This is a genomic window from Devosia neptuniae, assembly GCF_025452235.1.
Lineage (GTDB): Bacteria > Pseudomonadota > Alphaproteobacteria > Rhizobiales > Devosiaceae > Devosia.
Window position 1 is genome coordinate 1,238,076 of the sequence record NZ_CP104965.1, and the last position, 111,692, is coordinate 1,349,767.

At 62.8% G+C, this 111,692-nt stretch carries 114 protein-coding genes, 2 tRNA genes and 1 pseudogene (2 of these 117 cut by a window edge); 57 read left to right on the forward strand and 60 right to left on the reverse strand.

Translation table 11 applies throughout. The annotated features are described in order from the left end of the window. Window positions 1-703, reverse strand: partial view of an FAD-binding and (Fe-S)-binding domain-containing protein gene (locus tag N8A98_RS08745; RefSeq protein ID WP_262170699.1) — the 5' end (the start) only. 2,228 nt of this gene lie to the left of the window's left edge; only the first 703 of its 2,931 coding nucleotides appear in the window; it begins with the start codon at window positions 701-703; its stop codon lies beyond the left edge, outside the window. Between the two features lie 92 nt (window positions 704-795). After that, window positions 796-1,533 (reverse strand): PadR family transcriptional regulator, encoded by a 738-nt coding sequence (locus tag N8A98_RS08750; protein ID WP_315974538.1) that lies wholly within the window; start codon window positions 1,531-1,533, stop codon window positions 796-798. Window positions 1,534-1,691: 158 nt separating this feature from the next. On the opposite strand from N8A98_RS08750, the gene N8A98_RS08755 reads away from it, so the two are divergent. Next, complete coding sequence (locus N8A98_RS08755) at window positions 1,692-1,982, forward strand: BrnT family toxin (RefSeq protein WP_262170700.1); 291 nt, start codon at window positions 1,692-1,694, stop codon at window positions 1,980-1,982. After that, on the forward strand, window positions 1,963-2,235 hold the full coding sequence (locus N8A98_RS08760; protein WP_262170702.1) for a CopG family antitoxin: 273 nt from the start codon (window positions 1,963-1,965) through the stop codon (window positions 2,233-2,235). Before N8A98_RS08755 ends, N8A98_RS08760 begins: the two co-directional genes overlap by 20 nt. A gap of 71 nt (window positions 2,236-2,306) precedes the next feature. On the opposite strand, the gene N8A98_RS08765 is transcribed toward N8A98_RS08760, so the two are convergent. Beyond that, window positions 2,307-3,335, reverse strand: coding sequence for a complex I NDUFA9 subunit family protein (locus N8A98_RS08765; protein ID WP_262170704.1), 1,029 nt, complete (start codon window positions 3,333-3,335; stop codon window positions 2,307-2,309). Window positions 3,336-3,493: 158 nt separating this feature from the next. Between N8A98_RS08765 and N8A98_RS08770 the strand changes: the two genes are divergently transcribed. The 11 genes and pseudogenes from N8A98_RS08770 to N8A98_RS08820 all read left to right on the forward strand — a co-directional run bounded on the left by N8A98_RS08770 (window position 3,494) and on the right by N8A98_RS08820 (window position 13,757). Continuing rightward, window positions 3,494-3,856 (forward strand): GFA family protein, encoded by a 363-nt coding sequence (locus N8A98_RS08770; protein WP_262170705.1) that lies wholly within the window; start codon window positions 3,494-3,496, stop codon window positions 3,854-3,856. A gap of 59 nt (window positions 3,857-3,915) precedes the next feature. Then, a tRNA-Leu gene (locus N8A98_RS08775) sits at window positions 3,916-4,000 on the forward strand. A gap of 119 nt (window positions 4,001-4,119) precedes the next feature. Then, on the forward strand, window positions 4,120-4,734 hold the full coding sequence (locus N8A98_RS08780; protein ID WP_262170707.1) for a ribonuclease D: 615 nt from the start codon (window positions 4,120-4,122) through the stop codon (window positions 4,732-4,734). A gap of 16 nt (window positions 4,735-4,750) precedes the next feature. After that, window positions 4,751-5,389 (forward strand): hypothetical protein, encoded by a 639-nt coding sequence (locus N8A98_RS08785; RefSeq protein WP_262170708.1) that lies wholly within the window; start codon window positions 4,751-4,753, stop codon window positions 5,387-5,389. Beyond that, window positions 5,386-5,838, forward strand: coding sequence for an LptA/OstA family protein (locus N8A98_RS08790; protein ID WP_113123552.1), 453 nt, complete (start codon window positions 5,386-5,388; stop codon window positions 5,836-5,838). Before N8A98_RS08785 ends, N8A98_RS08790 begins: the two co-directional genes overlap by 4 nt. Next, entirely contained in the window at window positions 5,835-6,593 is a 759-nt protein-coding gene (gene lptB / locus N8A98_RS08795) for an LPS export ABC transporter ATP-binding protein (RefSeq protein ID WP_113123551.1), read from the forward strand. Before N8A98_RS08790 ends, lptB begins: the two co-directional genes overlap by 4 nt. 122 nt (window positions 6,594-6,715) lie before the next feature. Continuing rightward, window positions 6,716-8,226: pseudogene (rpoN, locus tag N8A98_RS08800) on the forward strand (RNA polymerase factor sigma-54). A 100-nt stretch (window positions 8,227-8,326) separates the two neighbouring features. Further along, a complete protein-coding gene (locus tag N8A98_RS08805) occupies window positions 8,327-10,027 on the forward strand; it encodes a sensor histidine kinase (RefSeq protein ID WP_162740453.1) in 1,701 nt (566 codons plus the stop codon). 136 nt (window positions 10,028-10,163) lie between these two features. Next, on the forward strand, window positions 10,164-10,433 hold the full coding sequence (gene rpsO / locus N8A98_RS08810; RefSeq protein WP_035099306.1) for a 30S ribosomal protein S15: 270 nt from the start codon (window positions 10,164-10,166) through the stop codon (window positions 10,431-10,433). Between the two features lie 319 nt (window positions 10,434-10,752). Next, window positions 10,753-12,894: a polyribonucleotide nucleotidyltransferase gene (gene pnp / locus N8A98_RS08815; protein WP_262170715.1), complete on the forward strand. Its 2,142-nt coding sequence runs from the start codon at window positions 10,753-10,755 to the stop codon at window positions 12,892-12,894. Window positions 12,895-13,133: 239 nt separating this feature from the next. Continuing rightward, window positions 13,134-13,757: a L,D-transpeptidase gene (locus N8A98_RS08820; RefSeq protein WP_390888818.1), complete on the forward strand. Its 624-nt coding sequence runs from the start codon at window positions 13,134-13,136 to the stop codon at window positions 13,755-13,757. Between the two features lie 450 nt (window positions 13,758-14,207). Here the strand turns inward: N8A98_RS08820 and N8A98_RS08825 are convergent, their stop codons facing one another. From N8A98_RS08825 to rimP, 5 genes are all read right to left on the reverse strand, one after another. After that, window positions 14,208-14,750 (reverse strand): histidine phosphatase family protein, encoded by a 543-nt coding sequence (locus N8A98_RS08825; RefSeq protein WP_262170717.1) that lies wholly within the window; start codon window positions 14,748-14,750, stop codon window positions 14,208-14,210. A 71-nt stretch (window positions 14,751-14,821) separates the two neighbouring features. Next, the gene (gene infB / locus N8A98_RS08830; RefSeq protein WP_262170719.1) at window positions 14,822-17,662 is read right to left on the reverse strand and encodes a translation initiation factor IF-2; all 2,841 of its coding nucleotides are present in this window, start codon (window positions 17,660-17,662) and stop codon (window positions 14,822-14,824) included. A 14-nt stretch (window positions 17,663-17,676) separates the two neighbouring features. Next, window positions 17,677-18,357 (reverse strand): RNA-binding protein, encoded by a 681-nt coding sequence (locus N8A98_RS08835; RefSeq protein ID WP_113123545.1) that lies wholly within the window; start codon window positions 18,355-18,357, stop codon window positions 17,677-17,679. A gap of 23 nt (window positions 18,358-18,380) precedes the next feature. Continuing rightward, a complete protein-coding gene (nusA, locus tag N8A98_RS08840; RefSeq protein ID WP_262170720.1) occupies window positions 18,381-19,979 on the reverse strand; it encodes a transcription termination factor NusA in 1,599 nt (532 codons plus the stop codon). After that, window positions 19,980-20,603, reverse strand: coding sequence for a ribosome maturation factor RimP (gene rimP, locus N8A98_RS08845; RefSeq protein WP_262170722.1), 624 nt, complete (start codon window positions 20,601-20,603; stop codon window positions 19,980-19,982). A gap of 615 nt (window positions 20,604-21,218) precedes the next feature. Between rimP and N8A98_RS08850 the strand changes: the two genes are divergently transcribed. After that, window positions 21,219-21,506 carry a hypothetical protein gene (locus N8A98_RS08850; protein WP_113123542.1) on the forward strand — a complete coding sequence of 96 codons (288 nt, stop codon included), beginning with the start codon at window positions 21,219-21,221 and terminating at the stop codon, window positions 21,504-21,506. Window positions 21,507-21,561: 55 nt separating this feature from the next. Here the strand turns inward: N8A98_RS08850 and N8A98_RS08855 are convergent, their stop codons facing one another. From N8A98_RS08855 to lnt, 4 genes are all read right to left on the reverse strand, one after another. After that, window positions 21,562-21,948: a winged helix-turn-helix transcriptional regulator gene (locus N8A98_RS08855; RefSeq protein WP_262170724.1), complete on the reverse strand. Its 387-nt coding sequence runs from the start codon at window positions 21,946-21,948 to the stop codon at window positions 21,562-21,564. A gap of 132 nt (window positions 21,949-22,080) precedes the next feature. Beyond that, complete coding sequence (gene trmB, locus N8A98_RS08860; RefSeq protein ID WP_262170726.1) at window positions 22,081-22,785, reverse strand: tRNA (guanosine(46)-N7)-methyltransferase TrmB; 705 nt, start codon at window positions 22,783-22,785, stop codon at window positions 22,081-22,083. A gap of 85 nt (window positions 22,786-22,870) precedes the next feature. Continuing rightward, window positions 22,871-24,127, reverse strand: coding sequence for a methionine adenosyltransferase (gene metK / locus N8A98_RS08865; RefSeq protein WP_262170728.1), 1,257 nt, complete (start codon window positions 24,125-24,127; stop codon window positions 22,871-22,873). Between the two features lie 143 nt (window positions 24,128-24,270). Then, window positions 24,271-25,887 carry an apolipoprotein N-acyltransferase gene (gene lnt / locus N8A98_RS08870; protein WP_262170729.1) on the reverse strand — a complete coding sequence of 539 codons (1,617 nt, stop codon included), beginning with the start codon at window positions 25,885-25,887 and terminating at the stop codon, window positions 24,271-24,273. Window positions 25,888-26,000: 113 nt separating this feature from the next. Here lnt and tsaB point away from each other — a divergent pair, with 113 nt between their 5' ends. The 5 genes from tsaB (at window position 26,001) to N8A98_RS08895 (ending at window position 28,707) form a co-directional block, all read left to right on the forward strand. Continuing rightward, complete coding sequence (gene tsaB, locus N8A98_RS08875; RefSeq protein ID WP_262170731.1) at window positions 26,001-26,612, forward strand: tRNA (adenosine(37)-N6)-threonylcarbamoyltransferase complex dimerization subunit type 1 TsaB; 612 nt, start codon at window positions 26,001-26,003, stop codon at window positions 26,610-26,612. Then, on the forward strand, window positions 26,609-27,088 hold the full coding sequence (gene rimI, locus N8A98_RS08880) for a ribosomal protein S18-alanine N-acetyltransferase (protein WP_262170732.1): 480 nt from the start codon (window positions 26,609-26,611) through the stop codon (window positions 27,086-27,088). Before tsaB ends, rimI begins: the two co-directional genes overlap by 4 nt. A gap of 33 nt (window positions 27,089-27,121) precedes the next feature. Then, on the forward strand, window positions 27,122-27,562 hold the full coding sequence (locus N8A98_RS08885; protein ID WP_113123535.1) for a Fur family transcriptional regulator: 441 nt from the start codon (window positions 27,122-27,124) through the stop codon (window positions 27,560-27,562). Continuing rightward, window positions 27,559-28,362 (forward strand): lysophospholipid acyltransferase family protein, encoded by an 804-nt coding sequence (locus N8A98_RS08890; RefSeq protein WP_262170733.1) that lies wholly within the window; start codon window positions 27,559-27,561, stop codon window positions 28,360-28,362. The genes N8A98_RS08885 and N8A98_RS08890 overlap by 4 nt, the downstream gene beginning before the upstream one ends. 96 nt (window positions 28,363-28,458) lie before the next feature. Further along, entirely contained in the window at window positions 28,459-28,707 is a 249-nt protein-coding gene (locus N8A98_RS08895; protein WP_262170734.1) for a hypothetical protein, read from the forward strand. Here the strand turns inward: N8A98_RS08895 and N8A98_RS08900 are convergent. The 3 genes from N8A98_RS08900 to N8A98_RS08910 all read right to left on the reverse strand — a co-directional run bounded on the left by N8A98_RS08900 (window position 28,704) and on the right by N8A98_RS08910 (window position 31,642). Beyond that, window positions 28,704-28,964 carry a hypothetical protein gene (locus N8A98_RS08900; protein WP_262170736.1) on the reverse strand — a complete coding sequence of 87 codons (261 nt, stop codon included), beginning with the start codon at window positions 28,962-28,964 and terminating at the stop codon, window positions 28,704-28,706. The genes N8A98_RS08895 and N8A98_RS08900 overlap by 4 nt on opposite strands. A 128-nt stretch (window positions 28,965-29,092) precedes the next feature. Further along, window positions 29,093-30,403 (reverse strand): nicotinate phosphoribosyltransferase, encoded by a 1,311-nt coding sequence (pncB, locus tag N8A98_RS08905; protein ID WP_262170738.1) that lies wholly within the window; start codon window positions 30,401-30,403, stop codon window positions 29,093-29,095. Between the two features lie 96 nt (window positions 30,404-30,499). Further along, window positions 30,500-31,642, reverse strand: coding sequence for a winged helix-turn-helix domain-containing protein (locus tag N8A98_RS08910; RefSeq protein ID WP_262170739.1), 1,143 nt, complete (start codon window positions 31,640-31,642; stop codon window positions 30,500-30,502). Window positions 31,643-31,757: 115 nt separating this feature from the next. Here N8A98_RS08910 and N8A98_RS08915 point away from each other — a divergent pair, with 115 nt between their 5' ends. Continuing rightward, entirely contained in the window at window positions 31,758-32,024 is a 267-nt protein-coding gene (locus tag N8A98_RS08915) for a metal-sensing transcriptional repressor (protein WP_113123529.1), read from the forward strand. A 10-nt stretch (window positions 32,025-32,034) separates the two neighbouring features. Next, on the forward strand, window positions 32,035-32,982 hold the full coding sequence (gene dmeF, locus N8A98_RS08920) for a CDF family Co(II)/Ni(II) efflux transporter DmeF (protein ID WP_262170742.1): 948 nt from the start codon (window positions 32,035-32,037) through the stop codon (window positions 32,980-32,982). A gap of 88 nt (window positions 32,983-33,070) precedes the next feature. Here dmeF and N8A98_RS08925 read toward each other — a convergent pair. Continuing rightward, window positions 33,071-33,146, reverse strand: a tRNA-Ala gene (locus N8A98_RS08925). A gap of 140 nt (window positions 33,147-33,286) precedes the next feature. After that, complete coding sequence (locus N8A98_RS08930) at window positions 33,287-33,691, reverse strand: TIGR02300 family protein (protein ID WP_113123526.1); 405 nt, start codon at window positions 33,689-33,691, stop codon at window positions 33,287-33,289. 179 nt (window positions 33,692-33,870) lie between these two features. Between N8A98_RS08930 and aroA the strand changes: the two genes are divergently transcribed. The 15 genes from aroA (at window position 33,871) to N8A98_RS09005 (ending at window position 46,784) form a co-directional block, all read left to right on the forward strand. Then, a complete protein-coding gene (gene aroA, locus N8A98_RS08935; RefSeq protein ID WP_315974541.1) occupies window positions 33,871-35,220 on the forward strand; it encodes a 3-phosphoshikimate 1-carboxyvinyltransferase in 1,350 nt (449 codons plus the stop codon). Window positions 35,221-35,327: 107 nt separating this feature from the next. Further along, on the forward strand, window positions 35,328-35,969 hold the full coding sequence (locus N8A98_RS08940) for a (d)CMP kinase (protein ID WP_262170747.1): 642 nt from the start codon (window positions 35,328-35,330) through the stop codon (window positions 35,967-35,969). A 218-nt stretch (window positions 35,970-36,187) separates the two neighbouring features. Next, window positions 36,188-37,909 carry a 30S ribosomal protein S1 gene (gene rpsA / locus N8A98_RS08945; RefSeq protein WP_113123524.1) on the forward strand — a complete coding sequence of 574 codons (1,722 nt, stop codon included), beginning with the start codon at window positions 36,188-36,190 and terminating at the stop codon, window positions 37,907-37,909. Between the two features lie 71 nt (window positions 37,910-37,980). Beyond that, a complete protein-coding gene (locus tag N8A98_RS08950; protein WP_262170751.1) occupies window positions 37,981-38,484 on the forward strand; it encodes a GNAT family N-acetyltransferase in 504 nt (167 codons plus the stop codon). Window positions 38,485-38,530: 46 nt separating this feature from the next. Beyond that, window positions 38,531-38,830, forward strand: a complete 300-nt coding sequence (locus N8A98_RS08955) for a BrnT family toxin (protein WP_262170752.1) — start codon at window positions 38,531-38,533, stop codon at window positions 38,828-38,830. Further along, on the forward strand, window positions 38,802-39,134 hold the full coding sequence (locus N8A98_RS08960) for a BrnA antitoxin family protein (RefSeq protein WP_262170754.1): 333 nt from the start codon (window positions 38,802-38,804) through the stop codon (window positions 39,132-39,134). The genes N8A98_RS08955 and N8A98_RS08960 overlap by 29 nt, the downstream gene beginning before the upstream one ends. A gap of 63 nt (window positions 39,135-39,197) precedes the next feature. Next, window positions 39,198-40,163: a signal peptide peptidase SppA gene (gene sppA, locus N8A98_RS08965; RefSeq protein WP_262170756.1), complete on the forward strand. Its 966-nt coding sequence runs from the start codon at window positions 39,198-39,200 to the stop codon at window positions 40,161-40,163. 37 nt (window positions 40,164-40,200) lie between these two features. Next, the gene (locus N8A98_RS08970; protein ID WP_035099264.1) at window positions 40,201-40,482 is read left to right on the forward strand and encodes an integration host factor subunit beta; all 282 of its coding nucleotides are present in this window, start codon (window positions 40,201-40,203) and stop codon (window positions 40,480-40,482) included. A gap of 30 nt (window positions 40,483-40,512) precedes the next feature. Beyond that, window positions 40,513-40,878, forward strand: coding sequence for a lipopolysaccharide assembly protein LapA domain-containing protein (locus tag N8A98_RS08975; RefSeq protein WP_262170762.1), 366 nt, complete (start codon window positions 40,513-40,515; stop codon window positions 40,876-40,878). Window positions 40,879-40,885: 7 nt separating this feature from the next. Continuing rightward, window positions 40,886-41,533, forward strand: coding sequence for a phosphoribosylanthranilate isomerase (locus N8A98_RS08980; protein ID WP_262170764.1), 648 nt, complete (start codon window positions 40,886-40,888; stop codon window positions 41,531-41,533). Between the two features lie 57 nt (window positions 41,534-41,590). Then, a complete protein-coding gene (gene trpB / locus N8A98_RS08985) occupies window positions 41,591-42,802 on the forward strand; it encodes a tryptophan synthase subunit beta (protein ID WP_262170766.1) in 1,212 nt (403 codons plus the stop codon). A gap of 2 nt (window positions 42,803-42,804) precedes the next feature. Then, a complete protein-coding gene (gene trpA, locus N8A98_RS08990; RefSeq protein ID WP_262170768.1) occupies window positions 42,805-43,626 on the forward strand; it encodes a tryptophan synthase subunit alpha in 822 nt (273 codons plus the stop codon). A gap of 235 nt (window positions 43,627-43,861) precedes the next feature. Then, window positions 43,862-44,836 (forward strand): acetyl-CoA carboxylase, carboxyltransferase subunit beta, encoded by a 975-nt coding sequence (gene accD / locus N8A98_RS08995; protein ID WP_113123518.1) that lies wholly within the window; start codon window positions 43,862-43,864, stop codon window positions 44,834-44,836. Between the two features lie 118 nt (window positions 44,837-44,954). Next, complete coding sequence (gene queF / locus N8A98_RS09000) at window positions 44,955-45,413, forward strand: preQ(1) synthase (RefSeq protein ID WP_262170770.1); 459 nt, start codon at window positions 44,955-44,957, stop codon at window positions 45,411-45,413. Window positions 45,414-45,491: 78 nt separating this feature from the next. Then, the gene (locus tag N8A98_RS09005) at window positions 45,492-46,784 is read left to right on the forward strand and encodes a bifunctional folylpolyglutamate synthase/dihydrofolate synthase (protein WP_262170772.1); all 1,293 of its coding nucleotides are present in this window, start codon (window positions 45,492-45,494) and stop codon (window positions 46,782-46,784) included. A gap of 14 nt (window positions 46,785-46,798) precedes the next feature. Here the strand turns inward: N8A98_RS09005 and N8A98_RS09010 are convergent, their stop codons facing one another. From N8A98_RS09010 to N8A98_RS09065, 12 genes are all read right to left on the reverse strand, one after another. Continuing rightward, window positions 46,799-48,418: a glycoside hydrolase family 3 protein gene (locus tag N8A98_RS09010; protein ID WP_390888831.1), complete on the reverse strand. Its 1,620-nt coding sequence runs from the start codon at window positions 48,416-48,418 to the stop codon at window positions 46,799-46,801. Window positions 48,419-48,531: 113 nt separating this feature from the next. Beyond that, window positions 48,532-48,855 (reverse strand): thioredoxin, encoded by a 324-nt coding sequence (trxA, locus tag N8A98_RS09015; protein WP_113123580.1) that lies wholly within the window; start codon window positions 48,853-48,855, stop codon window positions 48,532-48,534. A gap of 173 nt (window positions 48,856-49,028) precedes the next feature. Continuing rightward, window positions 49,029-49,352 carry a thioredoxin gene (gene trxA / locus N8A98_RS09020; RefSeq protein ID WP_035099248.1) on the reverse strand — a complete coding sequence of 108 codons (324 nt, stop codon included), beginning with the start codon at window positions 49,350-49,352 and terminating at the stop codon, window positions 49,029-49,031. Between the two features lie 82 nt (window positions 49,353-49,434). Beyond that, window positions 49,435-52,878: a double-strand break repair helicase AddA gene (gene addA, locus N8A98_RS09025; protein ID WP_262170776.1), complete on the reverse strand. Its 3,444-nt coding sequence runs from the start codon at window positions 52,876-52,878 to the stop codon at window positions 49,435-49,437. Then, entirely contained in the window at window positions 52,875-55,889 is a 3,015-nt protein-coding gene (gene addB / locus N8A98_RS09030) for a double-strand break repair protein AddB (protein WP_262170777.1), read from the reverse strand. Before addB ends, addA begins: the two co-directional genes overlap by 4 nt. Continuing rightward, window positions 55,886-56,578, reverse strand: a complete 693-nt coding sequence (locus N8A98_RS09035) for a nucleotidyltransferase family protein (RefSeq protein WP_262170779.1) — start codon at window positions 56,576-56,578, stop codon at window positions 55,886-55,888. The genes addB and N8A98_RS09035 overlap by 4 nt, the downstream gene beginning before the upstream one ends. Window positions 56,579-56,618: 40 nt before the next feature. After that, window positions 56,619-59,045, reverse strand: coding sequence for a phenylalanine--tRNA ligase subunit beta (pheT, locus tag N8A98_RS09040; RefSeq protein WP_262170781.1), 2,427 nt, complete (start codon window positions 59,043-59,045; stop codon window positions 56,619-56,621). A gap of 12 nt (window positions 59,046-59,057) precedes the next feature. Beyond that, window positions 59,058-59,690 (reverse strand): 3'-5' exoribonuclease, encoded by a 633-nt coding sequence (locus tag N8A98_RS09045; RefSeq protein ID WP_262170783.1) that lies wholly within the window; start codon window positions 59,688-59,690, stop codon window positions 59,058-59,060. 1 nt (window position 59,691) lies between these two features. After that, window positions 59,692-60,822 (reverse strand): phenylalanine--tRNA ligase subunit alpha, encoded by a 1,131-nt coding sequence (pheS, locus tag N8A98_RS09050; RefSeq protein ID WP_262170785.1) that lies wholly within the window; start codon window positions 60,820-60,822, stop codon window positions 59,692-59,694. A 110-nt stretch (window positions 60,823-60,932) separates the two neighbouring features. Further along, on the reverse strand, window positions 60,933-61,334 hold the full coding sequence (gene rplT / locus N8A98_RS09055) for a 50S ribosomal protein L20 (protein WP_035099237.1): 402 nt from the start codon (window positions 61,332-61,334) through the stop codon (window positions 60,933-60,935). 23 nt (window positions 61,335-61,357) lie between these two features. Then, window positions 61,358-61,558 carry a 50S ribosomal protein L35 gene (gene rpmI / locus N8A98_RS09060; RefSeq protein WP_035099236.1) on the reverse strand — a complete coding sequence of 67 codons (201 nt, stop codon included), beginning with the start codon at window positions 61,556-61,558 and terminating at the stop codon, window positions 61,358-61,360. Window positions 61,559-61,696: 138 nt separating this feature from the next. Then, the gene (locus tag N8A98_RS09065; RefSeq protein WP_262170788.1) at window positions 61,697-63,220 is read right to left on the reverse strand and encodes an MFS transporter; all 1,524 of its coding nucleotides are present in this window, start codon (window positions 63,218-63,220) and stop codon (window positions 61,697-61,699) included. A gap of 87 nt (window positions 63,221-63,307) precedes the next feature. Between N8A98_RS09065 and N8A98_RS09070 the strand changes: the two genes are divergently transcribed. Further along, complete coding sequence (locus N8A98_RS09070; protein ID WP_262170790.1) at window positions 63,308-63,853, forward strand: TetR/AcrR family transcriptional regulator; 546 nt, start codon at window positions 63,308-63,310, stop codon at window positions 63,851-63,853. A 23-nt stretch (window positions 63,854-63,876) separates the two neighbouring features. Here the strand turns inward: N8A98_RS09070 and N8A98_RS09075 are convergent, their stop codons facing one another. Next, window positions 63,877-64,716, reverse strand: coding sequence for a glycosyltransferase family 2 protein (locus tag N8A98_RS09075; RefSeq protein ID WP_262170792.1), 840 nt, complete (start codon window positions 64,714-64,716; stop codon window positions 63,877-63,879). A 147-nt stretch (window positions 64,717-64,863) separates the two neighbouring features. Here N8A98_RS09075 and N8A98_RS09080 point away from each other — a divergent pair, with 147 nt between their 5' ends. Further along, complete coding sequence (locus N8A98_RS09080; RefSeq protein ID WP_262170794.1) at window positions 64,864-65,283, forward strand: Hsp20 family protein; 420 nt, start codon at window positions 64,864-64,866, stop codon at window positions 65,281-65,283. Between the two features lie 15 nt (window positions 65,284-65,298). After that, the gene (locus N8A98_RS09085; RefSeq protein WP_113123504.1) at window positions 65,299-65,586 is read left to right on the forward strand and encodes a DUF1150 family protein; all 288 of its coding nucleotides are present in this window, start codon (window positions 65,299-65,301) and stop codon (window positions 65,584-65,586) included. A gap of 72 nt (window positions 65,587-65,658) precedes the next feature. On the opposite strand, the gene N8A98_RS09090 is transcribed toward N8A98_RS09085, so the two are convergent. The 3 genes from N8A98_RS09090 to N8A98_RS09100 form a co-directional block, all read right to left on the reverse strand. Beyond that, the gene (locus N8A98_RS09090) at window positions 65,659-66,126 is read right to left on the reverse strand and encodes a PTS sugar transporter subunit IIA (protein ID WP_113123503.1); all 468 of its coding nucleotides are present in this window, start codon (window positions 66,124-66,126) and stop codon (window positions 65,659-65,661) included. A 47-nt stretch (window positions 66,127-66,173) separates the two neighbouring features. Beyond that, on the reverse strand, window positions 66,174-66,749 hold the full coding sequence (locus tag N8A98_RS09095) for a ribosome hibernation promotion factor (RefSeq protein WP_113123502.1): 576 nt from the start codon (window positions 66,747-66,749) through the stop codon (window positions 66,174-66,176). Window positions 66,750-67,019: 270 nt separating this feature from the next. Next, a complete protein-coding gene (locus N8A98_RS09100; protein WP_262170798.1) occupies window positions 67,020-67,223 on the reverse strand; it encodes a hypothetical protein in 204 nt (67 codons plus the stop codon). A 116-nt stretch (window positions 67,224-67,339) separates the two neighbouring features. Here N8A98_RS09100 and miaB point away from each other — a divergent pair, with 116 nt between their 5' ends. Both miaB and fabA read left to right on the forward strand, forming a co-directional pair. Then, a complete protein-coding gene (miaB, locus tag N8A98_RS09105) occupies window positions 67,340-68,737 on the forward strand; it encodes a tRNA (N6-isopentenyl adenosine(37)-C2)-methylthiotransferase MiaB (RefSeq protein WP_262170800.1) in 1,398 nt (465 codons plus the stop codon). 75 nt (window positions 68,738-68,812) lie between these two features. Then, window positions 68,813-69,343 (forward strand): bifunctional 3-hydroxydecanoyl-ACP dehydratase/trans-2-decenoyl-ACP isomerase, encoded by a 531-nt coding sequence (gene fabA, locus N8A98_RS09110; protein ID WP_262170802.1) that lies wholly within the window; start codon window positions 68,813-68,815, stop codon window positions 69,341-69,343. A gap of 35 nt (window positions 69,344-69,378) precedes the next feature. Here the strand turns inward: fabA and N8A98_RS09115 are convergent, their stop codons facing one another. Both N8A98_RS09115 and N8A98_RS09120 read right to left on the reverse strand, forming a co-directional pair. After that, window positions 69,379-69,789 carry a type II toxin-antitoxin system VapC family toxin gene (locus N8A98_RS09115; protein WP_262170804.1) on the reverse strand — a complete coding sequence of 137 codons (411 nt, stop codon included), beginning with the start codon at window positions 69,787-69,789 and terminating at the stop codon, window positions 69,379-69,381. Next, a complete protein-coding gene (locus N8A98_RS09120) occupies window positions 69,786-70,016 on the reverse strand; it encodes an AbrB/MazE/SpoVT family DNA-binding domain-containing protein (protein ID WP_262170806.1) in 231 nt (76 codons plus the stop codon). Before N8A98_RS09120 ends, N8A98_RS09115 begins: the two co-directional genes overlap by 4 nt. 188 nt (window positions 70,017-70,204) lie before the next feature. On the opposite strand from N8A98_RS09120, the gene N8A98_RS09125 reads away from it, so the two are divergent. From N8A98_RS09125 to N8A98_RS09135, 3 genes are all read left to right on the forward strand, one after another. Further along, window positions 70,205-71,251, forward strand: a complete 1,047-nt coding sequence (locus N8A98_RS09125) for a PhoH family protein (protein WP_390888832.1) — start codon at window positions 70,205-70,207, stop codon at window positions 71,249-71,251. Next, window positions 71,248-71,721 carry an rRNA maturation RNase YbeY gene (gene ybeY / locus N8A98_RS09130; RefSeq protein ID WP_390888833.1) on the forward strand — a complete coding sequence of 158 codons (474 nt, stop codon included), beginning with the start codon at window positions 71,248-71,250 and terminating at the stop codon, window positions 71,719-71,721. Before N8A98_RS09125 ends, ybeY begins: the two co-directional genes overlap by 4 nt. A gap of 74 nt (window positions 71,722-71,795) precedes the next feature. Then, window positions 71,796-72,821 carry a hemolysin family protein gene (locus N8A98_RS09135; RefSeq protein ID WP_262170812.1) on the forward strand — a complete coding sequence of 342 codons (1,026 nt, stop codon included), beginning with the start codon at window positions 71,796-71,798 and terminating at the stop codon, window positions 72,819-72,821. A 348-nt stretch (window positions 72,822-73,169) separates the two neighbouring features. On the opposite strand, the gene N8A98_RS09140 is transcribed toward N8A98_RS09135, so the two are convergent. Beyond that, complete coding sequence (locus N8A98_RS09140; protein WP_113123494.1) at window positions 73,170-73,736, reverse strand: NifU family protein; 567 nt, start codon at window positions 73,734-73,736, stop codon at window positions 73,170-73,172. 126 nt (window positions 73,737-73,862) lie between these two features. Here N8A98_RS09140 and N8A98_RS09145 point away from each other — a divergent pair, with 126 nt between their 5' ends. Further along, window positions 73,863-74,177: a DUF3817 domain-containing protein gene (locus N8A98_RS09145; RefSeq protein WP_262170814.1), complete on the forward strand. Its 315-nt coding sequence runs from the start codon at window positions 73,863-73,865 to the stop codon at window positions 74,175-74,177. Between the two features lie 12 nt (window positions 74,178-74,189). Here the strand turns inward: N8A98_RS09145 and N8A98_RS09150 are convergent, their stop codons facing one another. The 11 genes from N8A98_RS09150 to N8A98_RS09200 form a co-directional block, all read right to left on the reverse strand. Then, a complete protein-coding gene (locus N8A98_RS09150) occupies window positions 74,190-74,660 on the reverse strand; it encodes a universal stress protein (protein WP_262170815.1) in 471 nt (156 codons plus the stop codon). Window positions 74,661-74,701: 41 nt separating this feature from the next. Further along, a complete protein-coding gene (gene trpS, locus N8A98_RS09155) occupies window positions 74,702-75,733 on the reverse strand; it encodes a tryptophan--tRNA ligase (protein WP_262170817.1) in 1,032 nt (343 codons plus the stop codon). Window positions 75,734-75,811: 78 nt separating this feature from the next. After that, window positions 75,812-77,374, reverse strand: a complete 1,563-nt coding sequence (murJ, locus tag N8A98_RS09160) for a murein biosynthesis integral membrane protein MurJ (RefSeq protein WP_262170819.1) — start codon at window positions 77,372-77,374, stop codon at window positions 75,812-75,814. 30 nt (window positions 77,375-77,404) lie between these two features. After that, a complete protein-coding gene (locus tag N8A98_RS09165; RefSeq protein WP_113123490.1) occupies window positions 77,405-80,203 on the reverse strand; it encodes a [protein-PII] uridylyltransferase in 2,799 nt (932 codons plus the stop codon). Beyond that, window positions 80,184-82,898, reverse strand: a complete 2,715-nt coding sequence (mutS, locus tag N8A98_RS09170) for a DNA mismatch repair protein MutS (RefSeq protein ID WP_262170823.1) — start codon at window positions 82,896-82,898, stop codon at window positions 80,184-80,186. The genes N8A98_RS09165 and mutS overlap by 20 nt, the downstream gene beginning before the upstream one ends. 84 nt (window positions 82,899-82,982) lie before the next feature. Next, window positions 82,983-83,288 (reverse strand): hypothetical protein, encoded by a 306-nt coding sequence (locus N8A98_RS09175; RefSeq protein WP_262170825.1) that lies wholly within the window; start codon window positions 83,286-83,288, stop codon window positions 82,983-82,985. 72 nt (window positions 83,289-83,360) lie between these two features. Next, window positions 83,361-84,212: a DUF2189 domain-containing protein gene (locus tag N8A98_RS09180; RefSeq protein WP_262170826.1), complete on the reverse strand. Its 852-nt coding sequence runs from the start codon at window positions 84,210-84,212 to the stop codon at window positions 83,361-83,363. 279 nt (window positions 84,213-84,491) lie between these two features. Then, window positions 84,492-86,102 (reverse strand): glycoside hydrolase family 43 protein, encoded by a 1,611-nt coding sequence (locus N8A98_RS09185; RefSeq protein ID WP_262170828.1) that lies wholly within the window; start codon window positions 86,100-86,102, stop codon window positions 84,492-84,494. A gap of 125 nt (window positions 86,103-86,227) precedes the next feature. Then, window positions 86,228-87,535 (reverse strand): xylose isomerase, encoded by a 1,308-nt coding sequence (xylA, locus tag N8A98_RS09190; protein ID WP_262170829.1) that lies wholly within the window; start codon window positions 87,533-87,535, stop codon window positions 86,228-86,230. After that, window positions 87,532-88,995: a xylulokinase gene (gene xylB, locus N8A98_RS09195; protein ID WP_262170831.1), complete on the reverse strand. Its 1,464-nt coding sequence runs from the start codon at window positions 88,993-88,995 to the stop codon at window positions 87,532-87,534. Before xylB ends, xylA begins: the two co-directional genes overlap by 4 nt. Before the next feature lie 90 nt (window positions 88,996-89,085). After that, entirely contained in the window at window positions 89,086-90,129 is a 1,044-nt protein-coding gene (locus N8A98_RS09200; RefSeq protein ID WP_262170832.1) for a LacI family DNA-binding transcriptional regulator, read from the reverse strand. Window positions 90,130-90,248: 119 nt separating this feature from the next. On the opposite strand from N8A98_RS09200, the gene N8A98_RS09205 reads away from it, so the two are divergent. From N8A98_RS09205 to N8A98_RS09215, 3 genes are all read left to right on the forward strand, one after another. Continuing rightward, the gene (locus N8A98_RS09205) at window positions 90,249-91,259 is read left to right on the forward strand and encodes an aldose epimerase family protein (RefSeq protein ID WP_262170834.1); all 1,011 of its coding nucleotides are present in this window, start codon (window positions 90,249-90,251) and stop codon (window positions 91,257-91,259) included. Between the two features lie 126 nt (window positions 91,260-91,385). Beyond that, the gene (locus N8A98_RS09210) at window positions 91,386-92,501 is read left to right on the forward strand and encodes an epoxide hydrolase family protein (protein WP_262170835.1); all 1,116 of its coding nucleotides are present in this window, start codon (window positions 91,386-91,388) and stop codon (window positions 92,499-92,501) included. 84 nt (window positions 92,502-92,585) lie between these two features. Further along, window positions 92,586-93,281 carry a helix-turn-helix transcriptional regulator gene (locus N8A98_RS09215; protein ID WP_113120533.1) on the forward strand — a complete coding sequence of 232 codons (696 nt, stop codon included), beginning with the start codon at window positions 92,586-92,588 and terminating at the stop codon, window positions 93,279-93,281. Window positions 93,282-93,315: 34 nt separating this feature from the next. On the opposite strand, the gene N8A98_RS09220 is transcribed toward N8A98_RS09215, so the two are convergent. Then, the gene (locus N8A98_RS09220) at window positions 93,316-93,966 is read right to left on the reverse strand and encodes a DUF1294 domain-containing protein (protein ID WP_262170838.1); all 651 of its coding nucleotides are present in this window, start codon (window positions 93,964-93,966) and stop codon (window positions 93,316-93,318) included. Window positions 93,967-94,108: 142 nt separating this feature from the next. Between N8A98_RS09220 and cfa the strand changes: the two genes are divergently transcribed. Continuing rightward, window positions 94,109-95,224 carry a cyclopropane fatty acyl phospholipid synthase gene (cfa, locus tag N8A98_RS09225; protein WP_262170839.1) on the forward strand — a complete coding sequence of 372 codons (1,116 nt, stop codon included), beginning with the start codon at window positions 94,109-94,111 and terminating at the stop codon, window positions 95,222-95,224. A gap of 289 nt (window positions 95,225-95,513) precedes the next feature. On the opposite strand, the gene N8A98_RS09230 is transcribed toward cfa, so the two are convergent. Beyond that, entirely contained in the window at window positions 95,514-95,969 is a 456-nt protein-coding gene (locus N8A98_RS09230) for an NUDIX domain-containing protein (RefSeq protein WP_262170841.1), read from the reverse strand. Then, window positions 95,966-97,489: a YifB family Mg chelatase-like AAA ATPase gene (locus tag N8A98_RS09235; RefSeq protein ID WP_262170842.1), complete on the reverse strand. Its 1,524-nt coding sequence runs from the start codon at window positions 97,487-97,489 to the stop codon at window positions 95,966-95,968. The genes N8A98_RS09230 and N8A98_RS09235 overlap by 4 nt, the downstream gene beginning before the upstream one ends. Before the next feature lie 183 nt (window positions 97,490-97,672). On the opposite strand from N8A98_RS09235, the gene N8A98_RS09240 reads away from it, so the two are divergent. After that, window positions 97,673-98,512, forward strand: coding sequence for a glycoside hydrolase family 25 protein (locus tag N8A98_RS09240; protein ID WP_262170844.1), 840 nt, complete (start codon window positions 97,673-97,675; stop codon window positions 98,510-98,512). A gap of 86 nt (window positions 98,513-98,598) precedes the next feature. Next, window positions 98,599-98,721, forward strand: coding sequence for a hypothetical protein (locus N8A98_RS09245; protein ID WP_262170845.1), 123 nt, complete (start codon window positions 98,599-98,601; stop codon window positions 98,719-98,721). Window positions 98,722-99,000: 279 nt separating this feature from the next. Here the strand turns inward: N8A98_RS09245 and N8A98_RS09250 are convergent, their stop codons facing one another. The 5 genes from N8A98_RS09250 to rsmI form a co-directional block, all read right to left on the reverse strand. Continuing rightward, the gene (locus N8A98_RS09250; protein WP_262170847.1) at window positions 99,001-99,633 is read right to left on the reverse strand and encodes a MarC family protein; all 633 of its coding nucleotides are present in this window, start codon (window positions 99,631-99,633) and stop codon (window positions 99,001-99,003) included. A 74-nt stretch (window positions 99,634-99,707) separates the two neighbouring features. Continuing rightward, a complete protein-coding gene (locus N8A98_RS09255) occupies window positions 99,708-100,640 on the reverse strand; it encodes a serine hydrolase domain-containing protein (RefSeq protein ID WP_262170848.1) in 933 nt (310 codons plus the stop codon). 5 nt (window positions 100,641-100,645) lie between these two features. Continuing rightward, complete coding sequence (gene gshB, locus N8A98_RS09260; protein ID WP_262170850.1) at window positions 100,646-101,587, reverse strand: glutathione synthase; 942 nt, start codon at window positions 101,585-101,587, stop codon at window positions 100,646-100,648. 43 nt (window positions 101,588-101,630) lie between these two features. Beyond that, window positions 101,631-102,017 carry a YraN family protein gene (locus N8A98_RS09265; RefSeq protein ID WP_262170851.1) on the reverse strand — a complete coding sequence of 129 codons (387 nt, stop codon included), beginning with the start codon at window positions 102,015-102,017 and terminating at the stop codon, window positions 101,631-101,633. Next, on the reverse strand, window positions 101,986-102,873 hold the full coding sequence (gene rsmI / locus N8A98_RS09270; protein WP_262170853.1) for a 16S rRNA (cytidine(1402)-2'-O)-methyltransferase: 888 nt from the start codon (window positions 102,871-102,873) through the stop codon (window positions 101,986-101,988). The genes N8A98_RS09265 and rsmI overlap by 32 nt, the downstream gene beginning before the upstream one ends. An 87-nt stretch (window positions 102,874-102,960) precedes the next feature. On the opposite strand from rsmI, the gene N8A98_RS09275 reads away from it, so the two are divergent. Then, the gene (locus N8A98_RS09275; RefSeq protein WP_262170854.1) at window positions 102,961-104,217 is read left to right on the forward strand and encodes a penicillin-binding protein activator; all 1,257 of its coding nucleotides are present in this window, start codon (window positions 102,961-102,963) and stop codon (window positions 104,215-104,217) included. Here N8A98_RS09275 and hemW read toward each other — a convergent pair. Genes hemW through rph form a run of 4 tightly spaced genes read right to left on the reverse strand, consistent with a single transcriptional unit; the run spans window position 104,214 to window position 106,928 of the window. Then, complete coding sequence (gene hemW / locus N8A98_RS09280) at window positions 104,214-105,371, reverse strand: radical SAM family heme chaperone HemW (RefSeq protein WP_262170856.1); 1,158 nt, start codon at window positions 105,369-105,371, stop codon at window positions 104,214-104,216. The two genes, N8A98_RS09275 and hemW, sit on opposite strands and share 4 nt — an antisense overlap. A 35-nt stretch (window positions 105,372-105,406) precedes the next feature. Next, window positions 105,407-106,054 (reverse strand): non-canonical purine NTP pyrophosphatase, encoded by a 648-nt coding sequence (locus tag N8A98_RS09285; RefSeq protein ID WP_262170858.1) that lies wholly within the window; start codon window positions 106,052-106,054, stop codon window positions 105,407-105,409. Continuing rightward, on the reverse strand, window positions 106,051-106,215 hold the full coding sequence (locus N8A98_RS09290) for a hypothetical protein (RefSeq protein WP_262170859.1): 165 nt from the start codon (window positions 106,213-106,215) through the stop codon (window positions 106,051-106,053). The genes N8A98_RS09285 and N8A98_RS09290 overlap by 4 nt, the downstream gene beginning before the upstream one ends. Next, complete coding sequence (gene rph / locus N8A98_RS09295) at window positions 106,212-106,928, reverse strand: ribonuclease PH (RefSeq protein WP_113120545.1); 717 nt, start codon at window positions 106,926-106,928, stop codon at window positions 106,212-106,214. Before rph ends, N8A98_RS09290 begins: the two co-directional genes overlap by 4 nt. A 153-nt stretch (window positions 106,929-107,081) precedes the next feature. On the opposite strand from rph, the gene hrcA reads away from it, so the two are divergent. The 3 genes from hrcA to N8A98_RS09310 all read left to right on the forward strand — a co-directional run bounded on the left by hrcA (window position 107,082) and on the right by N8A98_RS09310 (window position 109,640). After that, window positions 107,082-108,152 (forward strand): heat-inducible transcriptional repressor HrcA, encoded by a 1,071-nt coding sequence (gene hrcA / locus N8A98_RS09300; RefSeq protein ID WP_262170862.1) that lies wholly within the window; start codon window positions 107,082-107,084, stop codon window positions 108,150-108,152. A gap of 87 nt (window positions 108,153-108,239) precedes the next feature. Then, the gene (gene grpE, locus N8A98_RS09305; protein WP_035099450.1) at window positions 108,240-108,821 is read left to right on the forward strand and encodes a nucleotide exchange factor GrpE; all 582 of its coding nucleotides are present in this window, start codon (window positions 108,240-108,242) and stop codon (window positions 108,819-108,821) included. Between the two features lie 72 nt (window positions 108,822-108,893). Next, window positions 108,894-109,640 carry a class I SAM-dependent methyltransferase gene (locus N8A98_RS09310; protein WP_262170863.1) on the forward strand — a complete coding sequence of 249 codons (747 nt, stop codon included), beginning with the start codon at window positions 108,894-108,896 and terminating at the stop codon, window positions 109,638-109,640. On the opposite strand, the gene pncA is transcribed toward N8A98_RS09310, so the two are convergent. Further along, on the reverse strand, window positions 109,641-110,276 hold the full coding sequence (gene pncA / locus N8A98_RS09315) for a bifunctional nicotinamidase/pyrazinamidase (protein WP_262170865.1): 636 nt from the start codon (window positions 110,274-110,276) through the stop codon (window positions 109,641-109,643). Between the two features lie 164 nt (window positions 110,277-110,440). Here pncA and N8A98_RS09320 point away from each other — a divergent pair, with 164 nt between their 5' ends. Both N8A98_RS09320 and dnaK read left to right on the forward strand, forming a co-directional pair. After that, window positions 110,441-110,773: a hypothetical protein gene (locus N8A98_RS09320; RefSeq protein ID WP_113120549.1), complete on the forward strand. Its 333-nt coding sequence runs from the start codon at window positions 110,441-110,443 to the stop codon at window positions 110,771-110,773. 247 nt (window positions 110,774-111,020) lie between these two features. Next, window positions 111,021-111,692 carry the 5' end (the start) of a molecular chaperone DnaK gene (gene dnaK / locus N8A98_RS09325; protein ID WP_262170868.1) on the forward strand. It continues 1,242 nt past the right edge of the window, so the window shows 672 of its 1,914 coding nt (coding positions 1-672); it begins with the start codon at window positions 111,021-111,023; its stop codon lies off the right edge, out of view.

Consider the following 111,692-nt stretch of genomic DNA (forward strand, 5'->3'; position numbering starts at 1 on the left):
ATTTCTTTTTGATCAGCGCGACCAGGTCGGGATCGGCCATGACCTGGTGGTGCAGGTCGTGGATGGCGTCGAGCATGGCCGCATGGCTGATGCGGAAGGCGTCGCAGGAGGCCGGATCGCCCGAATCGAGCGCCGTGCCATCGGCCAGCACGATCCGCAGGCGCGCCATGGTGTGGTAGGTGTTCTGGGCGACGCCACAGCACATGCCCGAGGAATTATTGTTGACCACGCCACCAATCTTGCAGGTTGCCTGGCTGGCCGGATCGGGGCCGATCTTGCGGTCGAATTTCTTGAGGGCCGCATTGGCCTGGGCGACGATGATGGCCGGGCCCAAAGTGATCTGGTCGGCGCCAGGATGGATATCGAGCTTGCGCCAGCCATCGCCCAACACGGCCAGCACGCCATCGGTGACGGCCTGGCCCGAGAGCGAGGTGCCGGCGGCGCGGAAGGTCAGCGGCAGCTGCTCGGCGCGGCAGGCCTTGATCACCGCGCGCACCTCATCCTCGGAATTGATGAAGACCACCGCGGCCGGCACCAGCCGATAGGAGCTGGCGTCGCCGCTCCAGGCATAGGTCATCAAAGGATCGGTGAACATGCGCCCGCCAATTTGCCCCTTGAGGCGAGCGACAAGGCGCTCGCCGGCCGCGATGCGGTCGGGCGTGGGCTGGTGGACGGGGGAGGGCGAGAGGACGGCTTGCTGCATGGCGGGAAGGCTAACATGTCAGCTGGCAAGAGCGGAAGAGGTATTAGATAGGTATTATGGGGCGCCGGTCGTTACGGCGCCCCATTGCTTGCTCAGATATCGACGTCGTCTTCGCCAAGCGCCTCGATCTGGGCGGCGGCGTGGAGCAGGATATCGGCGGCTTCGCGCTGCTGCTCGGGCGAGCCGGCGCGGGCCTTTTTGAGCGCGGCCTTGAGATCGCGGCGGGCATCGTTGAGCTCGGGCACGACATCGCGCAGGTCGCGGTCGGCGTCGGGCTCATGGCCGCCGGGACCGAAGCCGAAGCCACGGCCGCGGTGATGCGGGTGGTTGCCGGCCTCGGGGCCCTGTTCGCGGTTGAACGGCCAATCGGCCTTGGCGAATTCACGGAAGCGGTTCATCTGCTCGCCGGCTTTGGCGAGGAATGACAGGGTGGATTCAATGGCTTCGCGATTATCGGCCAGGTGGGTGCGGCCCTCATCGGTGATGGTATAGAGCTTTTTATTGCCATCGGCCTGCGAGGTCACGTAGCCGGCTTCCTCAAGGAAAGTCAGCGCCGGATAGACGATGCCGGGGCTGGGCGAATAGAAGCCACCCGATTTTTCCTCGATGGCCTTGATCAGATCATAGCCATGGCGGGGTTGCTGCTCGATGAGATAGAGCGCCACCAGCCGCAGATCGCCCGAGGCAAGCATGCGCCCGATGCGGAAATTGCCGCCCATATTGCCCCAGCCATCGCCGCCGACGCCGCCGGCGAACTGCCCCCAGCTGCGGCGGGCCATGGCTTCAAGCCGACGCCAATTGGGCTCTCCATCGCGCCAATATTGTCCCATAATGTGTCTCCGATATATCTTGGATTGCGTTGAGAGCTAAGATCGGCCTGGTTCGTGGCGATTTCAAGATATATCTTACGATTGTTTTTGGAGGGGTGTTGTGTGCGCGAATTTGCTCTGGCGTATTGCATTTGCCTACACAAACGCATAAATAGCTGATGCTAACGATTGCGGGCCTTGATTGGGATGACGGCAACTCGCCCAAATGCGGCAAGCACGGCGTCTCGCAGGATGAGATAGAGAGCCTGTTTGCCGGGGAGCCGGGTGTTTACCCAGATCCTAGCGCGGGCGAGCTTCGTTATCGCGCCATCGGGAAAGTTGCCTCGGGCCGATATGTATTTGCTGCCTTTACGCTGAGGCAGCGCGAGAACGGGCTATTCATCCGCCCGATCAGCGCCCGCTACATGCATGACAAGGAGATCAGACGCTATGAGCAAGGACAAACTTAAGGCCATGCCGGTGCTATCGCGCGACGCAGAGGCGGAAGCCTTTGTCGAGACGGCAGATCTCAGCGAATACGATCTATCCGGCTTCAAGCCAACACGTTTCGAATTTGAAAAGAAGGCGGCGGCGCTCAATATGCGCATTCCGCAATCCTTGCTCGACGCCCTCAAGGACCGGGCGGCCACCAAGGGCGTACCATTCACGCGCTACGTGCGCATGTTGATCGAGCGGGATCTGGCAGAGGCATCCAAGCGCTGACGCGCCTGGCTGAATGACAAAGGGAAGGCCCTCCTCACCCGGCCCGACCTCCCCAAGGGAGAGGTGAAGGGTTAGATCTTGACCTTTTCGTAGTGCGAGGGATCGGCCTTGAACGAGGTGGGGTCGGCAAGGCTGGCGTCGCGGTCAAATTGGCCGTGTTTGCGGAAGCGGTACATGTAGGTGGGCAGGATAGTATCCATGGAGGTGGGCGCGATGCCGATGCCGGCCAGGGTGCGCTTTTCCTTGATGGCGGTTTCGGACACTACATTGTCGACGCCCAGCAGATCGACCCGGTCGGCGGTCAGCAGCGGGGGGAAGGGCAGGACGGCGAGCGGGGCGGCCAGCACCTTGGCAAAGCCGGGCGACAGCGTCAGCAGCGAATTCTTGCGGCCGGCTTCGCGCAGGATGCGCTGCAACAGGGCACGGTGGGTTTCCACAATCGGCCCCCCCAGTTCGTAAATCCGGCCGGTCTTGAGCTCGCCCTCGGCGGCCTTGGCAAAAGCCTGGGCGACATCGCCGACATAGACGGGCTGGAAGCGCGTGTCGCCTCCGATCAGCGGCAGGGCCGGGAAGAGCCGGGACAGGCCGCCCATGAGATTGAAGAAGCTGTCGTCGCGGCCAAACATGATGGAGGGCCGGAAAATGACGGCATTGGGGAAGGCCGCAAGCACGGCGGCTTCGCCCTCGAGCTTGGAGCTGGCATAGGCGCTGACCGCGGCGGCCTGGTCGGCGCCGAGCGCCGACATATGCACCAGGGCTTCGGCGCCTGCGGCCTTGGCGGCAGCGGCAATCAGCCCAGCCCCCTCGGTATGGACCGCCCGGAAGGTCTGGGCCCCGCGTTCATAGCCGATGCCCGTCAGATTGATGACGATATCGGCCTTGGCGACGGCGCGGACGATGGACGCCTGGTTCCGCACATTGGCCTGGATGGGCAGGATCTGGCCGACCATGCCCAGGGTCTTGAGGTGTCCGGCCAGGTCCGGCCGGCGCACGGCGACGCGGATGCGATGGCCCTTATCGGCCAGCAATTGCACGATCTGGGTTCCCACGAAGCCGGAACCGCCAAAGATGGTGACGAGTTTGGGTTCGATCCTGTCCATGCAAAAGCTCCGGCAAATGGCGCGAGGGGCGCGCGGCAAGTTGGCTCGGGTTCTAGCGCAGGCAAGGCGTGGCTGTCGAGGGCATCGAGCGCGGAACGGGCTTGACTCCGGGCCCGGTATGTTCTTGGTTTGTTCGAAACAGCTGAGGAGATTTTGTCATGAGCGAAGCCAGAATGTATCACGGGCAATGCCATTGCGGCGCCGTGCGGTTTACCGCCAATACCGCGCTTGACGGGCTGATGGATTGCAATTGCTCGCGTTGCCGGCGGCTGGGCTGGATTTTGCAGCCGGTGCCGGCGGACGAATTCGTCTTGCTGAGCGGGGCGGACAAGCTGGTCCCCTATCACTTCAATACCGATAGAATCGATCATCTGTTCTGCAGCCAGTGCGGCATCGAATCGTTTGCGCGCGGAGAAGATGGGAGTGGCAAAGCCACGGTCATGATCAATGTGAACTGCCTCGACGATGCCCCGGCAGTGGACCGCAACACGATCAGGCACTGGGACGGCGCGAACTTTTGAGGGTAGCTGCGAAAGCCCGTTGACAAGCGTCGGCTTGCACCCTAGTTACACCGCCACTTGCCCAGATGGCGGAATTGGTAGACGCGCACGGTTCAGGTCCGTGTACCGCAAGGTGTGGAAGTTCGAGTCTTCTTCTGGGCACCAAGTTTAAGCGCCGGTCACGACGGAAGTCGTGGCCGGCGCTTCGCTTTTCCGGGAGCCGCCTTTCCAATGCCCTCTTGCTGTGCCAAGAGGAACGGAACGCGCAATTTTCGAGACGTCCCATGGCCATAAGACTGCATCGCGGCGATCTGCTTGACCTTTCCCGCTATGGCAGGGAAGTCGCCATCGACACCGAAACCATGGGCCTTGATCCCCATCGTGACCGGCTCTGCGTGATCCAGCTGTCGCCCGGCGATGGCAGCGCCGATGTGGTGCAAATCCCCCAGGGCAGCAATGAGGCGCCCAATCTGGTCAAGCTGCTGGGCGACCCTGCCGTCACCAAGATTTTCCACTATGCGCGCTTTGACGTAGCCGTGCTCAAGAACCGCTTTGGCGTGGTGACCGGGCCGATCTATTGCACCAAGATCGCGTCCAAGCTGGTGCGGACCTATACCGACCGGCATGGGTTGAAGGATCTGGTGCGTGAACTGCTCAATGTGGACCTGTCCAAGCAGCAGCAGAGCTCGGACTGGGGCGCGGACAAGCTGAGCGACGCGCAGCTCGATTATGCGGCCTCCGACGTGCTCTATCTGCATGATCTGAAGCGGCATCTCGATCGCATGCTGCAGCGCGAAAACCGCACCGAGCTGGCCCGGCAATGCTTTGATTTCCTCAAGACGCGGTGCGAGCTTGATCTATTGGGCTGGGACGAAACCGATATTTTCGCCCATAGCTGAGAGCCAAGGGGTTGCGATGACAATCCATATCGACGCACCGGAACGGCTGGCTACCTATCGGCGCCTGGTGCGGCGCAACCGGATCGTGTCGATCCTGCGCATCGGCGTGCCGGCTTTGGGGGCGCTGACCCTGGTGCTGCTGGCCGGGCAGATCTATCTGTCCAGCATCGGCGCCCGCTTCGGCGTCGGCCAGATCTCGGTGACGCGCGACGGGGTTTCGGTGGATGCTCCCGAATATGCCGGGCTGCTCGAGGATGGCGCCGCCTATCGCGTCACGGCCAGCGCGGCGCGGGCGGCGATGAACGCCACCGACCGGATCGAATTGAGCGATGCCGTGCTCGAAGTGGACCGCACCAGCGGCGTGTCGATGCGCGCCAGCTCGGACGCGGCGCTGCTCGATACCACCAACCAAATAGTCTTTATCGATGGGGTGGCCCATTTCACCGACACGACCGGCACCACGGGCGTGTTCGAGCAATCGGAATTCGACTGGACCCGATCGGTGCTGACCGCCAAGGGCCCAGTGAGCATTAATTATTCCGACGGCAGCGATATCAAGGCCGCCGGCATGGTCTATGATGCCAAACAGCAGACCTGGACATTTACCAGGGCCATCGTCACCCTGCCTTCGACCCCTGGAGAAACCATCCCATGATGCCGCGCCTCCTGCTTGCCATGAGCTTGCTGTTGCTGGCCAGTCCGGCCTGGGCGCAGCAAAAGGTTGAGATCACCGCCGACAAGTTCACCATCGAGGAAACCAAGCGGGAAGCCGTGTTCGACGGCAATGTGGTGGTCAAGCACCCCACGGTGACCGTGTGGGCGCCCCATGTCGTGGCTATCTATGGCGAAGGCGGCACCAATGACATCAAGAGCTTCGAGGCCACCGGCGACGTCAAGCTGGAGACCAAGGACCAGACCGCGACCGGCCAGCGCGCCGTCTTCACCCCCTCCGATCAATTGCTGCGGCTGACCGGCAATGTGGTGGTGATCAATTCGGGCGGCACGGTCAATTCGAGCGAATTGGTGGTGAACCTTGAAACCAATGTGTCGACCTTTTCCAGCACTGGCGGCGGGCGGGTGACCGGGGTCTTCAACTCGCAATGAATGATGAAGCGGCAAAATCACGGGTCGACCAGACCGGCTGGCTCGTAGCGCATAGCCTGGCCAAGAGCTTTGGCAAGCGCAGCGTGGTGCGTGACGTATCGCTGGCGGTGCGACGCGGCGAGGCTGTGGGGCTGCTGGGGCCCAATGGCGCGGGCAAGACCACGGTTTTCACCATGATCATGGGGCTGGTAAAGCCCGATAGCGGTGATATCCGGCTCGATGGCAGGCCGATTACCCATTTACCGCTGTTCCAGCGCGGGCAATTGGGCATTGGCTATCTGCCGCAGGAGCCCTCGATTTTCCGCGGGCTCAGCGTCGCCGGCAATATCATGGCGGTGCTGGAAAACCACGTGAAGGGCAAGGCGGCGCGCCAGGCGCGGCTAGAATCCCTGCTCGAGGAATTTTCCATCCAGCACCTGGCCAAGGCCAATGCATTAGCCTTGTCGGGCGGGGAGCGCCGGCGCGTCGAAATCGCCCGGGCGCTGGCCGCTGATCCGGTTTTCATGCTGCTCGACGAACCCTTTGCGGGCGTCGACCCGATCGCGGTGGCCGAGGTCAAGGCGCTGGTCAAGCAATTGACCCGCCGCGGCATTGGCGTGCTGATCACCGACCATGCGGTGCGTGAAACGCTGGGCCTGGTCGACCGCGCCTATGTCATCCATGGCGGCAAGGTGATGATCCAGGGGCGGCCCGAAACCATCAGCGCCGACCCCGATGCGCGCCGGGTCTATCTGGGCGAGAATTTCGAGATCTAGCCGCGGCCCGGCACTTGGCACGGAACTTGCCCTATCGCTTGCCCCGTGCCGCGAAATGAGGCATGGTGCCGCCGGGAAGTGGCCAGAAACGGCCAGGATTTTTGCGTTTCAGGGACGGATGGATGGCACTTTCGCCGCGGCTCGAATTTCGGCAGGCTCAAAGCCTGACGCTGACGCCGCAATTGATGCAGTCGATCCGGCTGCTGCAATTGAGCCATCTGGAACTCAACGATTTCGTCGATGCCGAATTGCTGCGCAATCCCCTGCTCGAGCGCGAGGATGGGGCCGAGCCGGGCGACGCCGAACCCGCGGAAGTGCCCGAGCGCACCACCGAAATCAGCGCCTATGAAGATACCGTGGAGCGGGGCGAGCGCATCCAGGATGCCGGCTCGATTGCCGATGGCTATGACACGGCGGTCGAGAATGTGTTTCCCGACCAGGCGGCGCAGGACCAGTTGATTCCCACCAGCCGGCTCGACCGCAATGGGGCTAGCGAAGGTGGGGACGCGCCCGATATCGATCAATTCGTCGCCTCACGGCCCTTGCTCTCCGAGCATCTGGAGGCCCAGGCCAATCTGATCCTGCGCATGCCGGCGGACCGGATGATTGCGCGCCATCTGATCGATAACCTCAACGAGGCCGGATATCTGGCGGTCGAACTCGACAGCATTGCCGAATTGCTGGGGGCCGAACTGGCCGATGTGGAGGCGGTGCTGGGGGCCTTGCAGGGCTGTGACCCGGTGGGGGTATTTGCCCGTACCGTGCCGGAATGCCTTGCCATGCAATTGCGCGAGCGTGACCGGCTCGACCCGATGATGCAGGCGCTGCTCGACAATATCGGGCTTCTGGCCGAGCATAATGTGGCGGGGCTATTGCGTGCAGTGGGCTGCGATCGCGAGGACCTGGCCGACATGCTGGGCGAAATCCGCCGGCTCGATCCCAAGCCTGGGCTGGCCTTTGACAGCGGGCCGATCGAAGCGGTGGTGCCTGATGTGTTCGTGCGGCCGGGGCCGGATGGCGCCTGGCAGATCGAGCTCAATACCGAAGTGCTGCCGCGCGTGCTGGTCAATCGCGTCTATTATACCAGCGTCACCAAAAAGACCCGCGAGCCCAGCGAAAAGGCGTTCCTGTCCGATTGCCTCGCCACCGCCAATTGGCTGACCAAGAGTCTGGACCAACGGGCGCAGACGATTTTGAAAGTGGCGGCGGAAATCGTGCGGCAGCAGGATCAGTTCCTGGTGCATGGCATCGCCCATTTGCGGCCGATGACGCTCAAAATGGTGGCCGAAACCATCGACATGCATGAATCGACCGTCAGCCGGGTGACCTCGAACAAATATATCGCTACGCCACGCGGCCTGTTCGAGATGAAATATTTCTTCACCACCGCGATTGCCTCGAGCGTTGGCGGGGGGATCACTCGGCCGAGGCGGTGCGCCACCGCATCCGCCAATTGATCGAGGCCGAGGCGATCACCGACGTGCTCTCGGACGACACCATTGCCGAGCTGCTGCACAAGGAGCAGGGGATCGAGCTGGCCCGGCGCACTGTCGCCAAATACCGGGAGGGCATGAATATTCCCTCCTCGGTGATCCGCCGCCGGCAGAAGAAGAATCTGGAGCATGCCGGCTAAGTAGCCTTTGCGATTGCCCAATATGGGGCGGAGCCCCTATGGTTCCTGTGGGCAAAAGTGGGACGAATCGCGCGCCTGCTGCCACCGGATTTGAGTGTGCATGAGCAAGGCGGCGGAAACCAAGACGATCCACACCCGGTCTGGATCCCGCTCGATCATATTCTATCTGCTGGTGCTGGCCTTTGCCGGCGTCGTGCCGAGCTTTCTGTTCGCCGGCATCCTGATCCAGCGCAATCAGGCGGCGCAGGAAAGCACTGTCGAAACCCTGATCGTGGCGACGTCGCGCTCCATCGTGCAGGCCATGGAACGCGAAATCGCCGCCAATATCACCACCTTGCGCGTGCTGGCCGCCTCCCCTGCCCTGCGCGCCGGCGATTATCGCAGCTTTTACGATGCCAGTGTCGTGGCGCTGGCCGGCACCAATGCCAATCTATTCATCGTCAATCCCGATTTCAGCACCTTTGCCAGCACGCGCGAGCCATTCGACAGCCCGCCCAGAACCACCAATGACATACCCTCCAGCGAGCGCGCCTTTGCCGGCACCGAACCGGTGGTCACCGACCTGGTGTTTGGCGCGGTGTCGCGGCAATGGGTCTACAATATCCTCTTGCCGGTCGATCTGGGGCCGGAGGGCACCAAGCTCATCGCGCTCAACCAGCCTGCCAGCAATTTCGCCGGCGCGCTGTCGGCCAATAGCCTGCCCCAGGGCTGGAACACGGCCCTGCTCGACAATGAGGGCCGGATCATCGCCGCCACGCCCGGGGTGGGCGAAGCGGGCGAGGATTTTACCCCGTTCAACGCCATGGCGCAGGCCTTCTCGCTGGGCTGGCAGCATCTGGATACCAATCAGGGCGCCGCTTTGGGCGTGATCCAGCGCTCGGTCACCACCGGCTGGCGGCTGGTGGCCTGGGCGCCGGTGTCGAGCATTTCCCAGCCCTTGCTCATTGCCGTGCTGATGCTGATCGCCGGCGGCATCGTGCTGCTGGGGCTGATCCTGGCAGCCCTGTTCTGGGGCAGCAAGCGCATCGGCAGCTCGGTGCGGGGTCTGGCACGGGATGCACGGCGGCTGGGCGCGGGCGAGCCGGTGGTGGCCAAGCCCTATCCGGTCTCGGAAATTGCCGAAGTGTCCGAGGCGCTGGAACAGGCTTCCGAGGTCCGCCAGGCGGCCGAGCGCGAGGTGCGGTTCCTGCTGCGCGAACTGGCGCATCGCTCCAAGAACCAGATGACCGTGATTGCCGCGATGGCCAAGCAGACCGCCCGCGGCGCCACTGACCTGCCCAGCTATGTGCAAGCCTTCGAGCGGCGCATTCTGGGATTGGCCCGCTCCACCGACCTGTTGCTCACCCATGGCACGGCCGGCGTGCTGCTGGGTGAATTGATCGAACACCATATCGAGCCGTTCCGCCCGGTTACGGCCGGAAGGGTGCAGATTGCCGGCCCCGCCGTGCGGCTCAATGGCCAGGCGGCGCAGACCCTGGGCATGGCGGTGCATGAACTGGCCACCAATGCGGTCAAATACGGCGCCTTTCTCGATGACGAAGGGCATTTGTCGGTGACCTGGCAAAGGGACGGCGAACGGCTCGAGCTAGTCTGGCGGGAAACCCTTGTCAGGACGCTGGAGGCGAGCGAGCGCAGCGGCTTTGGCACCACGGTGCTCAAATCCATGGTCGGGCGGGCGCTGAATGCCGAGGTCGAGCGGATCTATCACGCCGATGGGCTGGAGTGGCGCTTCGCAATTCCGCTCGCGGGCATCGATCCGGCGCTGGCCCCTGCCCCCGCCGACGAGCCTGATTCGGAATAAATTCTGGCGTTATCCCCCGCTTTGCCCTATATGCAGCCCCAAGTTCGGCGCCTTTGCGGGCACCGGGCGTCAATGGCCCTGCCTGGACGACATCCCGGCCGGGGCGACCCAATCCTCCTTTGAAAGGATATTTCCGATGTCGATTACGCCCGAGCGCAAGACTGCTCTGATCCAGGAATACGCAACCAAGCCGAACGATACGGGCTCGCCCGAAGTGCAGGTTGCCATCCTCTCCGAGCGCATTGCCAACCTCACCGAGCACTTCAAGGATCACGGCAAGGACAACCATTCCCGCCGCGGCCTGCTCAAGCTCGTTTCGACCCGTCGCAGCCTGCTTGACTATGTCAAGAAGATTGACGACGCCCGTTACAAGACCTTGATCGAAAAGCTCGGCCTGCGCCGCTAAGCGCAGCTTTGAACTTGCGAATGCGGGAGCCAGTTCCGCATTCGCCTTGCCGCCATTCCGACCCGTTTACCGGGAGAGCGGAATGGGGCGCCAGCGTAGACCGGCAAGTGCCGGAGCATGGCAGGATTATTGGCCGCTTCCCCGGGGAGCTGCTTGTTGTCTTGCCCATGTTTCGTCCTAGCCAGCCGTAACAGTGCCTGATTTTGAGCCTTTTGCGCACATGGGGTGCGTTGGAGGTGCGGGCACACCGGATGAGTTCGCGGGGTTTAGCTACGCGCCCCGCGTTCCCGCTCAGCCGGCAGAATGGAAAGACGATACAATGACGACCATCAATTTCGACCACCATAAAGTCGAGCTCAACTGGGGCGGCCAGCCCCTGACGCTCGAAACCGGCAAGATTGCCCGCCAGGCCGATGGCGCCGTGCTCGCCACCCTGGGTGAAACCGTGCTGCTGGCGACCGTTGTCAGCGCCAAGTCACCCAAGCCGGGCATCGACTTCTTCCCGCTGACTGTCAACTACCAGGAAAAATATTTTGCCGCCGGCAAGATCCCCGGTGGTTACTTCAAGCGCGAAGGCCGCCCGACCGAAGCCGAAACGCTGACCAGCCGCCTGATCGACCGTCCGATCCGCCCCCTGTTCCCCGATGGCTACAAGAACGAGACCCAGGTCATCGTGACCGTGCTCCAGCATGACATGGAGAACAATCCGGACGTGCTGGCCATGGTCGCAGCCTCGGCTGCCCTGACCATTTCGGGCGTTCCCTTCATGGGCCCGATCGGCGCTGCCCGCGTTGGTTATGTCGATGGCGAATATGTCCTCAACCTGCCCGTCGACCGCCGCGCCGACAGCAAGCTCGACCTGGTCATGGCCGGCACTGCCGACGCCGTGCTGATGGTTGAATCCGAAGCCAAGGAACTCAGCGAAGAAGTCATGCTGGGCGCCGTGATGTTCGGCCATGCCGAGAGCCGCAAGGTGATCGACGCCATCATCAAGCTGGCTGAACTCGCCGCCAAGGATGCCCGCGATTTCGAGCCGGAAGATCATTCCGCCATCGAAACCGAAATGCTGGGCGTCGTCGAAGCCGACCTGCGTGCAGCCTACAAGCTGACCAAGAAGGAAGAGCGCTACGCTGCCGTCGACGCCGTCAAGGCCGTTGCCAAGGCACACTTTGCCGCTCGCGTCGAAGCCGGTGAACTCTCGGCCGAAGACGTTGGCGCGGTGTTCAAGCACCTGCAGGCCAAGGTCGTGCGCTGGAACGTGCTCGACACCGGCCTGCGTATCGATGGCCGTGATCTTTCGACCGTCCGCCCGATCGTTTCCGAAGTCGGCGTCCTGCCCCGCACCCATGGTTCGGCGCTGTTCACCCGCGGGGAAACCCAGGCGCTGGTCGTGGCGACCCTCGGCACCGGCGAAGACGAGCAATATATCGACTCGCTCGAAGGCACCCAGAAGCAGAACTTCCTGCTGCACTACAACTTCCCTCCCTATTCGGTGGGTGAAGCTGGCCGCATGGGTTCGCCCGGCCGTCGCGAAATCGGCCATGGCAAGCTGGCCTGGCGCGCGATCAACCCGATCCGTCCCTCGGTGGAAGAATTCCCCTATACGATCCGTATCGTGTCCGAGATCACCGAATCCAATGGTTCGTCCTCGATGGCAACCGTCTGCGGCACTTCGCTCGCACTGATGGATGCCGGCGTGCCGCTGGCGCGCCCCGTCGCCGGTATCGCCATGGGCCTGATCCTCGAAGGCGAAAAGTTCGCCGTGCTGAGCGATATCCTGGGTGACGAAGATCACCTGGGCGACATGGACTTCAAGGTGGCGGGTACCGATCAGGGTATCACGAGCCTGCAGATGGACATCAAGATCGCCGGCATTACCGAGCAGATCATGCAGATCGCGCTGGGTCAGGCCAAGGACGGCCGTATCCACATCCTGGGCGAAATGGCCAAAGCCATCACCGCGTCCCGTTCGGAAGTGGGCGAGTTCGCTCCGCGCATCGAGACCATCAAGATCCCGACCGAAAAGATCCGTGAAGTGATCGGCACCGGCGGCAAGGTGATCCGCGAGATCGTCGAAAAGACCGGCGCCAAGATCAATATCGACGACGATGGCACGATCAAGATTGCCTCCAGCGACGGCGCGCAGATCGATGCAGCCATCAAGTGGATCAAGTCGATCACCGACGAAGCCGAAGTGGGCGCCATCTATCAGGGCACAGTCGTCAAGACCGCCGATTTCGGCGCTTTCGTCAACTTCTTCGGCGCCAAGGATGGCCTGGTGCATATCTCCCAGCTGGCCGACCAGCGCGTTGCCAAGACCACCGACGTGGTCAAGGAAGGCGACAAGGTCTGGGTCAAGCTGCTCGGCTTTGACGAGCGCGGCAAGGTCCGCCTCTCCATGAAGGTTGTCGATCAGGCAACCGGCAAGGAAATCAAGTCCGAAGAAGCCGCCGCCGAATAATCCGGCTGGCTACACCATTGACGGAAGGCCCGGGTTTTCCGGGCCTTTTCGTTTTTGTGGTAACTTTGCAACAAGCATAAGTGCTTCACTTTCCTGCGAGGAACCGATGGCCTTGCATCCCGTTCGGCAAGTGATGCTTTCCTGCACTATGCAAGTCCGCTTTGGCTGCATAGGTCATTGCTAACTCAACCTAATTGCGTCGTCCCATAGGATTCGCTGTGCTCAATCGCCGTTTGTTCATGATCGGTATGCCCCTCGCTCTGGCCGCCTGCACCACCTCGCGTGCGCCGGTGGTCGAAGAACCCCGTATCGATCCCTATTACCAGGCCATGTATGGCGCCGTGTATAACGAGCCCTTCCCCATCGCCGCCATGGATCTGCGCCGTGTCGACCCGCAATGGTGGCGCCAGGAAGTGCCCTACACCACCTCCGAGCCGGTCGGCACCATCGTTGTCGATACCCCGGCCCGCTTCCTCTATCTGGTGCTCGAAGGCGGCCGTGCGCTGCGCTACGGCATCGGCGTGGGCAAGACCGAGGCCCTGGTGTTCCGCGGCACCGCCACGATCGGCCGCAAGGCCCAGTGGCCACGCTGGACACCCACCCAGTCCATGATCAAGCGCGAACCCGACCGCTATGGCCCCTATGCCGGCGGCATGGAAGGCGGCCCGACCAACCCGCTGGGTCCGCGCGCGCTTTATCTCTACAAGAACGGCCAGGACACGCTGTTCCGCCTGCATGGCACGACCGAGCCCTACACCATCGGCACCAATGTTTCCTCGGGCTGTATCCGCCTGATGAACCAGGACATTCTGGACCTCTATGCCCGCGTGCCCACCGGCACCCGCGTCGTGGTGATCAACTAGAACGCCAGCCCTCGGGCCATTATCGCGACAGCGGGGATCCTTGTTTCGGAATCCGTAGTCACCGAAAAAAAGATTGCCGCTGCCGCGACAATGGCCCGGAAATTTCAGAAAGACCCAGCTTGCAAGAGCTGGGTCTTTTGGTTTTTGGGCTTTGATTTGTAAGGGAAGGCTTGGACCTTCGGGCTAATGCGCGGGTTTTCCGAGCCACTAGGGCTGAGTTCACACCGCTCCGCACCGTCATTGCCCGGCTCGTCCGCGCAATCCATGCCACAGCGCGCGCGGCGCGATGGATTACCCGGGCGAGCCGGGTAATGACGATGGAACGGAAATTGGTGACGGCACAGGCGCCCCTGTTGGTGCGTGCGTCCTCACTTGGGTCTGCGGCCCGCCAACGCAGCGCCAGGTCCACGGCGGACCGTCGCAAAGGCGCGAACCCCTACGGCGTTACTCCTAAAGGATGCTCAACGCCCCGCCTTCAAGCGCTATGGCCATTGGCAGGGTCAGCGAGCGCCAGAAGGGTAGCGGCGCAATACCGGTGGTGCGGGCGAGATAGAGCGTCAGCGCGGTGCCGTGGGTGACCAGCGCGATCGTGCCGCGGCTTTGCTTCGTGCTGCGTTCCACGGCGGCCGAGAAGCGCGAGAAGACTTGGTCGGCCGTCTCCTCGCCGAAGGTCAGTTCATCGGGTTGCGCAAAGAAGCGGGCGATGCCGGCCTCGAATTCGGGGCGCGGTAGATAGCCGGTGTTGGCGCGCTCATGCTCGCGCAGGTCGCGGTCCAGTTCGAGCGGCAATTGCAGGGTGGAGGCGATCGCCTCGGCGGTTTGGCGGGCCTTTGGCTCGTCGCTGGAGATGACGGCGTCTACTCCATGACCAACCAGCCGTTCGGCAAGCGCCTTGGCCGCCGCGTGGCCCTCGGCACTGAGCACCCAATCACGGGCCGGCACCGTCGGATCGATCTGCGGCGTGCTGTGCCGGATGAGGATCAGCTTGGTCATGGGTGCCATTCTAAATGACAAAGGGCGCGGTTTGCACCGCGCCCTTTGCAAAATCCTGCCTGCCGATCGGCTTACAGCGTGCGCTGCACCGTCTCGACGCGGAAGCATTCGATGACGTCGCCAGCGCGCATGTCTTCGTAATTCTCGAAGGCCATGCCGCATTCCTGGCCGGTCTGGACTTCCTTGACTTCGTCCTTGAAGCGCTTGAGCGTCTTGAGCTTGCCTTCGTGGATAACGACGTTGTCGCGGATCAGGCGCACGCCGGCACCGCGTTCGACGATGCCCTCGGTAATCCGGCAACCGGCAACCTTGCCGACCTTGGTGATCGAGAAGACTTCCAGGATTTCGGCATTGCCGATGAAGGTCTCGCGCCGCTCTGGCTTGAGCAGGCCCGACATGGCCGCCTTCACGTCATCCACGAGGTCGTAGATGATGTTGTAATAGCGGATTTCGATACCGTCGCGGGTGGCAAGATCGGTGGCCTGCTTGTTGGCACGCACGTTGAAGCCGATGACGATGGCGTTCGAGGCCGAAGCCAGGGTCACGTCGGATTCGGTGATACCGCCCACGCCGCTCATCAGGATCTGCGCCGACACTTCATCGGTCGAAAGCTTGTTGAGCGAAGCGACGATCGCTTCGACCGAACCCTGCACGTCGCCCTTGATGATCAGCGGGAACTTGGAGATGCCGGCGATCTTAAGCTGATTCATCATCTGCTCGAGGCTCGTTGCACCGCCGCCGGCCGTCTTTTCACGGATAGCGCGCTGACGATATTCGGTGACTTCGCGGGCCCGGGCTTCGGTCTCGACGACCGAGAACCGGTCGCCAGCCGAGGGCACGCCGGTAAAGCCAAGCACTTCCACCGGAATGGAGGGGCCGGCTTCCTTGACCTGCTCGCCCTTGTCGTTGATCAGGGCACGCACGCGGGCAAATTCGGTACCGGCGACGAGAATGTCGCCAATAGCCAGAGTACCGCGCTGCACGAGGACGGTCGCAACCGCACCGCGACCGCGATCAAGCTTGGCTTCGATGACCAGGCCTTCGGCACGGCCATCGCGGGCCACGCGCAGCTCCAGCACTTCGGCCTGCAGCAAGATGGTTTCGAGCAGCTTGTCCAGACCCGCCTGGGTCTTGGCCGACACTTCCACGTCCAGCACGTCGCCGCCCATGGATTCCACGAACACTTCATGCTGCAGCAGCTCGGTGCGAACGCGGGTCGGATTGGCTTCGGGCTTATCCATCTTGTTGATGGCCACGATGATCGGAACCCCGGCCGCCTTAGCATGCTTGATGGATTCGATGGTCTGCGGCATCACGCCGTCATCGGCTGCCACGACCAGAACCGCGATATCGGTCGCCTGGGCGCCACGGGCACGCATGGCGGTGAACGCCTCGTGGCCCGGGGTATCAAGGAAGGTGATCTTGTTGCCGTTCTTTTCGACCTGGTAAGCGCCGATATGCTGGGTGATGCCACCGGCTTCGCCCGAGACCACATTGGCTTCGCGGATCGCGTCGAGCAGGCTGGTCTTGCCGTGGTCGACGTGACCCATAATGGTCACGACCGGCGCGCGATCGGTCAGATCCTCGGCCTTGTCGTCGGCGGGGATGTCATAGAGGCCTTCTTCCACGTCGGCATCGGAGACGCGCTTGACCGTATGGCCCAGCTCGGCTGCGATCAGCTCGGCGGTGTCGGCGTCGATGACGTCGTTGATGGTGGCCATCGTGCCCTGTGCCATCAGCATCTTGATGACGGTGACAGAGCGTTCGGCCATGCGGTTGGCCAATTCGGCAACGGTGATGGCCTCCGGAATGACCACTTCACGGCTGAGCTTGGGTGCAACCTGCTGGTTGCGGCCCATCTTCTTGTCGCGGCGGCGGCGCATGGCGGCCAGGGACGGACCCTTGTCGCGATCGCTCTCGGTACCGGCATTGGTCACCGTCAGGCGGCCACGCGCATTGGCTTCCTCGCCAACGCGACGGGTCGGACGCTCTGGCGTCGCACGCGAAGCGCGGCGGGCGTTTTCCAGTTCGGCTTCGGTCGTCGGACGCGCGGAAGGCGAACCGGTACGAACCTTGCGGCCATCAGCTTCATTGGGGCCGGCCGGCGGCACATTGCCGATCGGGGCCATGCCGGCACCAGCCGGACGGCGTTCACCGGCCGGGCGACCGGCAGTGCCCGACGGACGCGCGCCAGGAGCACCCGGACGGGCACCGGCGGCACCGGGACGAATCAGTGCATTGGCGCCGCGTTCGCTTTCGGGGCGGGTATTGCTGGGGCGCTCGACCCGCGGCGGACGCGGCGGCTGGCCAGGACGGCCGGCGACGACGCGCACGCTGGACGGGCCGGCATTGCGCTGGCTGGCCGGGGTCACCGGCTCGGCGGGCTCTGCCGGCGCCTGCGGAGCGGCGGCCTGTTCGGGCTGCGCTTCCGCCACCGGTGCCGGAGCTTCGACCGGGCTGGCCTCGGGCTCGGCAGCCTGACGGCGCTCTTCTTCCTGGCGGGCGGCTTCTTCGCGAATCTGGCGGCGGCGCGCATCGTCCTCGATGCGGCGGGCCTCTTCAGCCGCAAAGCGCTCGCGATCCTCAGCCTGGCGGGCGCCGGCAAGAGCCAGTGCCTGGCGCCGGGCTTCGGCTTCAGCCGCGCTCAGGCCAAGTGGCGCACGCTGCTGGGCAGCGGGACGGCTCTGCTGTGGGCGCTGACCCTGGGAGGGGACAGACGATTGCGGGCGCTGCGGCGCGCCGGAGGGAGCACCGGGCGTCGGTACGCGGCGGGTGCGCTTTTCGACGACCACTGTGCTGCGCGACGGTGCACGCGACATGCCGGGGCGATTGCCCAGGCCCGGGCCGCCCTTGAGTGTCAGCGTCTTCTTGGCGCCAGTGTCGTCCGTGCGCTTGTCGTCGTTATCAGCCATACTTCTCGCGTCTCTCAAACTTGTCCGTTCGGCAAAAGGTCACCGTCAACCGCATGGCGGCCGGTGCCTTCATCCGTCGGTTTGGCGGTATAAAGGGCCAGTCTTCGGGCCTTTTCTACCGCCGCTTGGGCTGCCGCCCCTCTCGTTAGGGCAGCATGTATCACATTTTCGAGTCCAAGTGCCAAACCCAATTGCTCAGAACTAAGCAATTCGAAATGGGGCACCTCAAAGCCCGAAATTCCCTCCTCGCGGGCCGCATGGTGCAGGGCCTTAAGCGGACCCACCATCTTGCTGCGCCCATCGGCGGAGGCATCGCTCGCGGTGATCAGCGCAATCAGCTTGCCCGTATCGAGCAAGCCGCGCACCTTCATCGCGCCGCTGATGAATTGCCCGGCCTTTCTGGCCATGCTGAGCGCGCCAAGATAGCGCTGCACCAGCCGCAATTCCGTCAGCCCGGCAAGATCCTCGGGCAAAACAACCTCGGTCTTGAGGCTGCGCGCGAAGACCTTCTTCTTGACCGCCTCGGCCACCGCATCGCGGCTGAGGCTGATCCATACGCCCCGACCTTCGGCCTTCGCCTCGGTATCGGGCACCAGCACCCCATCGGGGCCGAGCACGAAGCGGATCAACTCCGCTACCGGCTTTTCGGCCCTGGTGAGGGCACACATGCGGCTCGTTTCTTCGCGCTGGGCCATCTTGCCCTCCCGCTCGGAACCGATCAGGCCGTGGCCTCGTCGGTGAATTCACCTTCGTCGGCGGCCGGCAGGTCCTCGGCATTGATCCAGCCAGCCTTGATACGGGCCTGCAGGATCATGTCTTCGGCTTCCTCGCGGGACACGGGGAAATCCTTGAACGTGCCTTCGAAGCGCTTGGTCTCGCCGTCCTTGCGTTCGGACCAGCCCACCAGATCGTCGGCGGCGCAACCGGCGAAATCTTCCACCGTCTTGACGCCGTCCTTGCCCAGGGCAACCAGCATGGACGCATTGAGCCCGGCAATCTCGTAGAGCTCGTCCTCGACACCCAGCGCCTTGCGCTCTTCGTCGAACGCGCGGTCGATCTCGGCCAGATATTCGACGGCGCGGTTCTGGATTTCGCCAGCCGTTTCTTCGTCGAAGCCTTCGATCGAGGCGATTTCATTGGGTTCGATATAGGCCAGTTCCTCGACCGAGGAGAAGCCTTCCGAAGCCAATAGTTGGGCAACCATCTCGTCAACATCAAGGGCATTCATGAACAAAGTCGAGCGTTCGGTGAATTCCTTCTGACGGCGTTCGCTCTCTTCCTGCTCGGTCAGGATGTCGATATCCCAGCCGATCAGCTGCGAAGCAAGGCGCACATTCTGGCCGCGGCGGCCGATGGCCAGCGAGAGCTGTTCATCGGGAACCACGACTTCGATGCGCTCGGCCTGCTCGTCCAGCACCACCTTGGCCACATCGGCCGGCTGCAGGGCGGAAACGACCAGATCGGCAATGGTGTCGGTCCAGGGAATGATGTCGATCTTTTCGCCCTGCAATTCGGCAACCACGGCCTGCACGCGGCTACCGCGCATACCAACGCAAGCGCCGACGGGATCGATCGAGCTATCCGAAGAGGTCACGGCAATCTTGGCGCGCGAACCCGGATCGCGGGCGATCGAGCGGATGGTGATCACACCATCATAGATTTCGGGCACTTCCTGCATGAACAGCTTGGCCATGAACTGCGGATGGGTGCGGCTCAGGAAAATCTGCGGCCCGCGCTGTTCGCGGCGCACGTCATAGACATAGGCACGCACACGATCGCCATAGCGGAACATTTCGCGCGGGATCAGCTCGTCGCGACGGATGATGGCTTCACCACGGCCCAGATCGACGATGACATTGCCATATTCGACGCGCTTGACGCTCCCGTTGACGATCTCGCCAATGCGGCCGAAATATTCTTCATACATGCGGTCGCGCTCGGCATCGCGCACCTTCTGCACGATAACCTGCTTGGCCGACTGGGCGGCGATACGGCCGAATTCCATCGGCGGCAGCGGCTCGGTCAGGAAATCGCCGACCTTGGCTTCGGGTGACTTGAGCTGGGCAGTCTCCAGATCAACCTGGCGGCTGGTTTCCTCGACCTGGTCGACGATTTCGAGCAGACGCCACATGCGGGTCTCGCCCGAACGCGGATTGATCTCGACCTTGATCTCGGTTTCGGCGCCATAGCGACCCTTGGCAGCCTTTTCCATGGCGTCCTGCATCGCCTCGATCACGACCATGCGGTCGATCGACTTTTCACGGGCAACGGCATCTGCGATCTGCAAAAGCTCGAGGCGGTTCGCGCTGACTGCCATTTAATGTGTCTCCTTGGAGATATCTTCGTCGTCATTGGCGGCGATTTCGACCGTTTCGGTCTCGTCGTCGTCGATCGGGTGGAGTTCCTGGTCGAGCCGCGCCTTTTCCATGAGGGCGTCGGTCATCACCAATTTGGCGTCGGCCAGGGTGGTAAAGAGCAGGCGGTGGTCGGGATCGGTCCCGGCCGGTGCATCGGGCAGGGTGATGGTCACCGCCTCGGCATCGGTCGCCTTGATGAAGCCGCGATAACGCTTGCGGCCATTGATCATGTCGGAAAGCTCGATCTTGGCTTCGTGCCCGATATGGGCTTCGAAGTCGCGACGGCGCACCAGCGGCCGGTCGATGCCGGGCGAGCTGACTTCCAGATGATATTCGCGCTCGATCGGGTCTTCCACGTCGAGCACGGGGGAGAGGTCCTTGGAGAGCGCCTCGCAATCCATGATGGTGAAGCGAGCATGCTCGTCCTCCGCCATGATCTGCAGGGTGCAGCCATTTTCCTGGGTCACCTTGATGCGCACCAGCGCAAAGCCCAGGCCATTGGCCACGGGCTCGACGATGCGGGCGATCCGGGCTTCCAGGCCCGTCTCCTTGATGTAGCGTTTCTCTGTAAGATCGAAACCCATGGGTCCCTTCGGATAATAAAAAAGAGCGGGGCCGGGCGGCTCCCACTCTGCAAACTGCCAGAGATGTTGTTCGCCTATATAGCGCCGTTGACGCCATACCGCAAGGGTGGGGAGGAGCGCTCCCGTTTCAACACGCCATATATAAGGTCGATCAAAGGCCGGCAGCTTCCTGGTCGCTCCGCGGCGGCGTCGTCATTGTGTCATGCAACGACCATAAGAGGCGTTCGCCGGGTCCGCCCAACCCCGCAAATGCTCCCGCAAGAGCCCTCGCCAGACAAAAAGTGAAATTTTTTCGATTTTTTATTGGTGGTGTTTTCGCGCGTTTTGAGAGCGATTTCGGCCCCAGAATTTTGGATTTTGCGGGCCCGTTTGAGAGCAGAATGGCCTGGCTCGAGCTGGCCCGAACCACCGCAAAGCCCCGCCATTGCTGATCGTGTCGCGGGGGAAACATGGTGGCGTGGAAGAAACCTAGTTACACCGGAAGCGCTTGATTTCCTTAGTAAAACCCTCTGAACGAGTTTTCGAATTTCAAGGGGCAAGCGCATAAATTTGAGGCCTTGTCGTTGTTCGACAATGGTCCCATTTCCAGGGTGTTCAAACGAAAGGAACACTAAAATGATCAAAAACACAATGCTTGCCCTGGTTGCCGCTGCTGGTCTCGTTGGCGTGGCTCTCCCCACTTATGCCAGCGATTCGCTGACCTCCTCGTTCTCCTCGCATGACAATGGCGGCTACAGCACCTGGGACGCTCAGGTTGACGTTGCCAAGCTGCGCGAAAAGGGCATCAATGCCGTCTCTGCTGAAGACTGGAATGGCTATGTGCGTGCCTTCGTCTCCGACGAATCCGGCAAGCAGACCATGAAGTATTTCGACCGCGACACCCTGGCACCGGTTAACCTGTAACCGTGCCGGTTCTGCTCCAGGCGCCGCCGGATTGCCGGCGACGCCCGGATAACTCTCAGCTGCTGGAGATCAGCCTTATGGCTGGATCACCGGCGGCCGAGTCGAAACGATGCCGGGCCGCCTCCACCGCCACGCGGTTGCGGGCGGCAAACTGGCGCCAGCCATCGGCCAGCTCCAGAAATTCGCGGCCCAGATTGGTCAATTCATAATCGACCCGCGGCGGAATGGTGGGAAAGATGGTACGCGAGACGAAACCGTCGCGCTCCAGTTCGCGCAGGGTGACGGTCAGCGTCTTCTGCGATATCTCGCCAATGCCACGCCGCAATTCGCTGAAGCGCCGCGTTTCGCTGCGCAATTGCATGACCACGACCAGGGTCCATTTGCCCGGCTTGACCACAAGCCGATCGTGATCGACCCCATGGCTGGCAGATAATGCTGACATGACGAAACCTCGCTGACGCTGGCGGAACTTCGCATATGGGGCTGAATCCGGCCGGTTCTAGGTCAGTGTTCGATTAAACTTTGACATGGCAGCTATTCAGCCTGTTCGCTTGCAGCGAACGATCAATTGGTGTCAACGCCGCGGAAAGCTGAAATAGAAGCTCATCATCCGCCCCTCGCGTCGGGCTTTTTGCTCGTAGCGCGTCGCCTGCCAGCCTTCGTAAGGCTCGTGCCAGCCGCCCGGCCGTTCGGGCAGGAAGGCGAAATCGGGCGAGCGCACGATATGGGCCAGCGTCCAATTGGCGTAATCCTCGATATCACTGGCGAAATGAAACAGCCCGCCCGGCCGGATCACCCGTGCCAGCTCTTTCAGTGTCGTCGGCGAAACAAAACGGCGCTTGTGGTGGCGTGTCTTGGGCCAGGGATCGGGATAGAGCAGATAGATTTCGTCGATCGAAGCGTCCGGCAATTCGAACAGCAGCTTGAGCGCATCGTCGGTGAAGAGGCGGATATTGTTCAGGTTCTCGGCCGCAATGGTCTGCACCATCTTGCCAATGCCGCCGGTAAATACCTCGCAGCCGATATAGCCAGTCCGGGGGTGGCGGCTGGCTTCCAGCGCCAGATGCTCGCCACCGCCATAGCCGATCTCGATGATGAGTTTTTCCGCCTGCGGAAACAGGCTCCTCGGATCGAGCTTGCCGTCGAGCTTGATCTCGAGATCGGGCAGGGTGGCGTCGAACACCGCCTGCTGGCCCCCATGCAGCTTCTTGCCGGAGCGGCGGCCAAAAAAGGCACGGGGTTCACCCGAGCGGGTTTTGGGAAGCTGATGGTCGGTCATTGCGGCTACCGTCAAGGAAAACAGGGCTCCCCCGCTTTCGCGGGGAATAGCCCTGTCGTTAGCACAAGCCAATAGCGGCTGCAGATTATTTCACTGCGGCCTTGAGGGCGGCGACCAGATCGGTCTTTTCCCAAGAGAAGCTGCCGTCGCGACCCGCCTTGCGGCCGAAATGGCCATAGGCTGACGTCTTGGCATAGATGGGCTTGTTGAGATCGAGATGGGTGCGGATGCCGCGCGGGGTCAGGTCCATGACCTTGGCCAGCGCCAGTTCCACCACTGCCTCGTCCACCTTGCCGGTGCCGTGCAGGTCGACATAGATCGAAAGCGGCTGCGCCACGCCGATGGCGTAGCTGAGCTGGATGGTGGCGCGATCGGCCAGGCCGGCGGCCACCACATTCTTGGCCAGATAGCGCGCCGCATAGGCCGCCGAGCGGTCCACCTTGGTCGGATCTTTGCCCGAAAATGCGCCGCCGCCATGCGGGGCCGCGCCACCATAGGTATCCACGATAATCTTGCGGCCGGTCAGTCCCGCATCGCCATCGGGACCGCCCACGACGAATTTGCCGGTCGGATTGACGTGCCACACCGTGGCCTCATCGATCCAGCCATCGGGCAGGGCCTCGCGAATATAGGGCTCGACGATGACGCGCACATCGGCCGAAGTCAGGCTCTCGTCCAGATGCTGGGTCGAGAGCACGATCTGGGTGACGCCCACTGGCTTGCCATCGACATAACGCACGGTGACCTGGCTCTTGGCATCGGGCCCGAGCTTGCCGGCCGGACCGTGATTGGCCTTGCGCGCCGTGGTCAGGGTCTCGAGAATCTTGTGCGCGTAATAGATCGGGGCGGGGAGCAGTTCGGGCGTCTCGCGGCTGGCATAGCCGAACATGATGCCCTGATCGCCTGCGCCGACATCCTTATTGCCCGATTCGTCGACGCCCTGCGCGATATCGGCCGATTGGCCATGCAGCAGCACGTCGATCTTGGCAGTCTTCCAGTGGAAGCCGGATTGCTCATAGCCGATGGCGCGGATCGCCTTGCGGGCGGTGGACTTGAACTTGGACGGGTTCACCACCGGATTGCCGGCAGCGTCCTTGAGGATGGCGCCATCCTTGCCCTTCTTGAGCAGGGTTTCGGGCACGCGCACTTCACCGGCAATGATGACGCGATTGGTGGTGGCCAGCGTTTCGCAGGCGATACGGACCTGGGAGGGGTCCATGCCGGCCTTCTTGGCCTCGCGGAACACCAGATCGACGATTTCGTCGGAGATGCGATCGCAGACCTTGTCGGGATGACCTTCGGACACCGATTCCGAAGTGAAGAGATAAGACGACCGCGCCACACTATCCTCGAATCTGTCGAAAACTGCCAAAAATGAGCTATTCGGGCTGGTTTTTGACACTTGGACGACGCGCGGTCAAGCGGATATAAAGAAAGCTTGATATGTCTGGGCCATTGCAAGCGGAATGGTTTGGCGCGTCTCGCCTAGCTGGTCCGCCGCTTGCGGCCCCGGCGCGACACTGCCAGCGAAACCAGCAGCCCAGCCGCCAGCACGATCAGCAGCGGCCAATAGCGCACCTGCGAAAAAACCGTGCCAGCCAGCCGCTGATCGGGACGCACATCGAGCGCCGCCATCTGCATAGGGGCCAACTCGGCGGTGATGCGGCCCAGCGGGTCGGTGGCAAAGGTGAGGCCCGAATTGGCGGCGCGGATCAGACTCATACCCTCTTCGACGGCTCGGACCCGGGCGTGATGGGCATGCTGGGCCGGACCGATCGAGCCATCGAACCAGGCGTCATTGGTGATGTTGAGGATATATTGCGCGCCCGCCGTATCACCCAGATCACCGGAAAACAGGATTTCGTAGCAGATCAGCGCCAGGAATTTTGGGGTATTGGGCAGGCTCATCAGCCGCCGCCTTGCATCCCCATGCCCCCAGCCTTCGGCGCCCGGCACGAATTGCTTGATGCCCAACCGGCCGAAGAATTCCTGGAACGGCAGGAATTCGCCGAACGGCACCAGATGGGATTTGTCATAGGAGGCCACCACTTCGCCATTGCTGTCGATGGCGAGCAGGGAATTGAACGGCTGGCCGGCGCTTTTGGCATCGCCCGGCTCATATTGCTGGCGCGGCGCCCCGGCCAGCAGCATGGCCCCATCGGGCAGCATGCGGGCAATGCGTGCCAAGGCGTCAGGATAGGTCGAAAGGAAGAAGGGCAAGCTCGATTCGGGCCAGACCAGATGGGTGATATCGGCCAGGCCCTGGTCTTGCGGGCTCATCCGCATGTCCGACAGCATGATCAACCGATCGATCAGCGCCACCGGATCGGCATTGCCCCAGTCGGCATGCTCATAGACCATGGGCTGCACCAGCCGCATCGACACATCCTGGCGCGGCGTCGCAGTGGTGCCGGCCAGCCGATTGTAGCCATAGCCCAGTTGCGCCGCGATGACGCCCAGGGCGAGAAAGAACGGTAAGAGCCGCCGGCTGAGCGGACGATTATCAGCGGGCCAAATCAGCGCCGGCGTCATGGCCAGCAGTGCCGCGACAAACGTCAGCCCATAGATCCCAATCACCGAGGTGATCTGCATCATCTCGTCATTGGGCGTCAGCGCATAGCCGAGCAGGTCAAAGGGAAAGCCGGTCAGCACATGGCCGCGCGCCCATTCGGCAATGGTCACGAAGGTGGCCAGCGTCACGATCCGCCAGGGGCCATGGCTCCACAACAGATGCGCCAGCGCGCTGCCGACACCCCAGAAAAACGCGATCAGAGCCGCCAGCGCCAGTATGGCAAACGGCATCAGCGCGATCATCACGCCACCATCGACGAAAAAGGCCGCGCCCAGCCAGTGGAAGGCGACGGTGAAATAGCCCCAGCCAAAGGCAAAGCCGATGCTGAAGGCCGGGCCGAACAGAAGCCGCAGCCCGCTCTTGCGCTCGGCGCCATCGAGGCACCAGACCCAGATGGGGAAGGCGACGAACAGCGCGGGAACGACAAAGAGCGGCGGGATGGAGAGGCCGGCCAAAGCGCCCGCCACCACCAGCAGCAGGAAACGCCGCCAGCCATGGCTGAGCATTGCGGTCTCGGCCAGCCAGGTCATCGGAACGCTGTCATCGAATCAGGGCGCATAGGGGCAAGCTGGCGATGTCGGCCTGGACAGTCAATGTTGTCCTCTCAGTCGACAATCCCCTGCCATGGCGCTAGAGCGGTGGCATGAGTGCTCTGCCTATCACCCTTGCCATCGACACAGCCGCGCCGCGCCTGCAATTGGCGCTGCTGCTGGCCGATGGCACAGCCGATATTTCCGTGGACGAAATCGCCACCGGCCACGCCGAATTGATCTTCGAGCGGATCGCGACGCTGCTGGCGCGCAATGGCATTGGCTATCCCGATCTGCGGCGCGTCGTGACGACGACCGGCCCCGGCTCGTTCACCGGCCTGCGCATCGGCCTGTCGGCGGCGCGGGGCATTGGGCTGGCGCGCGATATTCCGGTGATCGGCGTACCCAGTCTTTTGGCCCTCTCATTGGCCGGAACGGGCGCGCTCACCGTGTTGCTCGATGCGCGGCGCGACGAAGCCTATTTCCAGATTTTTTCGGCCCCCGGCGTGCCGGAGAGTGGACCGCAATTGCTGCCCATGGCCGTGGCGCAACAATCCGTGCCAAAAAGTTCGATGCTCCTCACCACGCCGTTTGTCGATATCGCCGCCGTCGCCCGCTATGGCGCCATTGCCGATCCGCTTGCTCATGCGCCCGAGGCTGCCTATGTGCGCGACGCCGATGCCAAGCCGCAAACGGCCGCGCGGATCGAAAGGCTCAAGTCATGATGAAGCTCTGGATGGCGCCGCAGGGCCTGCATATCGAGCCCGGCCAGACCCGAGATGCCGATGATCTGGCGCGTATTCACAAGGCCGGCTTTTATCGCGGCTGGCCGCGCGAAGAATTTTTGTCCTTTTTGTCCGAAGGCGCCACTCCGGTCTATGTCGCCTGCGACGCCAAACGCCGCATTGCCGGCTTTGCGCTGATCCGCATCGCCGCCGATGAAGCCGAATTGCTGACCATTGCGGTGGGCCCGAAATGGCGCGGCAAGAAGGTGGGGCAGGCGCTGCTGCGCGCCGCCTTCGAGGATTTGCGCATGAGCCCGGCGCGGCGCATGTTCCTCGAGGTCGACGAGCAGAACGCCCCGGCCGTGCGGCTTTATGGCAAGGAAGGTTTTGCCACTATTTCCAGCCGCAGAGGCTATTATCCGCGGCCCGATGGCAGCGCGGCAACCGCGCTTGTCATGGCGCGCGATCTTGGATAACCCCGAAACGGGCCGACCAGCGGAGCATTTGGCATGAGCAAGACCCAAACCGATCCTACGCTGGAAGAAGCCTGCGTTGCCAAGGGCATGCGCATGACCGACCAGCGCCGGGTCATCGCCCGGGTGATCGAGGATTCCAGCGATCATCCCGATGTCGAAGAGCTCTATCGTCGCGCCTCGGCGATCGACGATCGCATTTCACTCTCCACCGTCTATCGCACCGTCAACCTGTTCGAGGAAGCGGGCCTCGTCACCAAGCACGATTTCAAGGATGGCCGCGCGCGGTTCGAGCTGATCCCCGACGAGCACCACGACCATCTGATCGATATCCGCTCCGGCACGGTCATCGAGTTCCGCAACGAGGAAATCGAGGCCATCCAGGACGTCATCGCCAAACGCCTGGGCTATCGGCTGGTCGATCATCGACTCGAACTCTATGCCGTGCCGGTGGAGGGCAAGGATAAGGCCAAATGATCTTTCGCGTGCTGTTCTTCGTCTTCGTTCTCGTGCCGGTGATGATCGTGGTTATCCCGCTGCAGGCTTTGATCAACGCGCTCAAGCTGCCGTTCTGGAACGTCCTGCCGCGGCTGTTTCATCGTATCGGCTGCTTGTTCCTCGGGCTGCGGGTCGAGGTGATCGGCCAGCCGGCGACCGGGCGGGCGACGCTGCTGGTGGCCAACCATATTTCGTGGACCGACATTGTTGCCGTCGGCTCGGTGGCCGATGTCACCTTTGTTGCCAAGCGCGAAGTGGGCGACTGGCCCTTTATCGGCATGATGGCGCGGCTGCAAAAGACCATTTTCGTCGACCGCACCCGCCGCTCCGATGCCGGCCGCACGGCGCAGGAAATGGGCACGCATATGGCTGACGGAAATGCCGTGCTGCTGTTTGCCGAGGGCCAGTCCGATATCGGCACCCATGTGCTGCCGTTTCGCTCGGCCCTGGTGGGCGCGGCGCAACATGCCATGATCGAAGCCGGCGCCAATGACGTGCTGATCCAGCCGCTGACCATCGCCTATACCAGGCTCCAGGGGCTGCCGGTTAGCCGCAACGAGCGTTCGCTGATCGCCTGGATCAAGTCCAAGTCAGTCAAGCAGAATATCCGTGAAATCCTGGGTGGCCCCATCAAGGACGTAACGGTGGCGTTCGGTACCCCCATTCCGCTGGGCGAGAATGACAATCGCAAGCAGGTAACCAAGCAGGCCGAGGATCAGGTGCGGACCATGCTGGTGGCGCTCAATCGCGGCCATAAGCTGCCGGCACGCGCCGCCTGAGAGGCGATCGATAAAACGCGACGGATTAAGCCTAACGTCAGGCTGCGCTTGGGCGTTAACTCCGCGTTAGCTATAACGCCGTCCATGATGATGGATGTGCAAATCGCCTGGCAGTTGTTGGCAATCTGGGCAATCGTGCTGAGCACGATCGCCTGGTTCGTGCGCGACGAGCGCCGGCTGGAAGAGGAAATGGTGCTGGCCCGTGCGGCCCGCTATTATGCGCATGTGCCCAAGCGCCAAAGCATTCGGCCCGAACCCATCCCATTGCCTAAGCTGCGCTCTGGGCCCATCCGCCACAGTGATCGGGCCTATTTTGAGCGAGTTCTGGGCATCGAGCCACGCTAGCTCGCCACACCCACTTCCAGCTGTGACTTGAGCCGGGCCACGATATCGGCTGCCTTGAGCATCAGCGCCATGTCGATATCGGCGTCGCTGGCATCGGCGGGCAGGTCGGCCCACACGGCAATCGATAAATCATGGGTCTGTTCGCGCCCATCGCGGGTTTCACTCAGCACCGCGCGGACGCGTCCGGTGGTGCGTCCGGCCAGCCGCGGATGCGCCGCCCGGCTTTGCACTTCGATGTCGATCAGTTGAAAAGTCATACCGGCCCCGAGAGGAGCCCCCATGCAAACGGTAATAGCGGATGGTTCACGGCGGGTTAATCGCCATGGCATGGACTAGCCGATTCTCCACCGCTTTTGCGGGCAGGCTGTTCACTTTTTAGGCGAATTCACACCTTGACGGCGTGCAGCGCCATGCCGGCGTCACCAAAAATGCTGAGATAACGGGCAATCTCTTCCGGCGTGCCGGTGGCCTTGGCCGGATTGTCCGAAAGCTTCACTGCCGGGCGGCCATTGGCCTCGCTGACCTTGGCGACGATGGAGATCGGATCGAGCCCCGGATTGGGGCCATCAGGCGCGCAACCCTCGAAATCATTGGTGAGGTTGGTGCCCCAGCCAAAGGTCATCCGCACGCGGCCGTCGAAATGCAGATAGGCTTCCTCGATCATGTCGACATCGAGCCCGTCGGAAAAGATCAGCAGCTTGTCACGCGGATCGCGACCGCGGCTCTGCCACCAGGCAATGATCTTTTCCCCGCCCTCGATGGCCGGGGCGCTGTCGGGCCGGAACCCGGTCCAGTCGGCCACCCAATCGGGCGCATTCTTCAAAAAACTGTCGGTGCCGAAGGCATCGGGCAGCACGATCTTGAGATTGCCGCCATAATAGCTCTCCCAATCCTGCAGCACCTGATAGGGCGCTGCCTTGAGCGCCTCGTCGGTCTGGGCGAGGGCGGCCAGCACCATGGGCAGTTCATGGGCATTGGTGCCCAAAGCTTCCAGATCATTGTCCATGGCCAGTTTGACATTGGACGTGCCGGTAAAGGCCTCGCCAATGCCTTCCTTGAGCGCCTCGACGCACCAGCGCTGCCAGAGGAAGGAATGGCGCCGCCGCGTGCCGAAATCGGAAATCTTGAGATCCGGCAGCTTTTGCAGCCGCTCGACCTTTTCCCACATCTTGGCCTTGGCGCGGGCATAGAGCACGTCCAGCGCAAACGGCCCATAATTCTTCAGCGCCGCGCGCGAACGCAGTTCGTTGATAATGGCGAGCGCGGGGATTTCCCACATAGAGGTCTCGACCCAGAGCCCGGGAAATTCCAGCACGAATTGCCCATCGCGCTGTTCCAGCCGGTATTCGGGCAGGCGGAACTCTTCCAGCCATTTGAGGAAGGCCGGCTCGAAAATCTGCTTGGACCCGTAAAAACTGTTACCGGCCAGCCAGATCATTTCCTTTTTGGTGAAGCGCAACGTGCGGCAATGATCGAGCTGGGCGCGTAATTCCTCGATATCGATCTCCTGCGCCAGCTTCACCGATCTGGTGCGGTTGATCAGCGAGAAGCTGGCATTGACCCGTGGGTAAAGCCCCCAGATCATCTGCAACATCAAGAGCTTATAGAAATCGGTGTCGAGCAGGCTGCGCACGATGGGGTCGAGCTTCCAGGTGTGATTATACACCCGCCGGGCAATATCGGTATACGTCGCCATGGCTCGTGGCCCCCCAATGCGCGGCTGGCCTTGTAGCGCGCGCGGCCGGGGATGGAAAGGCGGCGATGGGCAAAGCCGTCCAGTTGCCCCCGGCGATCAATCCCCGAACTGGAACCGCTCGAACCGCCCCAATGCGTCGTCGATCGGGGCTTTGGCCTCCGCCCCGGCATCCTCGAGCCAAGTCCAGTTCTGGATCAGCAGCTTGCCCGCCGCCCGGTCTGCCTTGAGATCCACCGCCGCGACGATGCGGTCCCCGACCAGCACGGGCAGGGCGAAATAGCCCAGCTTGCGCTTGGCCGCTGGCACATAGGCCTCGAACAAATGCTCATAGCCAAAGAACAGCTTGAGCCGCTTGCGCTGGATGATCAGCGGGTCGAAGGGCGACAGGACATGGGTGAGCTCCGGCGGCGCCACGCGTTCTTGGGCCAGGGTTTCGGGCGCGGCCCAATGCTCGGCCTTGTCGTGGCCTTCGATATGCACTGGCACCAGCAATTTGCGCCGCACCCGGCTCTCGACCAGTTCGCGTACCGCCTTTTTGCGCGGTGCATCCAGATGACAGACCGAATCGAGGCTCACCATGCCCTGGCTGCGCAGCGCGCGATCCAAGAGATAAGCAGTGATCTGCCGCTCGGTCGCGGGCTTGGGCGGCTTGTCCCAGCCGAAATGGCGTCCGATCAGGTCATAGGTCTTGACCATGCCCTGCCGCGTGCCGATCGTCACCAGCCCCTGGAAGAACATCATTTCCAGCACGCGCTTGCTGGGCTTGCGGCTGGCCCAGGGATGATCCTTGTCGACCAGCTCATCATCGCCGATATCGCGAATCGAGAGCGGTCCCTCATCGCGCAGGCGCTTGGCCATTTTGCGGATTTCGAGCGGCGTCACCGAGCCGAACCAGCGGCTGGGCGTCTGCCGATATTGCTTCATCGCCGGCAGGAAGAACCGCAGGTCCGCCACCGGCACATAGCTCAGCGCATGGGTCCAATATTCAAAAATCGATTTATCGACCGATTGCGCCTGCGCCAGATGGGCGCGGGCATAACCGGGCAGGCGCGACCACAGGATATGATGGTGGCAGCGCTCGATGACATTGATGGTGTCGATCTGCACATAGCCCAGATGCGCAATGGCTTTCAGCACCGCCGCCGGTCCCGCGCCAAACGGGGCCGCAGTGTCGAGGCGCTGCGCGCTCAACCAGATATGGCGGGCATGATCGGGCGACAGGGCACGGGATTTCGGCAAGTGGCGACTCGGCAAAGGGGTTTTGTCGGAAACAAACCTAGAACGGCGCAAAGGTCTCCGCCACCCGCTTTCGCCTACCTTGCCAATATCCCCTCCAGGGGGATAGGATAAGCTCATGAGCCATATCGATGATCCACAAATCCACGCCCGTCTCCGCCGCGCCGAGGGGCATTTGAGCAAGGTGGTCAAAATGGTCGCCGAAGGCCAGGACGGCCTGGCCATTGCCCAGCAGATGTCAGCGGTGATCAGTGCGCTCGAAAAGGCCAAGCAATTGATCATCATCGACCATATCGACCATCACCTGGCCGATAGCGACGCGCCCCTGCCGCCCGAAATCAAATCGCGGCTCGCCGTGTTCCGCGAAATCACCAAATATCTCTGAGTATCGTCCGATGAGCCTTGCTGACCAAACCCACGACCACGTCTTTCTCGGCGCGGATCACGATCGCAATGCGCGGCGCACTTTTTGGGTCATCCTGCTGACTGCCGCCATGATGGTCGCCGAAATCGCCGCCGGCGCGGCCTTTGGTTCACTGGCCCTATTGGCCGACGGGTTTCACATGGCCACGCATGCCGGAGCGCTCGCCATTGCCGCCGGCGCCTATCTTTATGCCCGCCGCCACGCTCATGATCCCCGCTATAGCTTCGGCACCGGCAAGGTCGGGGAATTGGCCGGCTTTGCCAGCGCGGTGATTTTGGGCGGGGTGGCGCTGCTCATTGCCTATGAATGCGTGCTGCGCCTGTTGCAGCCTGCCCCGATCCGGTTCGATGAAGCCATCGCGGTCGCCGTGCTGGGGCTCGTGGTCAATATCGTCAGCGTTTTCCTGCTGCATGATTCGAGCGGCCATCAGCACCACGACCACCACGCGCATGATGAGCACGACCATGATCACGAGGCTGATCACCATCATCATGATCACGGACGTGATTCCAATCTGCGCGCGGCCTATCTGCATGTGCTGGCCGATGCATTGACCTCTGTTCTGGCTATTGTCGGCTTGGTGGCCGGCCGCAGTTTCGGCTGGCTCTGGATGGACCCGCTGGTGGGTCTGGTCGGCGCTGCCGTCATTGCGCGCTGGTCGTGGATGTTGATCCGTCAGTCCTCGGCAACGCTGCTCGACACGGTGCCCGACCAGGCCATGGCAAAAAAAGTACGCACCAATATCGAATCGGCCGGCGACACGGTGACCGACCTCCACTTCTGGCGCCTGGGTCCCGGCCATGCCGGACTGATCGTTTCGGTGCTGACCCCAACCGCGCATGACGCCGACTGGTACAAGCAGCGCCTCGCCGGCCTTGCCGGGCTATCCCATGTCACGGTGGAAGTGATGCGGCGTTAGAGCCGCTGAGCCGGGCCCCGAATATTCTCTCAGTGCTGGGCTGATCCTCAAGGGACCTGCCAGTGCGATGCGGAACAATTTCAGGAAATGGTGGAGCCTAGCGGGATCGAACCGCTGACCTCTTGCATGCCATGCAAGCGCTCTCCCAGCTGAGCTAAGGCCCCATTTTGGTGGGTTCCAGAAGGGCTAACCCGTCCGGAGCGAGGCGGAACCTATTGGATGATCCGCCCCCATGCAAGTGCCTATTTGACACTTTTTTGTCCCGCCGGATTTTTTATGAATCCGGCGGAAAAGTGGTTTGAAATCAGCGGTCTTCGTCGCCGCCGACATCGAAGCCGAGCTCGTCGTCTTCGTCCTCGTCTTCCTCGAGGAAGACGTCGGCATCGTCATCGCCGAGTTCTTCGTCGACTTCGACATCGTCGGTATCGGGAATGGCCTCGTCGCCGGATTCTTCGGCATCGGCATCTTCCAGGGAGACGATTTCGGGCGCTGCGACGTCCTCGACTTCCTCTTCTTCCTCGACCTCATCCTCGTCATCCACCTTGCGGGCGGTGGCGGGGGAGGGCTTGCCGACCAGCAGCTGCTCGAAATACGAGCGCGGATAGCTCTTGCCGGTATAGGGCGAGACGATTGGGTCCATGTTGAGGTCGTAGAACTTCTTCCCGGTATCGGGATCGGTCCGCTTGGTGCCGCGTTCGGAACTGGCCATCGATGTTCCTCGTGGGGATTGGGTTTGCGGGGGGCAGGTGCCGCCGCTTCGGTCAGTCCGGTTATGGGCAAACCAGGCCCCTGTCAAACCGAAAATGCGGGCGCGACGGCGGCCGGCCATCTCGGCGGTGGCTTCGGGCGGCTGGGCCATGCTAAACCCGCCCCGCCGCAAACCAGCCCATGGCCGCCATGCCCGACGCCGATCCGCACGCCAAACCGCTCTCCGCCCAGCGCGCTGCCCCGCTTTCCGGGCGCTTTTCCACCCCCGGCGACAAGGCGATTTCCCATCGCGCGCTGATCCTGGGGGCGCTGGCCGTCGGCCGCACGCGCATCGAAGGCCTGCTGGCGGCCGAGGACGTGCTGTCCACAGCAAACGCTCTGCGCGCGCTGGGTGCGGTCGTGGATCTGCATGAGGGCGGCTGCGATGTGCATGGTCTGGGGATCAATGGCTTGCTCGCGCCGGCCACGCCGCTCGATTTCGGCAATGCCGGCACGGGCGTGCGCCTGATGCTGGGTGTGCTGGCGCCCTATCGCTTCATCAGCCATTTAACCGGCGGGCCGACCTTGACCCGGCGACCGATGCAGCCTTTGCTCGATGCGCTGGCTGTTACAGGCATGAGCGTATTGGAGAGCGATGACGGGCATCTGCCCATCGCCATTCAGGGACCGCTGGCCCCCGCCCCGATCCGCTACACCATGAAGGCGCCGTCCGAGCAGATCAAATCGGCGCTGCTGCTGGCGGGTCTTGCCAGCCCTGGCACCACGACCATCATCGAGCCGGTGCCGACTGGCGATCATACCGAGAAGCTGCTGGCCGATTTCGGTGCGCAGATTTCGACGGTTCTTGACGAAGCCGGCGCCGCGACCATCACGCTGGTGGGGCTGCCCGAACTCAAGCCGCGCCGCGTCATCGTGCCGGGCGACCCATCTTCGGCCGCCTATGCCATTGTCGCGGCACTGATCGTACCCGGCTCCGATCTCGTGATCGAAAATGTGCTGATCAATCCCAACCGCACCGGGCTGATCGATACCTTGCTCGAAATGGGCGGCGATATCGCCTTCATCAACCAGCGCGAGGCCGGGGGCGAGCATGTCGCCGATCTGCGCGTCCGCTCCTCGCGACTGCGGGGTGTGCATGTAACGGCCGACCATGCCGGTGCCATGCTCGACGATATTCCGGCCTTGGCGATCGCTGCGGCCTATGCCGATGGCTCAACGATGATCGAAGGCATTGCCGCCCTGCGCGAGCAGGAATGCGATCGTCTGGCGGTAACGGCAGCTGGGCTCGCCGCCAATGGCGTTGAATGCCTTGAAGGCCGCGATCAATTGCTGGTCAAGGGCGTCGGCGCCGTGCCGGGTGGCGGGCAGGTCGACACCCACCACGATCACCGCATCGCCATGAGCTTTCTGGTGTTGGGGCTGGCCAGCAAGGCGCCTGTCACCATTGATGATGCGCGGCCCATCGCCGCCAGCTTCCCCGGCTTCGTCACCGCATTGAGCGCGGTCGGCGCCAGCTTTTCGGCGGGGTAGGGCGCTGGCCGGCCGCGGCAGGAGGATTTCTACCGATTGCCGGTTCTTTTCGGCCGGTGATTATGCCAAAGCCAATAGGCACAAACGCGCATGCAAGGGGAGCTGCCATGATCATTGCCGTTGACGGACCCGCCGCCTCCGGCAAGGGCACGCTGGCCTCGGGCCTTGCCCGCCATTATGGCCTGCCGCATCTCGATACCGGTCTGCTCTATCGCGCTGTCGGCCGCGCCGTGTCCGATTGGGAAGACCAGCCCGGCTTCGAAGATGCCGCCATTGCCGCTGCGCGGGCGCTCGACGCCAGTCATCTGGCCGATGTCACTGAGTTGACCTCGGCCCGTTCGGGCGTACTCGCCAGCAAGGTCGCCGTGATCGGGCCGGTGCGGGCGGCTCTATTCGATTATCAGCGCAATTTTGCGACCCAGCCCGGCGGCGCCGTGCTCGATGGGCGCGATATCGGCACCAATATCTGCCCCGATGCCGATGTGAAACTGTTCATCCAGGCCGATTCCAAGGCCCGCATGGAGCGCCGCGCCCGCCAGCTGGAATCGCGCGGCTTGGAGGTTGATCGCTACGCCCTCTATCACCAGATAGAAGAGCGGGACGCCCGCGACATGGCCAATCCCAATGGCGGATTCTATAAAGCTGACGACGCGCACTTGCTCGATACGACGCTTCTCGATATAGAGGCCGCACTCCGCGCAGCCATCGCGATTGTCGAAACGACCATGGCGCACAAGGCAAAGCTCTAGAGGTCACTCAGCAAAAGTTGCAGACTTTTGCGGTTCGAGTGACCGTCTTCTAGTCAGCTTTAATTTCCTCCTTGCGTGTTTCGGTCCCGCCAATCAGCCAAGCTTTGGTCCGGAAACATACCCAATAGACATCGATCAGGCGCTCGCGCGCCGGCATTTTGCATTTGCGGAATGGCGGGTTTCCGGTCTCAACCTCAAGCCCCCGGTGCACTGGAGATATGAATTTGGCACAGCAAACTGTGACGAAAGAAGATTTTGAATCCCTGCTGATGGACTCGTTCATCGACAACGAACCCCTTGAGGGCGCCGTTGTTAAGGGCACCGTGGTCGCGATCGAAAAGGATCTGGCGATCATCGACGTTGGTCTGAAGACCGAAGGGCGCATCGCGCTCAAGGAATTCGGCCAGGCCGGCCGTGACGGCACCATCCAGGTTGGCTCGATCGTCGAGGTCTATGTTGACCGCGTCGAAAACGCTGCCGGTGAAGCCGTGCTGTCGCGCGAGAAGGCCCGCCGCGAAGAGAGCTGGGTCAAGCTCGAAGAAATGTACAACAACAATGAGCGCGTTGAAGGCACCATCTTCAACCAGGTCAAGGGTGGTTTCACCGTCGACCTCGAAGGCGCCATTGCCTTCCTGCCCCGTTCGCAGGTCGATATCCGCCCAATCCGCGATATCGCGCCGCTCATGAACGTGCCGCAGCCGTTCCAGATTCTGAAGATGGACAAGCGCCGCGGCAATATCGTCGTGTCGCGTCGTGCCATTCTCGAAGAATCGCGCGCCGAACAGCGTTCGGAAATCGTCCAGCAGCTCGAAGAGGGCCAGGTTGTCGACGGCGTGGTCAAGAACATCACCGATTACGGTGCGTTCGTTGATCTCGGCGGTATTGACGGCCTGCTGCACGTCACCGACATCGCATGGCGCCGGGTGAACCACCCGTCCGAAGTGCTGACGATCGGCGAGACCATCAAGGTCCAGATCGTTCGCATCAACCACGAGAGCCACCGTATCTCGCTCGGCATGAAGCAGCTTCAGGCCGATCCGTGGGATGGCATCGAAGCCAAGTATCCGATCGAGGCCAAGTTCACCGGCCGCGTGACCAACATCACCGATTATGGTGCGTTCGTCGAACTGGAGCCGGGCATTGAAGGCCTGATCCACGTTTCGGAAATGAGCTGGACCAAGAAGAACGTTCACCCCGGCAAGATCGTCTCGACCTCCCAGGAAGTCGAAGTCGTCGTGCTCGAGGTCGATCCCGACAAGCGCCGTATTTCGCTCGGTCTCAAGCAGACCCTGCAGAATCCGTGGGAATCCTTCGCCGAGAAGTTCCCCGTCGGCTCCGTCATCGAAGGCGAAGTCAAGAACAAGACCGAATTCGGCCTGTTCATCGGCCTCGACGGCGATGTGGACGGCATGGTTCACCTGTCCGATCTGGATTGGCAGAAGTCGGGCGAAGTGGCCCTGGAAGACTACAACCGCGGTGACATGGTTTCGGCCAAGGTCCTCGATGTTGACGTCGAAAAGGAACGCATCAGCCTGGGCATCAAGCAGCTCTCCGCTGGCGAAGCTTCGGCTGCCTCGGGCGACACTGCTGGCGAAGCCGGCGGCATCCGCAAGGGCGCTGTCGTCACCGGCACCGTGATCGAAGTCAACGATGGGGGCATTGAAGTCCGTATCGCCGACAGCGAGCTGACAGCCTTCATCCGTCGTGCTGACCTCAGCCGCGATCGCAACGACCAGCGTCCCGAGCGTTTCAGCAAGGGCGAAAAGGTCGACGCACGCGTCACCCAGTACGATCGCAAGACGTCCCGCATCCAGCTGTCCATCAAGGCGCTCGAAATCGCCGAGGAAAAGGAAGCTGTCGCCAATTACGGTTCGTCCGATTCGGGCGCTTCGCTCGGCGACATCCTGGGCGCTGCGCTCAAGGGCCGCGACGAGAAGTAATTCGTCCTAGCTTTGCAAATCTGCAGGGGCCCGCACTTCACAGTGCGGGCCTTTTGCCTTTAAGAAGCCCCATGACACAAGCAATGCACTGGCGGCCCCTGACCACACTCGATCTGCCCGTGGTCGAAGCGATCGCTGAAAAAGTGCATCCCGGCTTTCCCGAGGACCTGGCGGTGTTCGCCGAACGCCAGCAACTCTATCCCGATGGCACGCGCCTGCTCGAACTCGATGGCGTCCCCTCGGGTTATATTCTCTCCCATCCCTGGCGCTTCAAATCCCTGCCCGCGCTCAATGCGCTGCTGGGTGCGATTCCGCCTGATGCCGATACCTATTATCTCCACGACCTGGCCCTGCTCCCCGCGGCCCGCGGCACGGGCGCTGCCGCCATGATCATCGGCGACATCCAGCGCCACGCCCGTGCGCAAGGCTTTGCCAATATGAGCCTGGTCGCGGTCAACGGCTCGATCCCGTTCTGGACCAAACACGGCTTTCGGCCTTTCCCGGCCCCCGAACTGGCTGAAAAGCTGCTGAGCTATGAGGACGCGGCTCGGTTCATGGTCAAGCGGCTTGTGTAGTTACAAAATTGTAGTTACATTTGGGTAGACGCGGAGGGGGCAACGCGTGGAATTTGAGTGGGATGACGACAAGAACCGCAGCAACAAGATCAAACATGGGCTCCGTTTTGAAACGGCGATTGAGGTTTTTGACGATCCGTTCGAGCTGACCGAGTTCGACCAGTTTGTTGACGGGGAGGAGCGCTGGAAGACGCTCGGCTCCTGGCAGCAGGGATGGACGGTGCTCGTTGTGATTCATGTCGAACGGCATCGGGATAATGTCTCGACTGTCCGGATAATATCGGCGCGAGCGGCCAATAAGGATGAAAGGAAGCGTTATGAGCGAAACCGAGGGAAAGACCGTTAGATACACGCGCAAGCCGCTGACCCAGGATCAGATCGACGAACTCAACGCATTGGCAGATCGTCCCGATAGCGAGATCGATTTCTCCGATATTCCCGAACTTGATGATGAGTTCTTCAAAAATGCCAAGCGGGGCATGATGTATCGTCTGGTGAAGCAGCAGACTACGCTCCGCCTCGACGCCGACATTCTCGACTGGTTCAAGCGCCATGCCAAGGACGGCAAGGGTTACCAAACCGACATCAACAAAGCGCTGCGGGCCTATGTGACGGCGCAGGAAAAACGGGCGCAGAAGAAGGCCGGCTGATCCTGTCTTGCCAAGCCTGTCGCTGCTCGCTACCCCTTCGGTCACTCAACCTGCGAGGCGACGATGAGTGATCAGCCTATCGAAGAGCCATCCCATCCCGTTAATCCGCATGAGGTCATTGCCGCCGAGACCTATCGGCGCTCGCGGGGGTTCTGGCGCATTCTGGCTTTTGTGGCGTTGGCCATTGCCATTCTGGCCCTGGCCGGCCGCTTTGCCCTCTCTAATGCCCCGGTGGGCGAACACATCGCCCGCGTGGTGATCGATGGCACCATCGCCACCGATCCGACGCGTCTCAAGCTGATCGAGGAATTGGCCGAGGATGACAGCGTCAAGGCGGTGGTCGTTGCCATCAATTCGCCGGGCGGCACCACGGCGGGCGGCGAGGAGCTCTACGAAGCGCTCGGCCAGTTGCGGGCCAAAAAGCCGGTCGTTGCGGTGATCAAGGAATTGGGCGCCTCGGCGGCCTATATGGCTGCCATCGGCACCGATCAGATATTTGCCCGGCGTCTCTCCATCGTCGGCTCGATCGGCGTGCTTTACCAGCATATCAATGCCGGCAAGCTGCTCGACACGATCGGGGTCGATCTCGACAAAGTCGCCTCCGGTCCCCTCAAGGCCGAGCCCGATTATGACGAGCCCATGGTAGGCGACGTGCGCGCCTCGATCGGGGCCCTGGTCGATGACAGCTTTCAGTGGTTTGTCGATATCGTCGCCGAGCGGCGCAATCTGGCCCGGCCGGTGGCGCTGGGTCTGGCCGATGGCCGGATCATGAGCGGTCGGGTGGGTGTCGAAACGGGCCTGATCGATGCGGTTGGCGGCGAATTGGAAGCGCAGGCCTGGCTTGAGGCCGAACGCGACGTGCCCAAGGACCTGCAAATCGTCACTGCCTGGCCGCTGGAAAGCCCCAGCTTGGGCTGGATTGGCACTTTTTTGGGCGGACAAGCCCTTGCAGCGCTTGGTTTGCCTGCGAATGGGGCCATCACGCTTGACGGGCTGGTCTCGCTTTGGCAGGTTGGCGCAGCCTCGTGACCCACGGAGCGCAGCGGCCTCATACCCGGAGCCAAGGATGATCAAGTCGGAACTCGTCGAGAAACTGGCGGCGGAAAATCCGCATCTGTTCCAGCGTGATATCGAAAATATCGTCAATGCCATCCTCGATGAGATCGGGGACGCCATGGCGCGGGGCGACCGCGTCGAGTTGCGCGGCTTTGGCGCCTTTTCGGTCAAGAACCGTCCGGCCCGCGTCGGGCGCAACCCGCGCACCGGCGAGCAGGTCGATGTTGGCGAGAAATACGTGCCGCAATTCAAGGCGGGCAAGGAAATCCGCGAGCGGCTCAACCGCTCGTAACCGGGCAAGCGGCCCCAAGGCAAAGCGAGTATGCTCAACAAGATTGTCGGCTGGCTGGTCCTGGTGCCGCTTTGTTTGGTGCTGATTGTCTTTGCCCTGGCCAATCGGCAATTCGTGATCGTCAATTTCAATCCCTTCGTGCCGGTCGAGCAATTGGCGACGCCCGGCTATGGCGTGCCGCTATTCGTGGTGCTCTATGTGGTGCTGCTGGTGGGCGTGCTCTTGGGTGGCATTGCCACCTGGTTTGCCCAGGGCCAGCACCGCCAGCGCGAGCGCCATTGGCGCCGCGAGGCCCATATGCTCAATAGCGAGCTCGAATCTGTGCGCAAAAGCCAGGGCCAATCGCCAGCCGGCGGGCCGCTGAGCGACGTCGATGACCTTTTGGAGCTCCGCTGAGCAACCCATGGCCGACCCCCTGATCATTAAAATCTGCGGCATCAAGACCCCCGAAATGCTGGACGTCACCATAGCGGCTGGGGCCGACATGGTGGGCTTCATGCATTTTCCGCGTTCGCCCCGCCATGTCTCCATCGAGGACATCGCAACGCTGATTTCGGCAGCCCGTGGGCGAGTGGAAACCTGCGTGGTCCTGGTCAATCCCGACAATAGTACGGTAGCCGAAGTGGCGGCTTTGGGACCCGACTGGATCCAACTGCACGGCCCCGAGACACCGCATCGTGTCGCGGCCATCCGCGCCGAGGCGGGCGTCGAAATCATGAAGGCGGTGCCCATTGGTTCGGCCGAAGATGTGGCGCAGGTGACCGGCTTCCTCGAGGTTGCCGACCGCATTCTGGTCGATGCCAAGCCGCCTAAAGGCGCCGATCGGCCCGGTGGATTGGGTGAAACCTTCGACTGGTCCCTGCTCAAGGCGCTTGACCCGTCCATCCCCTTCATGCTTTCGGGTGGCCTGACGCCGCAAACCGTGGCCGACGCCATCACGACCGTGCGCCCCTTTGGGGTCGACGTGTCCTCCGGCGTCGAATCGGCGCCCGGCGTCAAGGACAAGCGGCTGGTCGAAGCGTTCATTCGGAACGCCCGGGCAGCCGGCTAACACGGCGCGTTGACAGACCCACCTGCTGGCCTGTCGAGTTGCATCGAGAGGACCATCATGGACGGCATCAATTCCCTGCGCAACGGCCCGGACGAGCATGGCCGTTTCGGGCTCTATGGCGGCCGTTTCGTCGCTGAAACCCTGATGCCGCTGATCCTTGATCTGGAGCAGCAATACCGCGCCGCCAAGATTGACCCTGCCTATCAGGCCGAACTCAAGGACCTGGCGGTCCACTATACCGGCCGGCCCAGCCCGCTTTATTTCGCCAAGCGCCTCACCGAGCATCTGGGCGGTGCCAAGGTCTGGTTCAAGCGTGAAGAGCTCAACCATACCGGCTCCCACAAGATCAATAATTGCCTGGGCCAGATCCTGCTGGCCAAGCGCATGGGCAAGACCCGCATCATCGCCGAAACCGGCGCCGGCCAGCATGGCGTGGCGACGGCCACGGTCTGTGCCAAATTCGATCTGCCCTGCACCATTTTCATGGGCGCCACCGACGTCGAGCGGCAAAAGCCCAATGTGTTGCGCATGAAAATGCTGGGCGCCGAAGTGCGTCCGGTCACCGCTGGCGCCGGCACGCTCAAGGACGCCATGAACGAGGCGCTGCGCGACTGGGTCACCAATGTCGACACCACCTATTACCTGATCGGCACTGCCGCCGGCCCGCATCCCTATCCCGAAATGGTGCGCGATTTCCAATCGGTGATCGGCACCGAGCTCAAGGAGCAGTTCCAGGAAGCCGAAGGCAAGCTGCCCGACGCGATCGTTGCCTGTGTCGGGGGCGGCTCCAACGCCATCGGCACCTTCCACGCGTTTCTCGACAATCCGGAAGTCGCCATCTATGGCGCCGAAGCGGGCGGGCATGGCGTCGATGTCGAAAACGGCCACGCCGCCTCCATGACCGGCGGTTCCCCCGGCGTGCTGCATGGCAACCGCACTTATCTGCTGCAAGACAAGGATGGCCAGATACTGGAAGGCCACTCCATCTCCGCCGGCCTCGACTATCCCGGCGTCGGCCCGGAACATTCATTCCTGCACGATACCAAGCGCGTCACCTATGTGCCCATTACCGACAATGAAGCGCTCGCCGCCTTCCAGCTCTGCACCCGCATGGAAGGCATCATCCCTGCGCTCGAATCCGCGCATGGCCTGGCCGAAGTCATCAAGCTGGCCCCGACCATGAGCAAGGATCAGTCCGTGGTGCTGTGCCTCTCCGGGCGCGGCGACAAGGATGTCGAAAGCGTCGGCAATTATCTGGGACTGCTCTAGCCATGTCGCGTATTGAAAAGCGTTTCGCCGAACTCAAGGCCCAGAACCGTCCGGCTCTGGTGACCTTTGTCATGGGCGGCGATCCGGACCTGGCCACCAGCCAGGCCATTTTCGAGGCCCTGCCGCAGGCCGGCGCCGATGTGATCGAATTGGGCATGCCCTTTTCCGATCCCATGGCCGATGGCGTTGCCATCCAGCTTGGTGGTCAGCGGGCGCTTGCCGCCGGGCAGACCTTGCGCGGCGTGCTCGGCATGGTCGAGGATTTCCGCCGCAAGGACGAAACTACCCCGGTGGTGCTGATGGGCTATTACAATCCCATCTACATTTTCGGCGTCGATAAATTCGTCGCCGCCGCCAAGGATGCGGGCGTTGATGGTCTCATCATCGTCGATCTGCCGCCCGAGGAAGACGAAGAACTCTGCATTCCCGCCCTCAAGGCCGGCATCAATTTCATCCGTCTCACCACGCCCACCACCGATGACAAGCGCCTGCCTGCCGTGCTCAAAAACACGTCGGGCTTTGTCTATTATGTCTCGATGAACGGCATTACCGGCGCCGCCATCAAGTCGCGTGGCGCGGTGGGCGAGGCCGTCGATCGCATCAAGGGCCATACCGACCTGCCCGTCGCGGTCGGCTTCGGCATCAAGACCGCCGAAGACGCTGCCGAAATCGGGAAGCATGCCGATGGCATCGTGGTGGGCACCGTGCTGGTCGATGCGGTGGGCAAGTCGCTGGTCGATGGCAAGGCGACTGACCAGACCGTCAGTGCTGTCCGCGATATCGTGGCAAGCCTGGCCGCCGGCGTGAAGCGGGCGCGGGCCTGATCTTCTTCCCTCTCCCCTTGTGGGAGAGGGTGCCCGAAGGGCGGGTGAGGGGGTCTCTCCCCATCGCTGACCCCTCATCCGGCGCTGCGCGCCACCTTCTCCCACAAGGGGAGAAGGAAGAAGCCAGCCAGCTTATCCCCACCCCCGCTTTGCCATGCCGCGCCAGCCCTGATAATAATCGCCACAATTGATCATTACGTCCTGTCCCGACAGGACATCCGATAAGGCCGCCGCCATGAACTGGATCGACAATTTCGTCCGCCCCAAAATCCGCTCCTTCCTCTCCAACAAGCGCGAGACGCCGGAGAATTTGTGGGTGAAGGACCCTGAGTCCGGCGAGATGGTGTTCTATCGCGATCTCGAGGCCAATCAGTGGGTGGTGCCCAATTCGGGCTATCACATGAAGATCAAGCCGGCTGACCGCCTGGCGACCTTCTTTGACGAAGGCAAATACGATCTCGTGCCGGTGCCCGCCGTGCCGGTCGATCCGCTCAAATTCCGCGACCAGAAGCGCTATACCGACCGGCTCAAGGAAAGCCGCGCCAAGACCGGCTATGATGACAGCGTCATCGTCGCCACCGGCAAGCTCTATGATCGCGACACCACGGTTGCCGTGCAGGATTTCGATTTCATCGGCGGCTCGCTCGGCATGGCAGCCGGGCAGGGCATCATCACCGGACTTGAAACCGCCGTCACCCGCAAGACCCCCTTTGTGCTGTTCGTCGCCTCCGGCGGCGCCCGCATGCAGGAAGGCATCTTCTCGCTGATGCAGATGCCGCGCACCACCGTTGCCGTGCTGCGCCTGCGCGAAGCGGGCCTGCCTTTCTTTGTGGTCTTCACCGATCCCACTACCGGCGGCGTCACCGCCTCCTATGCCATGCTGGGCGATGTGCATCTGGCCGAGCCGGGCGCCCGGATCGGCTTTGCCGGCGCCCGCATTATCGAGCAGACCATCCGCGAAAAGCTGCCCAAGGGCTTCCAGCGCTCCGAATATCTGCATGAGCATGGCATGGTCGACATGGTCGTCCACCGCCACAATCTGCGTTCCACCATCGGTTCGCTCGCCGGCATCCTGACCCGCGCCGAGCCGACTGCCGAATTGACCGGCACCGCGCCGGCCCTGCCCGCCGTCAGCCTGCGTGATGCGGCGATTGCCGCCGAAGGCGATGATGGCGATCTGGCCGCGCCCAGCGCCGCCCACGCCGAATAACTTTGGCATTTAAGTTTGAAAGGGCCGGTCCATGGCGACCGGCCTTTTTTTATGCGCCGCGAGCGTCTATTCGAGGACCCGCGCAGGTCTGTGTTGCCTGTCCGCAGGAGAAACCTTGATGTCCGATAGTCTCAATCTCACCCAGCTTGGCCAGAATTCCGGCATTCCCGCCTCCCCCGAGGCGGCGATCCTCGAACGCGTGCCCAATCCGCAAGCCGACACCAATTACGTGTCCCGCTTCACCGCGCCCGAATTCACCTCGCTCTGCCCGGTGACCGGCCAGCCCGATTTCGCCCATCTGGTCATCGACTATGTGCCCGGCGATTGGCTGGTCGAATCCAAATCGCTCAAGCTCTATCTGACCTCGTTCCGCAATCACGGCGCCTTTCACGAGGATTGCACCGTCTCGATCGGCCGCCGGCTGGTGGCGCTGCTTGACCCCCGCTGGCTGCGCATCGGGGGCTATTGGTATCCGCGCGGCGGCATTCCCATCGATGTGTTCTGGCAGACCGGCACCCCGCCCGATGGCATCTGGCTGCCCGATACCGGCGTGCCCTCCTATCGCGGCCGCGGCTAGCCCACGCCGCCCTTGAGGCCCAGCCCGACCCATTGTACACCGGCCCGGCTGATCCCGTGCCGCAATTGAGTCCGCCCCATGTCCCGTACCGACGCCATCCTAAAGCGCCTTTCGGTGCTGCATCCCAAGCTGATCGATCTCAGCCTGGAGCGGCTCAATCGCCTGCTCGAGGAATTGGGCCGCCCGCATGACCGGATGCCGCCGGTCATCCATGTCGCCGGCACCAATGGCAAGGGTTCCACCATCGCCTATCTGCGGGCCATGCTGGAAGCCGCGGGCAAGTCGGTGCATGTCTATACCTCGCCCCATCTGGTGCGCTTTAACGAGCGCATTCGGCTGGCCGGCAAGCTGGTGTCCACCCGCCGGCTCAATGAAGTGCTGGAGCGGGTCGAACAGGTCAATGCCGGCCAACCCATCACCTATTTCGAGGTGACCACCGCGGCCGCCTTCGTGCTGTTTTCCGAGATCAAGGCGGATTATCTGCTGCTCGAAGTGGGCATGGGCGGCACCTATGACACGACCAATGTGGTCGAACACCCGCTGGGCATCATCATTACCCCGGTCGATCTCGACCACATGGCGTTCCTCGGCAATACGATCGGCAAGATTGCGGTCGAAAAAGCCAATATCATGAAGCGCGGCGCGCTTGCGGTGGTCGCCCGGCAGGCCGATGAGGGGCTGGCCTCGATCAATCGCGTCGCCGCAAAGCTGGGTGTCGTGCCCTTTGTCGGCGGGCAGGATTTCGACGCTTTCGCTCAGGATGGGCGCCTGATCTATCAGGATGAAGCAGGCTTGCTCGATCTGCCGCCGCCCAAGCTGGTGGGCAATCATCAATTCGAAAATGCCGGCGTCGCCATCGCCGCCATCCGCCATTTCGGCCTGCCGGTCGATGAATCCGCCATTGCCAAGGGATTGGGCGATGTCAACTGGCCGGCGCGGCTCTCCCCGGTCGCCGGCAAGCTGCGCGATCTGCTCGGCCCCGGCGCCGAACTCTGGCTCGATGGCGGCCACAATGCCCATGGCACCCGCGCCCTCGCCCGGGCGCTGGCCGATATGGAGCGGGCCCGCCCCACGCCGCTGGTACTGATCATGGGCATGATGAACACCCGCTCGCCCAGCGCGGTGCTGGCGCCCTTTGCCGGCATGGCCGAGCGCATCATCACGCTCACCATTCCCGGCGAGACCAATGCTCATGACGCTGGTTACATTGCCGACGAGGCTAACAAGGCCGGGTTCAATGCGACGCCCGCGCGATCGATCCAGGCAGCGCTCAAATCAGCCGCCACGACGCCAAATGCCCGGGTGGTGATCTCGGGTTCGCTCTATCTGGCGGGGCAGGTGTTGCTCAAGAACGGGACGTTCCCGGAGTAAGCTGCAGCCCCGCCTCAATACTTGCCCTGCTCGCTGCCGCAGAACGGGTCTACCGGGCTCGTTCCAGCGAATTCCGTACGGCCCATGAGCGCCTCGACAACAGCTGCCTGTAGCGCCTCGCTGGAGCCATAGGCGTTGACATAGGTGGGTACGCGCGGCGCGTCGTAGAGGTAGTAGGGGTAGCCGAAGCTGATCATCAGCGTGGGCAGGTCGTGCCAATAGCGCGCCATGCCGTCGAAGACGCTGCCGGTGAGCTTGACCCAATCGAGGAAAATGCGGCTGCGCGTCAGCACGGTTTCCTCGGCAAAGAGATAGAGCACGAGGTCAAAATCCTTGGGGCTGACGCTCATGCCGGGCTCGAACAGGGTGACGGAGAAACCCTCGCGATCCAGCCGCTCCGGCACGCTGAGCGGCAATGGCTGCGGCACGAAGGGAATGATCGCCCCACCGGAAAACACCAGTACGCGCTTGTGCCTGGCCGGTGACAGCGGCAGCAGTCCGGCCACGTCCTTGACCAGGGTCGGCACCCGCTTGTGCACAGCTTCGGCGGTAATTCGATTGGCCTGGCTGCCCACCACCTGCTGGGCAGCGGCAAGGCTGGGCAGGGTGGGATTGCGATGCAGTCCCAGCGCGGCCTTGAGTCCCAGCACCCGTGTCACCGCTTCGTCCACGCGCTCCTGGCTCAACCGGCCGTCGGCCACGGCTTTGACCAGCCGCATCAGATCGGCATTGGGATCGTCCGAAAAGAGGATCACGTCGCAGCCGGCAATGATCACCTCGGGCAGGACACTGTCGCGCGGCCCCCAATCGCCCATGCCAGCCATGGGTGTAGCGTCGGAAACGATGAGGCCGTTGAACCCCAGCTCGCGCCGCAACAGATCCTCGTTCAAAATCCGGCTCAGCGAAGCCGGCCGATAGGCCTCGGCGCCCGCATCGGGATCAAGCGCCCGCACAAAGGCGGGGAAGGCGATATGGGCGGACATCACGCTCATTACACCCGCCTTGATGGCGGCGCGGTAGAGCCGGCCGAAATTGCTCTCCCAAGCCTTCATGGTCAGCGGATTGACCGTGGTCACCAGATGCTGGTCACGATCGTCATAGCCTTCGCCGGGCCAATGCTTGACCGTAGCGGCGACGCCATTGGCCTGGAAGGCGGCGATCTGGGCCAGCGCATGGCGCTCGATGCGGTCCACATCGCTGCCATAGGAGCGGGTGCCCACGATGGCGCTGCGGAAGGCCGCATTGATATCGATGACGGGGGTAAAGCTCCAATTGAGCCCCACGGCATGGGCTTCCTGCGCCATGATGGTGGAAATGGCGGTGGTCGCTTCCACATCGTCCACCGCCGCCAGCCCCAGCGGATTGGGCACGGGCGTGCCGAAGGGCAGGCTCATGCGGCTGCCTTCGAGATCGGCGCTGACCAGCATGGGCACGGCGCCGATGCCGTTGAGGCCCTGCGCCAATGTCACTTCGCTAGCGAGATCGCCCGAATAGACCCTGGTAATGCCGCCGGGCTTGAAGGCGCGCAATTGCTCGAGCACCTCGCCGGGCTCGCCCCGCGCCAAGAGCACGAAGAGCTGGGCCAGCTTGTCGCGCGGGGTCAGGCCGTCGCGGGTGGCATGCACCCACGCCATGGCTTCGTCGTCGAGATTGAACGGGGCAGCAGCGAGATCGACAGGGGCCACAGACCTCTCCTCCCAAGTCTTCTTATGGGGGAGAGACTATCAGGCCCGGTGATATCAGCCAATCAGGCGGCGTGGCTCTCCAGCCACTTGATCAGCTGCGCGCGCGACTGGCCGGCGCCCACTTTCACATCGGTCGGCTGGCCGTCCTTGAACACGATCATCGTGGGCATGGCACGCACATGATATTGCGTCACGGTGCTGGGATTGCTGTCGACGTCGAGCTTGACGATCTTGACCTTGCCGGCCAGATCGAGCGCGACCTGTTCCAGGATCGGGTCCATCGCCTTGCAGGGACCACACCATTCCGCCCAGAAATCCACCAGCACCGGCTCGCTGGAATTCAGCACTTCGGCGGCAAAGTTGGCATCGGTAACGTGGTGGGCCATGATCGTCTCCATCGGTAAAGGACGATGAATACTATAGAGAGTCGGCCGCCATGGAAAGGCATACAAAATGTAGTGCGCACCGGGGCGAGGAAAGTCTTTGCGCGGGCGATGTCACAAACAAAAACACCGCCGGGTCGCCCCAGCGGTGTTCTGCAATTCTTGAATGGACGGTCTTAGGCCGCGTGGCCTTCGAGCCACTTGGTCAGGCCGGCCTTGGGCGTGCCCGCGCCGATCTTCATGTCGGCAGCTTCCCCGCCCTTGAACAGGATCATGGTGGGGATGGAGCGAACGCCGTATTTGACGGTGGTGGAGGGGTTTTCGTCGATGTTCAGCTTGACGATCTTGACCTTGCCGGCCAGTTCGCTCGAAAGCTCATCGAGCACAGGTGCGATCGCGCGGCACGGCCCGCACCACTCCGCCCAGAAATCCACGAGAACGGGCTCTTTGGAGTTAAGGACTTCCTCGCCAAAATTGGCGTCGGAAACGTGTGTAGTCATGGGTTAAGTTGCCTTTTGGTTGAAAGCGGTGGTCTCATTGCTCCCAAAGCTGGTGAGAGTCCAGCCTTGCTGCAAGCCTGCGTCACTGCAAGGTGAAGCCCCCGGTCGCTGCGCGAAGGTGATCAGACGGCAAAATCATCAACGATTCCAATCCAGTCCACAGGATGGCCGCCTCGACGGAATGGCCCGGGAAGAGCTGGTCTGCAACCAGCGCATACAGGCCCAATTGCGTCAAATACGGCTCCGGCACGTCCTCCGGGCCGCCGGGCACCGACATGTCGGATTTGTAGTCGATCACCAATAGCCTTGAGTCGTCAATGACCAGCCGATCGATCCGCCCAGCCAGCCGGATGGGGGTGCCATCGCGTTGCGCCGCCACCGAAAACGGTACTTCCGCCCGGCTATTGGCGGCAAATAGCGGGGCCAGGTCGGGCTTTGTCAGGATCGACACGGCCTTGGCCCCGATCCGGGCATGCTGGTCGGGTGCTTCGGGCCATAAAGCGGCCAGCGCCTTGGGCACCACGGCCGGCCACAGGCTCGGCTCCACCCGGCCCAGATGCTGCAACAGGGCATGCAGCGCAATGCCTTCCTTGCGCGCCGCTTCGGCATCGCGCAGCTGTTCGGCCAGGCTATCGAGAGCCACGGCTGGCGCCACATGGCTGCGGGCCGACGAGGGGGCAACCAGTTTTGCCACCTTGGGCGCCGGCACCGCCGCAAAGGCCTGGGGCAGGCTGGCAGCGGCGGGCGTTTCGACCAGCCGCTTGACCGGTTGCGGCGCCTCCCGGTCGCGCGGATAGATCAGCGCGGTCTCGCGGCCATCCCCGTCGAGCACGATTTCGGCGTCCGCGCGGAGCGCTCGCTCGATGGCCTGATACCAGGTGCCCTCGAGCTGCCGTTCGGGTTTTGCCGAGGGGGTCAGCGCACCGGTGACGTAGAGTTCGTCTTCGGCCCGGGTCATGGCGACATAGAGCCGGCGCCAATATTCCTTGGCTAGGTTGGCCTCGACCTGGCTCTTTACCCCAAGGCTGCCCGGCACATGGTTCTTGCTGCCCGAGGCATGTACCAGCAGCGGGCCGGGCGCCTCGGTCAACAGGTAAACCGGCCGATTGACCTGATTGCCCTGCGGCTTGCTCGCCGCATCGGCCAGGATAACGATTGGGGCCTCGAGCCCCTTGGCGCCATGCACCGTCATCACCCGCACGCCATTGCCGGCCTCGGCCAGCTCGCGCTTTATCGAGGCCGCGCTTTGCCGCATGGCGACGACAAAGCCCTGCAGCGATGGCTGCGCCCCCTGCTCATGAGCCAGCGCCAGTTCCAGCAATTCGGCGAAGACCTCGTCTACTTCCTCGCCCAGCCGGGCGTGAAAGCGCCGCAGCCCGCCCTCGGCGTAGAGCACCTGGGTCAGGAATTCGAATGGTCGCTCGAAATCCAGTTCGCCGCGCCAGCGCGACAGGGCCCGATAGGCCTCGGCACAGCCCGGCGTGGTCGCGGTTTCCAGCGCCTGCCACAGCGTGCGGCCTTTCTCGCGCGGCTGGGCCAGCGCGAACAGCTCCTCCTCCCCGATGTCGAACAAAGGCGAGCGCAGCAGCGCGGCCAATTGCAAGCTATCGGCCGGATTGAGCAGCACATCGCACAGCGCCAAGAGATCCAGCACCGCGATATGGTCGGACACGGCCAGCCGGTCGGCGCCGGGCGTCGGCAATCCCGCCTGCCGCAGCGCGCGGATCACCTCCTGGAACACCGCCCCGCGCGATTGCACCAAGATCAGCACGTCATTGGGCCGCACCGGGCGGCCGCGATTGGTCAGCGGCCGCTTGGTGTCGATCCAGCCCTTGATTTCCCGCGCAATGCGCTCGGCGACCTGACGCGGCGCAGTTTTTTCGCCGCCCTCGGCCGGCTCTGTCGGCCATTCCCCGGCATCACCTGCCGAAGTGGCCTGTTGCAGTGGCGGCCACAAGCACACGCTGCCGCCCTTGGTGGGTCGGCTGGTGTCGTGATGCACCTTCTCGCTTTCGAGCAGCGCGTCCTGGATATTGGGATCGTCGCTGACCTTGTCTACCGCCGCCAGCACTTCGGGCAGGGTGCGAAAGCTCATATGCAGCCGCAGCGGCAGGAAGGGCACCTCAACCTCGGCAGCGCGGCGACGGAACAGCTCGCCGGTCGCGCCAAACAGGGTCGGCTCGGCCCCCTGGAACGAATAGATCGACTGTTTCTGGTCGCCCACTGCGAACAACGAGCGCAGCCGCGTCACGTCACCGGCGCCATTGAAGAATTCGTCGGCAATGGCCCGCACCACCCGCCATTGCTCGGGATTGGTATCCTGGCTTTCATCGACCAGGATATGATCGATGCCGGTATCGAGCTTGTACTGCACCCAAGGCCCGGCATCGGGATTTTCCAGCAGGTCACCCAGCTTTTCAACCAGATCGTCGAAATCGAGCAGCGAGCGCGCGCGTTTGTGCGCCTGATAGCGGGAGGCAATCAGCGCCACCACGTCAAGCAGCGCCTCGCTGCGTTCGACCAGCAGTGCCGTGCTGAGCGCATCGACCAGCGCCGTAACACGGGCCTGCTCGGCTTCGAGCAAGGTCACGATATCGGGGCGGTCCGCCTGCTGCTTGGCGGTCAGCAGCTTGCGGGCCGTGCCCTTGTCGGTGAGGAAGGCCGTGCGCAAGGTGCCGCCATCGATCGCATCGGGGTCCAGCCGTGCCAGCAGATCCACGAAGCGATTGTTGCCGCTGGGATCGCCGCCGAACAGCCGCACGATCTCCCTGATCCCCTCCGGCGTCAGCAGGCTTTGCTCGACCAATTGCCGCTGCAGCCCGGCCGAACTCTCCCCACTATGCCCCACCAGCTGGCGCAGATTGGCCTTGGCGCGCGGGATGTCGGCCAGCACTGCCTTGAGCTTGCGCCCATCACCCAGCGCCAATTCGATGGCGTCACTTAGCGCAAAGTCGCTGAGCAGGCCGAACAGCGTCTCGACCGCTGCCGTCGCGCCCTCGCCGCGCAGGCCTTGCGCCAGCACGGCCTCGCGCGTCTGCGTCAGCAGCTGGATGCGTTCCTCATCCTCGATCACCTTGAAATCGAAGGGCACGCCCGCTTCGAGCGGAAAGCGATGCAGCACCGATTCGCAGAAGGCGTGGATGGTGACGATCTTGAGCCCGCCCGGCGTCTCCAGCGCCTGGGCAAACAGGGTCCGCGCCCGCTCGACCAGCGCGGGCCGATAGGCATTGGCTTCGATCTCCTTGAGCTCCCGCACCAGTTCGGGCTCGGGCAGGGTGGCCCAGCGGGCCAGTTCCCGCGCCAGCCGGCCGCGCATTTCGGCCGCCGCCGCCTTGGTATAGGTGAGGCACAGGATGGATTGTGGTGTAGCTCCGGCCAGCAGCAGCCGCAGCACGCGCCGGGTCAACACAAAAGTCTTGCCCGAGCCAGCATTGGCCGACACCCAGATCGACAGGTTCGGGTCCGCTGCTTTTGCCTGATTGGTGCGGGTCTCTGGGGAAATGACGGGTTTACCGCGCTCGCTCAAAAGCCGTCCTCCTCGTCTTCGTCCACCGCGGTCCACTCGTCGACCCGCGCCAGATGGTCATAGGCGCCGGGGAACCGTTGCGTCTTGAGCGGCAGGATACGGGCCGGCATGGGCATCTGGTTGAACAGGAAAAAATCCACATGGCGCTGCATGCGCTCGGCAATATCCTGCGCCGCACTCATGATGGTGTGGCCCTCGCCCAGCGAAAAATCCTTGGGGCTGAAGGCCTCGGGCCCCAGCCCAACCTTGATATAGGTCAGTCGCGACGTGTCGGCCGGCGGCACGCCCGCCATGGCGCCCGCGCGCGCCATCTGCGCCTCGAGCAGCATTTGCGGCGCCTCGAACGCCTTCATTGCCCCCGGCGTGGGGAGCGAGCCGGTCTTGAAGTCGAGGATCTGCAAGGTGCCGTCGAGCATTTCATCGACCCGGTCGGCCCGCCCCTTGAGGGTAAAACCGGTGGGCAGCGGCCACAGCCCCGCGATCTCGGCATGGCGCCGCAAGACCTCGACATTGCGGGCGCGCTCGAAATCGAGGAATTGCCGCGCCGCCGTCTCGAAGCGCCGGATCCAGATGTCACGCCGCTCAGCAATGCCTTCGAGCCCCGAAAAGGCCTCCACCGCGAATTGCCGCAACAGCGCGGCGGCATTGGCGACCATCACGTCATGCCCCTCCTCGACAAAGCGGGCGAGGATGTCGTGGATAATGGTGCCGCGCTCGCGCGCCTCGGGTGTTTCGCCCAGCGCGTCGAGCGGTCGCAGCCGGAGCACATGCTTGGCATAAATGTCATAGGGCGAGCGCATCAGCGTTTCGATCTCGGTGACCGAGAGCTGGCGCGGCCGGGTCTCGACCGGCGGATTGGGCGCCGGCCGCGTAGCGGCGCGGGTTTCCGTCACCGCATCGAGCCGCCGCGCCTGTTCGAGCCACACCGCGCCGCGCTTTTGCCAGGCCGCCACATTGTCCTCGCCGGCAAAGGCCTCCAGCCGCTGCACCAGCCGCGAGGGCAAAGCGGGGCTGGTGCCGATGCGGCCGGAAAGGGCGATGATGATGCTGTCATTGCCCAGGCCCTGGGCAAAGTCATGCGCGGCCAGCCCCTGCCGCCGCTCGGGCGGTTCGAGCCCCGCCGCCAGCCGCATGCCCCGGCTGAGCCAGGGGCCGGGATCGGCCGCTTCGGGCCACTTATCCTCGTTGAGCGCGCACAGAATCAGCAGGTCCGGATTCATCAGGCGGGCTTCGATCTGCCCCCAGATGGCGATATCGGTGCGGCGCTCCTCGCGCGTCCGCACCTGGAACCCCGCCATCAACGCAGCCAAGACGCTATCGAGCCCGATGGGCGGAAAATTATGGCCCTCTCCGGCCTGCGCCGCCATCTGGCTGGCCCAATCGGCCAGTTCCGCGCGGCCGGGAATCTCGGCGCCGTCAGCCACCGCCTCAAAAGCCCTGCAGATCGCGGCAGCCAATGCGCTCGCCGTGATCCGGCGCTCGCCCAGCAGGGCCAGCAGCGGCGCCAGTGCCGTCTCGATACGGCCGAACAGCGCCTCGATGGCCTCGGCTTGTCGTGCATTCAGCCGCTTGGCCACATGGGGCGTCACCTCGACGACATTAGCCGCCAGCAGGGCACGCAGGCCCGCCAACCCCGGATTTGGCCGCTGCCCCCGCAACAGGCCCAGTTCGATATCGTCGGCCAACCGGGCAATATCGGAGCGGGCCATGCCGAAGCGGGCGGCGCGATGGCGCAGCAGGGCCATCATGTCCACCGGCGCACAATTGCCCGCAGCCAGGGTCAGGATTTGCCGCAGCAGCCGGCCTGCCGGGGATTGGAACAGCGGCGCGCCCGCCGCATCATCCACTTCGATGGCGAAGCGCTTGAGCTCGGCGGCGATGCGACGGGCCAGATTGCGGTCAGGGGTGACGATGCCCACGCTCTTGCCGCCAGCCAGGGCCTGCCGCGCCGCCAGCGCCACGGCGCGGCCTTCCTCGTCCTCATTGCGGGCCGCGATGATGGACAGACCATCGCAGGCCATGCCGATTTCGAGCTGGGTCAGGCGTTGCTCGGGCCAGCGCGCCGTATCCTTGGTCAGCGCCAGCGCGCGATTGACCAGAATGGTGCGCAGGTTGTTGCTCTGGCCCAGTTCGGTCACCGCCTCCACCGTCGCCCCCAGCAGCCGCAGCAGCCGCGCCAGGCCATATTGCGGATGGCCATGGGGATTGTTGGCTGTATCGAGCAATGCCGCGTAATCGGCCTCGCTCATGCTGCAATCGAGCCCCGGCAGCACTACCGCCCCGCGCGGCAGTTGGTGAATGGCCTTGAGCAGCCGCGCAGTAGCAGGGATCGATCCGGTGGAGCCTGCCGCGATCACCGGCCGGTCGCCCCAGAGCAAAGGCGCCGCCGCTGCCTGCCGGTCGAGCCGCAGGCCGCGCAATCTCATGCCGTCTTCGAGCCCCTTGGCCGCCAGCCGCTCGGGCCAGTAGCTGAGCGCGATGTCGAGAAAGGTCAGCGTCTGCTGCCAATAGGCGCCCAGTTCACCCGCCAGTTCGGGCACGATGGCACGGATATCGGCGGCGCTGCGTTCTTCGGTCAGCAGGTCATCGATCAACGCGCCCAGTGACTCGGCCATGGAAAGGATTTCGGCGGCCGTGGGCGGGCTGGAAAACGCCTGCCGCCCAGCCGGCGTTTCCGCCCAGGCCGCCACCAATTGCGACAGCACCAGCCGCCGTTCCAGCGCAGTGGTTATGGGAGGGGTCGCGGCGACATCGAAGGGCGGCAAGAACGGCTCTTCGTCGGCTGTCTCGCCGCCAAAGGTGCGAATGTCGGGCAATAGGCCCGTGCCGCGCCGGGCAAATTCATCGGCCAAAACCTGCTTGGCCCGCCGTGTGGGCACGACAATGGTGACATCGCTCAGCCAGAACGGGTTATTGGCGCGGTCCCACCCGCCCAGCAGCGTGCCATCCATCACCCGCTCAGCCAGCGTGGCGAGAAACCGCTCATGCGGCGGTATGGAATATAGGCTCATCGCGCCAAAAGCCGTTCGGTCTCGGCCAGCGCCTGGGGATCGCCCACATGATACCAATCGGCGTCCAGCGCCACGCCAAACAGGGCTTCGCGCTCCAGCGCCGCTTCGAAAATATCGTTCAGCGAAAACGCCCCGTCGGCAGCGTCGGCGAACCAGCTTTTGCCCAGCAGCGCCACCCCACCGTAAATCACCGGGGCGCCATAGTCGCGGGTGATCCGCCCCATGGGGTCGAGGCAAAAATCGTGGCTGCGATCAAATCCGGTCGCCCGCCGCGGGTGTACGCACAGCAGCACCACGGCCTCGTCTTCAGCCTCGAACCGCCCGATCATCCGCCCCAGCGGCTGGTCCTGCCCCTCCGGCCAGAAGGCGTCGGTATTCATCACGAAAATCGGGTCCGAATGCAGCATGGGCAGCGCCCGCTTGATGCCGCCCCCAGTTCCCAGCAGATCATCCTCGCGGCTGACCTTGAGCAGCCCGCCGAAATGGGCCAGCAGCTGATCGGCCCGATAATGGGCATTGGCGACAAAGCGCTTGGCGCCCTCGGCTCGCGCATTGGCCATGATCCGCTCGATCAGCGGCACGCCCAGCACCGGCACCAGCGGCTTGGGCACGCTGTCGGTCAAGGGCCGCAGCCGCGTGCCCAGGCCCGCCGCCAGCAGCATCACATCGGGGAATCGGGGTTCACTCATGGCCGGATTTGAATGGTTCCCCCCGCTTTGTCCAGCGCCCCTATGCCCGCAGCACCCCGCCACTCGCCTTGGTCACCGCCGCCACCACGGACGCGGAGACCTTGTCGATTTCCTCGTCTGTCAGCGTCTTGTCCAGAGGCTGCAATGTCACTTCGATAGCGACCGACTTTTTGCCCTCGCCCACATGGCTGCCTTCGAACACGTCGAACACGCTCACATCGCGGATCAGCCCCTTGTCGGCCCCGCGGGCCGCCTTCAGAATCGTCGCGGCCGTCACGCCCCGATCGACCACAAAGGCGAAATCGCGCGATAGTGGCATCTGTCCCGACAGCGTCAGCGCCGGCTTGGTCTTGGTCGCCTTCTTGCGCGCTTCGGGCAGGGCATCCAGATCAAGTTCGAATCCCGAGACCGGCCCTTCGATATCGAGCTCGGCCGCCCAGGCCGGGTGCAATTCGCCAAACCAGCCCAGGGTCACCTTGGGGTTGAGCGCAATACGTCCGCCGCGGCCGGGATGGCTCCAGGGCGCCGGCTCGGCAAAAATCTGCACCTTGTCGATATCGACACCCAAGGCATCGAGCACAGCACCGAGATCGGCCTTGGCGTCGAACACGCCCACCGGCTCGGCCTTGCCGCTCCAATGGCGGCCGGCGCCGCTCAGCTTGGCGGTGCCGGTGCGAATGCCGGTGGCATAAGTGTGCTGCCCGTCCGGCGTGTCGCTCAGGAACACCTGGCCGACCTCGAACAGCGCCAGATCGCTTGTACCGCGATTGGCATTGCGCCGCGCCGCCGCCAGCAGCCCCGGCAGCAAGGAAGGCCGCATGTCGGTCATGTCCGAGGCAATGGCATTGGCCAATTGCAGGCTTTCCTGCCCGCCGCCGAAGCGCACCGCCTCGGCATGGGGAATGAACGACCAGGTCACCGCTTCATCCAGCCCGCGCGCTGCCAGTGCCCGGCGAGCGATGCGGCGGCGGTTCTGGATGCTGGTCAGCATACGCTGCGCCACGTGGTTGAGCCGCGGCAGCGGCTCGACGGGCACATTGTCCACGCCCACCATGCGCATCACTTCTTCGACCAGGTCCGCCTTCTGCGTCACATCCGGCCGCCAGCTCGGCACGTTGACCGTCCGCGTCTCGCCCGTACCCGACAGCACGAAACCCAGCGACGTCAGGATCGCCTCGATCCGCTCCGCGCCAAGCTCCAGCCCGGTCAGGCGCTTGACCTCACCCAGCGGGAATTCAACAACGGTGTCGGGGAAGACATCCTCGCCCGAAATCGCCGGCTCCATCGGCTCGCCGCCGCACAGTTCGAGCACGAGGCGTGTCGCCAGTTCCAGCCCTGGCTCGGTCAGCGCCGGATCGACCGAGCGCTCCAGCCGATAGCGGGCATCCGAAACGATGCCGGTCTTGCGGCCGGTGCGGGCAATCAGTTCGGGGTCCCAGCTGGCGCATTCCATGAAGACATTGGTGGTGCCCTCGGTCACGCTCGACCGAATGCCGCCCATCACACCGCCCAGGCACAGCGCGCCGATATCGTCGGCAATCACCGTCATGGTCTCGTCCAGCGCATAGATCTTGTTGTCCAGCGCGTCGAAGGCTTCGCCGGGCTTGGCATTGCGCAGCAGTGGGGCGCCGGCAATCTTGTCGGCATCATAGGCATGCAGCGGTCGGCCCCAGCCCAACGAGACCAGGTTGGTAATGTCGACAATGGCGTTGATCGGGCGCAGGCCCACGGCGCGCAGGCGCTGCTGCAGCCAATCGGGCGATGGTCCGTTCCTGACGCCCTTGATATAGCGCCCGCCAAATTTGCGGATCGCCTTGGGCTCGTCAGCCGAGAACAGCAGGGGCAGCGGCGCAATCGGGCTCTGGCCCTTGGATGGCACCGGCGACATATCCGTGGCTTTCAGCGTCCCCAGCCCGAATGCTGCCAAGTCCCGCGCCACGCCATAAACCCCGGTGGCATCACCGCGATTGGGGGTGATGGCGATATCGAACACCACGCCATTGATCCCGGCATAGTCGACATACTTCTGGCCAATCGGGGCATCCGCCGGCAGCTCGATAATGCCGTCATGTTCGTTGGAAAGTTCGAGTTCGGCGGCCGAGCACAGCATGCCATTGGAGGGCGCGCCGCGGATGCTGACACCGGCCTTGAGCTCGAAATCCTTGCCCGGAATATAGGTACCGGGGAAAGCGAACACCGATTTCATCCCGGTCACGCAATTGGGCGCGCCGCAGACCACGTCGATCAATTCGCCCGTACCCGCATCGACCTTGCAGATATTGAGGTGGTCGGAATTGGGATGGGGTTCGGACAGCACCACATGGGCCACGACAAAGGCCGAGAGCGCCTTGCCCTGGTTTTCGACGCCTTCCAGTTCCAGCCCGACCGAGGTCAGCGCCGTGCCGATCTCCTCCACCGTGGCGGTGGTGTCGAGATGCTCCTTGAGCCAATCGAGGGTGAATTTCATTGTTTTGGCACCTTAGCGGAAATCGGACTTGCTGCCGGTGATCGGCGGCAGGGCACGGGAAATCTTGAACAATTCGACCAGCACATGGGCAAAGCCCCGCGCATCATCGATGGCTTTATGAGTATGGGCGATGTGGCCGTAAAATTCGGCCGGCAGCTTGCTCATGCCCCAATCGAGATAGGGCGCGCCGCGCAAAGTGCCGGCCATGGTGTAAAGGCACACCCCGCCGCCTTTGAAAATCTGCCGGCTCTTGAACGGCCCGCTCAGCACGCGCGTGCCGGCGAATTCGTCCAGGTAATGGTCCATCCACAGCCCGTCGAAAATCATCGGCGCAGCAACAAACACCTTTGGCCCCGGCAGGCTTTCCACCCAATCGGCAAAGCGCGGCATGACAACGGATGGTTCTTCGGCATTGGCAGTGGTTGCCGCCCAGGCCTCGGGCTGGGTCGCCCACCAGGCCATGGTCTGCTCATTGGTGGTCCGATCCGGCCGCTGCGTCAGCTGCGCCTCGAACTCGCCATGGCGCGTGCCATCGGCCTCGATGGCGACCGAAGCAAAACTCAGCATGGAATTATGCAGCGGCGTCGGCCCATCGCTTTCGATATCGGTGACGATGAAGATCGGATCGAGCGGAATGTCGCTCATCTTAGCTGCTCAGCCCCCCGAACAGCGTCGGCAGGTCGAGCGGGCGGAAGCCGTAATGGTCGAGCCAGCGTTGGTCGGCGTCGAAGAAGGCGCGCAGATCGGGCATGCCGTATTTCAGCATGGCGATACGGTCGATGCCCATGCCCCAGGCAAAGCCCTGATAGACGTCGGGATCGAGCCCCGCGTTGCGGATCACATTGGGATGCACCATGCCGCAGCCCAGGATTTCGAGCCAATCGCTGCCTTCGCCGATCTTGACCTCATTGCCCGAGCGGTCGCATTGCACGTCCACTTCCATCGAGGGTTCGGTGAAGGGGAAGAAGCTGGGGCGGAAGCGCAGCGTCACGTTGGGCACTTCGAAATAGGCCTTGAGGAATTCCTCCAGCACCCAGCGCAGCTGTCCGATATGGCTCGACTTGTCGATCACCAGCCCCTCGACCTGATGGAACATCGGGGTATGGGTCTGGTCTGAGTCATTGCGATAGGTGCGGCCCGGCATCACCACGCGGATCGGCGGATCCATCGGCGGGGTCAGATAGCTGGCGGCCGGCTTTTCATTGGTCCGCTGCATCACCCGCATCTGCACCGGCGAGGTGTGCGTGCGCAGCACTTTTTTGACGCCATCGGCGCCCGGCTTCATGAAGAAAGTGTCGTGCATTTCCCGGGCCGGATGGCCTTCGGGGAAATTGAGCGCGGTGAAGTTGAAATAATCGGTCTCGATATCGGGCCCTTCGGCGATCGAGAAGCCCATGTCCGAAAAGATCGCGGTGATCTCGTCAATGGTCTGGCTGATCGGATGGATGCGGCCGCGCGCCGTGGGTGCTGCGGGCAAGGGCAGGGTGATATCGACCGTTTCGGCCTTGAGCCGCGCGTCGAGCGCTGCCGCCTTGAGCGCGCCGCTCTTGGCTTCGATCAGCCCGGCAATCTCCTGCTTGAGCCCATTGATGGCCGGACCCGCGCTTTTGCGCTCGTCCGGGGCCATGGAGCCCAGCGATGCGAGGAGTGCGGAAACGCTGCCCTTCTTGCCCAGGGCCGCAACACGCACAGTGTCGAGCGCGGCATCGTCGCCGGCATTGGCAATGGCGGCCGAAAGTTCGGCGCGGAGGGTGTCGATCTGGCTATCGAGGGACATCTAAGGAGCTTCCAAATGAACTGCGGGCGTTAGACCAAAACAAAACGCCTCGCGCCAGCCCTTTCGGGGTAGCGCAAGGCGTCAATTTGGGCCTCAGCGTAAGCGAGGTATTAGGCGGAGACGCGCTCGTGGGTCGTCTTTTCGACGCCTTCGAGATACGCGAGTGCTGCCTTGGCCTTTTCGACCAGCACGCCGAACGCTTCGGGCTGGGTGATCGCGAGATCGCTCAGCACCTTGCGGTCGACGGCAACCTCAGCCTTGCTGAGGCCGTCGATAAATCGGCCATAGGTCAGGCCGTAATCGCGCACGGCAGCGTTGATACGCTGGATCCACAGGGCGCGGAAATTGCGCTTCTTGACGCGACGATCGCGATACGCGTACTGGCCGGCCTTTTCGACGGCCTGCTTGGCGATACGGATCGTAGACTTGCGGCGGCCATAATAGCCCTCCGCAGCCTTCAAAACTTTTTTGTGACGGGCGTGGTTGGTAACGCCTCTTTTAACGCGTGACATGTGTCAGCTTCCTTTTCAGCGTTTTAGCGGTTGTACGGCATGTACCACTTGACCAGACCCTCGTCGCCCTTGGACAGGATCTTGGTGCCGCGGTTGGTGCGGATGTACTTTGCGTTGTGGTTGATCAAACGGTGACGCTTGCCTGCGACACCAGCCTTGACGCGACCGGTCGCTGTGAAACTGAAACGCTTTTTCGCGCCAGATTTCGTCTTCATCTTGGGCATTTTGCGGGTCCTTTAGAGTATTTGGATGGATTTGGGCCCATCGCATTCAAGAATCGCCACGGCATGCCTGTTGGCCGGGCGGTCCGGAGAAGTGGGCTCTATAGGGGGAAAGCCGGGGGAAGGCAAGAGCCCGTTGCCTTACCCGTGGCTATTGGCCATTCCGCCCTTGGGCTCGCGATAATTGCGCAGGGCAATCAGCACCGTCACGGCCAGCACAGCGATCAGGCTGGCCGCGGTCAGCAAGACCGTGCCATGGGCGCTGGAAAACGCCTCCCGCGCCGCCCGGGCCAGGGCATTCCCATTGGCGCCATCCAACCCATTGGCCGCCACCATCGCCTCGCCGATGGAGTGGCGGGCGCCTTCGGGCACCAGCCCGGCCAGATTCTGCGGCACCACCATGCCGGCGCCATAGCTGGCCGCCAGCAGCACGCCGAAGAAGGTGATGCCCAGTCCCGCGCCCAGCTCGTAACCAGTGGCTTCGAGTGAGCCGGCGGCGCCCGCCTTCTCGGGTGGCGCACTGCCCATAATGGCGATGGATGAAGCCGTCAGCCCGATGCTGAGCGAGAGGCCCAGCAGGACCATAAAGACGATCACGCCCAGCCCCGGCTGATGGAAATCGCTCACGCCCAGCCCGGCCAATGCAGCAGCCGCCGCCGCCAGCGACAGCACTGCCACCGCCCGCAGACCCAGACGATTGCTCAGATAGCCCGCCAGCGGCCCGCCCAGCGCCGAAGCGACCACCAGCGGCAGCATGAACAGCCCCGCCTCGAGCGGAGATTTGCCAACCACAAATTGCAGCTCCTGCGCAATGGTCAGCTCCACCCCGGCCAGCGAGCCGGACACCACCAGCGCGATAATCATGCCCATGGAAAGGGCCGGCCGGGTGAAGAGGCTCAGATCCAGCATGGGCGAAGCCGCGGTCAATTGCTGGCGAGCAAACCAGAGCAGCAGGCCCAACCCGGCCACCAGCGTCGCGCCGGTCACCAGCGGCGAAGACCCCGCCTTGAACCCCGATTTGATGGCGTAGACACTGGCGATCAGACCGCCGATCAGGATCAGCGCCTGCCCAATGGTCCAATTGCCGCCGCCCCGTGGCTGGCGCCTGGGCACAGCAAAATAGGCCAGCGGCCATACCACCAGCATGATCGGCACATTGACCAGGAACACCGAGCCCCACCAGAAATGCTCGAGCAGAACGCCGCCCGCCAGCGGCCCCAGAGCCGCGCCGGCCGAGCCCACTGTACCCCACAGGCCCAGCGCAATGGCGCGTTCGCGATCATCCTCGAAGGTCTGTCGGATGATGGCGAGAATGGAGGGCATGACCATGGAGGCGCCCAAAGCCAGGATAACCCGCGCGCCGATCAGTGCCATGGCATTGGGTGCAAAAGCGGCCAGCACCGAGGCGAGAATAAAGATCGCCAACCCAACCAGCATCATGCGGCGGTGACCGACCCGGTCGGCCAGCGTACCCATTGGCACCAATAGCCCCGCCATCATCAGCGGATAGATATCGATGATCCACAAGATCTCGGTGCCGCTGGCGCCCAAAGCGAGCGTCAGCGATGGCACGGCAATATGCAGGATCGTCATATCGACCACGATCGGCACGAAAGCCAGCATGACGGCGAGCAGGGTGAGCCAACGATTGGCGGGGCGAGACATCGAAAACCTCTTTGCGCAAGGCGCGAATTTCATTGTTATAAGACAGGGCGTGATATATATCCGTCCAGACGGTTTTAAAAGAGAGAAATGATGGGCCGACGCCAGACGATCGATCGCGGCACGATTCTGGATGCCGCCGAACAGGTGGTGCTGCGCGATGGCGCGGCCCATCTCACCATCGATGCGGTGGCGGCCGAGGCGGGGGTCAGCAAGGGCGGCGTGCTCTATGCCTATGCCAGCAAGGACATATTGATCGACGCCATGCTGGAGCGGGTCGTTGCCGTCTATGACAAGCTGGCCGAACAATTCCTGGCCGAGGCCGGGGATCACTCCGAGCGCCACATCCTGGCTCATGTGCAGGCCAGCGCGGGCGCAGATCCCACCAGCGGTGGGCGGGCGGCCGCACTGATGGCCAGCTTCATCCGCTCCCCGCAATTTCGCAGCAGCACGATCGATTATTATCGCGGGCTCTTTGCCCGCATCGATCCTGCAACCGAACGCGGCCGGCGCGCCCGCCTGGCGCTCCTCGCCGCCGAAGGCGCTTTCACGCTGCGGGGCTTTGGCTTGCATCCCTTCAGCGATGCCGAATGGCAGACCATCCACGATGATATTATCGCGGTGCTGCTGAGCTGAGGGGGTAACGGAGAGCCCGGATATCAGCCCCGACCCAACATCGGCTCCAGATGATCCTCGAACAACAGTCCCGGCTGTGCCGCCAGCGCGTCGCCATAGAGCTTCTCCGCCTCAAGCGAAATGCGCAGGAACCGCGCGACTTCCACCGCGTCCGCTTCCGGCAGTCCGTAATAGCCCGCCTCCACGCGGCCCAGAATCACGGTCTTGCTGGCGATCATTCCCGCCGCGACATTGGCGCCATTGCTCATCGAACTCGATCGCTTGATATAATCATGCAGCGGCGTGCCCAGATGCCAGGATTGCGGCACCCCCCGATAGAGCTGCAGCAGCAATTCGAGATCGGTCATATTGCTGATGGTGGTATCATAGCGCCCGTCGGTGCACCGGCGGTCCCACACGATCATCGAATCCATCGAAAGGTTCAGCCATTTATGCGCCCCGGCCCGGACCAGCCGGTCCGGCCCCATTGCGACATGGCGCAGATGCACGAAACTATCGCTCATCACATCGAGCGCCGTGCTGACAATGGCGTGATCGGCCAAAGCCGCCACGGCCAGCGCCAGTTTTTCCGGCTTGAAGCGGTCGTCGGCATCCAGAATCGCCACATAGGGCGCCGAGCTGGCCTCAAGCGCCAGATTGCGGGCCGCCGAGGCCCCGCCGCCCACCACGCCGCTCGAGAGCTGTAATATACGTTTATCGGCAATGCCCTGCCTGCCCAGCAATTCGGCATAGTCGACCCCGTCATCGCTGACGATCAGCAATTGGAAATGCGGATAGCTTTGCGCCAGCACGCTGGCAACGCTGGACCCGATTGTATCCTGGGCCCGATAGGCCGGCATGATCACGGCGACAGTTTCAGTCATTTGCGCGTCAGCATCCGTTCATAAACAGGACTGCATTATGCCGGACTTGAACCGGGCAGGTCATTGTCCCATATCTTCGTCAGGCGCTGGATGCCACTCTCTTTGGGTCCTCTGCCAAGACGTTGCTTGTGACCAAGGACGGCGTAGATGTCGCGTATTTCGGTGTTTTCCGCCCCATTTCTCCTCGGCTTTGATGCCTTTGAGGAACGAGTTGATCGGCTGGCCAAGTCCGCCGACGGCTACCCGCCCTATAATATCGAGCGAACTCAAGATGATACGGGAACCGAACAGTTTCTCGTCTCCATCGCGGTCGCCGGTTTTGCGGTTGATGAGCTCGAAGTGATCGCCGAGGACAATCAGATCATTGTCCGTGGCCGGCAGAAGGATGAGGCTGGAAAGCAGTATCTGCATCGCGGTATCGCCGCGCGGCAGTTCCAGCGTTCCTTCCTTCTTGCTGATGGCATGATCGTGAAAGATGCAACTTTAGGGCACGGTATGCTCGTTGTTGCTCTTGAGCGCCCGCAAGCGCCAAAGATCGCCCGACGTATCGACATTCGCTCAGTTTGAGGAAAGGGCCGACAAATGTATGAAAAACGCAATGATGCGCCCGCTACGGACGCGCCCGTCCATCCCCTCAGGGGCTTGACCCCTGCCCAGTTCATGGCTCTGGGCGGCGATGCCGTCGTCTATGTGCGCCCGGTCGACGGGCAGACCCTTTCGACCATGATTGCGGACGCCCAGTTCGACGATGATGAACTCTACCAGCTGGTCATGTCGGCCGATGGAACGCCACTTCTCGTCACCGACACGGAAGATGCCGTGGCTGATTGGCTGGGCGACAAGAATCTGGGCCTCGCCACGGTGCATTAGCGCCGGGCCGTAGGCCAGCAAGCAAAAACCCCCGGAGACGATCCGGGGGTTTTTCTATTCGGACTGGCCGTTTCAGGCGGCGTAATGGCCTTCGAGCGGGCTGGTCAGCAATTGATAGAGCCGGTGCGGATCATCGGTTCGCCGCAGATCGTCCACCACGCTTTCGGTGCGCAACAGGCGCGCCACCCGCGACAGGGCCTTGAGGTGGTCGGCGCCGGCCCCGGCAGGGGCCAGCAGCATCATCACGATATCCACAGGCTGGTCATCGACCGCGTCGAACTCAATGGGATCGTCCAGCCGCGCGAACACGGCAGTGACCCCATCAAGGCCCGCAATCTTGCCATGGGGAATGGCAATGCCATTGCCCAGGCCAGTGGAGCCGAGTTCTTCCCGGCTGGTGATGGCGGAACAGATGTCTTCGACCGGGCGCCCGGTCATCTCGGCTGCCTTTGCGGCAAGCTGTTCAAACAACTGGCGTTTTGATTTCAGGCTCGTGCAAGAAAGCACTGCCCGTTCCGCCAGGATATCGGACAATTCCATAAAGTCTGCCTTGACTATTGTTGGCTCAATTGTGGCGCCGGGCGCGTTCAATTGGTCCCGAGGGCGGGATCGATCCACCCAATATTGCCGTCGGAGCGGCGGTAAACCACATTTAGCCCGCCATGTCCAGCATGGCGGAACATCACCACCTGGCCGCCGGTCAGATCGAGCTCCATCACCGCCTCTTCCACGCTCATCTGGCGCAGGTTCTTGGTGGTCTCGGCGATCACCGGGGGCGCGTAATCGGCGTCCAATTCGTCGAACTCATCCCCCGCCCCAAACACGGTATATTGCGCGGTCACCCCGTCCGAAACGCCATTGGGTCCCTTGCGGTGGGACTTGAGCTTGCGATTGTAGCGGCGCAGCCGTTTTTCGATATTGAGCGCCATGATTTCATAGGCCGATGTGGCGTCGCCGCCCTGGGCGCTGGCCTGCAAGGTCGCGCCGGTATCCAGATGCACCACGCAATCCGCGCGGAAGCCGATGCCGTCGGGGGTAAGGGTCAGGTGGCCGTCATAGCCGCCGTCGAAATATTTCCCGACGACCGTGGCGAAATGATCCGCCGCCTTGCCGCGCAGCGCATCGCCCACATCCATGTTCTTTCCCGAAATGCGTAAGGTCATGGCTTCCTCTTCCTTCTTGTCGTTGTTATCGACACGAGGATCTCCGAAAGCCGGTTCCCGGATTTCGGGATCACGTCTCGCCTGTACTCAAAATGGGTACGCGACATCCATGATGCTAGCCCCGCTGGCCTTGCCCATGCAATGCGCAACTCCCCGCTTGGGACCGTTAAAGCAGATGACTTCGCCCAAGTTTGGCCATAGCCTTCGCGGGCCGTTAAAGCGGGGCGGCGATTTGCGGCGATGTCGCAGCGGGCCAATGCGGCAGCGTGCCTAGTATTTGGCGCTGGAATCGCTGGCCGGGAAGCTTTCGTCGACTGCTTCGTCCTGGTCATCCCAGTCCTTGGGCGAATCGGCCTGCGCCTCCTTGCCGGCATTGCGCACCTGGACGGGGCTATCCTTGGGTCCGGGTTTCTTGCCGTCCTTCATGGCGGCGGCATCGGGCCTTGATTTATCACGACTGGGTTTTTTGAGCATGGCGACCTCCTGTCTGCTGTCCGGTATTAACCCATGCGCGCGGTGTGGGGTTGCAAGGTCTGGCACCTGAAGTCTCGGGCTTGGAGTCTTGCCTCCACCTCTGGTAAAGAGCGGCCATGACCGAGATGCGCGCCACTACCAAGAAGCTTTTCATCAAGACCTATGGCTGTCAGATGAATGTCTATGACAGCGACAGGATGGCCGACGCTTTGGCGCCGCAGGGCTATGAGCCGACCGGCGACATTGCGCAGGCGGACCTCGTGCTGCTCAATACCTGCCACATCCGCGAAAAGGCTTCGGAAAAGGTGTTTTCCGAGCTGGGGCGGCTCAAGGAATTGCAGAGCGAGCGCCGCGCTTTGGGTGGCGACATGATGATCGGCGTGGCCGGTTGCGTGGCGCAGGCCGAGGGCGAGGAAATCGCCCGCCGCGCTCCGGTAGTGGATATGGTGTTCGGCCCGCAAGCCTATCACCGCCTGCCCGCCATGCTGGCCCGCGCTGAGGCGCAGCGGCATATGCATCCCTCGCTAAAGCAAGCTGTGATCGACACCGACTTCCCCGAGGACGACAAGTTCGATCACCTGCCGGCCCCCAAAAAGGAAGTGACGATCAAGCGCGGGCTGACCGCGTTTTTGACCGTGCAGGAAGGCTGCGATAAATTCTGCAGCTTCTGCGTGGTGCCTTATACCCGCGGCGCCGAAGTTTCCCGCCCGGTGAGCCAGGTGATTGCCGAGGCGCGCGGGCTGGTGGAAGCCGGCGTCAAGGAAATCACGCTCTTGGGCCAGAACGTCAATGCCTATCACGGCGTCGACGGCGCGGGCCGGGCGGTGGGCCTGGGTGAACTGAGCTATCTGCTGGCCGAGATTTCGGGCCTGGAACGGCTGCGCTATACGACCAGCCATCCGCGCGACATGGACGATGCCCTGATCGCAGCGCATCGCGATCTCGATATTTTGATGCCCTATCTGCATCTGCCGGTGCAGTCGGGATCGGACAGCATTTTGAAGGCGATGAACCGGCGCCACACGGCGGCCGAATACATGAAGGTCATCGAACGCATCAAGACAGCGCGGCCGGACATGGCGCTCTCGGGCGATTTCATCGTCGGCTTCCCCGGCGAGACCGATCAGGATTTCGAGGACACGCTCAAGATCATCGCCGATGTCGGCTATGCCTCGGCCTATTCGTTCAAATATTCGACCCGCCCCGGCACGCCGGGCGCCAATTTGGGCGATCAGATCACCGAAGAGGTCAAGAATGAACGCCTGTGGCGGCTGCAGGATCTGGTCAATAGCCAGACCACCGCCTTTCATGCGAGCTGCGTCGGCAAGACCCTGCCGGTGCTGATTGAGCGGCCGGGCCGCATGCCGGGGCAGGTGGGCGGGCGCTCGCCCTATCTGCAGGCCGTGCATCTGGAGGGATCGACCGATCTGATCGGGGCGATCCATCAGGTGGAGATTATCGGGACATCCACCAATTCGCTGGTGGGACGGCTCAGGCAAGCACAGGCGGCTTGAAGTCCTGCCGGACACCGGCTTGCAACACCACAGCTTTGCATTACTCCTAGTGGTTTGAACCAGGAGCGCAATTGAGTGGCGGATCCCATTGAATTTCACACCCCGCAATCCTCGTATTCCAAGGCCGACCTGCTGAGTTCGGCCCGTGGCGGCTATTTCGGGCCGGGCAATGCGCAATTGCCCTCGCCGCCCATGCTGATGATGGACCGGATTGTCGCGATCAGCCTTGATGGCGGGGAACACGGCAAAGGCCATATCGTGGCCGAATTGGATATTTCGCCCGAGCTTTGGTTCTTCGAGTGCCATTTTGCCGGCGATCCGGTGATGCCGGGCTGCCTGGGGCTCGACGCCATGTGGCAGATCATCGGCTATTGGCTGGGCTGGTCGGGTTCGCCCGGCAAGGGCCGCGCGATCGGGGTTGGCGAGGTCAAGTTCAAGGGCGACATTACCCCCAAGACCAAGCTCGTGCGCTATGAAGTGGACATGCACCGGGTCAAGCGCGGCGCGCTGACACTCGGCCTGGGCGATGGCCGCGTGGTGGCGGATGGCAAGGTGATCTACACGGCCAAGGATATGAAGGTGGGCCTGATCAGGCCGGCAAGCTAGAAGCTCTCCGTTGCGGCGGCCTGGCGCCCGGAAATCTATGTGCCGACAGCGGGTGCAATCAGTTCCAGGGTTGGGAAATAGGTGCGATAGCGCCCGACATCGCGGGTCAGGAGCGGCATCGCCTCGACGGCTGCGTGCGCGCCGATGAAAAAATCCGGCAACACCCCTGATCTGACGCCGCCCGCCCGCCGATATTGGGCAAACACCTTTCCAGCCAGGAATAGTGCCGATTTCGGTATCGGGGTCAGCACAAGGCCAGCCTCGCTGAGGAAAGCGTTTAGAGCCTCTATGCGCTCGTAGCGCACGGCCATTTCGGCATAGACGACGTCATTGATCAGCAGCGGTCCCTTGAGCGATGCGATTTCCAGCTGGGACAGGGACCAACCGGCCCAATCCGGATCGTCGGTCACCAGATCGAGCAGGACATTGGTATCAACCAGGATCACGTGTCGCCGCGAGTCAGCGCCATGATGGCATCGGTACTCAATCCCTTGCCGGCGTGGCCGCGCAGCTTGGCAAAGCGGCTGGGGGGAGCGGGATCGGCGCGGACCAGAATGATCTGCCCTTGGGGCGTACGGCGGAAGTCCACGCGCGTTCCAGGTTCAATACCCAGCAGGTCGCGGACGGGCTTGGGAATGGTGACCTGCCCCTTGCTTGTTACTGTCGCGCTCATCGACCTGATCCTTGGTAAGGAATGTTTTTCTCAAGGTATTACTTGATGGGTCGCCGTTCAAGCACCATCTGGTGTGTGATGACCACACAGACAGTCACAATATTGCTACAGACATCACGCGCAAATCGGCCTAGCCTTGGCCTTGTATTCGCGGTGCAAGCCCGCGCCGCGTTCCTTTCGGGAGCCACATCAGTTTGAGCAGGCACTTGTCACCGACCGCCGACAACGCACTCGCATCGCAACTCGAACTCGCTTTTGAAGACAATCGTCTGGCTGCACAGCTCTATGGCGATTTTGACCAGAACCTGGCCCTGATCGAACAGCGGCTCAAGGTTTCGGCCACTCCCCGCGGCAATCATGTTCTGCTTAAAGGCGCGGCCAGCTCGGTCGACCAGGCGCGGCGCGTGCTGGAATCGCTCTATGCCAGTCTCGAGGAAGGCCGCAGCGTCGACATTGCCGACGTGGACGCAGTGATCCGCATGATCGAGACCGAGGACAGCCAGCTGACCCTGCCGACGCTGGAACGCAAGGGCAAGGTGCGCATGGCCCAGATCGCCACGCGCAAATCCACCATAGTCGCCCGCACGCCCGCCCAGGACGCCTATATGCGCGCCATGGACCGGAGTGAGCTGGTGTTCGGTGTGGGTCCGGCCGGTACGGGCAAGACCTATCTGGCGGTCGCGCATGCCGCTTCGCTCCTCGAACGCGGCGATATCAATCGCATCATCCTGTCGCGGCCGGCCGTCGAAGCAGGCGAGCGGCTGGGCTTTTTGCCGGGCGATATGAAGGAAAAGGTCGATCCCTACCTGCGCCCACTCTATGACGCGCTTTACGACATGATGAAGCCGGAAAATGTCGAGCGCTGCATCACCTCGGGCATTATCGAAGTGGCGCCTCTAGCCTTTATGCGCGGCCGCACGCTGGCCAATGCCGTGGTCATTCTGGACGAAGCCCAGAACACCACCTCGATGCAGATGAAGATGTTTCTGACCCGTCTGGGCGAGAACTCCAAGATGATCGTCACCGGCGATCCGACCCAGGTCGATCTACCGCGCGGGGAGAAATCGGGGCTGGTCGAGGCAGTGCATCTGCTCGATGGCGTCGAGGGCGTGCATATCAGCCGATTTAACGATAAGGACGTGGTTCGCCATGCTCTGGTGGGTCGCATCGTGCGGGCTTACGAGGCTGATACGGCCAAGAAACTGGCTGACAAGGCCGAAGGAAGCACGCGCTGACTGCACTACCCATAGACATTGCTATTATTCGCAATGATGAAAACTGGCCGGAGGATTTCGATCCTCTGGCCGAACGCGCCGTGTTGGAGGCGCTCAAGCATGCCAAGCCCAAGATCAAGGGGGCGGCCGAGCTGTCCATTTTGCTCACCAATGACGAGGAGCAGCACGAGCTCAACCAGCAATGGCGCGGCAAGGACAGCTCGACCAATGTGCTGAGCTTTCCCCAGATCGAGCCCTTCGGACCGGTTGTTGGCATCCTGGGCGACATTACTTTGGCACGCGAAACGCTGGAGCGGGAAGCGACTGAACAGGACACGAGCCTGTCCGATCACTTCACCCATCTCGTGGTGCATGGATTTCTGCATATTTTAGGGTATGATCACCTTACCGACGCCGAGGCCCTTCAAATGGAGAGCCTTGAAACCCAGATATTGGCGGCATTGGGGATAGACGACCCCTATGCCGATTAGCGCGGTGCCCCTATAATTGGGGCGCAGTTTCCCATTTGAGGATAGAAAGCCGCAATTCTTGCGGCATCATGCCAATGAACGACAGCGACAGTCTGGGCCACACAGCGCCCACCAATCCCGAGCCTCCTTCTAGTCCCGCCCCCGTCCAGTCACGGGGGCCTTCGATCTGGAACCGCATCAAGGCTATGCTGGCCTTGCGCACGGTTTCCCTGCGCGACGACCTGCAGGTCGCGCTCGAAGAGCAGGGCAGCGCCGAAACCGCCGACTTTTCCGAAAGCGAGCGGACCATCCTGCAAAATGTGCTCAAGCTTTCCAATGTGTCGGTTGCCGACGTGATGGTAGAGCGCAGCGATATCCAGGCCATCGAGTTCGATATCAACCTGGGCACGCTTCTGGCCAAATTCCGCGAAGTCGGCCATTCGCGCCTGCCGGTCTATGACGATGGGCTGGACAATATTTTGGGCTTCATCCACGTCAAGGACGCCTTGGGCAAGATCACCGAGCCGGTGACGGACCCGAGCAAGGATGTGCCGGTCAAACTGGTTTCCACCGTGCTCAAGCAGAAAATCGGCAAGTTCGATCTGCTGCGCACGGCCATGTTCGTGCCCACCTTCATGCCGGTGGGCGATCTGCTGCAATCCATGCGCGCCTCCCGCGTGCATATGGCGATCGTGGTGGATGAGTATGGCGGCACGGACGGATTGGTAACCATCGAGGATCTGCTCGAAGCCGTGGTTGGCGAGATCGAGGACGAACACGACGAGCTGGCCGCAGCGCTGATCCGCAAGGTGGGGACCGATACCTATATCGCCGATGCCCGCGCCGAGCTGAGCGATGTGCGCACGCTAATCGGGCCGGATTTCGACCCCGGCGAGTTCGGCGAGGAAGTGGAAACCATTGGCGGCTTGGTGTTCGACCTGGCCGGGCACGTGCCCAAGCGGGGCGAACGCGTCACGCGGCTCGATGGCTTCGACTTTGAAATCCTGGCCGCCGACAGCCGCCGCATCAAGCGGCTCCGCATCCGCCGCAAACGCCCCGAAGGCGAGCCGCTGGCGATCACCGACCAGCGCAGCGAAGCCGAAAAGGCCGCAGCAGAATAAGAAAAAGCCCGGAGCGATCCGGGCTTTTTTGGTTTTTGGGCGCAGTGGCTTTCCGGCGCAGGCCGGAATCTGTGCTGAGCAGTGCGAGGGAGCCTGCTCTTTGCTCTCCCATCACGCGCCCGAGTTCTCCCACTCACCGAGTCATTCCCGCGAAGGCGGGAACCTCTGTTTGCTTGTCTGACACCCGAAACGGAGGTTCCCGCCTTCGCGGGAATGACATCGTGGGGTGAGCGCATTGTGGAAACTGCGGGCACCTACGGAAGGGCCACCGAGCCAAACGGCCAAAAGTAAAACAAAAGGCCCAAGGATTGCTCCCTGGGCCTTTGGCTTGCTGCGTAACTTTTAAGATCAGACCTGCTGGACCGATTCGACGCCGGGGACGAAGTGGCGGAGCAGGTTTTCGATGCCGCTTTTGAGCGTGGCAGTGGAGGACGGGCAACCTGAACATGCACCCTGCATGTGGAGGAACACCGTGCCTTCCTTGAAGCCCTTGAAGATGATGTCGCCGCCATCCATGGCGACGGCCGGCCGCACCCGGGTGGCCAGCAATTCCTTGATCACTTCCACGGTTTCGCTATCTTCGGTTTCGAAGAATTCCTCGACCTCGTCGAAGTCGGCCGCCGGAGCGGCGCCTTCAGCGATGACGGGCTTGCCGGACAGGAAATGGTCCATGATGACGCCGAGAATGGCCGGCTTGATATGGGCCCAATTGGTGTCATCCTTGGTGACCGAGATGAAATCGGAACCCAGAAACACGCCGGTGACGCCGGAAATCGCGAACAGGCCCGTGGCCAGCGGCGAGGCTGCGGCGGCATCGAGATTGCGGAAATCGCGCGGTTCGCCAACCAGCACATCGCGTCCGGGCAGGAATTTGAGGGTTGCCGGATTGGGCGTGGCTTCGGTCTGGATGAACATCGATGATCCTCGGACGGGCAGGTTCTACACTTAGAACGCTTCTAAAATAGTCTTTTGAGCGCGGAGTGCAAGGCCAATCGCGCATCGCGACCATGCGCCGCGTTCACAGCGGCGCGGGCGGCCGATATGGCTTTGACCATGATCCGCTTGTTCCGTTTTATCGGCCTTATCGAAGGCATTACCACGCTGGCGCTGTTTTTGGTCGCCATGCCGCTCAAATATTGGTTCGGCATGCCAGCCCTGGTGCCGCCGGTGGGCATGATCCATGGCGCGGCGTTCCTTGCCTATATCGTGGCGATGATTGCGTGTCTCTGGGGCCGTGGCTTTGCCCGCGGGGAATGGGCGCGCACGACTATCGCGGCCTTCGTGCCGTTCGGCACATTTCTCAACGACCCGTTCCTGAAGCGCAAGCAATTGCTGGACGAGGCGCGGATCGCCTGAGGCGGCTAGCCCTTAGCAAATCGCGATAATCTCTTCGTCGCTCATCCGCCCCGGAACAACCGTCAGCGGGATCGGCAGCGCATTGGCGCGGCCGGCGAAGTGCATGACCAGGGGACCGGGGCCATCGGTGGAGGTTGAGGCGGCGAGCACCAGGATGGCGATGTCGCGGTCTTCCCCGATGACATTTTCGATCTGCTCGGGGCCTTCGCCCTCGCGGATCACCGACTCGACCTTGATGTCGCCAATGTCCCTGAGGCGGGCGAGGCGCGCATCAAGATTGCGCTCGGCTTCCTCGACGGCTTCGGCACGCAGCACATCTTCAACGCCCAGGCCGATGAATTCGGGCCTTTGCACCACACTCATCAGGACCACGACGCCGCCGGTGCGCTTGACGCGATAGGCGGCAAAGGTCAAGGCGCGGTCGCATTCGGGCGTCTCGTCAATGACGACGAGGAATTTTCGCTTGTACTCGGTCTCGTACATTGCGTTTCCTTAGCTATTGTTGCCTGGCACGCGAGCGCTTATCAGCGGATAAAGCCAACGATATTGCGGACATCGTCCATGATCGGCTGGGCGATGGTGCGGGCTCGATCGGCGCCGTTGCGCAGGATGGTATCCATTTCGCCGCGATCGCTGACCAGCCGCTTCATTTCATCGGCAATGGGGGAGAGCACGGCGACAGAAAGATCCGCCAGAGCCGGCTTGAAGGCGCCCCAGCCCTGGCCGCCGAATTCACCCAGCACGTCATCGACGCTGCGGTTGGACAGGGCGGCATAAATGCCGACCAGGTTTTCCGCCTCAAGGCGCCCGGTAAGGCCGGCAGCCTCGCTGGGCAGGGCCTCGCCATCGGTGGTGGCGCGCTTGATCTTTTTGGCGATCATGTCGGCATCGTCCATCATATAGATGGTCGAGAGGTCCGAAGCGTCGGACTTGCTCATCTTCTTGGACCCATCCTTGAGCGACTTGACGCGCATGGCGGGGCCGGTGGCCAGGGTTTCGGTGATGGGGAAGAAGTCGCCCTTATGGCCCAGCGATTTGATCTGCTTTTTGAAGTCGTGATTGAACTTCTTGGCGATGTCGCGCGTCAGTTCCAGATGCTGTTTCTGATCTTCGCCCACCGGCACGCCGGTGGCTTTGTAGAGCAGGATATCGGCGGCCATCAGTGAGGGATAGGCAAACAGGCCCAGCGAGACATTCTCGCTGTTTTCGCCGGCCTTGTCCTTGAACTGGGTCATCCGCGCCATCCAGCCCATGCGGGCGACGCAATTGAGAATCCAGCTCAGCTCGGCATGTTCCATCACCTGGGACTGGTTGAAAATGATCGACTTTTTGGGGTCGACGCCCGCCGCGATATAGGCGGCCGCGATCTCATAGGTCCAGCGCTTGAGGTCAACCGGGTCCTGCCACACGGTGATGGCATGCATATCGACCACGCAATAGATGGTCTCATGCGTGTCCTGCAGGGGCACGAAGCGGCGGATAGCGCCGAGATAATTGCCCAGATGCAGATCGCCCGAGGGCTTGATGCCGGAAAAGACGCGAGGGGTGAAAGCCATAAAGGAGAGCCTAGCGGTTCAGTTACGCTTGTATTGGGGAACACTTATATCCGTTAGGCCGCGCTGTCATCCCGGCGGCTAGGCCCGCCTGCGGCGCAGCCGGCTAGCCAGCATACCCAGCTTTTGCGCGCCGGTGATGTGGACCAGCGTGAAATAGACCACGCAGCCGAAAACGCAGATGGCGAATAGCGCCGCAGCCTGGGTCAGGAAAGGCGCGCCGGGGGCAAAGATCGCCGTGGCGCGCTGGGCCAGCAGATAGAGCACACCGGCCATGACAAGGCTGCTGGCGATGGTCAGCAGATGTTTGCGTAGCGAAGCCGCGGGCAGGGCGAAATAGCCGCGCCGGGCGAGGAAGAGCGCCAGCAGCACCGCATTGAGCCAGGAGGAAATAGTGGTGGCCAGCGCAATGCCGACATGCTGCAAGCTGGGGAACAGCCACAGCGAAATGCCGATATTGGCGAGCACGGACAGCCCCGCGAAAATCGTCGGCGTGATGGTGTCCTTGCGCGAGAAAAAGCCCGGCTGCAACACGCGGATCAAGACGAAGGCTGGCAGGCCCCAGGCATAGCCCACCAGCGCTTCGGCGACGGGCACGGTAGCGCTGGCATCGAAGGCGCCGCGCTCGAACAGCACCCGGACGATGGGTACTGACAATGCCGCCAGCGCCGCGGCGGCAGGCATGGAGAGCAGCATGGAGAGCAGCAGCGACTGGTCCTGGCTTTGTGCCGCCTCGGCATTGCGACCGGCGCTGAGATGGCGGCTGAGCTCGGGCAGCAGCACCGTGCCGATGGCGATGCCGATAATGCCCAGCGGCAGCTGGTAGAGCCGGTCGGCATAGGACAGCACGGAGATGGCATTGTCGGCGCTTGAGGCAATCGCTGTACCCACCAGGATATTGATCTGGGTGATGCCGCCGGCCAGGATTGCTGGAATGGCCAGCAGCCAGAAACGTCGGACTTCGGCATTGGGCCAGGGAATACCCAGGCGCGGCACGAAATTGGCGCGGCGCACGGCGCCATAAACCAAAGCCAGTTGCGCAACGCCGCCCAGAAGCATGGCGATGGCGACCCAGAAGGCGATATCGGCCTTGTCCTCCAGCACCAGGATGGCCAGCGGGACGAGGGCGGCGATATTGACGATGTTGAGGATTATGGGCGCGAAGGCGGAGGCGAAAAAGCGGCCCAGCGTGTTCAGAATGCCGGCATAGGCGGCCATCAGCGACATGCAGGCCAGATAGGGGAACATGATGCGCGACAGGTAGACCGTCAGCGCGAATTTTTCCGGATCGTCGAACCCCGGCACGAAGACCCGCATAATGGGCTCCATGAAGATTTCGGCGAGGATGGTGACGACGAGGATCGCCGCGACCAGCCAGCTCATGATGCGGCTGGCGAGCAGCTTGGCGGCGTCTTCGCCCTGGGTTTCGAGCGCGGTCGAAAACATCGGCACGAAGGCGGTGTTGAAGGCGCCTTCGGCGAATAGCCGCCGGAACAGATTGGGAAAGCGGAAGGCGGCGTTGAAGGCGTCGGCGGCGGGGCCGATGCCAAGCACGGCGGCCATCAGCGCGTCGCGGGCAAAGCCGGCAATGCGGGAGACCAGGGTCAGCCCGCCTACGGAGAGGAAATTGCGGTAGAGGCTCATGGCGAGAGCGCAGCGCCGGCCGTGGGCGCGCTACCCATTGACCACCTTCTGTTCCGCCGGCTTGGGGTGGAACACATTCATCAGCGCATCATGGATTTTGCGCTGGCGCGGCTTGGACATGATCTTCTGGCCGGTCAAATCGGTGACGTAGAAGACGTCGACGGCCTTTTCGCCATAGGTGCCGATATGGGCGGAGCCGATGGTGAGGTTGAGATCGGAGATCTCGCGCGTCATGGCGTGAAGCAGGCCCATGCGGTCGAGGCCGGACACCTCGATAACGGTGAATTTTTCGCTGAGGGCGTTGCTCACGGAGACCTGGGCGGGCAGGGCGAACGGCTTAAGGCGCTTGTTGTGGCGGCTTTCCTTGCCCAGATCGATCAGGATCTGCCGCTTGCCCTGCAGCAATTGGCGGACCGTATCGATGATGCGGGTGGCGCGGACCTTCTCGTCCTCGTCAGAGGTGAAGGAGCGGCGCAACCGGAACGTGTCGATGGCGCGGCCGTCGCGGGTCGAGAAAATCTGCGCGCCGATGATCGAAGCATCCTGCATGGTGCAGGCGCCGGCGATCAGCGAGAGCAGGCGCGGGTGGTCGGCCATGTAGAAGCTGACTTCGGTGATGCCCTCGAAGGCCTTGATGCGGATCGAGCCGGCAAAGGTTTCGCCGGAGCTATCGGCCTGGCGGATCATGCGGGCATGCTCGAACTGCAATTCGGGCTCGGCGCGCAGCCAGTAATGATCGTAATGGCGGGCCATATAGGCTTCGACATCGGCGGGCAGCCAGGTGTCGAGCTTTTCGGCCAGCTGGCGGCGGGCAGCTTCGATGCGGTCCGATTGGGTGACCTGGCTATGCCCGCCCGACAGCAGTGGTTCGGTGGCATAGTAGAGCGCGCGCAGCAGGCTGCCCTTCCAGCCGGTCCACACGCCGGGGCCGACGGCGCGAATATCGCAGGCGGTGAGGATCATCAACAGCGCCAGGCGCTGCGGGGATTGCACCACGTCGGCAAAGGCCTTGGCGGTTTCGGGGTCCTGGATGTCGCGGGCCTGGGCGATCTCGCTCATCAGCAGGTGATGCTCGATCAGCCAGCTGACCGTATCGGTTTCTGCCGGCGTCAGGCCAAAGCGCGGGCAGAGCTTTTTGGCAATGCGCATGCCGGCAATGGAGTGATCTTCCGGCCGGCCCTTGGCGATATCGTGCAGGAACAGCGCGACATAGAGCAGGCGGGTATCGTTGAGCTGGGGCAGCAATTCGTGGGTCAGCGGCAACTGATCGCGAAGGCCGCCATTGGCGATGTCGGCCATGACGCCGACCGAGCGGATCAGATGCTCGTCCACCGTATAATGGTGGTACATGTTGAATTGCATCAGGGCGACGATCTTGCCGAAATCGGGCACAAACTTGCCCAGAACACCGCTCTCATTCATGGCGCGCAGGATGCGCTCGACCGACATGGGCGCGGTCAGGATGGTCAGGAAATAGCTGTTCGCCTTGGCGTCGTTGCGCACCTTGTTGTCGATCAGGCGCAGCGAGCGGGAGATGACCTTGATGGCATCGGGATGGAACAGCAATTCCTCGCGCCCGGCGACGAGGAAAATCTTGATCAGGTTGACCGGATCCTTCTCGAACACGTCGGGGGCGGCGATATTGAGCCGGCCGGTATCGAGCACGAAATCGCTTTCGCCCTTGATCCTGGACTTGCCGGAACGGAACGGGGCCAGCACGCGGCCCACCAGATCCATGTCCTTGGCGTGGTTGAATTCCAGAGAAGCGCAGATGATGCGGGTCAAATCCCCCACATCCTTGGCGACCAGGAAATAGCGCTTCATGAAGCGCTCGACGCCCAGCATGCCCAGGCGCTGGGCATAGCCCATGCGGTGGGCCAGTTCGGGCTGCACGTCAAAGGTCAGCTTTTCCTCGGCACGGCCGGTGAGGAAATGCAGGTGACAGCGCACCGCCCACAAAAAGTCCTCCGCCCGCGAGAACAGGCGATATTCGCCATTGGACAGCACGCCCTTGCCGACCAGCTCATGGCTGGTTTTGACCTGGTAGAAATATTTGCCGATCCAAAACAGGGTGTTGAGATCGCGCAACCCGCCCTTGCCGTCCTTGATATTGGGCTCGACCACATAGCGGGTATTGCCCATCGCCTTATGCCGTTCATCGCGCTCGGCCATTTTGGCGGCGATGAATTCGGGGCCCGTTTTCGGCATGATTTCGGTTTCAAAGCGCCTGACCAGCTGGTCGAACAGCGCCTTGTCGCCGGTCAGGTAACGCGCCTCGAGCGTCGCGGTACGCACGGTCATGTCGGCGCGGGCCATGCGGATGCTCTCATCGACCGAGCGGACGGCATGGCCGACCTTCTGGCCCAGATCCCAAAGCAGGTAGAGGATATATTCGGTAACCTGCTCGCCCCAGGGCGTCTGCTTATAGGGCAGGATGAACAGCAGATCGATATCAGAACCGGGGGCCAGGGTACCGCGGCCATAACCACCGACAGCGGAGAGCGCGATGGCCTCGGCGCCGGAAGGATTGTCGACCGGATAGACCCGGCTGGTGGCAAACAGATAGACCGCGGTGATGATCTCGTCCTGCGCGTCGGACAGATTTTGCGCGCAGCGGGTGCCCTTGCCGTTGGCGAGCAATTCTTCTTCGGCCGATTTGCGCGCGGCGGCCAGGGTCTGGCGCATATGGGCCAGGACGACGGCGCGGGCGGCGGCGCTTTTGGGCGCTTCATCGCCAATGGCGGCGTCCAGTTCAGCCAGCAGGGTTTCGGCGCTTTTCAGCGCGAACTGGGGTTTTCGCGGCTTGGCTTCAGCTTCGGCGAGCGTCATCGCGGAGTTTCTTTAGTTCGTAGAGGGCTTCGATCGCTTGCTTGGGGGTCATTTCGTCGGGACGAACGGCGTCGAGCGCGGCATGGACTGGGTCAGGGCCCGCCGGTTTGGCAGCAGGCTGATGGGCAAAGAGCGGCAGATCATCTAACACGCTGGCCTTCTGGCTGGAAGAGGCCGTTCCGGCCGAGCGTTGTTCGAGAATATCAAGCACCTGGCGGGCGCGGGCAAGCACCGGTTCGGGCAGGCCGGCCAAGCGCGCCACCTGGATGCCATAGGAACGGTCGGCGGCGCCGGGTCCCACTTCGTGCAGGAACACCACCTCGCCCTCCCATTCGCGCACCTTCATGGTGACATTGGACACGCGGGAGAGGGTTTTAGCCAGGCTCGTCAATTCGTGGAAATGGGTGGCAAACAGCGCCCGGCAACCGGTGGTTTCGTGCAAAGCCTCGACGGCCGCCCAGGCGATGGAGAGACCATCAAATGTCGCGGTGCCGCGGCCGATTTCGTCCAGCACCACCAGCGAGCGCCGGGTGGCGCGATTGAGAATGGCCGAGGTTTCGACCATTTCGACCATGAAGGTCGAGCGGCCATGGGCAATGTCGTCGGATGCGCCGACGCGGGAAAAGACCCGGTCGATGACCCCGATATGGGCCGAGGCGGCGGGCACGAAACTGCCCATTTGCGCCAGAATGGCGATCAGCGCGTTCTGGCGCAGAAAGGTCGATTTACCGCCCATATTGGGGCCGGTGACCAGCCAGAGCCGGCCGCCACCGATATCGTCGGCGCCGGAGAGGTCCGCGTCATTGGCGACAAAGCTGTGGCCCTCGGCCTGCACCATATCCTCGACCACCGGATGGCGGCCGGCCTTGATCTCAAAGGCCAGGGACGTGTCGATTTCCGGCCGGGCATAATTGCGGGTGGCGGCGAGATGAGCGAGCGCGGCGGTGACGTCGAGTTCGGCCAGGGCGTCGGCGAGTTCGCGTAAGGCCTCGGTGCGGCCGAGAGCCTCGCTGCGCAGGCTCGAAAAGATCTTCAGCTCGATATCGAGCGCCGCCTCATGGGCGCGGGCAATGCGGCCTTCGAGATCGGCCAATTCGGTCGTGGTGAAGCGCATGGCATTGGCCAGCGTCTGGCGATGGATAAAGCTCTGGCGATGCGGCTCTTCGAGCAGCCTGGTGCCATGGGCGGCGGGCACTTCGACGAAATAGCCGAGCACGCCATTATGCCGGATCTTGAGCGAGCGGACGTCGGTTTCCTCGATCAGCCTGGCCTGGAGCGCGGCGACGACAGCCCGGGTCTCGCTGGCCAGCGCGCGCTCGTCATCGAGGGTCTGGTCATAGCCCTTGCGCACAAAGCCGCCATCGCGGCTGAACAGCGGCAATTCATCATCGAGCGCCAGCGCCAACATGGAGGCCAGCGGCGCGGGCGCAGCGGCCAGGGTCGCCGAGAGCCGGGCAAGGACCGTGGGAACGTCATCGAGCCGGGCGAAATGGCCCGAGAGCGCAAGAGCGGCACTGACCGCCTTGCCGATGGCGGCCAGATCGCGCGGGCCGCCGCGATCGAGTGCCAATCGCGTCAGGGCGCGGGCCAGATCGGGCACGGCCTTGAGATCGCTACGCAAACGGCCATTGAGCATGGTATCGCCGGCCAGAACCGAGACGGCATCGAGCCGCTCGTTGATCGCCGCCGCATCGGCCAGCGGCGCCGCCAATCGCGCCGAGAGCAGGCGCGAGCCGGGGGCGGTGACGGTGAGATCAATGGCATTGCGCAGCGAGCCGCGTTGCTGGCCGCGCTGGGTCTGGTGCAGTTCCAAACTCGCGCGGGTAGCCTGATCGATGGCCATGCTGCGGGCAGTAGCGCCCAGCACGGGCGCGCGCAGGGCGACGCCGACGCCCTTCTGGCTGTCGCTGATATAGGCGACGATGGCGCCCAAAGCCGAACGTGCGGCGCGGGACAGCGCGGATGGGTCAAAAGCACCGCCAGGAAAAGCGTCGCGCAAAGTGGCCGATGCCGCTTCGCTGTCAAAACTTTGCGCCGGGGCGATATGGCTGATCGGCAGCCAGGCGGGCGCGAACAGGTGCCGCTCCACCAAAGCCAGGCGCGTCGCCTCGCTCAGGATCAGCTCGGCCGGATCGATGCGGGCCAATTCGTCCTGCAATTGATCGGCGGCGAGATCGGCGGTGAAGCTTTCCCCGGTCGATACATCGGTCCAGGCGAGGGCGAAATCGGTTTCCCCATGCCGCACCATGGCGAGGGCGGCGAGGAAATTGCTGGCACGAGCGTCGAGGTGATCGTCCTCGGTCAGCGTACCGGCGGTGATCAGCCGCACGACATCGCGTTTGACCACCGATTTGGCGCCGCGCTTTTTGGCTTCCTTGGGGTCTTCCACCTGTTCGCAAATGGCGACGCGATGGCCCAGTTTGACCAGCTTGTTGAGGTAGTCGTTGGCGGCATGGATGGGCACGCCGCACATGCCTATATCCTGGCCCAGATGCTTGCCGCGCTTGGTCAGCACGATGCCCAGGGCGGCGCTGGCGATCTCGGCGTCCTCGAAGAACAGCTCGTAGAAATCGCCCATGCGGTAGAACAGCAGATAGCCCGGATTGACCGCCTTGATCTCGAAATACTGCGCCATCATCGGCGTGAGGGCCGGGGCGGGCGAGAGGGATGCGGAGTCGGGGAGCGACTGGTCCATGAATGCTTTAAACTATGCGGCAGGAAGCGGCCAAACTAGGGCAGGTTGCAGCCCGATACAACCGCGCAAGGCTCATTGTCCCGCTCAATTGCCACCCAGAATCAGCCACCAGGCAAGGCCCTGCGCGATGACGAAACCGAGCACGGCCGACCAGCTCAGACTATCGGCGGTATGGGCGGGAAAGCGGAACCAGCCCAGATGGGCGGCGACGCGCAAAATGGCCAGGACGATGAAGACGGTGAGATAGGCCAGCAGGGCATAAAAGCCGATGGTCCAGCCCTTGGCGTAATTATTGTCGGTGCCCGGAACGCCCAACAGCCACGGCACGGTGGCGAGGGCACAGAGCACGGCAAGGATGATGGGTACGGCGGTGATCAGGAAGCGACGCATGACAGCTCGGCCAAAGACAAGGGCACCGGCCAGAGGAACCGGTGCCCAGGATTATGGCGGAATGTTCGGGCTTTAGCGAGTTTTTGCTTTGGCCATGGCTGCCCGGCGACGCGGCCGCGGCGCCATTTCGACCGGCTCGATCACCTTGCGGTAAAGGTGCCAGGTGGCATGGCCAAAAATCGGGATCACCACGGCTAGCCCGACAAACAGCGGCAGCGAGCCCAGCGCCAGTCCGATGGCGACGATCAGGCCCCAGGCCAGCATGGGGATGGGGTTTTTCAGCACGGCACGGATCGAGGTGGTGACAGCGACATAGGCGCCGACATCGCGATCGAGCAGCAGCGGGAACGCCACGACCGTGGTGCACAGCGTGATCACGGCAAAGGCCAGGCCCAAGAGATTCCCCACGATCAGCAGCGTCCAGCCTTCCGGCGTGGTCAGCACCTGATTGATCAGTGCGCTGAGCTGGGTGGGCGCGGAAGAGCCGAAGAGGTTTTCATAAAGCCCCTGCGCCGCCGTCAGCCAGAGGGTGAAGACGGCAAACAGGAATACCCCGATAGCGGCAATCGAGGCGATGGCGGGCGAGCGCAGCACCTCGAAAGCGTGGATCCAGGAGGTATCGAGCCCCAATTCGCGCCGGCGGCTGATTTCATACAGCCCGATGGCGGCGAAGGGGCCGATCAGGGCAAAGCCGCCCATCAGCGGATAGAGCAGGGGCCAGGTGTGATAGCCCGACATCCACACCGCCAGCACGATACCGACAATCGGATAGATCAAAGTGAGCAGCACATAATGGGATGGTTTGGCCCAGAAATCGGACGCGCCGCGTTTGAGGGCATCGAATAGATCGGCCAGGGTGATTTTACGAACTGTTGGGTGGTCCAGCACCTCGGTGGCGCCACCGATGACGTGAAAATTCGCCATGAAATGTCCTCCTCCAGAACATGGGGAGGTCGCGTTGCATGACCGGGTAACATCGCTTCGGCCACGAAGCGCGACCTGCTAGACGAGGAAGAATAGCCTAGCTGCGGCAGATTGTCGCCCCCAGCTCGGAAAATTGTGAAGGGGGAGCCCCAATGGTCGAGGCTCCGCGTCCCCTCCCCCTTGAGGGGAGGGTTAGGGTGGGGGTCGGCGAGGACCAGCGCCGGGGCCACAAGGCCCCCCACGCCGGCCCTCCCCTCAGGGGGGAGGGAGGGCCAGACCCTAAATCTCGTAGCGGTCCGTCGGATCCTCGACCGGCCGATAGACAAAATAATCAAAATCAGCGGGACTCGCCGTGCCATTCAGATCATGCGCGGCCATGCCGACAAAGGCGCCGGTGAAGCTGCCATGGGCCTGATGACCCCCGCATTCATCCGAGAGGAGCGAGGCGTCGAGCACGGGGCCGATGGGCTGCAAATCCTGGCCTTCGAGTGCATAGAAGAATTGCAGCTTCGGCCCGCGAATGCGCAGGGCCAGCTTGACCTTGCCTGTGTTGGGAATCTGCACGGGATCGGCCGGGAAGCGCAGATTGCCGTCGGGCCAGCTCATTTCCGAACTCATCAGCAGCAATTCGCGCTGGCCGTCGGAATGGGCGGTAACGGCCAGATAGAAGAAATTGTAGCGGCTGTAATAGGCCGTCAGGCCCGCCATGGTGCGCTCGTCGGTGGCCGCGAAATCGAGCACGGTTTCCGCATCATAGGAGAAATGGGTCTGGCGGCGGGCGACAAGGGATTGCTCGAACCATGAGCCGATCGATTCGCGACCGAACAGGCGCAGCTTGTTGTCCTTGAGGGCAAAAATCCGTTCCGGCTCGGGCGTGCGCAACCATTGGAAATCCTTGTGCAGCGCGCCTTCGAACGTATAGCGCTGCTCGGACCAGTATTTGGCAGCGTCGAACGTGCCGGGCACTTCCACATGCAGCGAGGGGACCGGCCCGTGTTTCACGTGAATCCAGTCATCTTCGCCCCAATAGGCTTCCTGAATGGCGGTTTCGCGACCCAATACGCAGCGGCGGTTCTGCGTGGTGGGGCGGCCGGTCAGATGCACCAGATAGGTCTTGCCCTCGGGCGTTTCGACCAGATCGCCATGCCCGGCGCGCTGCAGGGCGGCAAAGGGCGCGTCCTTGGAGGTCAGGATGTGCTTGTCGGGATGGGTCTCGTAGGGTCCCCAGATAGTGCGCGAGCGCGCAAAGGTGACGGCGTGGTCATAGGCCGTGCCGCCCTCGGCGGTCAGCAAATAATACCACCCGTTGCGCTTATAGAGATGCGGGCCTTCGACCAGCTTGAGGTCAGTACCCTGGTAGATATTCTTGATCGGGCCGACCAGCTTGCCCTGGGCGGGATCGAATTCCTGCAATGCAATACCGGCGAACTTCAGCGGCCGCGTGCGGTGGTCCCACAGCATGTTGACGAACCACTTCTTGCCGTCGTCATCATGGAACAGTGAGGGGTCAAAGCCCGAGGAATTGGCATAGATCGGGTCGGACCAGGGACCCTCGATGGCAGGCGCGGTGACAATGTAGTTATGCGCGTCCTTGAACGAGCCGTCCTTGCGCTTGACGTCGGTATAGACCAGCCAGAATTTTTCACCGTCATGGGTGAGGCAGGGCGCCCAGACGCCGCAGCTATCGGGATCGCCGCGCATGTCGAGCTGCGCCTTGCGCGTCAGCGGCCGGGTGACCAGGTCCCAATTGGCAAGGTCCTTCGAGTGGTGGATCTGCACGCCCGGGAACCACTCGAAGGTCGAGGTGGCGATGTAATAATCCTCGCCGACCCGCAGGATGGACGGATCGGGGTTGAAGCCGGGCAGGATGGGATTGGTGATCTGGGGCATATTTCCTCCTCCCCGCCACCGCTTCCCTTCTCCCCTTGTGGGAGAGGTGGCGCGCAGCGCCGGATGAGGGGTCTGCGATGGTTGAAAGACCCCCTCCCTGGCAGGGAAGGGGTCAGCGTTTTGGCTTAGACGAAGCGGTTGATCAGGTTTTCGAGATATTCCTGGCGGCCGGATTTGGGCTGCGGGTTGATGCCATCGGCATGCACCTTGGCGGCAATGTCAGCCAGGCTCAGCTTGCCGGCAAGGATGTCCTTGCCCAGGCCATTGTCCCAGCCGGCATAGCGGCCATCGAGCAGCTTGTCATATTCGCCATCCTCGATCAGGGCGACGGCGCCCTTGAGGCCGCGCGCCAGGGTGTCGAGACCCAGGATGTGGCCATGCAGCAGGTCTGCCGGGTCCAGCGACTGGCGGCGCACCTTGGCGTCGAAGTTGAAGCCGCCCTTGCCCAGACCGCCCTGCTTGAGGATGTAGTAGAAGGCCAGAGCCATTTCGCCCGCATTGTTGGGGAAGTGGTCGGTATCCCAGCCGGACTGCAGATCGTTGCGGTTGGCGTCGACCGAACCAAGCTGGCCCAGCGAAGAGGCAATAGCCAGTTCATGCTCGAAGGAGTGACCGGCGAGGAAGGCGTGGCCAACCTCGATATTGCACTTCACCTTCTTTTCGAGGCCGTATTTCTGCAGGAACCCAAACACCGTGGCGACGTCGAAGTCGTACTGGTGCTTGCTCGGCTCCTGCGGCTTGGGCTCGATCAGGATCTGACCGGTAAAGCCGATCTTTTCGGCATGCTCGATGACCAGGTGCAGGAAGCGGGCCATCTGGTCCTGTTCCTGGCCGATCTTGGTATTGAGCAGGGTTTCGTAGCCTTCACGGCCGCCCCAGAGCACATAGTTCTCGCCGCCCAGTTCATTGGTCAGCTCGAGCACGGCCTTCACCTGGCCGGCGGCATAGGCGAAGATTTCGGGATCGGGATTGGTGGCGGCGCCCGCCATATAGCGGCGGTTGGAGAACAGGTTCGCCGTGCCCCAGAGCAGCTTCTTGCCGCTTTCCTGCATCTTGGATGCAAGGATATCACCGATGACGCGCAGGTTCTTGTTGCTCTCCTCGAGCGTTGCGCCTTCGGGGGCCACGTCAACGTCGTGGAAGGCGAAGAAGGGCACGTCGATCAGGTTGAAGAATTCAAAGGCCACTTCGGCCTTGAGCTTGGCGCCTTCCAGACCCTTGTCGAACCAGGGGCGGTCGAAAGTCCGGCCGCCGAACGGGTCGCCGCCTTCCTGGGCAAAGGTGTGCCAATAGGCGATGGCGGGGCGGATATGGTCTTCCATCCGCTTGCCGGCGATCACTTCGTCCTTGTTGTAATGACGATAGGCCAGCGGGTTCTTGCTGGCAGGGCCTTCATACTTGACCTGGCTCAGGCCCTTGAAAAAATCACTCACGAAATTGCCTCCTCGATGGCAGGGTAAAGGGCGCGGTAGCGCGCATATTGATCGGAATAGGCGGCCGACAGGGATGTGTCGGGCGCGATGACGGTTTTGATCGGCGGCATGGTCATGACATCAGCGGGATTAGCCCCGGTGGCGGCGCAAAGGCCGAGCCGGGCAGCCCCCAGCGCCCCACCAAAATCGCCGTCCTCGGGGAGGGCGATTTCCATGTCGAGATTGGTTGCCAGCAGCTTGAGCCAGAGCGCAGATTTGGAGCCACCTCCGACCGCCAGCAGACGGTCGATCTTGGTGCCGGCATCGGAGAGGACACGCTGGCAATCGCGCATGGCGAACGTCACGCCTTCCATCACGGCCTGGGCCAATTGCGCCGGTTCCGTGCTCTGGCTGAGGCCGGTGAAGGAGCCGCGGGCCCTAGCATTATTATGCGGGGTGCGCTCGCCCGACAGGTAGGGCAGGAAGATTTCCTCGCCCGGCCCTTTGAACTGGGCTTCGGCAGCGCGGGAGAGATCGGCCTGCTTCTGGCCGGTGATGCGCGACAGCCAATTGAGGCTATCGGTGGCGGACAGGATCACTCCCATCTGGTGCCAGGTATCGGGAATGGCGTGGCAGAAGGCGTGCACGGCGCCCTTGGTATTGGGGCGAAACTTATCGTTGGAAACGAACAGCACGCCCGACGTGCCCAGCGACACAAAGCCCTCGCCGGGCCGGATGGCGCCGATGCCGCAGGCCGAAGCGGCATTGTCGCCAGCGCCGCCGGCAATAACCACATCGCCCGACATGCCCCAACGGGCAGCGAATTCGCGCTTGAGATTGGCTGAAGGGGCCGAGCCTTCAACCAGGCGCGGCATGTGCGAGCGGTTCAGCCCGGTGACGGCCAGTAATTCATCGGACCAATCGCGCTTGGCAACATCGAGCCAAAGCGTGCCGGCGGCGTCGGACATGTCCTCGACATGCTCGCCGCTCAGCAGCAGCCGCACATAGGCCTTGGGCAGCAGCACCTTGGCGATTCTGGCGTAAATGTCCGGCTCATGCTTGCGCACCCAGGCGATCTTGGGGGCGGTAAAGCCGGGCATGGCGATATTGCCGGCAATGTCGCGCAGGCTCGGGAGCGCGGCTTCCATCTCGAGGCATTCAGCGGCCGAGCGGCCGTCGTTCCACAGGATAGAGGGGCGCAGGATTTCGTCACCTTTGCCCAGCAGCACCGCGCCATGCATATGGCCGGACAGGCCAATGCCGCGCACTTTGGCGAGCTCGGCCGGATGGCTGGCTTTGAGCTTGTCCACTGCGGCGAGCGTTGCCGTCCACCAATCATTGGGGTTCTGTTCGGACCAGCCGGGATGGGGGCGCACGGGCTCGACGGCGGGGGCCGAGGCGTCGCCAACGGGCTTGCCATTATCGTCGATCAGCAGCGCCTTGACGCCGGACGTGCCGATATCGATGCCGAGAAAAGTCATGAGGCACGTACCTCATTGGCGGTCACAAACAACATCTGAACGTCCTCCCGGCCCATTTTGGGCCACGCCGGTTTGGTGATGGCGTGCTTCTTAGCGCAGATTGTCGCGCAGGAAAATCCCGATTTCAATGGGGGCATTGCCGGAAAGCCCATTGCCGCCCAAAGCCAGGGCTCGCGCCGCCGCAATCGCCTGGCGAATTTCGCCGTCCGGATTCTGGTCGAGCACCACGTCAATCGCCCCGCCGACCAGGCCTTGCCGCGTGGCGGCGGTCAATTCATGGGCGATGACGCGGATGGCGCCGGCGCGCCCGGAATTATCCAGCGCCTTGACCAGCCCGGTATTGCCTGCGCCCAGATTATAGAGCCCGGCAAGATCGGGGTGCTCGACGAGGAGCGCGGCGACGATTGATTCGGTCTGGGAGGCTTCGTCATGCCCCTCGAGCGGCCCCACCACGGTGACCGCGGGAAATTCGGCCGCCAATGCCGCATGAAAGCCAGCCAGGCGATCGGAGTGATCGCGCAGATGCAGCGAGCCGGCGATCAGTGCCACCTTGCCGCCATGCGGCAGGAAGCGACCGAGCAGGGATGCGGCCGTGCGGCCGGCCGCGACGTTGTCGATGCCGATGAAATGGCGGCGCTGCGAACCGGGCAGGTCCGACACCAAGGTGAGCACGGCAATATCGCGTCGGCTGGCAGCGTCGACGGCGGCCAGCACGGCCGGATCTTCCCCTGCCACGATCACCGCGCAATCGCAGATTTTCGCATCGAGCCCATCCAGCGCCCGGGCCAGGGCGGCGCCATCCAGCGCCTTGACCCGCAAAATCTGGATATGCACCCGATCGCTCAGCGCCGGCGCGGTCCAGCGCTCGATCGCCTCGGCGAGGCTAGCCATGAAAGCATTGGAGCCGTCCGGGATGACGAAGGTAACGCCGATATCGCGGGCGCGGGCCAATAGCGACGCCGACAGATCGCGATGAAAGCCGATCTCGGCAATGGCCGCTTCGACCTTTTCGACGGTGGCGGCGCGTACGCCGGGACGTCCATTGAGCACGCGATCGACCGTGGCCAGCGACACGCCCGCCACCCGCGCCACGTCATGGACGGTGACGCGCCGTCTGCCAGCGATCTCATTCACGGCACTTTCCTTCCCTCATTGCCCGTACACTCGACACCGCCCGAGAAAAGGTCAAGTCCGACATTGCAGGGCGCCGAGAAAGCGCGCTAGACCATAGCGCCAAAACCTGGAGGGGCAGCATGACCATTGCGGTATCGACATTCGGCGAACACGCGGGCAAGCGGGTGGATCAGTTCCGCCTGGTGAGCGATACGGGCGTTGAAGTCGACCTGATCGGCTATGGCGTGGTGGTGCGCGACTGGCGCGTGCCGGTGGCCGGGGCGCCCCGCTCGGTGGTGCTGGGCTTTGATACATTCGACGCCTATCCCGCCCATAGCCCGCATTTGGGCTCGCTCGCCGGACGCGTCGCCAACCGCATCAAGAATGCCTCCTTCGATCTGGATGGAAAAACCTACAACCTGCCCGCAAATGCCGGCAGCCTGCAATTGCATGGCGGCGAGCAGGGCCTGGGCCGGCAGGTGTGGGACGGGGAAGTCGACGAAGCTAACACGGCCGTGCGCTTCACCCATTTCAGCCCGGACGGGGCGATGGGCTATCCCGGCAATGTCAATTTCACCGCGACCTACCGGCTCAAGGGCCATCGCCTCTTGCTGGAGCTGACCGCAACGACCGATCGGGCCACCCCGATCAGCCTGGTACAGCATCAATATTTCAACCTGGGCACATCAGCCGATGTGCTCGACCACACCATCCAGGTCAATTCATCGGCCTATACCCAGCTGGGCGAAGACCTGGCGCCAACCGGAGCCATCCTGCCATCGGCCGGCACGCCTTATGACCTGCGCCAGCCGCGCAGCATGCGCGACGGCAATGGCGCGCCGGTGGATTACGACATCGGGATGGTGCTCGACACCGGCCGCAATCATGCCGATCCGATCGCCACTGTGGTCGGACCGGACCAGGCGCTGACGCTCAAGCTCTGGAGCGACCGGCCGGGCGTGCAAGTTTACAATGGCGTCTGGACCGACATTCCGGTGCCGGGCCTGAACGGCAAGCATTATGGCAAACATGCCGGCTTCTGCCTTGAGGACCAGGCCTTTGCCGATGCGGTGCACAATCCGCATTTCCCCAATGTGATCTATTCGCCCGAACGCCCCTATAGCCATTGGTGCGAATTCGAGATCGCCTGAGCGGCACGAGCCTGCGACAGAATCTGGCAGCAGTGATACCCGAATCACTCCTGCCACGGCCTGTCAGCACGCGTGAATGAAGCTTTCCTCACGATGCCGCGTTGCTGCGACATGAGGAGAGACGACATGACCCCTTTCACCATCGCTGTTTCCGACGCCGATCTTGCCGACCTCCAGGACCGGCTCGGCCGCACCCGGTTCCCCCATGTCCTGCCGGATGCCGGCTGGGACGATGGCATAGACCAAAACTTCCTGCGCGATTTTGTCGCCTATTGGGGCACGCGCTACGATTGGCGCGCCGCCGAAGCCAGGCTCAACGCTTTTCCCCAATTCACCGAGGTGATCGCGGGCGAACTGGTGCATTTCGTGCATGTGCTCGGCCGCGGCCAGACCAATGTGCCGCTGCTGCTGGCCAATGGCTGGCCATCCAATTTCGTCGAATTGCTGCCGCTGGTGCCGTTGCTTACCGAGCCGGTCGATGGCGTGGCCTTCGATGTGATCATTCCCTCGCTGCCCGGCTTTGGCTTTTCCGGCAAGCCCAGCCGGCCCGGCATGAACCTGACCCGGGTCGCCCCGCTCTGGGCCGAGCTGATGAGCCGGCTCGATTATCCAAAATTTCTCGTATCCGGCTCCGATCTGGGCGCTGGTGCGGTGATGGCGCTGGTGCGCGACTTTCCCGACCGGCTGATCGGAGCGCATTACATCAATGTCTATTTCGGTTTTCCCAAGCCGGACGACCTCTCGCCCGAGGAAAAGGCCTATGTCGAGCGCGGCAATTATTGGGCCTTTGCCGAGGGCGCCTATGCCATGATCCAGGCCACCAAACCCGCCACGCTGGCGGTCGGCCTCAACGATTCCCCGGCCGGGCTCGCCGCCTGGATTCTCGAAAAATATCGCACCTGGTCGGATAATGGCGGCGATATCAGCAATGCCTTCGAGTTCGAAGATCTGGCCACCATTCTCTCGGTCTATTGGTTCACCCAGACGATCGGCTCCTCCGTGCGGCTCTACAAGGAGGCTTTTGCCGATGCCGAATTGCCCAAAAAACCGCCCCGGCACGACGTGCCTCATGCCATTCTCGTGCCGCCAGCCGACAATCCGGCGCCGCGCGCCTGGGGCGAACGCAATCTCTGGAATATCGTGCGCTGGACCGAACTGAGCCAGGGCGGCCATTTCCCGGCGCTCGAAGTGCCCGAGGCGATGGCCCACGACATCCGTGCGTTTCATGGCCAGATCGCGTAATTCTGGCGCCGCGACACCCGCCATGCAGACGCTTGGCGCCGTCCCGGGAATCTGGCATCCAAGGGCGCCAGAGGAGAACGAACCATGGACAAGACCGAGCGGCTCTTTGCCGTCATGGATGCGCTGCGACGCCATCGCCGGCCGGTCACGGCTGCCGCTTTGGCCGAGGAACAGGGCGTTTCCGTGCGCACGCTTTATCGCGATGTGCAGACGCTTATCGGGCTGGGCGCGCCCATCGATGGTGAAGCCGGGGTGGGCTATATGCTGAAACCCGGCTTCTTCCTGCCGCCCCTGATGTTCACGCCCGAAGAGCTTGAGGCCCTGGTGCTGGGTGCCCGCTGGGTGGGCGCGCAGCCCGATGATGGGCTGGGCGCTGCCGCGCAGAATGCCCTGGCCAAGATCGCCACCGCCTCGCCCGAGGATTTGCGCGATCGCATCAACGATACCGGCCTATGGCCGGTGGCGGTGTGGAGCAACAAGACCCCCATGCCCGTGCTGGGCCAGGTGCGGCAGGCCATGCGCACCGAAAAAGCGCTGCATATTTGCTATGAAGATGAAAGCGGGCGGCCCAGCGAGCGCGCCATCTGGCCGGTGCAACTGGCCTATTACGAAGGCAAACAGGTCATCGCCGCCTGGTGTTGCCTGCGCCAGGCCTTCCGCAATTTCCGCACCGACCGCATCGTGTCGCTGCTGATGACCGAAGACCGCTATGGCAAGCGCCGCGCCATGCTGGAACGCGAATGGCGCGAGGTACTGGCCACGGAACGGCGGGGCGAGTGAGCCAGCGGTCTAAGCGGCACTCGTTTCACGTGAATCAGCCGAACAGAGTGAGCAGGTTCGCCAGATCATCCGGCGCGATCCGGCCAATCGCTATGCCACCGAGCCAGAGCGCATGCAGGCCGGCCAGGCACCAGGTGAACAGCGCAAAGCCCGGCTTGGCCGTCTTGTGGCGAAACCGGCTTTGCGCCAATAGGCCCCCAATGATGCCAAAACCCAGATCAATGCTGTGCAGCATGGTTTCCGAAATGCGCCATTGATTGGTCCGGGCATAATGCTTGTCGGTGGCATAAAGCCCGAAGGACAAGACACCGATCCCAAGATAGCCGGCTCCCAACCAGAGCGGCGCGAGACCCAGCGCCAGGTCATAAATGAGCAAAACCAATAGACCCACAGCAAGCCAGGGCCGCGGATCGAAACGCTGCTCATTGGCGACCGGCGGCAGGCCGCGCGATCGCACGGCCCGGGTCGGGGCGGGATTGGCGCCCCGGATGCGAGCGTTAATTGCACGCGGGCGGCCTTGCGCATCAACGCCGGCGTCGAAATCGAGCTGATCGCCAATCAGCGGACGCGTGGCGATGCGGCTGATGGATTTGATGTGGACGAAATAGCGTTCGCCTTCGGCATCGCGGATGAAACCAAAGCCGCGATCATCGTTCCAATCGACCAATTGCCCGCTTTTGCGCATGTTCTGCCTCCGCGCCTACCAGCATAGCAACAGGCCGGTTAAGCAGGCTTTGCAGGGCCAAAAATAGCTCGAGAAAACCATTGATCGGTAAACGACGATGGATGTAGGCTAAGGCTTCCTTCCATTTTTCATGCCGTTTGTCATGTCAGATACTGCGAAGCGTTTCGTGCAAACCCAATTGGCCCGCACGGAGATCGAGATCGGGGGTTCTCATCCCTGGGACGTGCAGGTGCACAATGAACGCCTTTACGGCCGCGTGCTCAGTCAGGGCACTCTGGGCCTGGGCGAAAGCTATATGGATGGCTGGTGGGATGCCGAAGCGCTCGACCAGTTTCTGTTCAAGCTGGTCACCGCCAATATCCAGGACAATTTCCCCAAGGACCTGGCGCTGATCGGCAGCGTGCTCAAGGGCAAGCTGCTCAATATGCAGCGCCTGCGCGTCACCGAAGTGGGCGAAAAGCATTACGATATCGGCAATGATCTCTACGCTGCCATGCTCGACAAGCGCATGATCTATTCCTGCGGCTATTGGCATAATGCGGGGGATCTCGATGCCGCCCAGGAAGCCAAGCTCGATCTGATCTGTCGCAAGGTGGGGCTGCAGCCGGGCATGCGCATTCTTGATATCGGCTCGGGCTGGGGCGGCTTTCTGCAATTTGCCGCCGAGCGTTATGGCGTGTCGGGGGTGGGCGTCACCGTCTCCAAGGAACAAGCGGCGCTCGCCAATGAACGCACGGCTCATCTGCCGGTCGAGACCAAGCTGCTCGACTATCAGGCGCTGGACGGGCAATTCGATCGCATCATCTCGATCGGCATGTTCGAGCATGTCGGCTACAAGAATTACCGCGCCTATTTCGAAAAGGCGGCGAGCCTGTTGGCGCCGGATGGGCTGATGCTGCTGCACACGATTGGCGGCCACAGCTCGACCAGTCATGGCGATCCGTGGAGCGAAAAATACATTTTTCCCAATGGCATGCTGCCCTCCATCGCCCAGATCGGCAAGGCCATCGAGGGCCTGTTCGTGATGGAGGACTGGCACAATTTCGGCGCCGATTACGACAAGACGCTAATGGCCTGGCATGAGCGCTTCGTCGCGGCCTGGCCGCAGCTGGAAGACCAGTATGACGAGCGCTTCTACCGAATGTGGCGCTACTATCTCAACGTCTTCGCCGCCCTGTTCCGCGCTCGCAATATCAGCCTATGGCAGGTGGTACTGTCCCCGCGCGGCGTGCCCGGCGGCTATACGAGCGTGCGGTGAGCCGTGATTCACGTGGAACATTTGTCCACAGGCTTATGCACAGGCACGCTTAAGCGTCGGCGCTAAAACCCAGATGACGGCGGCCCGTCGCCTCCCTCCCCCTTGAGGGGAGGGAACGAGGGCGTGGGTCGCGGGTTTGGCACAAGGCCCACATGCACTCCACCTCAGCGGGATTGCTCACCCGGGACTCGCCCCACCCACGGTGTCATTCCGGCGCAGGTCGAATCGCATTCTTGAAATGCGCTCAGAGTAAACCCTCCCTCAGAGCGCCGGAACCGAAAGACCCTGGCTAAAAAAGCATTCGCCGTAGCGGGAGTTTGATGGGCGCGGGAAAGCCGGTCTTGAGGTCTTCCCAGAATTGGCCATCGGCCGGTCCGATAAAGACATGCCCCTTGGGCAGCTTATCGCGGGCGAACCAGCCCGCTTCGCAGATGGATTCCCCCGCGGCCGGATTGGCGGTGATGTCGAGCTCGCCCGAGACATAATCGGCCAGGAACCAGAACTTGATCATGCGCTCGCTGTCGTCGAACAATTCGTCGATATAGGCCATGGCGCCGGCGCGTACGCGCAGGCCGGTTTCCTCGAATGTCTCCCGCTCGGCTGCGGCCGACAATTCCTCTTCGCCTTCGACGCCACCGCCCGGTGGCGCCCAGAAATCATGGATGCTGGGGCGAAAATGGCGGACCAGCAGGATTTTATTGTCGCGCAGCACCAGCGCGCCGGCGGAAATACGATGGGCCATCATGCCAGCCCCATATTGACGCGATAGCTCAGCGCCTCGGCGATATGCGGCCGGGCGACGCGATCGACTCCGGCCAGATCTGCCAGGGTGCGGGCAACCTTGAGCACGCGATGATAGGCGCGGGCGGAGAGATTGAAGCGCTCGGCCGCCTGCAACAACAGCGCCTGGCTCTCCCGGTCGGGATTGACCAGCTTTTCGATCAGCGTCGGGCCGGCGGCGGCATTGGTGAAAACGTCGGGCGCACCATGTTCGAGGAACCGCTCGCGCTGCCGTTCGCGCGCCGCATGGACGCGTTGGGCGACAATATTGGAGCTTTCACCCGCATTGGATGGGGCGATCATGTCGGCGGCGGTGACGGCGGGCACGTCGATACGGATATCGATGCGATCAAGGAATGGACCGGAAACCCGGGCCTGATAATCGCCGGCACAGGCCGCGCCGCGCTTGCAGGTATGGCCCGGCGTGCCGGCCATGCCGCATTTGCACGGATTCATCGCCGCGATCAGCTGTACCCGGCTTGGATAATTGACGCGCGCATTGGCGCGGGCAATCACCGTCTCGCCGCTTTCGAGCGGCTGGCGCAGGCTATCGAGCACCTGGGGCGCAAATTCGGGCAATTCGTCGAGAAACAGCACGCCATTATGCGCCAGGCTCACTTCCCCGGGCCGCACCCGCAGCCCACCGCCGACCAAAGCCGCCATGGAGGCCGAATGATGGGGCGCCCGGAACGGCCGCCGGTCGGAAATGGCGCCACCGGCCAATTCGCCGGCAATCGACTGGATCATCGAAATATCCAGCAATTCGCGCGGGTTGAGCGGCGGCAGTATCGAGGGCAAGCGCGCCGCCAGCATGGATTTTCCGGCGCCGGGCGGGCCGATCATCAGCATATTATGGCCACCCGCCGCCGCCACTTCGAGCGCCCGCCGCGCCACCTGCTGGCCGCGCACTTCGCTCAGATCGGGCAGGGCGCCATTGGGCAGATATTTGCGCGGCAGCGGACGCGCGGCCAATTGCCGGCCGGTCAGATGATTGACCAGCGCCAAGAGGCTCTCGGCAGCAATGATATCGATGCCCTCTCCCGCCCAGGCCGCTTCGGGGCCGGAGGGTGCGGGACAGATAATCCCCAGATCGCGGCTTTGCGCGGCAATGGCGGCCGGCAGCACGCCGCTGACCGAGGCCAACTGTCCATCAAGGCCCAGTTCGCCCAGCACCAGAAAACCATCCAGCGCATCCTGCGGGATGGCGCCCATGGCGGCCATCAGGCCGAGCGCGATGGGCAGATCGTAATGGCTGCCCTCCTTGGGCAGGTCGGCCGGCGCCAGATTGATGGTAATGCGCTTGGGCGGCAGGCCCAGGCCCGAGGCAATCAGCGCGGCATGGACGCGTTCGCTGGATTCCTTGACTGCCTTGTCGGGCAGCCCAACCATGAGAAATTTCGGCACGCCCGGCGCGATCTGCACCTGCACATCGACCGGCACGGCCTCGATGCCCTGAAACGCCACGGTCGCAACGCGGGTAACCATGCCTCAAGCTCCCCTAAACCCATGGCAAGCCTAGCAGGACTCCCATGGGCCGACAAGAACGTTTGGCGAACAGAATATGGCTCATTAACCATGCGGGCTGCCACACTGGTTACCCTAATCCTCCATTAACCGCGCCATGTTGAATCAAAGGCCAGATTTGTTTGTTGTATAGAGTTCCGCCCAATGACCGCCAGCCGGCCATTCTTCTCGTTTTCCGCTGTTGCCAAGACCACGCTGGCCGCAGCTGTGGTGTTCATCCTGGCCGCCTGTTCCACCGGCGGAGGGCTGTACGGCGCCATCCCCGGCGACAATCGCCCGCATAAGGGCGTCGACCGCGCCCGCAATATGCCGATCCAGGGGATCGACGTGGCGCGCTATCAGGAGAATGTGGATTTCCAGGCCGCCTTTGGCGCCGGCATCCATTTCGTCTTCATGAAGGCGACCGAGGGCAAGGATTATGTCGATCCCAATTTCCGGGTGAACTGGGAGCGGGCGCGCCAGTCCGGCATGCCGCGCGGCGCCTATCATTTCATGACCTGGTGTTCGCTGGCCTCCGAGCAGGCGGCGTGGTTTGTGGCCAATGTGCCCAACGATCCCGATGCGCTGCCGCCGGTGCTGGACCTCGAATGGAACAATCACTCGAGCTGCAAGGTCAAGCCGAGCCGGGCCGATGCGCTGGAAAAGATCCGCGTCATGCTGGACGCCATGGAGCGCCATACCGGCAAGCTGCCGATCATCTATACCGACATGAATTTCCATCGCGATATTCTGGAAGGCGAATATTTCCCCAATGCGTTCTGGCTGCGCTCGACCGCTGCCGAGCCGCATGAGCGCTACAATAACCGCACCTGGACCTTCTGGCAGTGGACCCAGACCGGGGTAGTGCGTGGCGTGCGTGGGGAAGTGGACCGCAATGCCTTTTACGGCAACCAGAACGATTGGCTGACGTTCCTGTCGACCGGTTGCGATCCGCGGGCCATTGCCGCGCTGCTGCCGACCGGACGGTGCGGATACGCCAAATAATTGCAGGCCTTGCCAGCCTATTGGGGCAGGATTAGCCTCACACCTGTAATTGCGGGCGGGTGCCCGACTATGAGGAGGACCATTGAATGGCCAAAGGACAAATGCGCAGCAATAAGGAAGCCAAGAAACCCAAAAAGGACAAGGTCGCTGCGGCCAAGCCCATTACGGGTCTGGGCGCCGGCAGCACCGGCAATGCGGCCAAGAAATAGGGCTGCGTTTCTTCTGCGCTAAGATATTTCGAACGGTCGGCTCATGCCGGCCGTTTTCGTTTTATTGCGCCGTATTGAGCTGGGGTGGTGATGGTTGCGTGGCGGCAATGCCGGCCGCGCCCGAGCCGATAATGGCAAAGATCAGCAAGACGATTGCCGCGGTGATACGCATAAAGCCCCTCCGCCTCATTCAAGGTCTTGAAGGATAGGTGCGCCCCAGCTCCTGCAGGGTCAAGACCCGTGTTAAGACTTGATTAACATAGCAATTTTACGAAAATTTTAGCCGCCGAGCAGGCCGCTGGCCTTGACCCCGTCAAAGACGAACTGCACCGCCAAAGCCGCCAGCAAAATGCCGACAACGCGCGACACGACGGCCAGACCCGTGACCCCCAACAGGCGCTGGATGGGGATAGCCACCAGCAGCGTCAGCCAGGCGAGGAACAGAATCACCACGATGGCGACCAGCACGGCCCAGAATTCGAGATCGGTCTTGGTGCCGGTGGTGAGCAGGATCACCGCCGAGATGGCGCCGGGACCGGCCAGCAGCGGCATGGCCAGCGGGAAGACGGCAATATCCTCGCGCTGACGGGCTTCGACCTCTTCCTCATCGGTCGTGCCGGTGCCGCCCGAATGGCGGGCGAACACCATGTCGATGGCGATCAAAAACAGCAGCAGACCGCCGGCGGTACGGAGCGCAGGAATGGTAATGCCGAAAACTTCAAGAATCGCGCTGCCCAATATCCCGAACAGCAGCAGGATAATGCCGGCAATGATCACGCCGCGCGTAGCAAAGGCAAAGCGCTGCTTGGCCGTATTGTGCTTGGTGAGCGCGGCAAAGATGAAAGCGATATCGGCCACGCCCACAGTGGCAAACAGGGTCGCAAAGGCGACGAAGAATGTCGTTGTGGGCATTGCTGCAAGCTCCCCCGCTTTTCGCCACCAGCATTAGCGGCTTAAGCGGGCGGGGGCCAGTCCTGTGCGTGCGATCACCAGGCGTCGTTCAACGCCATTTCGACCAAGCGATCCAGTGTCTGGAATGGGCAATTGGCCGCCATGGCAACGACAGCGATGCCGCGCACAGGACAGCGCACCGCCTTGGCGACAGCGCCGGTCCATTCGCCGCCATGGATGAGCAAACGATGGCCTTGATGGGTCCGCAGACCCAGACCCCAGCCATAGGGCGTGTTCATGCCGTTGGCGAGTTGCCCTTGAGCCTCGACAATGTCGGCAATGCCCAGCGCATCCTGATTTTGCCGATGCAGCCAGAGTGCAAAGGCGCGGCTGGTTGACCAGAGCCCGCCATCACCCTGCGTCAGGGGCAGGCATTGTCCCATATGCGCGACCTGCGGATAGGCTCTGATATCCCGCGCAAAACCCATGCCCTCGATGCCCAGCGGCACCAGCAGGCGGGCATTGACGAAGGCTGCGAATGGCTCGCCGGAAATGCTCGCCACGAGCCGGGCTAGGAGAATGTAGCCGAGATTGGAGTAGGCGTAGCTGGCAGCAGGCGGCGTTGCCAAACCCGGCAGGGCAGCCAGCGCAGCGGAGACAAAATCCTCCGTCCAATCACCCGGCGCCTGCGCTTCAAGAGCACCGCCAGCAGGCAGGCCGGCAATGTGATGAGCGAGCTGGCGCGGCGTAATGTCAGCGGCCCAAAGCGGCAGATCACGCAAATAGCGCGCGACTGGTTGGTCCGGATCAAGCTGCCCATCGCGGACGAGGATTGCCGCTGCCGCGCCGGTGAATTGTTTGGCGAGGCTGGCTCCATAGAAGCGGTCGGTCACCACAACCGCCCGGCCATTCGGCCAAGTGCCGGCGGCGAATTCCTCGATGGAACCGGACGCGGTGCAACGCGCGATACTGATCGGCGTGCCTGAGGCAAACCCCGCAAGATCAACCAGCGATGCCAGCGTCCGCAAGGAGTCTAGCTCCGCCGCTTCTCGATCGCGTCCCAGATCATCACTGCGATGTCGGGGCCGCCGAAGCGTTTGATTTCGCGGATGCCGGTGGGGGAGGTGACGTTGATTTCGGTGAGGTAGTCGCCGATCACGTCGATGCCGACAAAGATCATGCCGCGCTCTTTCAGCGCCGGGGCGATCACAGCGCAGATTTCGCGCTCGCGCTCGGTGAGCGGGGAGAGTTCGGGGCGGCCGCCGACATGCATGTTGGAGCGCGCTTCGCCATCGGCGGGGATGCGGTTGAGGCCGGCCACCGGTTCGCCATCGATGATGATGATGCGTTTGTCGCCCTTGCGCACATCCGGCAGATATTTCTGGATCATGAAGGGTTCGCGGTAATTGGCCTCGAACAGCTCCAACAAGCTCGCCAGATTGTGGTCGCCCTCCTGGATGAAGAACACACCAGCCCCGCCATTGCCGTAGAGCGGCTTGACGATGATATTGCCATGCTCCTTGCGGAATTCGTGGATCTGGGTCCGGTCGCGCGTCACCAAAGTCGGCGGCATCAGCTCGGGGAAATCGGTGACGAGGATTTTTTCGGGCGCGTTGCGCACGGCGGCGGGCGGGTTGACCACCAGCGTTTTGGGGTGGATGCGCTCGAGCAAATGCGTGAGCGTGATATAATTCATGTCAAAGGGCGGGTCCTGGCGCATCAGCACCACGTCCTGGGTGGAGAGATCAATGCGCGCCGCCTCCCCCAGAGTGAAATGCTCGCCCTTGGGCTTGTCGATCACGGTGATCGGGGCGGCCAGCGCCGAGACCACATTGCCGCGCAGCGCCAGGCTATCGGGCGTATAATGCAGCAGTTGGTGCCCGCGCTCCTGCGCCTCCAGCATCATGGCGAAGGTGGAATCGCCGCGTGGATTGATACTGGCGACATGGTCCATCTGGACGGCGACTTTGAGCATGCTGTTGGCCCTTGTGTGATTCTGCCGCTCAGGCGCGAACCCGTCAGCTCGCGTCGAACGCATTCACCAAATGGCGCGGCCATGTACGCGGTGCAAGGAAAATAATATCGAAGCGCAGGTCGGTATGGGCCTTGGCCGGATGGCGGCTGAGCCAATATTCGGCCGCCCGCACAATGCGCGATTGATTGACGGCGGCCAGGGCCTCTGCATGGGCGCTGGCTTTATTGCGGGTTTTGACCTCGACAAAGACCGTCACCCCGAAGCGTTCGGCGATGAGGTCGATTTCTCCGAGTGGGGTTTTGTAGCGGACCTCTACGATCCGGTAGAGCTTGAGCCGCAGGAAAAACGCGGCCAGCGCCTCGCCGCGATGACCGCCCAGATGGGCCTGGAGTCGGGCCTTACTTTTCGGCTTTGAGGGCGAGGGCGGCATCGTAGACTTCCTTGCGCTTCAAGCCGTATTTTTTGGTGACCTCGTCGACGGCGGCGCGCAATGGCTGGGTCGCCATTTCGGCCACAAGATCGGCTTGCCAATCGGCGGCGTCCGGAGCAGAAGCCTCGGCGGCGCCGGCGACAACGATTACGGCTTCGCCCTTGGTTTCGGTATCGGCGAATTCGGCGGCCAGAACGGGCAGGGTGCCGCGATGGACACGCTCAAAGCGCTTGGTCAGTTCCAGCGCGACGGCGGCTTGCCGCTCACCAAGGATTTCGGCCATGGCGGCCAGCGTGTCATCGAGCCGGCGAGGGCTTTCGTAAAACACCAACGTTTCACGTGAATCCTTGAGTGCCGTGATGGCATTGGCGCGGGCGCCGGCCTTGTTGGGCAAAAAGCCGTGAAAGGCAAAGGCATCGGTGGGCAGGCCCGCCACGACCAGCGCCGAGAGCAGGGCGGAAGCGCCGGGAATGGGAAAGACCGGCAGATTGGCTTCGGCCAAAGCGCGGATCAGCGGAAAGCCGGGATCGGAGAGCAGCGGCGTGCCGGCGTCGGAAATCAGCGCGATGGCCTGCCCGGCCGCGACGCGGGCGACGATGTCGTCGGCCTTGGCGCGCTCATTGTGTTCATGCAGCGCTACGCGGCGGCCCCTGATGCCGTAATGGTCGAGCAGGCGAGCGGACATGCGGGTGTCCTCGCACAGCACGACGGAGGCAGCGGCGAGGGTTTCGAGCGCACGGATGGTGATATCGCGCAGATTGCCGATCGGCGTCGCCACGACATAAAGGCCGGGGGCGAGGGGCGGGGCGACAAAGGTGGTGCCGGCGATGAAATAGCCGGATGAAGGTTCGGTCATAGCTTTGCCTTGTCGCACGTCATTGACGCCGAGTTAACGATATCGGCGCAAGATGTTAACCGATTGCTATCAATTCGAGGGCATGGGATGCGCATTATCTTGCCATCCACGCGGCGAATCCGGCTGGCGCTGCTGACGGCGGCGCTGCTCGCCGTGTCCTCCTGCACTCCGGGCGAATACCAGATCGGCTCGCGCAGCTTCAGCTTTCCCTTTGGCGATTCGACCCCACAACAGGCGCAGCCCATCCCGATGCAGCAGGGCGGCATGATGCCCATGCCGGTCGCGACAGGCCCGTCGGAGAGTTTCGGGCGGGGGCCGGTCAAGGTGGCCTTGCTGCTACCACTGAGTGGGGACCCGGGCACGGCTTCGGTGGGCATGGCGCTGGCCAATGCCAGCAAACTCGCCATCAGCTTTATCGAGGCCAATCCCAATATTGCCGAGAATATCACCATCACGCTGCGCGATACCGGCACCAGTATCGAGGGCGCGACCAGCGCCGCGAGCGCTGCCGTGTCGGATGGGGCCAAGCTGATCCTGGGGCCATTGCGGGCCGATCAGGTGACGGCGGCGGGTGCGGTGGCGCGGGCGGCGGGACTGCCGCTGATCGGGTTCTCGAACAATCCCAATGCGGCCAGCCCCGGCGTTTACCTGCTGAGCGTGTTGCCCGATGCCGAGATGAAGCGCTCGCTGAGCTATGTGCGCAGCCAGGGCCGGCGCGGCATTGCCGGGATTTTCCCCAACACCGAGTTCGGGCAGGCGCAACAGGCCGCGTTCCGGCAACAGGCCTCCGTGGCGGGCTATCAGCCGCAGGCGGTTTATGGCTTTTCTGGCGCGGGAGAGGTGCAGCAGGTCATCAGCCAGGCGCTGCCGCTGATCCAGAGCGGGGTGATCGATACGCTCTTTTTGCCCGATCGGGCCAGTGCACCGGGTTTTGCCGCAGCCTTGCAGCAAGCCGGAGTGGCGCCAGGCCGGGTGCTGCTGGTGGGCTCGGCCGACTGGCAGGGCGACATGGCGATATTGCAATCCCTGTCACTGAGCGGCGCGGTCTATCCCAGCGTCGACGATGGCGGGCTCAATGCCATTGCCGGCGAGTACCAGGCTCGGTTCGGCACCCAGCCGCACCCGCTATCGACCATCGCCTATACGGCAACCATCCTGGCCAATGTGAACACGTTGTCTATGGCCAACCCGCCCTATAGTCCGAGCCTGATGCTGGCCGCATCGGGCTTCAACGGGCGCGACGGGATATTCCGCTTCCTGGGCAATGGCCGCAGCGAATATGGGCTGGTGATCAAAAAGCTCGCGCCGGGCGGCGGGGTGACGATTGACGGCGTAAAACTCTAAGCCGCCAAATCCGCCACCACGGCATCCAGCACCGGCCAACCCCGGTCCGTCACCCTGATATTGCCATTGGGCAGCGTCTCGACAAACCCATAGCCCTTCAAGTCATCAATCTGCCGCTGGTTGATCTTGCGGCCGGATATCGCGGTGAAGCGAGACGGCGAAATGCCTTCCTTGAGCCGCAGGCCCATGACGAGGAATTCGTCGCCCTGTTCTTCCCAAGTCAGCACATCGTCCACCACCATGCCGTGGCCGGCCGCATTGACCTTTTTCTGCCAGTCGAAGGGCATTTTTTCAGCCGCAGTGGCGTGGCGCTGATTGTTGATCATCAACCGACCATGGGCGCCCGGACCAATGCCGGCATATTCGCCATAGCGCCAATAGAGCATATTGTGCTGGCTTTCCTGGCCGGGGCGGGCGTGGTTGGAAATCTCGTAGGCGGGCAGGCCGGCGGCAGCGGTCAATTCCTGGGTCAGCTCATAGAAATCGGCCGAGAGATCCTCGTCCGGCATCTTGAGCTTGCCGGCCTTGTGCAGGTCGAAATAGCGCGTGCCCTGCTCGATGGTCAGCTGGTAGAGGCTGATATGGCCGCGCGCTATCCAAAGCGCTTCCTTGAGCTCGTCTTCCCAATCTTCCAGCGTCTGGTGGGGACGGGCATAAATCAGATCAAAGCTTGAGCGCTCGAATACCGATTGGGCGATACGCACCGCCGTAATGGCTTCGTCCACCGTGTGGCGGCGACCCAGTTCGGCCAGCGGCTTGTCGCGCAAAGATTGCACGCCCAGCGAGACGCGGTTGACCCCGGCGGTGCGGAACCCCTTGAAGCGGTCGACCTCGACGCTGGTCGGATTGGCCTCAAGCGTGATCTCGGCATGGCGTTCGACGGTCCAGTGCTTGGCAATGGCGTCGATGATCTTGCCGGTGGCCCAGGGGCTCATCAGCGAGGGCGTGCCGCCGCCGAAAAAGATCGACTGTACAACCCGGCCGGGCGCCAGCTGGGCGGCATGGGCGATCTCGCGTTCATAGGCCGCGACATAGCCTTCCTCGTCAAAGGGGCCGCGATGGACGTGGGAATTGAAGTCGCAATAGGGGCATTTGGACGCGCAGAACGGCCAATGCACATAGACGCCGAACAGGTCATTGCTGGATTGCGGCATTCCCTGCTCCCAATAATGGCTGCCACATGATGCGGTCAGTCCTTGGCAATCTGATCCTCGACGAATTTCGAAAAGGCACGGGCGCGGTGGCTGAGGCCCTGCTGGCCCGGGGCCCAACTATGCTTGGCTTCGGCCGCCATCTGCCCAAAGGTGATGTCATAGCCATCGGGCATGAAAACCGGATCATAGCCATGGCCGCGCTCGCCGCGCGGCGGCCAGACCAGGGTGCCATCGCAGCGGCCGACAAACAGTTCGTCGCGGCCATCGGGATGGGCGAGGCATAGCGTGGCGTTGAAATAGCCGCGGCGCTGATTGGGCGAGGTGGCATTGGCGGCCTGCAAGGCATCTTCGACGCGCTTCATGGCATGCTCGAAATTGCGCGGCACGCCGGCCCAATCGGCTGTATAGACGCCGGGATCGCCGCCCAGCGCATCAACGCAAAGGCCCGAATCATCGCTCAGCGCCAGCATGCCGGAGGCTTGCGCCGCAGCATGGGCCTTGATGCGCGCATTTTCGGCAAAGGTGGTGCCGGTTTCCTCGGGCTCGGGCAGGTCGAGCTCGGCCGCCGAAATGATCTCGAGGCCAAAGGGCTCGAACAATTCCTGGAATTCGACCAGCTTGCCCTTGTTGTGGGAGGCCAGAACCAGGCGGTCGCCATCGCGCAGGCGGGGTATCGAGGTCATCGTGCTGCCCCCTTGGCCTTGCGTTCGCGGGCGGCACGGGCCGATTGGTCGAGCGCCCGGCTCACGTCATGCCAGAGGGCGCAATTTTCGCCCGGCGTGGAGCGGATGGGCTCGGGCGCGGGCTGATTGCCGGCGAGTTTTTTGAGAATCCAGCCGATCATGAGGCGAGCGCCGCTTGTTGGAGCAGGGTCAGTTCGCCAATGCCCTGTTCGGCCAGCGCCATGAGCGCGTTAAGCTCGTCGCGGCTGAAGGGGACCTGTTCGGCCGTGCCCTGGATTTCAACGAACTTGCCCGAGCCGGTCATGACGAAATTGGCGTCGGTATGGGCTTCGACATCCTCGAGGTAGTCCAGATCAAGCACCGGCGCGCCGCGATAGATGCCGCAGGAGACCGCAGCCACCGATTCGCGCAGCGCATTGCCCTTGGTCAGCTTGCGCTCGCCCATCCAGCTCAGCGCATCGGCCAGCGCGATATAGGCGCCGGTGATCGAGGCGGTGCGGGTGCCGCCATCGGCTTCGAGCACGTCGCAATCGACGGTGATCTGATTTTCGCCCAGCAATTGCAGGTCGACCACCGCACGCAGCGAGCGGCCGATCAGGCGCTGGATTTCCTGGGTGCGGCCCGATTGCTTGCCGGCGGTGGCCTCGCGGCGGGTGCGGCTGCCGGTGGCGCGGGGCAGCATGCCATATTCGGCGGTGACCCAGCCCTGGCCCTTGCCGCGCAGCCAGCTGGGAATGCTGGTCTCCACCGATGCCGTCACCAGCACCTTGGTATTGCCGAAGCTGACGAGGCACGAGCCTTCCGCCTTTTGGGCGACACCGCGCTCGATTTTTACGGCGCGCATCTGGTTGGGCTCACGTCCGGAAGGCCGCATGGGCAAATCACCTGAAGACAAGTCAAAGAAAAGGGCTGTTAACCGCCTCTTAACCCTGATGGGCCTCGCTCACAAGTCGCGGACGCTTGGCGAGAGGCAGCAATGCCCTTAAATGAGAGCTCAGGGTTAAAGGGATAATTTGAATCTTTTCTCATGACAAAGCCCCCGGAAGACTTTCTCAGCGTCCTCAATGCCCGTAGCCAGGACATCTTCAAGAAGATCGTCGAGCGCTATCTCGATACCGGCATGCCGGTGGGCTCGCGCGATCTCAGCCGCATGCTGCAGGTGGGGCTGTCGCCCGCTTCGGTGCGCAATGTCATGGCGGACCTCGAAGATCTGGGGCTGATCGCGGCCCCGCATACCTCGGCCGGCCGCGCCCCGACGCAGGAAGGCCTGCGGTTTTTCGTCGATGCCATGCTCGAAGTGGGCGCGGTCGATGAACGCGAGCGCAGCCAGATCGCCAGCCATATCGAAGGACGGCAGGGGCAGGTTGAGGATTTTCTGACCGAGGCCAGCCAGCTGTTGAGCGGCCTCAGCCAGGGGGCAGGGGTGGTGATCGCTGCCAAGGCCGACATGGTGCTGCGCCATATCGAATTCGTACGGCTCGACGCCAGCCGCGCCATGGCCGTGTTGGTGGGGCAGGACGGGCAGGTGGAAAACCGCATCCTCGACCTGCCGCCGGGCCTTGCCGCCAGCACCTTGACCCAGGCCAGCAATTATCTGGCCCATCACGTGGTGGGCCGTACCATTGCCGAGGCGCGCAAGGTTTTGGCCGAGCAACGCGCCGAACAGCGGGCCGAACTCGATGAGCTGACGCAAAAGCTGGTCGATGCGGGGATTGCCACGCTCAGCCAGCCCTCGGCCTCGAGCCAACCCACGGTGATCGTGCGCGGCCGGGCCAATTTGATCAATGACGCCATGGCCTCCGAAGATCTGGCGCGGATGCGGCAGCTGTTCGACGAGCTCGAGAGCAAGGATGGCTTGCTGGACCTGTTGGGTGACGCCGAAAAAGCGCAGGGCGTGCGCATCTTTATCGGCTCGGAAAACAAGCTGTTCTCACTCTCCGGCTCCTCGGTGATCCTGAGCCCCTATAAGGACGCCAATGACAAGGTAGTCGGCGTGTTGGGCGTGATCGGGCCGACCCGGCTCAACTACGCCCGCATCGTGCCGGTGGTGGATTATACCGCCAATGTGATTTCCGCGATGATGGCGCGGAAGCGCTAGTGCGGCGTTCCCAAGGCTTGAAAAAGCGCCATGTTTGGCCGATATGGCTGACTAAATCCCGAACTCTCTGCGGAACCCAAATTCATGATGAGCGACGAAAACGCCGCCAATGGCGAAACGCCCGAAGTCGAAACCCCTGAAGCGACCCCTGAGATCGACCCGATCGAAGCGCTGCGCGCCGAGAATGCCGAGCTCAAGGACCGGGTGTTGCGGACCATTGCGGAGATGGAAAACCTGCGCAAGCGCACCGAGCGCGATGTCGCCGATACGCGTTCCTACGCCATTGCCGGCTTTGCCCGCGACATGCTCTCGGCCACCGATGCACTGAGCCGGGCCCTGCTGGTGCTGCCGCCCGAAGCCCGCGAATCGGGCGACGCGACCACCAAGAGCCTGATCGAAGGCATCGAAATGACCGAGCGCGAAATGCAGCGCCTGCTGGCCAAGCACGGCGTCAAGCCGATCGAGGCCGAAGGCCAGAAATTCGATCCGCACAAGCATCAGGCCATGTTCGAAGTCCCCGATCCCAGCCGCCCCGAAGGCACGGTCGTGCAGGTCGTGCAGGCGGGCTTTGCCATCGGCGACCGCGTGCTGCGCCCCGCCATGGTCGGCGTCGCCAAAGGCGGCCCCAGCCACGCCCCGGCGGACGAAACGGTGGATAAGAGCGTTTGACGGCCTGAGGCCAGCTCACCACTCTAGGGGCGCCAGCAATGGCGCCCTTGTTGTTTGGAGAGGAACACGACCTTGGCAGAGGATCTCTATGAGCGGCCCGAGCTTTACGATCTGGTCTCGCCGCCCGATCCGGACATGGAGCGCTTCTATGTCGAGGCAGCGGGCGGGTCCGGCCGGCAGGTGTTGGAACTGGCCTGCGGCACCGGGCGGCTCACCCTGCCGCTCCTGCGCTCAGGCGCCGATGTCACGGGCGGGGATCTCTCCCCGGCCATGCTCGATGCAGCGCGGCAGCGGGCGAGCATGGAGGGACTGGCACCCAATCTGGTGCCGCTCGACATGCGCGATTTCGCGCTGGGGCGACGCTTTGACACGATTATCGTGGCGGCCAATTCCCTGCTGCATCTTACCCAGGCCGCGGACCAGCTGGCTTTCCTTGCCAGCGCGGCGAGGCATTTAAAGCCGGATGGCCGGCTCATCTTCGATATTTTCGTGCCCAGCGCGTGGATACTCAGCCGGCCCGGCGATGAGCGCCAGCTATTGGGGCTGTTCGCGCATCCCGAATTGGGAGAGGTCCGTATCGAGGAAACCATCGCCTATGATCCGATCGCTCAGATCAGCCATATCGATTGGTATTGGTCACATCCGGCGGAGCAGGACTTCCGCCATACCAGACTGGCGATGCGGCAAATCTATCCGCAGGAACTGCTGCTCTTGCTGGAGCGCGGCGGGTTCGCGGTGATCGAGCGCTTTGGTGGGTTTGATCATAGCCCGCTCACGCCCACCAGCATGCGGCAGGTGGTGATCTGTGCGGTGAGATAGCTACCCTAGAATATCCTTGCTCAGCACCCGTTCCACGCCGCCCTCTGCCATATCGGCCCAGGCCCGTTCCAGGCTCCCCGCATTGTCGATCGCCCGGGTGGCGTCCTCGATGATTGTCACGTCATAGCCGGCGGCGGCGCCATCGATGGCGGTCCAGCCGACGCAGAAATCGGTGGCGAGGCCGACCATATAGAGCCGGTCCACATCGCGCTCGTTGAGATAGCCGGCCAGGCCCGTCAGCGTTTCGCGATCGGCTTCCTGGAAGCCGGAATAGCTGTCGATCCGGGGATTATAGCCCTTGCGGATGATCAGTTGCGCCTGGGGGATGTCGAGATCGGCCGAAATCTGGGCGCCGTGGCTCATCCAGACGCAATGGTCGGGCCACAGCACCTGATTGCCATAAGGCAGTTCAATCGTCTCGAACGGGTTCTTGCCGGGATGATTGCTGGCAAAGGAAATGTGATTGGCCGGGTGCCAGTCCTGGGTCAGCACGACATTGGTGAATTTTTTGGCCAGGGTGTTGATCAGCGGCACGATCTCGTCGCCGCCGGCCACCGCCAGATTGCCGCCGGGCAGGAAGTCATATTGCATGTCGACGACGATCAGCACGTCCTGGGGGGTGATGGCGATCGGCATGGCAGCGACTCCTCAAATGAACCGTGATGAGACTGCCTTGCCCCGGGCCGTCCGGGCAAGGGGGGCCACGTTCACCAGCGCCATGGAATTGCGCTTGGCGGCGGCACGTCCGCGTGCCATCTATCTCGCCCGGCCGCAGCAGACGGCCGGTTTGGGGACAATCCATGCATAATCTTCTCAAGGGCGGTCTTGCCGCCCTGGCCCTTGTGGGCGGCGCAGCGCCGGCCCTGGCACAGAATGTCGAATTCACGCTGATCAATGCCAGCTCGCAATCGCTGCATTATTTCTACACCACGCCCAGCGCCGAGAATAATTGGGGCGAGGACCTGCTGGGCCCCGATGGCACGCTGGAAGCGGGCATGCAGGGCACGGTAAGCATTGGCGACGGCTCGGACCAGTGCCTCTATGATTTCCGCTTCGAGACCGGTGAAGGCGCCACGCTCGAGGTGAACGAAGTCGATATCTGCACGCTGGACGAATATACGCTGACCGACTAATTGGCTGGCCCGATCATGGCAGCGCGGCGGGAACGGCGCCGCGCACCTGTCGGGCCGCGTACAACAATGAATCAAACCCAAGGCAAATCCGGGCTCTGCGCGCTTGAAGCGCCATGCTCACCCCCTATATACGCCCAAGGCCCAGCAATGGGCACATTCCAGTTGCAAGGAACCCGGCCTGCGCGGCCACGGGGCTGCTTCGCAAGGAGGGCTCCTCAATGGGTTTGCTGAAAGAGAGGCTAGAGTAATGGCTAAAGTTATCGGTATCGATCTGGGCACCACCAATAGCTGCGTTGCAGTGATGGACGGCGCCAATCCCAAGGTCATCGAAAACGCGGAAGGGGCCCGCACCACCCCCTCGATGGTCGCCTTCAGTAAGGATGGCGAACGTCTCGTGGGCCAGCCGGCCAAGCGCCAGGCGGTCACCAATCCCGAAGGCACGCTGTTTGCCGTCAAGCGCCTGATCGGGCGCCGCTTTGACGATGGCGTCGTCGCCAAGGACAAGAATCTGGTCCCCTTCAAGATCGTCAAGGCGGACAATGGCGATGCATGGGTGGAAGCCTCGGGCGAAAAGTATTCGCCCTCGCAGGTTTCGGCCATGATCCTGCAGAAGATGAAGGAAACCGCCGAATCGTATCTGGGTGAAAACGTCACCCAGGCCGTGATCACGGTTCCCGCCTATTTCAACGACAGCCAGCGCCAGGCCACCAAGGATGCCGGCCGCATTGCCGGGCTTGAAGTGCTGCGCATCATCAACGAGCCGACGGCTGCCGCGCTTGCCTATGGCCTCGACAAGAAGGCCGCCGGCACCATCGCCGTCTATGACCTTGGCGGCGGCACGTTCGACGTTTCGGTGCTGGAAATCGGCGATGGCGTGTTCGAAGTGAAGTCGACCAATGGCGACACCTTCCTGGGCGGC

Excerpts from the sequence above, each read along its gene's own strand:
- N8A98_RS08750 (WP_315974538.1), bottom strand. The coding sequence starts at position 1,533 with ATGGGACAATATTGGCGCGATGGAGAGCCCAATTGGCGTCGGCTTGAA.
- N8A98_RS08755 (WP_262170700.1), top strand. The coding sequence starts at position 1,692 with ATGCTAACGATTGCGGGCCTTGATTGGGATGACGGCAACTCGCCCAAA.
- N8A98_RS08760 (WP_262170702.1), top strand. The coding sequence starts at position 1,963 with ATGAGCAAGGACAAACTTAAGGCCATGCCGGTGCTATCGCGCGACGCA.
- N8A98_RS08765 (WP_262170704.1), bottom strand. The coding sequence starts at position 3,335 with ATGGACAGGATCGAACCCAAACTCGTCACCATCTTTGGCGGTTCCGGC.
- N8A98_RS08770 (WP_262170705.1), top strand. The coding sequence starts at position 3,494 with ATGAGCGAAGCCAGAATGTATCACGGGCAATGCCATTGCGGCGCCGTG.
- N8A98_RS08780 (WP_262170707.1), top strand. The coding sequence starts at position 4,120 with ATGGCCATAAGACTGCATCGCGGCGATCTGCTTGACCTTTCCCGCTAT.
- N8A98_RS08785 (WP_262170708.1), top strand. The coding sequence starts at position 4,751 with ATGACAATCCATATCGACGCACCGGAACGGCTGGCTACCTATCGGCGC.
- N8A98_RS08790 (WP_113123552.1), top strand. The coding sequence starts at position 5,386 with ATGATGCCGCGCCTCCTGCTTGCCATGAGCTTGCTGTTGCTGGCCAGT.
- lptB (WP_113123551.1), top strand. The coding sequence starts at position 5,835 with ATGAATGATGAAGCGGCAAAATCACGGGTCGACCAGACCGGCTGGCTC.
- N8A98_RS08805 (WP_162740453.1), top strand. The coding sequence starts at position 8,327 with ATGAGCAAGGCGGCGGAAACCAAGACGATCCACACCCGGTCTGGATCC.
- rpsO (WP_035099306.1), top strand. The coding sequence starts at position 10,164 with ATGTCGATTACGCCCGAGCGCAAGACTGCTCTGATCCAGGAATACGCA.
- pnp (WP_262170715.1), top strand. The coding sequence starts at position 10,753 with ATGACGACCATCAATTTCGACCACCATAAAGTCGAGCTCAACTGGGGC.
- N8A98_RS08820 (WP_390888818.1), top strand. The coding sequence starts at position 13,134 with ATGATCGGTATGCCCCTCGCTCTGGCCGCCTGCACCACCTCGCGTGCG.
- N8A98_RS08825 (WP_262170717.1), bottom strand. The coding sequence starts at position 14,750 with ATGACCAAGCTGATCCTCATCCGGCACAGCACGCCGCAGATCGATCCG.
- infB (WP_262170719.1), bottom strand. The coding sequence starts at position 17,662 with ATGGCTGATAACGACGACAAGCGCACGGACGACACTGGCGCCAAGAAG.
- N8A98_RS08835 (WP_113123545.1), bottom strand. The coding sequence starts at position 18,357 with ATGGCCCAGCGCGAAGAAACGAGCCGCATGTGTGCCCTCACCAGGGCC.
- nusA (WP_262170720.1), bottom strand. The coding sequence starts at position 19,979 with ATGGCAGTCAGCGCGAACCGCCTCGAGCTTTTGCAGATCGCAGATGCC.
- rimP (WP_262170722.1), bottom strand. The coding sequence starts at position 20,603 with ATGGGTTTCGATCTTACAGAGAAACGCTACATCAAGGAGACGGGCCTG.
- N8A98_RS08850 (WP_113123542.1), top strand. The coding sequence starts at position 21,219 with ATGATCAAAAACACAATGCTTGCCCTGGTTGCCGCTGCTGGTCTCGTT.
- N8A98_RS08855 (WP_262170724.1), bottom strand. The coding sequence starts at position 21,948 with ATGTCAGCATTATCTGCCAGCCATGGGGTCGATCACGATCGGCTTGTG.
- trmB (WP_262170726.1), bottom strand. The coding sequence starts at position 22,785 with ATGACCGACCATCAGCTTCCCAAAACCCGCTCGGGTGAACCCCGTGCC.
- lnt (WP_262170729.1), bottom strand. The coding sequence starts at position 25,887 with ATGACCTGGCTGGCCGAGACCGCAATGCTCAGCCATGGCTGGCGGCGT.
- tsaB (WP_262170731.1), top strand. The coding sequence starts at position 26,001 with ATGAGTGCTCTGCCTATCACCCTTGCCATCGACACAGCCGCGCCGCGC.
- rimI (WP_262170732.1), top strand. The coding sequence starts at position 26,609 with ATGATGAAGCTCTGGATGGCGCCGCAGGGCCTGCATATCGAGCCCGGC.
- N8A98_RS08885 (WP_113123535.1), top strand. The coding sequence starts at position 27,122 with ATGAGCAAGACCCAAACCGATCCTACGCTGGAAGAAGCCTGCGTTGCC.
- N8A98_RS08890 (WP_262170733.1), top strand. The coding sequence starts at position 27,559 with ATGATCTTTCGCGTGCTGTTCTTCGTCTTCGTTCTCGTGCCGGTGATG.
- N8A98_RS08900 (WP_262170736.1), bottom strand. The coding sequence starts at position 28,964 with ATGACTTTTCAACTGATCGACATCGAAGTGCAAAGCCGGGCGGCGCAT.
- pncB (WP_262170738.1), bottom strand. The coding sequence starts at position 30,403 with ATGGCGACGTATACCGATATTGCCCGGCGGGTGTATAATCACACCTGG.
- N8A98_RS08915 (WP_113123529.1), top strand. The coding sequence starts at position 31,758 with ATGAGCCATATCGATGATCCACAAATCCACGCCCGTCTCCGCCGCGCC.
- dmeF (WP_262170742.1), top strand. The coding sequence starts at position 32,035 with ATGAGCCTTGCTGACCAAACCCACGACCACGTCTTTCTCGGCGCGGAT.
- N8A98_RS08930 (WP_113123526.1), bottom strand. The coding sequence starts at position 33,691 with ATGGCCAGTTCCGAACGCGGCACCAAGCGGACCGATCCCGATACCGGG.
- aroA (WP_315974541.1), top strand. The coding sequence starts at position 33,871 with ATGGCCGCCATGCCCGACGCCGATCCGCACGCCAAACCGCTCTCCGCC.
- N8A98_RS08940 (WP_262170747.1), top strand. The coding sequence starts at position 35,328 with ATGATCATTGCCGTTGACGGACCCGCCGCCTCCGGCAAGGGCACGCTG.
- rpsA (WP_113123524.1), top strand. The coding sequence starts at position 36,188 with ATGAATTTGGCACAGCAAACTGTGACGAAAGAAGATTTTGAATCCCTG.
- N8A98_RS08950 (WP_262170751.1), top strand. The coding sequence starts at position 37,981 with ATGACACAAGCAATGCACTGGCGGCCCCTGACCACACTCGATCTGCCC.
- N8A98_RS08960 (WP_262170754.1), top strand. The coding sequence starts at position 38,802 with ATGAGCGAAACCGAGGGAAAGACCGTTAGATACACGCGCAAGCCGCTG.
- sppA (WP_262170756.1), top strand. The coding sequence starts at position 39,198 with ATGAGTGATCAGCCTATCGAAGAGCCATCCCATCCCGTTAATCCGCAT.
- N8A98_RS08970 (WP_035099264.1), top strand. The coding sequence starts at position 40,201 with ATGATCAAGTCGGAACTCGTCGAGAAACTGGCGGCGGAAAATCCGCAT.
- N8A98_RS08975 (WP_262170762.1), top strand. The coding sequence starts at position 40,513 with ATGCTCAACAAGATTGTCGGCTGGCTGGTCCTGGTGCCGCTTTGTTTG.
- N8A98_RS08980 (WP_262170764.1), top strand. The coding sequence starts at position 40,886 with ATGGCCGACCCCCTGATCATTAAAATCTGCGGCATCAAGACCCCCGAA.
- trpB (WP_262170766.1), top strand. The coding sequence starts at position 41,591 with ATGGACGGCATCAATTCCCTGCGCAACGGCCCGGACGAGCATGGCCGT.
- trpA (WP_262170768.1), top strand. The coding sequence starts at position 42,805 with ATGTCGCGTATTGAAAAGCGTTTCGCCGAACTCAAGGCCCAGAACCGT.
- accD (WP_113123518.1), top strand. The coding sequence starts at position 43,862 with ATGAACTGGATCGACAATTTCGTCCGCCCCAAAATCCGCTCCTTCCTC.
- queF (WP_262170770.1), top strand. The coding sequence starts at position 44,955 with ATGTCCGATAGTCTCAATCTCACCCAGCTTGGCCAGAATTCCGGCATT.
- N8A98_RS09005 (WP_262170772.1), top strand. The coding sequence starts at position 45,492 with ATGTCCCGTACCGACGCCATCCTAAAGCGCCTTTCGGTGCTGCATCCC.
- N8A98_RS09010 (WP_390888831.1), bottom strand. The coding sequence starts at position 48,418 with ATGGCGTGGGTGCATGCCACCCGCGACGGCCTGACCCCGCGCGACAAG.
- trxA (WP_113123580.1), bottom strand. The coding sequence starts at position 48,855 with ATGGCCCACCACGTTACCGATGCCAACTTTGCCGCCGAAGTGCTGAAT.
- trxA (WP_035099248.1), bottom strand. The coding sequence starts at position 49,352 with ATGACTACACACGTTTCCGACGCCAATTTTGGCGAGGAAGTCCTTAAC.
- addB (WP_262170777.1), bottom strand. The coding sequence starts at position 55,889 with ATGAGCCTATATTCCATACCGCCGCATGAGCGGTTTCTCGCCACGCTG.
- N8A98_RS09035 (WP_262170779.1), bottom strand. The coding sequence starts at position 56,578 with ATGAGTGAACCCCGATTCCCCGATGTGATGCTGCTGGCGGCGGGCCTG.
- pheT (WP_262170781.1), bottom strand. The coding sequence starts at position 59,045 with ATGAAATTCACCCTCGATTGGCTCAAGGAGCATCTCGACACCACCGCC.
- N8A98_RS09045 (WP_262170783.1), bottom strand. The coding sequence starts at position 59,690 with ATGAGCGACATTCCGCTCGATCCGATCTTCATCGTCACCGATATCGAA.
- pheS (WP_262170785.1), bottom strand. The coding sequence starts at position 60,822 with ATGTCCCTCGATAGCCAGATCGACACCCTCCGCGCCGAACTTTCGGCC.
- rplT (WP_035099237.1), bottom strand. The coding sequence starts at position 61,334 with ATGTCACGCGTTAAAAGAGGCGTTACCAACCACGCCCGTCACAAAAAA.
- rpmI (WP_035099236.1), bottom strand. The coding sequence starts at position 61,558 with ATGCCCAAGATGAAGACGAAATCTGGCGCGAAAAAGCGTTTCAGTTTC.
- N8A98_RS09065 (WP_262170788.1), bottom strand. The coding sequence starts at position 63,220 with ATGTCTCGCCCCGCCAATCGTTGGCTCACCCTGCTCGCCGTCATGCTG.
- N8A98_RS09070 (WP_262170790.1), top strand. The coding sequence starts at position 63,308 with ATGATGGGCCGACGCCAGACGATCGATCGCGGCACGATTCTGGATGCC.
- N8A98_RS09075 (WP_262170792.1), bottom strand. The coding sequence starts at position 64,716 with ATGACTGAAACTGTCGCCGTGATCATGCCGGCCTATCGGGCCCAGGAT.
- N8A98_RS09080 (WP_262170794.1), top strand. The coding sequence starts at position 64,864 with ATGTCGCGTATTTCGGTGTTTTCCGCCCCATTTCTCCTCGGCTTTGAT.
- N8A98_RS09085 (WP_113123504.1), top strand. The coding sequence starts at position 65,299 with ATGTATGAAAAACGCAATGATGCGCCCGCTACGGACGCGCCCGTCCAT.
- N8A98_RS09090 (WP_113123503.1), bottom strand. The coding sequence starts at position 66,126 with ATGGAATTGTCCGATATCCTGGCGGAACGGGCAGTGCTTTCTTGCACG.
- N8A98_RS09095 (WP_113123502.1), bottom strand. The coding sequence starts at position 66,749 with ATGACCTTACGCATTTCGGGAAAGAACATGGATGTGGGCGATGCGCTG.
- N8A98_RS09100 (WP_262170798.1), bottom strand. The coding sequence starts at position 67,223 with ATGCTCAAAAAACCCAGTCGTGATAAATCAAGGCCCGATGCCGCCGCC.
- miaB (WP_262170800.1), top strand. The coding sequence starts at position 67,340 with ATGACCGAGATGCGCGCCACTACCAAGAAGCTTTTCATCAAGACCTAT.
- N8A98_RS09120 (WP_262170806.1), bottom strand. The coding sequence starts at position 70,016 with ATGAGCGCGACAGTAACAAGCAAGGGGCAGGTCACCATTCCCAAGCCC.
- N8A98_RS09135 (WP_262170812.1), top strand. The coding sequence starts at position 71,796 with ATGAACGACAGCGACAGTCTGGGCCACACAGCGCCCACCAATCCCGAG.
- N8A98_RS09140 (WP_113123494.1), bottom strand. The coding sequence starts at position 73,736 with ATGTTCATCCAGACCGAAGCCACGCCCAATCCGGCAACCCTCAAATTC.
- N8A98_RS09145 (WP_262170814.1), top strand. The coding sequence starts at position 73,863 with ATGGCTTTGACCATGATCCGCTTGTTCCGTTTTATCGGCCTTATCGAA.
- N8A98_RS09150 (WP_262170815.1), bottom strand. The coding sequence starts at position 74,660 with ATGTACGAGACCGAGTACAAGCGAAAATTCCTCGTCGTCATTGACGAG.
- trpS (WP_262170817.1), bottom strand. The coding sequence starts at position 75,733 with ATGGCTTTCACCCCTCGCGTCTTTTCCGGCATCAAGCCCTCGGGCGAT.
- murJ (WP_262170819.1), bottom strand. The coding sequence starts at position 77,374 with ATGAGCCTCTACCGCAATTTCCTCTCCGTAGGCGGGCTGACCCTGGTC.
- N8A98_RS09165 (WP_113123490.1), bottom strand. The coding sequence starts at position 80,203 with ATGACGCTCGCCGAAGCTGAAGCCAAGCCGCGAAAACCCCAGTTCGCG.
- mutS (WP_262170823.1), bottom strand. The coding sequence starts at position 82,898 with ATGGACCAGTCGCTCCCCGACTCCGCATCCCTCTCGCCCGCCCCGGCC.
- N8A98_RS09175 (WP_262170825.1), bottom strand. The coding sequence starts at position 83,288 with ATGCGTCGCTTCCTGATCACCGCCGTACCCATCATCCTTGCCGTGCTC.
- N8A98_RS09180 (WP_262170826.1), bottom strand. The coding sequence starts at position 84,212 with ATGGCGAATTTTCACGTCATCGGTGGCGCCACCGAGGTGCTGGACCAC.
- N8A98_RS09185 (WP_262170828.1), bottom strand. The coding sequence starts at position 86,102 with ATGCCCCAGATCACCAATCCCATCCTGCCCGGCTTCAACCCCGATCCG.
- xylB (WP_262170831.1), bottom strand. The coding sequence starts at position 88,995 with ATGACTTTTCTCGGCATCGATATCGGCACGTCCGGCGTCAAGGCGCTG.
- N8A98_RS09205 (WP_262170834.1), top strand. The coding sequence starts at position 90,249 with ATGACCATTGCGGTATCGACATTCGGCGAACACGCGGGCAAGCGGGTG.
- N8A98_RS09210 (WP_262170835.1), top strand. The coding sequence starts at position 91,386 with ATGACCCCTTTCACCATCGCTGTTTCCGACGCCGATCTTGCCGACCTC.
- N8A98_RS09215 (WP_113120533.1), top strand. The coding sequence starts at position 92,586 with ATGGACAAGACCGAGCGGCTCTTTGCCGTCATGGATGCGCTGCGACGC.
- N8A98_RS09220 (WP_262170838.1), bottom strand. The coding sequence starts at position 93,966 with ATGCGCAAAAGCGGGCAATTGGTCGATTGGAACGATGATCGCGGCTTT.
- cfa (WP_262170839.1), top strand. The coding sequence starts at position 94,109 with ATGTCAGATACTGCGAAGCGTTTCGTGCAAACCCAATTGGCCCGCACG.
- N8A98_RS09230 (WP_262170841.1), bottom strand. The coding sequence starts at position 95,969 with ATGATGGCCCATCGTATTTCCGCCGGCGCGCTGGTGCTGCGCGACAAT.
- N8A98_RS09235 (WP_262170842.1), bottom strand. The coding sequence starts at position 97,489 with ATGGTTACCCGCGTTGCGACCGTGGCGTTTCAGGGCATCGAGGCCGTG.
- N8A98_RS09240 (WP_262170844.1), top strand. The coding sequence starts at position 97,673 with ATGACCGCCAGCCGGCCATTCTTCTCGTTTTCCGCTGTTGCCAAGACC.
- N8A98_RS09245 (WP_262170845.1), top strand. The coding sequence starts at position 98,599 with ATGGCCAAAGGACAAATGCGCAGCAATAAGGAAGCCAAGAAACCCAAA.
- N8A98_RS09250 (WP_262170847.1), bottom strand. The coding sequence starts at position 99,633 with ATGCCCACAACGACATTCTTCGTCGCCTTTGCGACCCTGTTTGCCACT.
- gshB (WP_262170850.1), bottom strand. The coding sequence starts at position 101,587 with ATGCTCAAAGTCGCCGTCCAGATGGACCATGTCGCCAGTATCAATCCA.
- N8A98_RS09265 (WP_262170851.1), bottom strand. The coding sequence starts at position 102,017 with ATGCCGCCCTCGCCCTCAAAGCCGAAAAGTAAGGCCCGACTCCAGGCC.
- rsmI (WP_262170853.1), bottom strand. The coding sequence starts at position 102,873 with ATGACCGAACCTTCATCCGGCTATTTCATCGCCGGCACCACCTTTGTC.
- N8A98_RS09275 (WP_262170854.1), top strand. The coding sequence starts at position 102,961 with ATGCGCATTATCTTGCCATCCACGCGGCGAATCCGGCTGGCGCTGCTG.
- hemW (WP_262170856.1), bottom strand. The coding sequence starts at position 105,371 with ATGCCGCAATCCAGCAATGACCTGTTCGGCGTCTATGTGCATTGGCCG.
- N8A98_RS09285 (WP_262170858.1), bottom strand. The coding sequence starts at position 106,054 with ATGACCTCGATACCCCGCCTGCGCGATGGCGACCGCCTGGTTCTGGCC.
- N8A98_RS09290 (WP_262170859.1), bottom strand. The coding sequence starts at position 106,215 with ATGATCGGCTGGATTCTCAAAAAACTCGCCGGCAATCAGCCCGCGCCC.
- rph (WP_113120545.1), bottom strand. The coding sequence starts at position 106,928 with ATGCGGCCTTCCGGACGTGAGCCCAACCAGATGCGCGCCGTAAAAATC.
- hrcA (WP_262170862.1), top strand. The coding sequence starts at position 107,082 with ATGACAAAGCCCCCGGAAGACTTTCTCAGCGTCCTCAATGCCCGTAGC.
- grpE (WP_035099450.1), top strand. The coding sequence starts at position 108,240 with ATGAGCGACGAAAACGCCGCCAATGGCGAAACGCCCGAAGTCGAAACC.
- pncA (WP_262170865.1), bottom strand. The coding sequence starts at position 110,276 with ATGCCGATCGCCATCACCCCCCAGGACGTGCTGATCGTCGTCGACATG.
- N8A98_RS09320 (WP_113120549.1), top strand. The coding sequence starts at position 110,441 with ATGCATAATCTTCTCAAGGGCGGTCTTGCCGCCCTGGCCCTTGTGGGC.